Genomic DNA, 113,068 nt, shown 5'->3' with positions numbered 1-113,068 from the left:
CAGCGCGTGGGGACCTATGACGGCTACGGCGCCGCCAACGCGCCGGTCCGCCTGGCGGCCCAGCGCCGGCAGCCGCGGCGCACTCACTGAGGACCGGGCCCCGGCCCCTCGACCGGGCGGCCTCCCCCGCACTCGCCAGCGCGCACGATCTGTGATGTGCTTCTTCCCAAGTCACGACCGCCTCCGGCGGTCCAATTCGGAGAGGGGCATCCGATGAGTCCAGAAGTAGTCGGGTTCGCGATCGTGCTGCTGGCAGCGGTGATGCTGATCGGCAAGTACGCCAGGGTCAAGGTGCGTTTCCTCCAGAAGCTCCTGCTGCCCAGCGCGATCATCGCCGGGTTCATCGGACTCATCCTCGGCCCCCAGGTCATCGGGCGCCTCGGCGAGCCGCTCGGCTGGGCGTGGTTGGAAGACGGCGGAGTGTTCACCCAGGGGATCTACGACGTCTGGGGCGAGCTGCCGGGCCTGCTGATCTCGGTGGTCTTCGCGACCCTGTTCCTGGGATCACGGATTCCGTCCCCGGTCCGCGTCGCCAAGCTCGTCGGCCCGCAGCTCTCGATCGGTGTCGCCTACGGCTCGGGCCAGTACGTGGTCGGCATCGTGCTGGGACTGCTGGTGCTCTCCCCGCTGCTCGGGGTCGACCCGGTCTTCGGCGCGCTGCTGGAGATCGCCTTCGAAGGCGGTCACGGCACCGCCGCCGGCATGGAGCCAGCCTTCGATGACATGGGCATCCCCGAGGCCACAGACCTCGCCCTGGCCATGGCCACCGTCGGCCTGGTCTTCGGCATCATCATCGGCATCTCCGTCATCAACTGGGGAGTGCGCACCGGTCGCACCCGGGTGATCAAAGACGTCTCCAAGCAGTCCAAGGCCGAGCTGCGCGGACTCTACAACGACAACGAGAACGTCTCCACCGGTCGGATGACCTCGCGACCCAGCTCGATCGAGCCGCTCACGCTGCACGTGGCAGTGGTGGGACTGGCCATCATCATCGGTTGGCTGATCCTGGAAGGGCTGGTCTGGATCGAGGACCAGCTGTGGGGTCAGCCCGGATCGCCGCTGTCCGAGGAAGGCCTCACCCTCCTGGGCTATGTGCCGCTGTTCCCGCTGGCCATGATCGGCGGCGTGATCATCCAGGTGATCCTGGATCGCACCGGCAACACCAACCTGCTGGACCACGAGACGATGAAGCGCATCCAGGGCCTGGCGCTGGACATCTTGATCGTCGCCGCGCTGGCGACCATCTCGCTCGACGCGATCGCCGCCTACTGGGAGACCTTCCTGATCCTCTCGATCGCCGGGATCATCTTCTGCACCACGGTCCTGCTGGTCTTCACCCCGCGGATCATCCCGGAATACTGGCTGGAGCGCGGCATCGCGGACTTCGGCCAGTCGATGGGCGTCACGGCCACCGGCCTGGTCCTGCTGCGGGTGGCCGATCCCTACGACGAGTCCCCCGCCCTGGAGGCCTTCGGCTATAAGCAGCTGTTCTTCGAGCCGTTCTTCGGCGGTGGACTGATCACGGCACTGGCGATCCCGATCATGGTCGCCACCGGCAACGTCTACATCGTCCTGATCCCGATGATCATCCTCTTCGTCGGCTCCCTGGTGGTGGGCCATCTCTACTTCCGCGGAGTGCGCTCGGGCCGGTGGCCGGACCCCTCCGTGGAGGCGGCCAAGACTCAGCAGGGGTGAGCCGGCAACAGCTCAGCTCAACCCGTTGAGGGTCTGCTCTCCGGGGCGGCCGTAGGTCTCCAGCAGGCGCAGCCAGATCTCGTTGATCGTGGGGTAGGCCGGCACCGCGTGCCAGAGCCGGTCCAGCGGCACCTCGGCGCTGACCGCGATGGTCGCGGCGTGCAGCAGCTCTGCGACGTCGGGGCCCACGAAGGTCATGCCGAGGACCACACGTCGATCCTCGTCGACCACCATGCGCGCCTGGCCTGTGTAGCCGTCGGCATGCAGGGCTGAGCCGGCGACGTCGCCCAGCGCGTAGTCGACCACCCGGATCCGGTGCCCCGCCTCGCGCGCCGCGGACGCGATGAGCCCGACCGAGGCCACCTCGGGATCGGTGAAGGTCACCTGGGGCACCGCGGCGTGATCCGCCGTGGCGACATGTGCACCCCAGGGCGAGTCATCGATCCTCCGGCCCTGGGCGCGCGCGGCGATCACATCTCCGGCGGCCCGCGCCTGATACTTCCCCTGGTGGGTCAGCAGCGCCCGGTGGGTGACGTCCCCGACGGCGTAGAGCCAGTCGAACCCGAGGACCCGCAGGGTGTCATCGGTGTCGATCCAGGTGCCCGGCTCCAGACCGATGCTCTCGAGACCGAGGTCGGCCGTGCGTGGGGCGCGGCCAGTGGCGGCGAGCACCTCCTCGACCAGCAGCGGGTCACCCTCCTCGGTCTCGATCCTGACTCCTTCGGCTGAGCGGGAGACCCGCTGGGGAGAGGTGTTCAGCCGCAGGGACACGCCTTGGGCCTGGAGCGCCTCCGCCACGAGCTCGCCCGCGAAGGGCTCCATCCCGCCGAGCAGCCCGCTGCGCGCCAGCAGGGTGACCTCGGCGCCGAAGGCCGCGTAGGCGGTGGCGAGCTCTGCGGCCACCACGCCTCCGCCGATGATCGCGAGGCTGCGCGGAACGATCTGCACGCTGGTGCCCTCACGGCTGGTCCAGGGATGTGATTCATGCAGCCCTTCCACCTCCGGGATGGCCGCGGCGGAGCCGGTGGCGATGGTCACGGCGTGACGGGCGGTGAGCGTGGTGGTGCTCCCATCGGCTGCGGTGACGGTGACCTCTTTGGGTCCGTTTATCCTGCCGTGGCCGCGCACCAGCGCGATTCCGGCATCCTCGAGCCAGCGGGCCTGCCCCGCATCCTTCCATCCGCTGGTGAAGGAGTCACGGCGGGCCAGCACCGCCGCGACATCGAGCTCCCCGGTGACGGCCTGGGCGGCGCCGTCGACGCTGCGGGCGGCCCGCAGCGCCTGGGTCGAACGCAGCAGCGCCTTCGACGGCATGCAGGCCCAGTAGGAGCATTCCCCGCCGACGAGCTCCGCCTCCACGAGCACCACGCTCAGTCCACCCTGCACCGCGCGACCGGCCGCGTTCTCTCCCACCGCCCCGCCCCCGATGACGATCACATCGAAGGTCTGCTCCTGCTGGACCTGCTGGTCTGGTGCCTGCGCGGCGGATTCCATGGCTGCTCCTGAAGGTCTGGTGAGGCTGGGGGCCTGCTGAGATCGGCTGTCTGCTGAGACTGGTCCAGCCTCCGCGGGCGCTCGGTCCACAGGATGTCACTGTGCCCGCTGTCGGCGTCAACACCCGATCGCTCCGGGGTATTCGTCGCTCGCCGGCTCGGCGCCTGCTGTGACCTTTGACACCTAATGTACGAACCGGTACGTTTGTTCCAGTCGATGTGGCACACGCCACTTTCCATGACCAAAGGAACCCCGTGACCGACATCAGGAAACCTCTGAGCCGCCGAGTGGTGGACGTGCTCACGCGCATCGAGCTCGGCTTCGCGGGCGTGATGCTTCTCGTGATCCTCGTCCTGGTCTTCACCCAGGCAGCCCAGCGCTACACCTCGTTCGAAGGCGTCGCCTGGACCGGCGAGATCTCCCGCTTCGGGCTGGCGTGGATGACCTTCTCCGTGGCCGGCGTGCTGATCACCCTGCGCGGACACATCGCCCTCGAGGTGGTGGACACCCTGCCCGCTCCGCGGCTGATCCGCGTCGTGCAGGTGGCCTCGCTGGTCATCGTCGCGATCATCGCCATCGGCCTGACCATGGAGGCCTGGGGCCTGGTCCAGACCCAGGGGGCGCTGCGCTCCCCCGTGCTGGGGATGCCCATGTCGTGGGTCTACATCCCGGTGCTCACCGGCATGGTCAGCACCATCATCCGTTCACTGTTCGCCGCCTTCATGATCGCCAAGCACGGCCCGATCCTGCCGGCAGCTGAACTGACACCCGACATCGTGGAGGACCACGCGTGACACTCATCCTGCTGGGCGTCGCCATCGCCCTCCTGCTCATCATCCGGGTGCCGGTGGCCTTCGCCTTCCTCGGCCCCTCGCTGGTCTACATGCTCATGGACGGTCAGTCCTCCGGCACCAGCCTGCGCCAGGTCACCAATGCCGTGCAGAGCTTCCCGCTGCTCGCGGTGCCGCTCTTCGTCTTCCTCGGCAGCCTGGCCAACCACGCCGGGCTCGCCGATCGGCTCTTCCGCTTCGCCATGGCCTCCATGGCGAAGATCCGCGGCAACCTCGGGTACGTCTCCGTCGGTGCGAGCGTCGGCTTCTCCTGGATGAGCGGCTCCGCCATCGCCGATGCCGCGGCTCTGGGCAAGGTGCAGATCCCGGCCATGCTGCGCAACGGCTACACCCGCCGCTTCGCCACCGGCCTCTCCGCCGCCTCCTCGCTGATCGCCCCGGTGATGCCGCCGAGCATCCCCGCGGTCATCTACGCCGGCCTTGCCGCGGCATCCACCGGAGCGCTCTTCGCGGCCTCCGTGGTGCCTGCGCTGCTGATGGCCGTCGGTCTCTGCGTCGTGGTCTGGATCCTGGTCCGGCGCAACCCGAACCTCAAGGCCGGCCACTTCGATCGCCGAGAGCTCATCTCCTCCACCAAGGGCGTGCTGCTTCCCGCGGTCACCCCGGTCATCATCCTCGGTGGCATCCTGGGCGGATTCTTCACGCCCACCGAAGCCGCCGCCGTCGCCGTCTTCTGGGTGCTGCTGATCTCGCTGGTGCAGCGTTCGCTGTCCTTCAAGGGGTTCATCACCTCGATTCGCGAGACGGTCATCACCACCGGCGGCATCATGCTGATCGTGGCATCGGCTGCGCTGCTGGGCCACATCATGGCGCTGGAGCGGCTGCCGCAGCTGCTCACCGAGACCCTCCTCGGGATCACGGACAGCCCGCTGGTCTTCCTGCTGCTGGTCGCGCTGCTCATGCTGATCCTGGGCACGGTCATCGATGCCACCGCGATCCTGGTCCTGGTGGTCCCGATCCTGCTGCCAATCGCCCTGCAGTACCAGATCGACCCGATCGTGCTGGGCGTGGTCCTGATCCTCTCGCTCATGCTCGGCCTGCTCACCCCGCCGGTGGGCACCGCCCTGTTCGTCACCGCCGCGGTCTCGAACACCCGGGTGGGCGAGGTGTTCAAGGGCTCGCTGCCCTTCGCCGTACCCACGGTGGTCGTGCTGCTGCTGGTGATCATCTTCCCGGACGCGCTGATGTTCTTCCCGGAGGTGCTCGGACTGTGAGCGCACCAGAGACCGGACGCAGCATCCTGGCCGGGCTGATCGGCCACGGCGTCGGACCGTCGCTGACCCCGCCGATGCATGAGCTGGAGGGCATCCGGCACGGGATGCGCTACATCTACCGCAGCATCGAGTTCGCCGGCGGGGAGGATTCCCTGGACGAGCTGGGCCAGCTGCTCGCGATGGCGCAGCGGCTGGGCTTCAACGGACTCAACATCACCTTCCCGGCGAAGCAGAACATCATGCCGCTGCTCGACGAGCTCGGGCCCTCCGCCGCGATGATCGGCGCGGTGAACACCGTGGTGTTCGACGACGGCGCCGCCATCGGGCACAACACCGATGTCACCGGCTTCAAGGCGTCGATCGACGACGCCCTGGCGCAGACCCGGTGCGGGCACGTGGTGCTCGTGGGATCCGGGGGCGCCGGATCGGCCGTGGCCCACGCCCTGGTCATGCGCGGCGTGGAGAGCCTGCAGGTGGTGGACGTGGATGCGCAGAAGTCCGCCGCCCTCGCGGCGAGCGTGCACGCCGCTCACGGGTTCAGCATCGGCCAGGCCACCCCGGCGCAGCTGCCGGAGCTGCTGGCCCGCGCCGACGGCGTGGTGAATGCCACCCCGTTCGGCATGGCGCACCACCCCGGCACCCCGTTCGACCCTGACCTGCTGCTACCGCGGCACTGGGTGGCCGACGTCGTCTACCGTCCGGTGGACACTGCGCTGCTCCTCGCAGCGCAGAAGCGCGGCTGCCTCACCGTCTCGGGGCTCGGCATGGCCATGCACCAGGCCGCCGACGCCTTCGAGATCTTCACCGGCGAGACCGCGAACCGGTCCTCGATGCTCAATGACCTCAATGCCCTGATAACCGCTGAATCACTCCCCCCGCGTGCAGCGTTGCACCGATGAAAGGAACACCCATCATGTTCAAGTCCAAGAAGACCCTCAGCAAGGCAGCCGTGCTCGCCGCGGTTCCGATCCTGGCCCTCACGGCCTGCGGCGGCAGCGCCGACGGCGGCGGCGATGCTGCCGCCGACGGCGAGTCCCTCGAGCTGACCCTGGCGCACAGCTACAACGAGGATCAGCCTCAGGCGCTCTGCGGCGCCGATGTGATCAAGGAAGAGGTCGAGGCCGCCGACGTCGGACTGACCATCGAGATCTACGGCGCCAGCCAGCTCGGCGGCGACGCCGACCGCATCGCCTCGGTGGCATCGGGCGACGTGGACATCGACATCCAGGGCGCGTCGGCACTGGGCGGGGTCTACGAGCCGATCAGCGTGCTCGACGCGGCCTACGCCTTCGACGACGCCGACCACCTCGCCCGCTTCATGGAGAGCGAAGAGGGCATGGCGCTGATCGAGTCCTTCGCCGAGGAGGCCGGGATCCAGACCCTGGGCGCATGGTCCGCCGGTGCCCGCCACTTCACCTCCAACGAGCCGATCAGCTCGCCCGAGGACCTCGAAGGCATGCAGATCCGCTTCCCCGGTTCACCGCAGTTCCTGATGAACGCTGACGCCATGGGCGCGAACGCGGTGGAGGTCGCCTACGAGGAGCTCTACCTCTCGCTGCAGCAGGGCGCAGTGGACGGCCAGGAGAACCCGATCACCAACATCGAGTCGGAGAACCTCAACGAGGTCCAGGACTACCTGAACCTCACCTCCCACCAGCTCAACACCAACCTGGTGATCATGTCTGAGCGGTGGAACGAGCTCGACGAGGAGCAGCAGGAGGCGCTGAGCAGCGCGGTCGAGACTGCCGTGACCGAGGTGACCGACTGCGTCGCCACCGATGAGGAGGAGACCCTGGCCGAGTGGCAGGAGGGCTCCGACTGGGAGGTCAACGACGATGTCGATGTCGCCGCGTTCCAGGAGCAGACCGTGAGCAACCTCGAAGACGCCCTCGAGGGCGAGTCCCTGGAGGCCTTCGAGGCCATCCGCGGCACCAGCGAGTGATTCGATCTCTATGTCCAGCATGATCCCCACGCTGACCGGGGAGGTGTCCGGCGCGCAGCTGGGCACCACTCTGGTCCACGAGCACCTCATCGTCGGCGACCCCCAGCTGGATCGGGATCTCCCGCATCCGGAATGGGATGCCGAGGCCGTGATGGCCGCGGCGGAGGCGCAGCTGCAGGGACTCAGCCAGCTGGGCGTAGAGACGATCGTGGACCTCACCGTCCCCGGTCTCGGACGAGACGTGCGGCGGGTCGCTGAACTGGCCCGCCGCACCTCGGTCCGCATCCTGGCGGCCACGGGCTGGTACACCAGCGACGTGCTGCCGCACTTCTTCCATCTCAACGGCCCGGGTCGACTGGTCGAGGGCCCCGATCCGCTGCTGCGGCTGTTCCTGGGCGACATCCAGACCGGCATCGCCGGCACCGAGCTGCGGGCGGCGATCATCAAGGTCTGCTCGGACAAGGCCGGGATCACCGACGACGTCGCCCAGGTCTTCACCGCGGCGGCCCAGGCGCACCGGATCACCGGCGTTCCGATCACCACCCACTCGGATCCGAGCTCGCGCGGAGGCCTCGACCAGCAGCGGCTGCTCGGGCGCCTCGGCGTGGATCTGACCCGGGTGGTGATCGGCCACAGCGGAGACTCCACCGATCTGGAGTACCTCAAGGAGCTCGCCCGGGCAGGGTCCTTCCTCGGCTTCGACCGCTTCGGGATGCGCCACACCGGTTCCGACGAGGACCGGATCAGGATGCTGCTGGCCCTGCTGGAGCTCGGCTTCGAAGACCAGCTGCTGCTCTCCCACGACGCGGCGGTCTTCAGCCGGATCACTCCGCCCTCCTGGCGTGCGGTGCACGCCCCGCACTGGCGGATGGATCACCTGCATCGACGCATCCTGCCCCGGCTGCGGGCGCAGGGGATGGACTCTGCCCTGGAGCATCGACTGATGGTGGAGAATCCACGCAGGATGCTGACAGGAGCATGAGCGACTGCAGGCCTGGCGGTGAAGCATCTGATACTGTCGCGGCTGAGCCAGAGGAGAATCCAGTGACGCAGACGCCCGCCCGACAGCGAGACGCCGTGCGCACCCGCGCAGAGGTCCTGGCGGTGGCCACCGAGGCCTTCGCCGACGATGGGTATTCCGGCGCCAGGATCGATGAGATCGCGCGCCGCACCCGCACCACCAAGCGGATGATCTACTACTACTTCGGCGGCAAGGAGAAGCTCTATCTTGCGGTGCTGGAGAACGCCTACCGCGGCATCCGCAAGGCCGAGCAGTCACTGCACGTCGACGAGATGCAGCCGATCGACGCGCTGCGCCAGCTCGCGGAGCTGACCTATGAGCACCACCTGCGCAACTCCGCCTTCATCAGGCTGGTCTCGATCGAGAACATCCACCGCGGCAAGTTCATCCGGAAGCTGGAGACCCTCGGCGACCTCGGACAGCCGGCCGTGACGATCCTGGACGGGATCATCGCCGAGGGAAAGAAGCAGGGCGCCTTCCGCGAAGAGGTCAACGCGCTGGACCTGCACCTGTTGATCAGCTCCTACTGCGTCTTCCAGGTCGCGAACCGCTACACCTTCGGGCACCTCTTCGATCCGGACTTCACCACCGAGGCCCGCCAGGCGCATATGCGTCGGTTCATCGGCGACGTCGTCGTCGCCTGGGCCACCCAGCCCCAGAGCTGATCCCCCTCCCCCACACGCGTTGAGGGGCGGATTCTGCGGGTATCTGACGCCGCTCGAGGCCTCAGATGGTCGCAGAACCCGCCCCTCAACGTGATGACGGTGGGGTGCAGCTGGTGCTTATGCGTGACCGTCGAAGAGCGAGGTCACCGAGCCGTCGGTGAAGACCTCCTTGATCGCGCGAGCCAGGATCGGCGCGATGGAGAGCACCGTGAGCGTCTCGAAGCGCTTGTCCTCGGGGATCGGCAGCGTGTCGGTCACCACGATCTCGCGGGCACCGCAGTTCGCCAGCCGCTCGGCGGCCGGGTCGGAGAACACCGCGTGGGTCGCCGCGATGATGACATCCTTGGCGCCGGCGTCCTTGAGCACCTGCACGGCGCCGGAGATGGTGCCGCCGGTGTCGATCATGTCGTCGATGAGCACGCAGGTGCGACCCTCGACCTGACCCACGACCTGCTTGGAGACGGCCTTATTGGGCTGGGTGACGTCGCGGGTCTTGTGCACGAAGGCCAGCGGCGCACCTCCCAGGCGCTCCGCCCACTGCTCGGCGACGCGGACGCGACCGGTGTCCGGGGAGACCACGGTGACCTCGTCCTCGGCGACGCGACCACGGATGTGATCAGCCAGCAGCGGCACCGCGAAGAGGTGGTCCACCGGACCGTCGAAGAAGCCCTGGATCTGCGCCGTGTGCAGGTCCACGCTCATGATCCGATCCGCGCCGGCAGCCTTGTAGAGGTCAGCGACCAGTCGCGCCGAGATCGGTTCACGGCCTCGACCCTTCTTGTCCTGACGCGCATAGGGATAGAAGGGCGAGACCACGGTGATCCGCTTGGCCGAGGCCCGCTTCATCGAGTCGACCATGATGAGCTGTTCCATGAGCCAGTTGTTCATCGGCGCCGGGTGGGACTGCAGCAGGAAGATGTCCTTGCCGCGGACCGACTCCGAGGACCGGACGTAGATCTCGCCGTTGGCGAAGTCGTAGGCGCTGATCGGCAGCAGCTCGGTGCCGAGCTCCTTGGCGATCGCCTCGGCCAGCTCCGGGTGCGCGCGCCCGGATGCCAGCACCAGGGTCTTTTCCCCGCTCAGCCTGATTTCGTCCATGGGTGTTGTTGCCTCTCGCCGGCGTTGCTGGTGTGGGTGGGTGAAGTAGGTGGTCTCTAGCCGGCGTCGTGCCGGGTGCTGCCGGCGTCGGGCCGGGTGGCCTGCGCGGCGTCGGCTGCTGCGGATCCGGGGCGTTTGGCCTGGACCCAGCCCTCGGCGTTGCGCTGCGGGGCGATGGAGAGCGCCATTGCTCCGGCGGGCACGTCCTTGCGCACCACGGCGCCCGCGCCGGTGTAGGCGCCGTCGCCCACCGAGACGGGGGCGACGAAGACCGTGTTCGAGCTGGTCCGCACGTGGGAGCCGATCTGCGTCCGGTGCTTGTTCACACCGTCGTAGTTGGCGGTGATGTTGCCGCAGCCGATGTTGGTGAACTCGCCGATGGTGGCATCCCCCGCGTAGCCCAGGTGGCTGAGCTTGCTGCCGCGTCCGATGTCCACGTTCTTGGTCTCGTAGAAGGCGCCGATCTTGCCCTCGTCGCCCAGCACGGTGCCCGGGCGGATGTACGTGTACGGTCCCACGCTGGCGCCGGCGCCGATCTGGGCTCCGGAGCCGTGGACCCGGGTCAGCGTGGCGGCCTCCCCGACGATCACGTCGGTCAGTGTGGTGTCCGGGCCGATGACCGCATTGCGGCTGATGTGGGTGGCGCCGTGGAGCTGGGTCCCGGGCAGGATCGTGGTGTCCTCCTCCAGGGTGACGGTGGCGTCGATCCAGGTGGTGGACGGGTCGATCACGGTGGTGCCGGCACGCATGGCCCGCTCCACGATGCGGCGGTTCATCTCGGCGCCGAGCGCCTGCAGCTGGACCCGGTCATTGGCGCCTTCGACCTGCCAGCGATCTTCGGTGACCACGGCCGAGACCCGTCCGCCCTCGGCGCGGGCGATGGAGAGCACGTCGGTGAGGTACATCTCGCCCTGCGCGTTGTCGGTGGTGACCTGGGCCAGGGCGCGGGTGAGCACGGCGGCGTCGAAGGCGTAGATCCCGGAGTTGATCTCGGTGATGCTGCGCTGCTGCGCGGTGGCGTCCTTATGCTCCACGATCCCGAGCACGTCCTGCGGGTTCTCCTGGCTGCGCAGGATCCGGCCGTAGCCGGCGGCGTCGTCGAGCACCGCGGTCAGCACGGTCACGGCGTTGCGGTCGCGCTCATGGGTGTCGACGAGCTCGGCGAGCATCTGGGTCTGCAGCAGCGGCACATCGCCGTAGGTGACGACGACGGTGCCGGTCTCGGCGGGGGCTCCTGCGGCGGTGAGCGCCTCCAGGGCGCAGGCCACGGCGCGGCCGGTGCCGGGGACCTCATCCTGATCGGCGATCACGGCGCGCGGCTCGAGGGCGGCGATATGCCCGGCGACCTTCTCGCGCTGGTGCCGCACGACGGCGACCAGGTGGTGCGGGTCCAGACCCTTCGCGGCGGCCAGCGCGTGTCCGATCATCGAGACGCCACCCATCGGGTGCATGATCTTCGGCGTGCTGGATTTCATCCGGGTCCCGGCTCCGGCCGCGAGGACGATCACGGCGGTGGGCTGGGTGGGCTGGGCGTTGGTCACGAAGGCTGCTCCTTGACGCGGTTCATGGGACTCCCCAGTGTAGGCAGGCCCGGCGATCTAGATTGCCGTTCCGCCTCTAGGATTCGAACCTAGACTGCACAGCTCCAAAGGCTGGCGTGCTGCCATTACACCAAGGCGGAGTGCGACGGCGGTCCGAGAGTGCTCGGCGCTGCGAACATCCTCATCTCCGGCCACGCGCTGGTCCATCTTCGCATGTGGTGACTCACGAGATGAAACCGCGGGAAACGCGGGATGAAACGCAGGGGCGGCCGTGCGTCGAAACGGCGCGATGAAACCGGGGCGGGACCGTGGCATTACCCTGGATGGGTGGCACATCTTCTCGGGGCCGAGGCCCTACACCTGGAATTCCCTACTCGCACCGTCTTCAACTCGGTGACCATCGGCATCAACGAGGGCGACCGCGTCGGCGTCGTCGGTCGCAACGGTGACGGCAAATCATCGCTGCTGGCCATGCTCACCGGCCGGCTGGAACCCGACTCGGGGCAGGTCACTCGGCGCAAGGGCGTTCAGTTCGGCGTCCTGGACCAGTCCGATGACCTCCTCGACGAGCACACGGTGGGCTATTCGGTGGTGGGTGATGCCGACGACCACGAATGGGCGTCGGATGCGAAGATCCGCGACGTGATCGCCGGACTGGTCTCCGACATCCCCTGGGAGTCGAAGATCTCCGAGCTCTCCGGCGGGCAGCGCCGCCGCGTCGCGCTGGCCAAGCTGCTGGTGGGCGAATGGGACATCATCGCCCTGGATGAGCCGACGAACCACCTCGACGTGGAAGGCATCTCCTGGCTGGCGAACCACCTGAACCGGCGCTGGCCGCGCAGCTCCGGCGGACTGCTGGTGGTCACGCACGACCGCTGGTTCCTCGACGAGATCAGCACCACCACCTGGGAGGTCCACGACGGCATGGTCGAGCCGTTCGACGGCGGCTACGCGGCGTACGTGCTGCAGCGCGTGGAACGTGACCGTCAGGCGGCCACCGTGGAGGCCAAGCGGCAGAACTTGATGAAGAAGGAGCTCGCCTGGCTGCGCCGCGGCGCTCCCGCCCGCAGCACCAAGCCGAAGTTCCGCATCGAGGCGGCCAACGAGCTCATCGCCGACGTGCCTCCCCCGCGCAATCCGATCGAGCTGAAGAAGATGGCCACCGCCCGGCTGGGCAAGGACGTGGTCGACGTCCTCGACGTCTCCATCGCCTTCGGCAGCAAGCCGATCCTCAACGAGGTCACCTGGCGGATCGGCCCGGGCGAGCGCACCGGCATCCTCGGTGCCAACGGCGCCGGGAAGTCCACGCTGCTCAACCTGATCGCCGGGAAGCTCGAGCCCGACGCCGGCCGGGTCAAGCGCGGCAAGACCGTGCGCCTGGCCACCCTGGACCAGCAGTTCTCCCAGCTGGCCGACATCGAGGGTGACCGGGTCCGCGAGGTGCTGGCCCGTGAGAAGACCCAGGTGGTCATCGACGGCAAGGAGCACACCCCGGCGCAGCTGCTGGAGCGCCTCGGCTTCTCCACCGCTCACCTCTCGGCCCGGGTCGGCGAGCTCTCCGGCGGACAACGACGACGTCTGCAGCTGCTCCTGGTGCTGCTCTCCGAGCCCAACGTGATGATCCTCGATGAGCCCACGAACGATCTCGACATCGACATGCTCGCCGCCATGGAGGACCTGCTGGACTCCTGGCCGGGCACGCTGATCGTGGTCTCCCACGACCGGTACCTGCTCGAGCGCGTGACCGATCAGCAGTACGCGATCTTCGACGGTCGGATGCGCCATGTGCCCGGCGGCGTGGAGGAGTACCTCCGACTCAAGGCCGCGCGGGCAAACGGCGCCTCGGCGGAGTCCGCCGGCTCGAGCGCGTCAGGTTCCGGCGGCGCGGGCGGCGGATCCGGCAAGGCCGCGGCAGCGGCACGCCGCGAGGCGAAGAAGTCTGCCTCCACGCCCTCCTCGGGCGCCCCGCAGCTGAGCAGCGCCGAGGAGCGTGAGGTGCGCAAGGAGGTCGGCGCCCTTGAGCGCAAGATGCAGAAGCTGATCACGCAGATCGAGAAGAAGCAGCGTCAGATGACCGATCATGATCCGAGCGACTTCGAAGGCCTGGGCAAGCTCACCGCCGATGTGACCCGGCTGCAGGGCGAGAACGAGAAGCTCGAGGAACGCTGGCTGGAGCTCTCCGAAAAGGTCGGCTGAGGCTGGTCGGACGGCCGCGTCCTTCGGGGTGCGGCCGTCCGACGTCCTAGTGGTTGTCGCGGCTGTTGATCAGCCGTGCCCCGGAGGCCGGACCGGTGACCGGGATGGCCCAGACCTCGGTGCGCTCTTCGAAGCTGGTGCAGAGCCGATGCGCGGCCTCCGCATCCCGGGCGAGGAACACCAGGGTGGGCCCGGAGCCGGACACCATGCCCTGCAGCGCGCCTTCGATCATGCCGACGTCCATCATGTCCTCCAGGGAGGGCAGGCTGGCCACGGCGGGGGCCTGGAGGTCATTGGCCATCAAGGACGCCACCAGCTCGGCGTCAGCGCTGCACACGGCCCGCACGAGGTCCGGGTCCAGTTCCGGCGCCTCGGCCTCCACACCGGCCTCCGCGCGCATCTCATCAAGCTTGGCGTACACGCTGGGCGTGGACAGCCCGGTGTTCGCCGGGACGAGGACCAGGTGCAGCTCTCCACGGGTCAGCAGCGGCGAGAGCTCGTCGCCCACCCCTTGACCCACGGCGGCTCCGCCGAGGATCGCGAAGGGCACGTCGGCCCCGAGCTCGGAGCCGATCTCGGCGAGCTGCTCCTTGGAGAGGCCGGCCTCCCAGAGCGCCGAACAGGCCACCAGGGCGGCGGCGGCATCGGCGGAGCCTCCGCCCATTCCGCCCGCCACAGGGACGTTCTTGGTGATGGTGAGGTCCACCCCGTCGGTGATGCCGAGCCGGGCGCGCAGCTTCGAGGCGGCCTGGTAGACGAGGTTGCGCTCATCGAGCGGGATCGCGGCGGCGACCATCTCCTGGGTCTCCGGGTCCCGGGTCTGGACCTCGGTGAAGGCCGAGCGCTCGGAGAGGCTCACGGTGATCGCGCCGTCGTCGCGGCGCGCGGCGCTGACCTCTTCATAGAGCGAGACCGCGAGGTAGAGCGTGGCGACCTCGTGGTAGCCGTCCTCGCGCAGCGGACCGACCCGCAGACTCACATTGATCTTGCCCGGTGCCACGGCGGTGACATGTCCGAAGAATTCACTTTCGCGCATGCTTCGACCCTACTGGTCGCCACTGACACGCGGGACCGCGTCAGCTGGACCCGAGCCGGCCGCGTCGTCGTGGCCCGCGGGGCCCACCGCGGGGTCCTGCGCTGCGGGGTCGGCTGCGGGCGGGGCGTCGCGCAGGGCCGCGGCGATCGCGGTGAACCCGTGGATGTCGAGGGTCTCGCCGCGGGCGGAGGGGTCCACCCCGGCGGCACGGAGCACGGACTCGGCGCGCGTCGGCGAGCCGGCGATTCCGGCCAGGCAGGCGCGAAGGGTCTTGCGTCGGGTGGCGAAGGCGGCGTCGATCACGGCGAAGACCTCTTCACGGCCGAGCTCGGCGGAGGCCTCGGCGCGCCGGTCGAAGCGGACCAGTCCGGAGGAGATGCGTGGCTCGGGCCAGAACACGCGCTTGCCGACCACGCCGGCCTTGCGCATGTTCGTGTCCCAGGCTGCCTTCACACTGGGGACGCCGTAGATCTTGGAGCCGGGTCCCGCGCAGAGCCGGTCTGCGACCTCCTCCTGGACCATGACCAGGCCCTTCTGCAGCGAGGGCAGGATCTGGAGCAGGTGCAGCACCACCGGGACCGCCACGTTGTAGGGCAGGTTCGCGACCAGGACCGACGGGCCCTCGCCGTCGCCGAAGCCGGCGAAGGATTCGGGGGTGAGCTTCAGCGCGTCCTGCTCCATGACGCGCAGATTGCCTGCACGTTCGGGGCGGAACCGCTGCACCGTATCGGCGAGCTGACCGGCCAGCTTGGGGTCGATCTCCACGGCGCTGACCAGTGCTGATTCGTCCAGCAGGCCCAGGGTGAGCGAGCCCAGCCCCGGTCCGACCTCCAGCACGTGCTCGCTGCCGTCGAGGTCGGCGAGGCTCACGATCCGGCGGATCGTATTGGGATCGATGACGAAGTTCTGCCCCCACTGCTTGGTCGGGCGCACCCCGAGCTGGTCGGCCAGCGCCCGGACATGCGCGGCCGAGAGCAGCTGCGGCGGCGACTGCTGGGCCGGCTCCTGCGCAGAGGCTGGCTGCGGTGATTCTTCCGGTGTCTGCTGATCGCTCATGTCCAGCTCCCATAGGCCTGTGTGGTGTTGAACATGACCTGTTGGCACAGCGAATCCAGGCTGGTGCCGCGCACCTCGGCCATCAGCCGCAGGGTCTGCGGGATCAGATACGGCGCGTTGGGCTGTCCGCGGTAAGGATGTGGAGTCAGGAAGGGAGTGTCGGTCTCCACCAGGATCAGCTGCGGATCCGCGATCGCAAGCGCCTCGCGCAGGGCGCGCGCATTCTTGAAGGTGACCGTGCCGGCGAAGGACATGTACCAGCCGTTGGCGTTGCACAGGCGGGCCAGGTCCGCGTCCCCGGAGAAGCAGTGGAAGACCACCGCGCTGGGCAGGGTGGGCGCGGCATTGAGCACCTCGACCACCTCCGCGTGGGCCTCGCGGTCATGGATCTGCATGGCCAGTCCCCGGTCGACGGCGAGCGCGATGTGATCCTCGAAGCTGCGCCGCTGCGCCGCGATCCCCGCTTCGCCGGTGCGATAGAAGTCCAGACCGGTCTCGCCGATCGCGACGACCTGATCGTGGCGGGCCAGCTCGGTGATCCGGGCGAAGGCGGTCTCGTAGTCGCCCTGGGCGGCGAGCACCGGCGCGTCATTGGGATGCAGGGCGACGGCCGCCTTCAGTGCGGGGTGCTTCGCGGCGGCGTCCACCGAGAACTCCGACGAGGCCACGTCGTAGCCCACGCACAGCGCGCCGACCACACCCACGGCCGCAGCGGCATCCAGGGCCTGCTGCACCGAGACGGTGATCTCCCCGTCCCGGAAGTCCAGATGGGCGTGGTTGTCGATCACCGGGACCGTCAGCGGCTCCGGTGCCGGCGGGTACTGCAGCCGACGCTTCTTCCCGGACTTCTCCTCCGCCTGGTCCCGCGCGGGGGCCTGCTCCACGCCAGGAGCGGCGGTCGGAGCCGGGCGCGCGCCGTCGTCGTCGATCTGTGCCGGACGGTAGGCGGGCGGGGTCTCCCCCGTCACCACGGCGGCGCTGGACTCGGCGTCTGCAGGGATTCGGTGCTGTTGGCTCACGGTGGTCAACTCTATCGCCCACCCCCTGCCCCGCCGTCCGCACCCCGCCCCGCGCGGGACATCACCTCTCCCGACCCAACCGACACCCCGCCCGCATCCACCGATTGGGCGCTTTGCGGTGGAATCCGAGGGTGCCGACCCCCGCATAGCGCCGCAAAGTGCCCAACGGATGTCGCGAAGGGCCGCCGGGAGCAGCAGGAGCTGTGGATAACCGGGAACGGCCTGGTTTCCTCGCCAAGATGGTCCTATGCGACTGCCCGGTGAGCTTCCCTCCCAGCTCACCGGGCCGTCGTTCAATCATGCGGACCTTGCCAACGCCGGGGTGTCGCGCGACCGGGTGCGTCGCAGGGACATCGTCGCCCTGTCGAGGGGGATCTACGCCCAGGAGCATGTCCTCCCGGAACCGGGCGACGCACGACACCTTCACCAGGCGCTGACCCTGGCGCGCTCTCTTCCCGACGTGTGGATCTCCCATGTCACGGCCGCGCGGATCCACCAGCTCCCGCTGCCGGATCGGCTGCTGCGCGAGACCACGGTTCATCTGTCCCACGCGGCGGGCACGACGCGCCGGATCAGGCGCCCTGAGGTCACCAGTCATCGCGTGCGAGTCCTCCCCGAGCAGCTCGTTCGCTGGAAGGGTGCCTGGCTGAGTTCCCGCGTCCGGACCTGGTGGGACCTGGCGACGCTGCTCACAGAGAAGGAGCTGGTCGTCGTCGGCGATCATCTCCTCCGCCGCCCCTACCGTTCCTTCGAGGCCCGCAGCACGCCGTTCGCAGTGGTGACCGAGCTGCAGCGGATCGTTGAACAGATGGGGAAGGTGCCGGGCCGCCGCCCCGCGCTGGCGGCTCTCGCGCTGATGCGGGTGGGCTCAGACTCCGCGACGGAGACCCGACTCCGACTCGCCCTGGTCCGAGCGGGGCTGCCCGAGCCCGCTCTTCAGGTGCCAGCGCGCCCGGACTGGCGACACTCACCCTGCGCCGATATGGGCTACCCGGACTGGAGGATCGCTCTGGAGTACGACGGCGGCACTCACTTCACGCCGGAAAAGGCCCGGTCCGACCAGCGCCGGGACAACATCTTCATCAGCGCCGGTTGGACGGTGCTCCATTTCAACGCGGTGGACGACGCGGAGGGGTTCAGCTCAGCCGTGAGGCAGGTGCGGGAGCTGATCGCGCGGCGACGGACGGTTTGAACAGGTCCACACCCTGATTTCGCGGCGTCCTGCCGCGTCCTGGGGCGTCCTGCAGTTCCAGCCGCACCGAGTGGGCACTTTGTGGCGGAATGGAGTCTCACAGCAGCGCTCATTCCACCGCAAGGCGCCCAATCGATGGTTCAGGCGCCACCGGGCGCTCGCTGACGCGGTGGGGACGCCCCACGCAGCAGATCACCGCGGCGGTGAACCTGCCTAGTTCGAGTAGACCGACTCGATGACGCCCTCGAAGTCGGCCAGCACCCGGTGGCGCTGCAGCTTCAGCGACGGCGTCATGTGACCTGACTCCTCAGAGAGTTCGACGTCGAGCAGCTCGAACTTGCGGATGGACTCGGCGCGCGAGACCCTGCGGTTCGCGGCCTCCACCGAGATCCCGATCTCCTGACGCACCTTGGGGTGCTTCGCGGCATCGATCAGCGACAGGGACCGGAACCCGTTGGCCCGGCACCAGTCCGTGACCGCGTCGGCGTCCAGAGTGATCAGCGCCGCCACATAGGGTCGGTCGTCGCCGACCACGAGGGCCTGGGCGACCAGCGGGTGCGCCCGGATGATCTCTTCCATCGGCATCGGGTAGACGTTCTTGCCGCCCGCGGTCACGATCAGGTCCTTCTTGCGCCCGGTCAGCGTGAGGAAGCCGTCCTCGTCCAGAGAGCCGAGGTCCCCGGTGCGGAAGAAGCCCTCCGCGTCGAAGGCCTCCGCAGTGGCCGCGGGCTGATTGTGGTAGCCGTCGAAGATCACCGGCCCCTTGAGCAGCACCTCTGAATCCTCGGCGATCCGCACGACGTTGCCGGGCACCGGGATGCCCACCGTGCCGACGCGGGTGGCGCCGGGGATGTTCAGCGTGATCGGCGCGGTGGACTCGGTGAGGCCGTAGCCCTCCTGGACCGGCAGTCCGATGCCGGTGAAGAAGTGTGCGATCTCGGGGTTCAGCGTGGAGGCGCCGGAGATCATGTAGCGGACGCTGCCGCCCAGGCGGGCGTGAAGCTTCGCGTAGACCAGTTTGGCGAACATCGCGCGCCGGGCGCGCAGCCGCACCGAGGGCCCCGGGCCCTCCCCCATCGCCTCGGCCTGCAGCGCCTTGGAGTACGCGATCGCGGTCTCCTTGGCGGTCTCGAAGATCTTCCCCTTGCCCTCGGCACGAGCCTTGGCGGAGGCCCCGTTGTAGACCTTCTCGAAGACCCGCGGCACCGCGAGCAGCCAGGTGGGGCGGAAGCTGCCGAGATCCTCGAGCAGCGTCGCGGCGCTCGCCGAATGGGCCACCTGCACCCCGCGGTGCAGGCACATCAGCTGCACGGCGCGCGCCAGCACATGGGCCAGCGGCAGGAAGATCAGCGTGCGGGACTCGTTCTCGCCGAGGATCTGGTCGGCGAAGGGCAGGATGTTCGCTGCCCCTTCGGCCAGGTTGCGGTGGGTGATGCGCACACCCTTGGGCTGCCCGGTGGTGCCGGAGGTGTAGACCAGCGTGGCGACGTCGTCGAGGTTGGCGTGGGAGCGGGCAGCTTCGAGCCGCTCATCCGAGATGTGCTCCCCCGAGGCGGCGAGGTCGTCGAGCTGACGGACCTCTCCGATGGGCAGCACCGCGGGGCGATTCCCGTTGAGTTTCACCCCGGCTGCCCGCAGGACGTCTTGCAGCGCGACGCTTCCGGCGAGCGCGAACTTCGCGCCGGAGTCCTGCAGCAGCTCGCTGACCTGGTGCGGGGAGCTGGTCTCGTAGATCGGCACGGAGATCGCGCCGGCGAACCAGATGGCCTGATCGACCACCGCCCAGCTGTAGCTGGTGGGCGCCATGACCGCGATCCGGTCTCCTGGCTCAACCCCGAGCGCGATCAGTCCTTTGGAGACCCCGCGGACCTGGTCCAGGAAGCTGGTGATCGAGACGTCCACCCAGCCGCCGGTCCCATTGGGCACCGCGTAGACCGGCTGGTGCGGGCGAGCGGTCCAGAGATCCAGGACCCCATCAGTGGCATTCGTGTCCGGCTCCAGCCACGCGACCTGCGCGGTGGCGGATTCACGGATCTGGTTGCTGCTCGTCCGGGCAGCACGTTCGCTGCCCACATTCTCCTCGGTCATGGCTCCGCCTGCTCATCGATTCCCCTGCGGTGGAGTGCCTCTCCGCTGTGCAGACCATTCTACTGTTCAACCAGACTTTTCGGCGCGCCTCCGGGCCAGTGCGGCGTCATAGATCTCACTGGCGGGAACCGCGTGCACAGCACCGATCTCTTTGGCCGCGGTCTTGAGCTTGGCGCCCTCGGCGACCCGCTGCAGAACGACGTCGGCAAGCTGGGTCAGGCTCATCGGCTCAGCACCTGCCCCGGCGGCCGAGCCGCCGCCGATCACCAGGACCATCTCGCCGCGCAGGTGCCGTTCTGCGGCGATGCCGGCCAGCTCGCCCAGGCCTCCGCGCAGCACCTCCTCGTAGCGCTTCGTGAGTTCTCGGGCCAGCGCCGCGGGACGCTGCTCCCCCAGCGCTGCGGCGAACTCGCTCAGCGTGGCCGCGATCCGGTGCGGGGATTCGAAGAGCACCGTGGTCCACTCCTCGGTGTCGAGCCGGTCGAGCAGCTTCTTGCGCTCTCCGGCCTTGCGCGGGACGAACCCGGCGAAGGTGAATCGGTCGGTGGGCAGCCCGGAGAGCGCCAGTGCGGTGGTCACCGCTGAGGCGCCGGGAGCCACGGTGACGCCGACTCCGGCGGCGATGGCGGTCTCGACCAGCCGGAACCCGGGATCCGAGACCGACGGCATGCCGGCGTCGGAGACCACCAGGATCCGGGTCCCCTGCCGCGCCTGCTCGACGAGCTCCTCGGAGCGGGACGCCTCATTGTGCTCGTGCAGGCTGACCACTCGGGCGTGGAAGGTGACCTGCAGCGCGCGGGCGAGATGCCGCGCGGTTCGGGTGTCCTCCGCGGCGATGACCTCCGCAGTGCCCAACAGCCGTTTGAGCCGGTCGGTCGCGTCACCGAGATTTCCGATGGGGGTCGCGGCCAGCACGATCGGGGTGTCCCAGAGATTGGAGTCCGCCGGCTCCAGGTTGCTCTCGGATCGGTCTGCCTCGCCTGACTCCATGACACGCCCGCTTCTGATAGGTGACCGGCTTGCGCCAAGTAGCATACCCATAGTGAACCCCGCCGAGCCTGCCCGCCGCATTCCGTTCCCCGCCGGGGTGACCGGCGCCCTGGGCGAGCGCGATCCCGACCCGCTCTCCCGGATGCAGCGGCGGCTCCACGCGGAGCCGTACCGCCCCGGAATCTGGGGCTGGATCCTGCCGGCACTGATCACGCTCTTCGCCGGGATCCTTCGGGTTCGCGACCTCGGGACACCGCACCTGCTGATGTTCGACGAGACCTACTACGCCAAAGACGCCTACGCGCTGCTGCTCACCGGCTACGAGCTGGCCTGGCCGGAGGACGCCGACGACGCCTGGCTCGCCGGTGATCCGCAGCCCGAGGACGACGGCTCCTATGTGGTGCACCCGCCGCTGGGTAAGTGGATGATCGCGCTGGGGCTGCGGGTCTTCGGCCAGGACGGTGCGTTCGGCTGGCGGATCTCGAGTGCAGTCGCGGGAACCCTTGCGGTGCTGCTGATCATGCTGATCGCGCAGCGGATGTTCCGCTCGGTCTTCCTGGGCGCCTTCGCCGGGATGCTCACCGCCGTCGAGGGCCATCACCTGGTGATGAGCCGCGTGGCGCTGCTGGACATCTTCATGATGCTCTTCCTGCTCGCGGCCTTCGGAGCGCTGCTGGCCGATCGATACAGCGGACGACGGCGGCTCGCCGCCTGGGCGGTCCGCCGCGAGTCCCACGATCGGCGGGCCGGCCCCTGGTTGGGGGTCCGTCCCTGGCGGCTGCTCGCCGGAGTGCTGCTGGGCGCGGCGGTGGCGGTCAAGCTCTCCGCACTGGCCTTCATCCCCGTCTTCGGCGTCATGGTCATCCTCTGGGACCTGCAGGCCCGGCGCCTCGCCGGCGTCACGCACTGGGCCCGGTCCGGGCTCCTCAAGGACGGGCTCCCGGCGGTGGCCACGGTGCTGCCCCTCGCGGCCGCGACCTACCTGGCCAGCTGGACCGGCTGGCTGAGCTCGCAGGGCGGCTGGGGCCGGCAGTGGCACCTGGAGCACCCCGCCGAGGGCCTGGCCCGGTTGATCCCGGACCCGATCCGCTCACTGATCCACTACCACGCCTCGGCCGCGGATTTTCATCAGGGACTCGACAGCGCGCACGACTACGCCTCCTCCCCCTGGACCTGGCCGTTCATGGGACGCCCCGTCTCGATGCACTATGACTCGGTCTCCGCCGGAGAGACCTATGAACAGACCGGTGAGCTCTGCGCCGCGGAGACCTGCTCATCAGCGGTGCTGGACCTGGCCAACCCGCTGATCTGGTGGGCTGGTCTGATCGCACTGGTGCTGGTGACGCTGCTCTGGCTGGGGCGCCGGGACTGGCGCTGCGGCGCGATCCTCTCCGGCGTCGCGGCCGGGCATCTGGTCTGGCTGCTCTTCCCCGATCGGACCACCTTCTTCTTCTACACGATCAGCTATCACCCGTTCCTGATCCTCGCGCTCACCGCGGTGGCCGCTCTGGTGCTGCGCCTCGGCACCGCGGACCGGCGCCCCGACGGGACGGCGCGCAGCGCGGCGGCGATCCTGGCGGCGCGCCAGCGCAACACCGTGGTCCTGCTGTGCTTCGTGATGCTGTGCGTGGCCACCTCGGCGTTCTTCCTGCCGCTCTGGACCGCGGAGCTGATCCCCTACGAGCAGTGGCGGATGCGGATCTGGATCGATTCCTGGCTCTGAATCTGCGCCCGCTCACCGTTGCCAGCGGTTCTCTCCGGGTGTCCGGGCCTAAGCTGGGGGCAGCCGAACAGGTCGAAAGGAAGATCTCGAGCATGCTTCATCCCGCCGCATCACTGCCTTCGCGCATCCTCTCGGCCGAGGGAACCCGCTGGTCGGTGGAACGCGTCTGGCCGGTTCAGGGGGAACCAGGGCTGCTGGCGGTGGAGGTCATGGCCGCGGACGAGGTCGACGACGTCGACGGCGCCGGACACTCGCCGGCCGAGACGGAGGCCTCCCCCGCCGGGACCGCCGATGCTCCTGCGCCCCGTCGCGCCCGCCGGGCCGGACACTTCCGGATCCAGCAGCACGCCGGCGCCGCGCGCCCCGACGAACAGCTCGAGCTGTTCCCGCCCGGCACCGATCCCCAGCTGCCCGCGCTGGAGCGCACCGCCCAAGGCGGGCTGGTGATCGCCCATGAACCCGGCCTGCGAGCCGTGGTGCGGCATCGCGACGGAACACAGGAGAGCTATACCGTGGTGCTGCCGGACGGCGGCGCGGCTGAGCTGCTCGCCGGCATGCGTCGGGCGCAGGCCTTCTCGGGGCCCTTCCGGCTCCCCCGCCTGATCAGCCACGACGACGCCGTCGCCACCTTCCAGGCGCTGCCCGGCGTCTCCCTGCACAGACCGCACCGGATCGGGGCTGAGGCCTGGGAGAACGCCTGGGACCAGTCTCTGGATGCCTGGTCCACCGCCATCCAGCACCCTGGGGAGCTCCCCGCCAGCACTCCGGTCCACGGGGCGGCCACGGAGATTCGTCGGTTGCAGCGCTGGGAAGCGCTGACCCGGCCCTACATCGTCGGGGCGGAGCTGTTTCAGGCGAGCGTCACGGCCGCCTGTGAAGCTCTGGCGTCCATCCCCGAGCGCCGGATGGTGCCCGCGCACCGGCAGCTGAGGGACGAGGATCTGCTCTACTCCGCTGACCTGGGCCCGGGACTGGTGAAGGTGTCCAACGCCGGGTGGGCACACCCCGCGCTGGACCTGGGCGGACTGCGTGCCGGGGCCAAGTGGAACGAGCTGCGCGGCCTCTGGGACGCTCCCCGCCGCGCGGTGGTCGACCGGCTGATCAACGACACCGCGTACCGGAACGGCGTGCCTGCACACGCGCTGGACGCCTACGAACGGGCCGCGCTGCTGCGCCTCAGCGCCCAGTTCACCTTCTCTCCCCGCCTCGCCGACGCCGCAGAGGCGCTGCGGGCCAACCTCGTCCAGTCCGCGCACCGGAGCTGAGTCGATGCCCAGTCCGGAGTCCGAGATGTTGCCTGAACCGCCGCGGGAGCGCGCGCCCGACCTCGCACCGGACGCGGCTCCCGGGCCTGAGTCTCCGTCTGCCGGTGTCGCTGCCGGTGCCGGTGCCGGTGCCGGTGCGGCAGCATCTGCTGCAGCGCGTGCTGACCGGTCCTCGATCGACCTGGCGAAGGCGGCTGCCCGATCCCGGCTCCGTGCTGCCCGCCGGCAGCTGACTGCGGACCAGGTCGCTGCCCGCGCGCAGGCCCTGGCACGGGTCCTTCCGTCGGTGGTGCCGGCAGGCTCCGCGGTGGCCGGGTATATGCCGATGCCCGGTGAGCCAGATGTGCGCCCGTTTCTCACCGAGCACGCGGCCGACGGCGGCGCCGTCTACGTTCCGGTGATCGCCAGCCCGCAGAGCCGGGTCCTCGAATGGGTGCGCTGGACGCCCGACGCGCAGCTGCAGCGCAGCGCCTTCGCGGCGATCGATGAGCCTCACGGCGACCGGTTGAGCACCGTCGCCCTGCGCGAGCTGCACCCCGAGGGGCTCACCGTCCTGGTGCCCGGACTGGCGGTGGACCATGACGGAGCACGCATGGGCCAGGGCGGCGGCTTCTACGACACGGCCTTCGGAGCCTCCCCCGACCAAGGGACCTCGACCCGCGCAGCGACCGAGACCCGAGACTCCGGCTCACGAGACCCGCACTCCCGGGACCCGCGCCGCCGAGACTCGCTGCGCTTCATCGCGGTGGTGCACGCCGCAGAGGTGCTCAGTCCCGGCACCTTCCCGGTGGAGGCCCATGACCTGCGGGTGCATGGCATCGTGACCGAACTCGGAGCCACCACGCTGAGGGCTCTATAATCGGTGGGCAGCGTCGCCGCAGTCTGCCCGACTGCGCCGGCCCGTCCCACGTCATTCACCTCTGAGGAACTTGATGCCCACTTACGCCTATGCCTGCAAAGACTGCAGCCATGCCTTCGACATCGTGCAGAAGTTCAGCGAGGACTCGCTGACCGTCTGCCCCGAATGCCAGGGCACACTGCGCAAGAAGTTCGGCTCCGTCGGAGTCTCCTTCAAGGGCTCCGGCTTCTACCGGACCGACTCCCGCGCGGCGGCCAGCTCAGGCACCGACTCTTCGAAGAGCTCCAGCTCAGAGGGGTCATCCTCCGGCTCCAGCAGCTCCTCCGATTCCTCCGGGGCCGGTTCCAGCACGACCAAGGCAGCCTCTGGCGCGGCCTCCACCGCCGGATCATCGAGCTCCTCCAGCTGACTCCGCAGCGGGCGGATCCTCCGGTTCGCTGGTAGCCGGGGGCTCCCCGGCACCGCGCAGGCTCAGGTGCAGCCTTCCCTCCTGGGTGGCCTGCGCGATCGCCTCCGCCGTGGCAGGGTCCACGGCGAGAATCACGACGCCGCCCGCCTCAGCTCCGCTGGGCAGCCAGTTCTCCGAATCATCCTGTGGGGTCCACAGCACCGGCGCGGCGGTCGCGACCGACGCCGAGGACGAACCCCGTTCCAGGGTGTCGCTGGAGGCCAGCACGTCCACCCGCTGACCGGGCGTGAGCATCCCGACCATCGCTGGATCGGCCGGACGCACCGGCACCGCGACCGTGCCCGGCTCCTGCCCGGCGAGCAGACCCGGGCCCACCAGCTGATCCGGGTGGATCAACGCCCCCGCCGGAAGCGGAACCGCGACCTGTCGTCCCAACACCTCCTCCGGCCGCGCGGCGTAGTCGCGCGGAACCGCGGCCACGTCGACCTGGACCTCCTCGATCACGGTGGCGCTGAGCCGCTCCCCGGCCCCGATGTCAGAGCTGACCCGCAGCGCCGCGGTCGTCTCGACCTGTCCCTCAGCGCCCGTGAGGACCGCCGCGCCGGCGGCGCCGAGTCCCAGCAGCAGCGCCAGGGGTAAGCGGAACCGCTGGATGAGTCGGGGCAGCCCGGAGCCACGCAGTCGACGACGGACCCGCGGCGACCTGGCCCGCTGCCCCCGGGGCTTCAGCGGGGACTGCGACGACGCCGCCGGACGCGGACGGGACGACGGCGGTGACGGGACCGACGGCCGTGACCGGAATGACGGCCGTGGCTGGCGTGACTCGCGTGACGGCCGTGATCGCCGGTCCTGCATCAGCCGCGCTGACTCCGGCGGCGGTGACTTCCGTGACGCTGACTCGGGAGGCTTTGACTCCGGTGGCGGCGGCAGCCGCAGGGGCTGCTTCGACCTCGACTGCCGGTCTGGAGGCAGCGTCCGCGGTGCAGGTCTTTTGGCCCGGCGAGGGCGCTGTGGAATGAAGGGCTCCGTCGCTATGCGGGCGGCCGGCGGGGTGCGCGCCGGGCGCGGAGCCGACCCGGGAAGCGGCGTCGGTGTCCGGGGATGGGCCGGGTCGCCGCTGCGGGGGCGCCGTTCGGGGCTGATGCTCTCCATGCCCACCAGCGTCCACCAGGACTTGGCTCGGGAGGCTGTTCCACTCTTGCGCTGTGGAGGCCGCGCGCGACCTGCGTCTCTCCGACCGCCTGGGGAAAAGCGCGGCTCAGTCGGAGGGCTGCGAGGACTAGCCCCAGTGCGGTGGGCGCTGACTCAGGATCCACTGCTCGTGCGCGGTCAGCGGCGCCTGGGGCGCGCTCTTCTCGGCGCCCTGCGTCTGTGTGGGCTGGGCCTCGCCTGGCTTCCTCATCCCGGCCGTCGAGTTCTCCGGGGCTGGTGTCCCTGCACCGGAGTTCGTGCGGCCCTTGGCGTCCTCGGGTGGGAACGCATCGGCACGGAACGGGTCGGTGAAGTCAGACTCCACCTCGTGGGACTGGCCTGAGGTGGGTGGGGCGACCACGCGTCGTCGTCCGCGCCTCCCGGCTGCGCCCGATCCGGCACGCCCGGTCACGCCATACCCGGCCCCGCCTGATCCACTCGCGCCAGACTCGGCCCCGCCGGGTTCAGCCGCCCGAGCCCGGGGTCCGGGGTCTACTGCTTCCATGCCCCGCGCTCCCGCGGCGGCAGCCACTTCTTGGACTTGCGGTGTGAGTCCTCATCCTCGAGGTCCGCTGCGCCGCCGAAACGGATCCCCTCGCTGCGCGTCTCCTGCTCACGCGCACGGCGGCTGCGTGGCGGCTCTCCCGCGGTGTGCACGGTGATCCGGCCGGACTCGGCGAACTCCGGTCCGGAGGCGAGACCCACCTGCTCGGCGACCACCTCGGTGCAGCGCACCGGGTTGGAGAACACCTCGATGGTCCAGAGCGCCATATAGCTCCAGCCCAGCGCCTCGAATGCGGCGGGACGCTGCCGGGAGCGTTCGCGCACCGACATCGAGCCATAGCTCCTGGTGCCGTCGGAGACCATCGCCACCGGAACCATGGGCTGGTCCGGGGTGAACCTGCGCGAGCACGCGGCGAGGTCCAGGGTGCCGCGGAACCCGTCCTCCACACGTCCGCCGCGGGCCCGGATCCGGTCCACCAGGTCAAGCACCAGCGGATCGGTCAGCTGCGCCGAGGCCGTGGGGTTGTCCGAGCCCTCCAGACCCAGCTTGATCAGGTCATACATCTCGGGGGCGCCCCCGGTCAGCGAGGGACGGTCCATATCGGTATAGGAGAGCGAGGTGACCACCCGCAGGTGCTCACGCGCCCTGGTCAGCGCGACGGCGAAGTGCTCCCGGCCGCGGACCTCGGAGAGCTCCCCGAACCGGGTAGCAGCCTCGCCCTTCACGGAGCGGCCGAAGCCGAGGCTGAAGATCACGTCGTCGCGGACCAGACCTGCGGCGCGCTCCACCGGGGTGACCACGAAGCCCTCGCCGTGGGCGCCCTCGGTGAAGAACGGCTTGGCCCAGCCGTGGTTCGCCAGGTTCAGCCGGATCGCGTCGGCGAGCCGGCGGGCGTGCCACGCCGAGCCGGTGATGACGGCGAGGGAGTGTCCGCGGCGGGAGCGCACATGCTCGAAGACCATGTCCACCACCCGGTTGACCTCACCGGTGGGTGATTCCACCGCGTCGCGGTACCCGGCCTGGCCGCCCGCCACCAGCTCCACGGTGAAGCGTCGGTCCTGGCCGGTCAGCTGCGCGGCGTCGGGAAGTCGGGTGAGCTCGCCGTCGTAGAGCGCGGAGGAGAGCAGCCCGGTGAGCTCCTGATCGACCCCACGGTGCACCTGGCGCAGCGCATACTGCGGCAGCACCGCGGCGAGCTCGGCGTAGATCGAGGCCGGACGGTGCTGCTCGGCCTCGCGGGCCACCGGATCGGCGGAGACATGGAAGGGGGTGGGTGAGCCGGCCCGGGGATCCCCGAAGGCGACCACCTGGGCGGCCCGGGTCACGGCGTTCAGTGCGGTGGGCACCGCGAGCGACTCGGCGTCGAGCAGGATGACGACGTCGGCGCGGAAGTCGTTCGGGAACTGCTCGCCCAGCCCCAGCGGGGAGGTCGTCCAGATCGGGACCAGCGGCTGCGTCACCTTGGGGTTGATCGCCTCCAGGGCCTCGATGGTGGGAGTCGAGTCCCGCAGCAGGGCGCGCAGGCTCGCGGCGGCCTGCGGGTGGGCCTCCACGGCGGACTTCCAGCGCACAGACAGGGCGTGGCCCAGTCGCTGGGCGCTGGACTCGATGTGCGCGGCGTCGGAATCACGGAAGGTCTGCTCGAGGCTGCGCAGGTTCTCCCCGGTGGTCATCGCCAGGTAGTCGTCCCCGGAGATCATCGCCTCCAGGGCGGACTGCCACCAGGCGAGCTCCAGCTCGTCGGCGACGACGTTGGCGCTGATCTCGCGCTCGGAGAAGTCCTCGATGAGCTCGCGGAAGCCCTGCTCGCGCAGCTGCTCGCCGAGCAGCGTCCGTTCCGGGAGGGACTCCAGCGGCTTCTCATCTGCGGCGAGGGTCTCCACGGTCTCGAGCAGCTGCTCGATCGGCATCTCGGTCAGCGGCCCGGTCTCCAGCACCTCGTCGAGGCGCTGCAGCCGAGCCTGGACCTTGCCGAAGGTCTCGCAGAGCCGGTCCAGCTGGTGCGGGACCTTCGGCGCGGAGCCCGCGCTGGACCACTGGTTCCATTCCTCCCGCTCGGACTGCACATCGATCAGCGAGGAGTGCAGATCCCCGATGGCCACACCGGGGCGCACGTACTCCTTGGCGACCCGGCGCAGCCGGGAGCGGGTCACAGACGTCATCTCCACGTTGTTCTGTCGGCGCCACCAGCCGGGGGCTGTGGCCGCGATGAGATCATCCACCGCGCGGGCGTAGACGTCGTGGCTGAACCTCCCCAGCGATTCCTGCACCCGCTGGAAGAGCAGCACCTGGCTGTTCCACTCGCTGAACGTCGCGCCCGGGGTGATTCCGGCGGCCTGGCAGGCCGAGACCATCATCTTCTGCAGCGCCGGCAGATCCTCGCGCAGCTGGATGACCAGGGCCATCGCGTCCCGGGTCTCCTGACGGTTGGAGAGTCGGGCGTTGAACCAGGGGCTGTCGCGGGTCTCCGCGGAGAACGCGCCCAGCTCGGCGGCGCGCTTGAGCTTCACCGTGATCTGGCTGCGGTCCACGGTGTTGTCCAGCACCGACCGCTTCAGCCGGACCGAGGTCGACGGCGCCGGGTTCAGGCTGGTCAGCGCGGCAAGCGCCTGCATGGCCTGGTAGGGCGAGCAGTCCCAGCGACGGCGCACATTGTGCAGCGACTTCACGTGGTCCACCAGCTGGTGGCGGGACTTCTTCAGCTTCGAATGCAGGGTGCCCAGGCGCGGCGGCTCGGCGCGCTCATTGCGCCGGATCGCGCGGATGAGCTGGTCGCGAATGTCGTCGGAGGTCGCGGCCGCGGAGAGGTTGCCCGCCAGAGTGCCCAGGTGAACCTCGGTGAGTCGGTGCTTGAACTGCTCCAGGGTGGCGGTGCGCTCGGCCAGGACCAGCACCCGCCGGCCCTGCCAGGCGAGGCCGGCGGCGGCGTTGATCGCGGTCTGGGTCTGGCCGGTTCCCGCGGGGGCGGAGATGACGGCGGACTGCCCGGCCAGGATCGCGTCCAGGGCGGCCTGCTGATGCGGATCTGCATCGGCCACGAGCCGTTCATCGCGGGGATCGCGATCGTCCACGGACGCCAGCTCCTGCAGCGCGCGCTCGGCGCGGGTCTGGCCCAGGGGCTCACCGGTGGCCATCGCGTGGATGACGGGATGATCGAGGTCCAGTCCGCTGGGGTCCCCCAGGAAGGTGAGGTCCGCGAAGGTGGAGACGTAGAGCTGACGCCACACCTGCACCGAGTGCATCGTGTCGACGTTGCCGGCGATCCTGGCGAGCGCATCGGCCGGTCTGTTCGGGTCGAAGCGGGCGGTCACGTAGCCGGTGTTGTGGAACTCCACCGGGTCCAGCCGGGTGCCGTGCCGCGTGGCCAGGTGGCGGATCAGGGCAGGGTTGAGCCGGGCGGGTGCGCTGAACTGGATCTCGAAGTCGCCGCTGCCGTCCTCACGGGGGCGCAGGGTGATCGGCACCAGCATCACCGGCGCGGTGAAGTCCTCGGTGAACTGCTCCCCCGAGGAGCCCCGTCCCGCGTCCTCGACCCAGCTGACCACGCCGGCGGCCAGGAAGCCGACGTCGACGCCGCGCTCCTCGGACATCTCCCGGGTCTTGGCGCGGATGCCCTGGGCGGCCTGCTTGCCGATGGTGAACGCGTTCTGATCATTGAGCAGCGTGGAGAGCCGCGTCTTGCGGCCTGCCATCAGCTGCATCATGCCCGAGGAGTTGGCATCGGTGAGGTCGATGGCGTTGTGCTGGCTCGGGGAGAAGCGCAGCATCGTGTCGTTCTCGGTGCCTGAGCCCACAGACTCCAGCCAGCCGTGCACCGGATCACGCCCGTCGGCCGGCGCGGAGTCGAGGCCAGCGGATTCCGGACCGGCGGACCCGAAGTCGAAGTAGGCGGCGTCGGGGGACGTGGAGTCTGGGGACGCCGCCGAGTCGGCAGACCCAGGAGATCCCGGGGACGCGGGGGATCCAGGCGACGCCGGGGACCCGGGCGAGGCTGGTGAGTCCGGCGAATCCGGAGACTCGGCGGAGTCTGCGGAGTCGGGAGAATCAGGGGTCGACGCCGATCCTGCCGAGCTCGCGAAGCTCGCGGCCTCCGGGGACTCGGCGGACCCGGCTGAGACCGAGGCTGCGCGGGCGTCGTCGGGGGTGTGCGGATGCTGCTGCACTGCAGGTGCTGCGGGCTCGTCCTTGGACGACTTGTCCCACTCCTGCGCGGCTGGTTCTTTGCTCACAGACGACCTTCCACAATCCCCAACGGGAGGGGCTCACGCCCGCTCCCGCACCCCCGTCTCCGTCAGGAATGACGAGGATCGCCGATAATTACATGGGTTGAAGTCTAATGAGCCCGGCGGCACATCCTGCAATAGGTTTCAGCCTGACCTTGAAACCGCTGGCCAGTGCCGGGTCAGAAGACGAAGTAGGCCAACGATCCGATCAGGAACGCCGAGATCGCGAGCCCGGCCAGCAGGAATTCGAGCAGGATCCCGAGCCCGACGGCGCGCAGCGCATACAGGCTCGCGGTCCCCGCGGCGCGCCAGTCGCGCTCCCGGCGCACGAATTCCGCGCCGAAGAGACCCACGGCGAAGCCGATGAAGAGCCCGAGCGGCGGGAAGGCGATCAGCCCGACGAGCGCCGCGACGACGGCGATCAGGATCGGCCCGCGCGGGATCTGCTGCCGGTGCATCGATCGGCCGGTCAGGATCGTGGAGCTGCCCCAGCCGATCACGGCCAGGACGGTGCCGAGGATCGCCGCCGTCCATACCACCGGGCCGCCGATCAGCACCGCCCAGACGATCAGGGTGCCGATGATCAGCAGCGAGCCCGGCAGGATCGGCAGCACCACGCCGAGCGCGCCGAGGATCAGCAGCAGCCCGGCGATGACGGTGGTGATCGCCTCAGCGGTGGTGGAGTCCAGCATGAGTCTTCCGACTCACTCCCATTCGATGGTGCCCGGCGGCTTGGAGGTGACGTCCAGGGTGACCCGGTTGACCTCTTCGACCTCGTTGGTGATCCGGTTGGAAATCTTGGCGAGCAGCTCATAGGGCAGGCGGGACCAGTCCGCGGTCATCGCGTCCTCGGAGGAGACCGGGCGCAGCACGATCGGGTGCCCGTAGGTGCGCCCGTCGCCCTGGACGCCGACGGAGCGGACATCGGCGAGCAGCACGACCGGCATCTGCCAGACCTCCTGGTCCAGCCCGGAGGCGGTGAGCTCCTCGCGGGCGATCGCATCGGCCTTGCGCAGGATCCGCAGCCGGTCCTCGGAGACCGAGCCGATGATCCGGATGCCCAGCCCCGGGCCCGGGAAGGGCTGGCGCTGGACGATCTCGGCGGGCAGGCCGAGCTCGGCGCCGACCGCGCGGACCTCATCCTTGAACAGCGCGCGCAGCGGTTCGACCAGCTTGAAGACCATGTCCTCGGGCAGGCCGCCGACGTTGTGGTGGGACTTGATGTTCGCCGCACCCTCGCCGCCGCCGGATTCCACGACGTCGGGGTAGAGGGTGCCCTGGACCAGGAACTCGACCTTGGCGCCGTCGGCCGCCGCCTCGGCGAGCACTGCCTTCTCCGCACCCTCGAAGGCGCGGATGAACTCGCGTCCGATGATCTTGCGCTTTGTCTCGGGGTCGGTGACGCCTTCGAGCGCGGCGAGGAATCGTTCGCGCTCGTCGGCCACGTAGAGCTTCGCACCGGTGGCGGCGACGAAATCACGTTCGACCTGCTCGGCCTCGCCTTCGCGCAGCAGCCCGTGGTCGACGAACACGCAGGTCAGCTGGTCACCGATGGCCTTCTGCACCAGGGCTGCGGCCACGGCGGAGTCCACGCCGCCGGAGAGGCCGCAGATCACGCGGGAATCCCCGACCTGGGCGCGGATCGCGGCGACCTGCTCCTCGACGATGTTGCCGGTGGTCCACTCCGGAGTCAGCCCGGCCCCGTTGTAGAGGAAGTTCTCGATGACCTGCTGGCCCTGGGGCGAGTGGCGCACCTCGGGGTGCCACTGCACGCCGTAGAGCTTGCGCTCCTCATCGGCGAAGGCCGCGACGGGGGCGCCTTCGGAGGAGGCCAGCACCTGGAAGCCCTCGGGGGCCTTCTGCACGGAGTCGCTGTGCGACATCCAGGTGGACTGGACCGCATCGGTGCCGGTGAGCAGCGAGTGCGGGGCGTTGACGCTGCGCACCTCGGTCTTGCCGTATTCGCGGTCTCCGGTGCGGGCGACCTCGCCGCCGAGGCTGTGCGCCATCGCCTGGAAGCCGTAGCAGATGCCCATCACCGGGATGCCGGCCTCGAAGAGCTCGGACTCCACCGCGGGGGCGCCCTCGGCGTAGACCGAGGAGGGTCCGCCGGAGAGGATCACGGCGGAGGGGTTGCGCGAGATGATCTCGGATGCGGCGAGGGTGTGCGGGACGACCTCGGAGTACACGCGGGCCTCACGCACTCGGCGGGCGATGAGCTGGGCGTACTGCGCGCCATAGTCCACCACCAGGACGGTCTGGGCCTCGGGGTTCGATCGCTCCACGGCGGGGACGGCAGAGTCTGCGGAATCAGGCTGAGAAGTCACCGCTCCATCCTAGCGGCCAGCGCGGAGTGGGCGCGCGTGGGCGGACCGGCCCTCGTGGGCACGCCTGACTCCGGAGCCTCTCGCAGCACCCTCCGCCACGTCGCCGGGGCACAAACGGGCGGAATAACCCGGCCCGGGCGCTCATAGCGCCCGTTTTCGCCCCAGGGATGCAGATCTCACATCTGTTGCGGGTTCTCCCCCATTCCGCCCCGCCCTGCGGTCCCGCCTAGGATGTAGGCGACCATACGCGCCCCATGCAGGACAGGAAAGACTCATCATGACTGCCGACCCAGCTTCGCTCCACGCCCAGCACGTCGGAGAGACGGGTGAGACCGTGGTGTTCCTGCACGGGCTCTTCGGTCAGGGCAAGAATTTCACCCAGATCGGCAAGGCGCTCACGCCCGACCTGCAATCAGTCCTGGTGGATCTTCCCAACCACGGCGCATCCGAGTGGACCGAGACCTTCGACTACGTCGAGCAGGCTGACCTCGTGGCGGAGCATCTGCGAAGCACCGTGGCAGGCGACGCCCCGGTGCATCTGCTGGGTCATTCGATGGGCGGCAAGGTTGCCATGGTGCTGGCCCTTCGGCACCCGGAGCTGGTCAGCCGCCTCGCCGTCGTCGACATCTCTCCGGTCGCGCACGAGTCCATGGACGAATTTGATCACCTGATCAGCAGCCTGAGCCGTCTTGACCTCGGTGGGCTCTCCTCGCGCGGGGAGGCTGATGAGCTCTTGCAGGAGCCGATCCCGGAGAAGATGGTCCGCGGGTTCCTGCTGCAGAGCCTGGTCCGATCCGGCGACGGATTCCGCTGGCGCGTGAACCTGGACCTGCTCCATGAGTCCCTGCCCGCCATCGGCAGCTTCCCTGAGTTCGACGGCGAACAGTTCGACGGTCCTGTGCTCTGGATTGCGGGAGCAGACTCCAGCTACGTGCAGGACGAGCACGACTCCGCCATGCGGCAGCTCTTCCCGCGCGTCACCCAGACGACCATCAAGGACGCAGGCCACTGGGTCCACGCCGAGAAGCCCGAGGTGTTCACGGCCGTGCTCAGGGCCTTCTTCACCGCCGACTGACGGGCACCGTCCACCGACTGATGTATCAGGCCGAGAACGACGACGCCGCCGCTCCGCCACATCCCCGGGGCGCAAACGGGCGCAATCGCCCGGCCCGGGGCGCTCATAGCGCCCGATTTCGCCCCAGCGATGCAGACCCTCCACCGACTGGGCAGAAGACGTCGGTATAGGCCCCGCCCCGGAGACGCTTATGTCGACGTTTAGTGCCCAATCGATGCGGCGGCTGGGCCCCGGGGCGGGTCTATGATGCGTGCATGACTCAGGCAGGTGCGCAGCAGCGGGCACAGGTGCAGCGGCGCACGCTCACCGTCGTCGTCTTCAGCCAGATCCTGGGCGGGGCCGGACTGGCCGCGGGCGTCACCGTGGGCGCACTGCTGGCTCAGGAGATGCTCGGCTCGGCGAGCCTGGCGGGACTGCCGATCGCGCTGTTCACCGTGGGATCCGCGCTGGCGGCGTTCACCGTGGGTCGGGTGAGTCAGCGCTGGGGACGCCGGATCGGGCTGAGCATCGGTTTCAGCGCCGGCGGACTCGGGGCGCTCGGAGTCGTGGCCGCGGCGGTCGCGGATCAGGTCCCGCTGCTCTTCCTCGCGCTGTTCATCTACGGCTCCGGAACCGCGACGAATCTGCAGGCCCGCTACGCCGGGACCGACCTCGCACCGGAGTCCCGCCGGGCCACCGCGATCAGCATTGCCATGGTCTCCACGACCCTCGGTGCGGTGGCCGGACCGAATCTGGTGGAGCCGCTCGGGGACCTCGCGACTCGCCTCGGGATCCCCCCGTTGGCGGGTCCCTTCCTGCTCGCAGCGGCGGCCTACCTCGCGGCAGGCGCGATCCTCTTCGTCTTCCTGCGCCCGGACCCGTTCCTGCTGGCCCGGGAGCTCGCCGAGGTCGAGGCGGCCGATGCAGCGACCGCCGAGCAGGCCCCAGGGATCGAGGAGACAGGGTCCGCTCCCCCACCCGCTCCTCGACCGGAGAAGGGTGCCTACATCGGCGCCACGGTCATGGTGCTGACCCAGATCGCGATGGTCGCGATCATGACCATGACCCCGATCCATATGCTCGCCCACGGCCACGGTCTGGGCTCGGTGGGGCTGGTGATCGGGCTTCACGTGGGCGCCATGTGGCTGCCCTCGCTGGTCACCGGGGTGCTCGTGGACCGGTTCGGTCGGATCCCGATGAGCGTCGTGGCCGCGGTGATCCTGCTCGGCGCGGGCCTGGTGGGCGCCGTCGCCCCCGGGGATTCGCTGGGGCTGCTGATCCTGGCGCTGATCATGCTCGGGGTGGGCTGGAACGTGGGGCTGATCGCCGGCACGGCGCTGGTCGTGGACGCGACGGTCCCGGAGAACCGCCCGCGCACCCAGGGCGGCATCGATGTGCTGATCGCGCTCGCCGGAGCCGGCGGCGGGGCGATGTCGGGGATGGTGATGTCTGCGACGAGCTTCGAGCAGCTCTCCCTCGGCGGCGGGCTGCTCGCGCTGCTGCTGATCCCGGTGCTCTTCTGGGCTCGCCGCAGCCACGCGGGGGCCGCACCGGCGACGAGCTAGCGCTGCCCGCGGACCGGCTCAGTAGCGACGCACGGCCTCGGGGTTGGACGCCACGTCCGACCGCACCTCGCGGGCGATCTTGCGCTCCACCACGAAGCTCAGGAACGGCACGACGCCGCCGAGCACGATGGTGACCAGCCGGCCGACCTTCCAGGTCATCAGGTACCAGAGCCGGAACCCGGCGATGATGTAGATGACGTAGATCCAGCCGTGGATCACCGCGATCCAGTACGAGATGCCGGTGCCGTCGACCACCGAGTCCTTCGGGTGGAAGCCCAGCGAGTTCTCCGCGCCCTCGGCGGTGGTGCCGCCGGCGTAGAGCTCATAGCCGAAGCCATAGTCCATGATCATCTTGGCGACCAGGATCAGCAGCATGATGCCGGTGACGAAGGCGAAGACCTTGTAGAACTTCAGCGCGCCCTGGATCTGCGCGGCGGTGCCGCCGAAGCGGCGCTGCCGGGGCCGCGGAGGCGCCGGCGGAAGGTCATCGGCCGTCTGGGCGCCGGCGGCCTGAGACTCGGTGGTCGGGGCATCGGTCCGGGGGGAATCGCCTGTGCGGGAATCACTCATACGTCACTAGTCTTTCGCTTGGGTCTGCTGCCGCAGGGCGAGCTGCTCGGCGCGCCACTGCTCCTGCCATTCACGGTCCAGTCGTTCCTCCTCCAGCTGCTTCTCGTGGGCGTCCTTGACCAGGCGCCACCAGAAGAAGAAGGCGAAGCCGGCGAAGAGGGTCCACTCCACGCCGTAGAAGAGGTTCAACCAGTTGATGTCGGAGGTCTCCGGCTGCGGGTCGACCTGGACCGGCTCCATGCCGGAGGACGACGACGCCGCGCCCAGCTCCGTGCCGCTGGCATCCAGGGTCTCGAAGGCCACCAGGAAGCCGGAGTATCCCGGCTCGTCCCAGACGTTGATGAGCTCCGCCGGGGAGAGCGTGGGGAAGATCTGTGTGCCATCGGCGGACATGCCGCGCTGACCCGGGCCCGGAGCCTCGGGGGGAAGCAGCCTGCCCTGGATCTCGACCGGCTCTCCGGCGGGGAGCTCGTCAGCCTCGGCGGGGTCGGCGACCCAGCCGCGGACCACCGGGATGATGTTGTCATCCGGGGCGTCATCCGGGCGGAACGCCGCGACGACCCAGTAGCCGGAGTTCCCGTTCTGCAGGCGTTCCTCGACGAGCACCTGGGTGGCTTCGAGGAATTCACCGCTGGCGTCCACGATCCGGTCCGCCTCGGCCACCGTCATCGGCCGCTGGGGCTCGTGGACCTCCGTGAGCGGGACCGGGGTCTCGGTGATCTCCTGGGTCGGGGGCGGTTCCGAGCTCGACTCGCTGAACTGCCAGGCGCTCAGCACCACGAAGACTGTGGCCAGGACCAGCGCCAGGGCGAGGGTCCCGATCCATTTGGGCTGCAGAGCGGTCTTGAGCACCTGTCAAGGATACGCGCCATACCGAGGCCCGGGTGCGCCGTGGTCGTGATGTTTCTACAATCGGTAGAAAAGTGCAGAATAAGTATGAGTGATCAACCCGATTTATCCCTGTGCGGTCAGGGGTGTCATGATGTCCTCATGATGCGCCTCGATCACGTCTCTTACGCAGTCGGTCCTGATGGAATGGAAGCCACGGTGGAACGAATCACCGATGCGCTGGGCGTGGAACGCGTCCGCGGCGGCATCCATCCACGCTTCGGCACTCGCAATGCCATCATTCCCCTGGAGAACCGGCAGTACCTCGAGATCGTCGAGGTGCTCGACCACCCCAGCGCGGACAAGGCCCCCTTCGGCCAGGCGGTGCGCAACCGCTCCCTGGTCGGCGGCGGCTGGATGGGCTGGTGTGTGAGCGTCGACGACCTCACCCCCTTCGAGGAGCGGCTCGGCCGCAAGGCGGTTCCGGGCAACCGCAAGTTCCCCGACGGCCAGGAGCTGACCTGGCAGCAGATCGGGATCAAGGGGCTCATCGCTGACCCCCAGGTGCCCTACCTGCTGCGCTGGAACGAAGGCACCGACGGGCTGCACCCCTCCCAGGCCTATCCCCCAGAGGCGGCGCTGACCAAGCTGAGCATCGCCGGCTCCCCGGACCGGGTGACCGAGTGGCTCGCCTGCCCGAACGTGGATCCCTTCGAGGATGTCGACGTCGAGTGGATCGCTCCGTCCGGGACTCCCGGCATCATGTCGGTCACCTTCCGCAGCCCGAAGGGCACCATCACCATCTGAGCCGGTACTCGGTCTGCACCCGCAGGCCCCTCGGACTCGGCGTCCCGGGACCCGCTTCCCGGGATGCCGCTCGTCCTGGGCCCCGCCTACCTCCGGACCTGCTTCTGCGGAGCTGCTCAGCGCAGACTGTTGGCCTTCGTGACCACATGATTGGCCAGCAGCACCGCAGGGTCCACCAGCGGGCGCGGGGACTCCTCGGTGGTCATCGCCAGCGGGATCTCGGTGCAGGCCGCGACGATCACGTCGGCGCCCTGGGCCACCAGGGATTCAGCGACCCGGACCAGGGCGGCACGCAGCTCGGCCCCGAGGTTTCCGGCCTTGACCGCGTAGATCGCCTCCATGACGGTGTGCTGATCCGCGGCCTCTGGAACGATCGGCTCGACCCCGTAGGCGGCGAGGCTGTCCTGATAGAGCCCCGCGGTGAGGGTGGCGTCGGTGGCGAGCAGCCCGGCGGCCTTCACGTAGGGAAGCGCGCTGAGGTGCTCGGCGGTCACCTCGATCATGGAGACGTAGTCCAGCTCGACCTGCTCGCGGACGCGCGGCAGAAAGGCGTGGGAGCCGTTGCAGGCGGCGACGTAGAACGCGGCCCCGGCGTCCTTGAGCTGCTGGGCGCCCTCGACGAGCTTCGGCGTGGGGTCCTCCCCCTGGCCCACGATCGCCTGAGACCGGTCCGGGACGGTGGGATCGGCCCAGATCATCACGCGCAGGTGCTGCTGATCGGTGGCGGCGGGAGTGGCCGCGATCAGCTTCGAATAGAAGTCGACTGTGGCGGCAGGACCCATGCCGCCCAGGATCCCCACGAGGGGACCCTGGGCGGCTGGGGCTGCGGCGGTGTTGTCACTGGTCATCAGCGAAGAGTGTACCCTTCAGCACCTGCTGGTCAGGCGCCGTCGGAGACTGGTCTCAGCCCACCGTGGTGGTCTGAGACCGATCGAGGTTGCCGTCTCGCTTGCGGCCCCGGGTCGGGGTGTGGGTCGAGGTCTCGCTGTAGTCTCCGTTGCCCTTGTTGAGCTCCTCGACCAGCTTCACCTTGCGGCGCTCGTGCACCTCGGCCAGGCGTGCTGCCCGGCGGGCACGACGACGGCGGGTCGGCCAGGTCGCGATGAGCAGGATCACGGCGAACAGCACTGCCAGAGCGACCACGGCGATGCCGGCGTCGATCCAGAACTGCTCGGGGTAGAGCTGGATCAGCGTGGAATCCGTCGGGAAGGTCCAGGTGCCGTCGGCGAAGAAGATCCGGTGGAACTCGGCGAAGAACAGCTGCCAGTCGATGATCGCCAGCACGGCGACGGCGATGATGATGCCCAGCGTCACCCAGGCGCCGGCGAAGAGCCCGCGGGCCACTCCTCCGGGACGCCAGGCGCGCAGCAGCAGCGCCAGGATCAAGGTGATCACGAGCAGGATCAGGCCGATGAGCATGGCCCAGAGGACCACGAACTTCACGTCGACCATGTGCGAGACCTCGCCGTCGGTGAACAGCGGCTCTCCACCGGGGGCGAGCTCCGAGAGGTACCGGGAGTTCGCCAGGTTGGTCAGGAAGTCTGTGCCGTAGGAGCCGTAGACCAGCCGGTCGTCGGCGTTCATGCTGTAAGCGCCGTCCGGGATCCATGGGCGGTTGTACGCCACCCAGAGGAAGACCGGGGAGGCGACCAGGCGCACCGCGGCGACGAGCAGCAGGATCGGGGTGAAGATCGCGATCAGGACCTGGAAGAAGCGTGAGACGCCGCGCTTGGAGCGGGCCACCTCATCGTTCAAGTCCGCGTCGGTGACCGACTCGTCCGAACCGGAGGCCGCGTGGGCAGGTCCGGAGGCGGTGCGGTGGGAGTCCTCCACGGATCCGCTGCGGGTGCTGGCACCTGCCGAGCTGCCCGCGGCGGCGCCTGCGCCGGCCCCGGCCGCTGCACCGGCGGCGCCGGCTCCGGCGGTCGCCGGAACCACGGCGGTGTCCTGATCGTCGGACTTAGCGGCGGCCCGATCACGACGACGCTGCTCGCGACGGCTCAGCTCAGCGGCATTCTCCGTGGGCTGATGGGTATCGGCGCCCTGTCCACGGGTGGAGTCCTGGCTCGAGATCGCCGGAGTCGGACTCGGAGTGGCCTGCGGCGCCGTCCTGGAGTCCGACCCTCGGGTCGAAGCTGCAGCGTCTGAAGCGCCGGTGCCGGAAGCTGCGGCGCCCGAGGGTCCAGCAGCTGCTCCGGCGGTTCCCGCAGCGGCTGCCCCGGTGAACGTGGTCGTGTCATCCATCGATCGGGTGTCCCGGGAGGTGCGCACGTCGTCGAGCGAACGCGTGGCGTTGGGGCTCTCGGCGTCTGCGTCCCGCGACGTGGTGCGTGGGATGTTCTCGGTGGGGGCGTCACGGTTCTGATCGTGACGACCGGGCGTGCCCTGCGGCTCGCGGGTCGTCGGCATGGCCTGGGTGGCCTGCTCGTCGGGCTGACCGGTCCCCGACTGGCCCGCGCTGGCCTGACCGGCGTCTGACCGGCTCGCCCGGGAGGGACGCTGGTCACGCTCGGCGCTCAGGGTGTCATCGGGGAAGACCGGCTCTTCTGATGCGAAGGCACCGTAGTCCAGCCCGGATTCAAAATCTTCGTTCTCGTCGGCAGGCCTTCCGGCCTCGTTCCGATCGGAATTCGCGCTCATATCTGCCTCTCCACGCATTACTGACTCCCCTCAACAGTATGAGCGCGGGGCCCCTTATGTGGGGAGGAAGCGCGGAGAGTCGGCCAAGAGCACGGCGCAGAGGCGAAATGTCTGCGGCTTGGAACTCGAGCGCGCATCATCTCTGGCAGCAAGGGTGCCGCACGGGCAGCGACGGTGCTCTTGACGCACGACGTGCTGGCTTCAGCGCAGTGACCAGCGCGCAACCCCGTGTCGCGGATCTCCGCTGAGGCTCTATTTTCGCCGTCGTCGTGAGGCGGCTCGTCTACCGCGCAGTGCGCTGTCCTGAGGAACAGCGAGCAGCTGATCAAGCCTCCGCCCAGTCCGGTGATGACCCAGGCCCGGTCCGCCATCGGCGCGGAGTGGAGGCCAGGTGTCGTACCGGGTCGCTCCGAAGCGCCGCCCAGCCGAGTCCGAAACGTCGAGGGTGAGCTCGGCCATAGTCTTCGCGGCGCCATCCCGCTGACCTCTGCCTGGGCCGCAATCCTTGGTCTGCGCATTCCCTCGGAGCGTGCGGCTCAGCTGGCTCCGCCCGAGCTCCAGGAGGATGGGCCCGTTCTGAGGGACCGGTCGGGCTGAACTGCTGGACTCCGCCGGGCCGCGGTGAGCGAGCGGTCCGCGTCGAGGAGCAAGGCTCGGGCTTCAGCCAGACCTCGGCCTGGGGGTTCATCTCGGGGCTCCGGCGTTGATCCGGCCACCTCCCGGGCGCTCACATCGGACGCGGCTAACTCTTTCTGGCGGCTGCCGGGGCCGAAGCCGTCAGCCATTCGCGCAGCGCCTTGCGACTGTCCATCTGCAGCTTTCTGAGAATGTTCCGGACGTGGGTCTCGACCGTCCGGACCGAGAGCACAAGGTGTTCCGCCACCTCCCGATTTGTGAGACCTCGAGCAACATGTCGGGCGACTTCACGCTCGCGTCGGGTCAGAACCTGGAGGCCATCATAGAAGTCGACCGAGGCACCGTTCTGGCCAGCTCCCCTGCGCATACCCATTCGCAATCGCTGGCGGGTCTGGCTCACGTGCTCCGCGAGTGGCTCCACGCCACACCGGGTGAACACGATCCCGGCCCAGGCCAGCAGACCCAAGGCACGGTTCCGCTCTTCACTGAGGGTTCTGGATGTGCCGCACAGAGATCGGCGATATCCAGCGCCAGCACGGCTCGGTGCAGCTGGAAGCTTCCCCGCTCAGCCTCGGCGGGCGACCGCTGCGAATGCGTGATCAGATCGAGAAGATCGATCGCCGCGAGGAGCCGGCCCATGCCTTGGCGTGGGTCATCTGTCGTCAGCCCGGAGAGATAGTTCTCCGCATAACGGCGCAGCGCAGGCGTCGCGGGCACGCTGACGTCGTAGATCGATCGAAACAGATCCCGAGCTTCTGCCCTCCGGTCCTGCTGACAGAGCAGGCGCCCCAGGAGCGTCACCTGTAGCAAGCCCATAGCAGTCCAGGGCGATTGCCGTTCCTTCAGCGCGAGCAGCAGGTCCAGGGCACGCGGGTTCTCCTCGCGCAGCAGACAGGCCCATGCCTCGACGAAGAGACAGACCACATCGGCTGCCGTCGGCTCGGGACCGTGCTGGGCCTTTTTCACGACGTCGAGAAGCCGCTCACCGCGCGCCTGGCCCCGGGCCAGCGGCACGAGCGCCGCAAACGCGTAGCCGATGAGCGCATGGACATCTTCCCCCTTGTCGAGCCCGTTCGACGCCACCCGCGTCGTCAGCTGTTCCGCCTCATCCCAGCGTCCCGAGTAGAAGAGAGAGACCAAAGCTGAGCCTTGCAGAGTCCAGGTAATTTGCAGCTGGCTGCTGGACGAGGGATTCGAGCATCCGGAAGGAGGCGCGACACTCGCCGGCGAGACGCAGTCGAGCACCCAGCACGGAGCGGACAGCGTTCGCGGCGAGACCTGCGCCCGCGTAGCGCACGCGACGCGATAACAGCTCAGACAGACTCCTTTCGTGAGTCTGCTCCTCTCTGCCTCTGGCGAGCACACTCCACATCTCGATGATCACCATCAGCTGTCCGAGGTAGTCGCCTTCATCCGGGGTGTTCTCCCCGGAGTCCGTGTCCGGGGCAGTCGTCGTTCGCCATTCCCGAAGCACCGTGAGTGCCGAACCGAAGAAGTTCGGGCTGGGAACCCCGATGCCATACGGTACGGCGAGTCTGCCGCATTCGCTGACCGCATACGCGAAGACGACGACGTCCTCTGGCATGCTCTCCAGGTCAGGCGGAAACCGGCCCAGTGCAGCAGCGGCTTCGCTGGTGGACCCACGCCGCAGCAGCATCAAGGCGTTCCACGCGGACCGCAGGGTCCCTTCGGGTATGTTCTGGAAGGCGGCATCCATTCCGTCACTGATCAAGTGCGGCAGCGCGCGCCGCCGCACGGCCAGATTCACCAGTGCACGCAGACCTCCCTCCTGGGGCAGTGCGGTGGTGACCTGCTGGATCAGCCTCTCCGCCTTCTCACCGAACCCCTGCTGCTCCAGCTCGACGCTGCGCGTCAAGCCGAGCTCTCCGAGCGTCACGAGGTGCTCCTGGTCCTCGCCCAGACGCGCGGCGCTGAGCCGGAACGCGAAGCTCTCCGGGCCGTCGTCGAAGTCTGCCAGCGCCAGATGGAGCCTGACCCGGTCCGCTGGTGGGATGAGATCTCGAAGGGTGCTCTGCCAGCTGGAGCTCCGCAACCGATAACTGGCGCCGGAGAAGTCTGAACTGACCAGGTCTCGGGATCGCCGCTCCGCTAGATCGCTCTCCTCGGCGTCGAGGGCGCGCAACAGATACCACGCGGGCAGCGGCACCGCCGCGAGCGCCAGCAGCTCCAGCACCTCGCGTGCGCTGATGCCGAGCGTGTCCATCGTTCCTACGATGTGCTGGCGGTACCGGCTGGCATCTTCCTGCATGGCGGATTCAACCCGCGCGACCACGTGTTGCGTGCTGCGGCCGGGAAAAGACTTCGTGTGTTCCAGCCAGGTGGCCGCTTCGTGCACCACCACGGGCAGTCCGCCGGTGATGTGATGCACCGCGGCCGCCGAATACTCCGAGATGGGCAGCCCCGTGGTCGCGCTGAGATAGCGTCGAACGCCCTGTTCACTGAGTGTGGACAATGCGATGTGAGAGGCCGAGGGGTTTGAGTGGGCGATTCGGACCAGCTTCTTGAGGTCTTCGCGCTCGGAGTGCTGCATCGTGAACAGAAGCAGGCAAGGCGTCGGCGGGATCTGGCGCAGACCCAGGGTCACGGCCTCCACCGACAGCTGATCTGCCCAGTGGAAGTCCTCCACGACGACGACAAAGGGACCACGGAGCGAGTCCGCCGCCGAGCGCGCGGCTTTGACCAGGTCCCCGGGCGTGGGGGGCGTCGAGTCGTCAGAGTCAGTGGGGAGCCACTGGAAGATCGAGCCGACCTCGTGCAGATCCTCTTCTAGGAGCGTGAGGGTGACTGGGACGAATCCTTCCAGGGTGGCTAGAAACTCCTTGACCAGAGTCGTCTTTCCGACGCCCTCCTCACCCTCGATGATGACAAGTTGCGTGTGGCCCCGCCGCGCACGTTCGGCATGAAGCTGCAGAGTCTGCATATCCGAGGATCTGCCGACGAGTTCTCTGCGTGAGATGCCAAAACCATTGGGGGTCACTACTGGTGTCTTTCTCTGCAACGGAACTCGAATCACACGATCGTGTCCGAGTTGCCATCGCTTACCAGTGTGATGCGGCCGGTGTCCTCTGGGAATAAGTAGAGAACTCAGTAGTCTGCCCTCGGCAGCCCACGGCAAGGGGTCGAGCACCCACCCTGTGTCGGACCGGCTCAGGCCGTGAGCTCGACCATGCCGGCGTCGTACTTTCCGAGGTCCCCGGTGACTCCGGCGCGGTGCGCCCGACCGCCCAGCACCAGGGTGTAGACCCAGTACCCGGCGAGCACTGCGGCGCCGATGCCGATGCGCAGCCAGTGCGGCAGATCCGAGGGCGTCACGAAGCCTTCCACCACCCCGGAGATCAGCAGCACCAGCACCAGCCCGAAGGCCACCGTGATGAGCTTGCGTCCCTCGGCGGCCAGCGCGGCGGAGCGGCGCATCTGCCCCGGCGCGACCCAGGCCCAGAAGATCCGCAGCCCGGCGGCTCCGGCGATGAAGATCGCGGTGATCTCCATCAGCCCGTGGGGCAGGATGTAGAGCCAGAAGGTGGAGGCCTCGCCCTGTTCGGCCATGACCCCGGCCGCCATGCCGAGGCCCTGGGCGTTGACGAAGAGCACGAAGGGCACGAAGACCCCGGTCACCCCGAAGGCGACCTCCTGCGCGGCGATCCACGCGTTGTTGGTCCACACCTGGGCCGCGAAGCTGGAGTTCGGATGCTCCGAGTAGTAGTTGACGAACTCGGTCCCGGCGTAGCTCTGCCGCGCCTCCTCGGGCATCAGCAGATCGATCTGTGGATGGTGGATGGTCCAGAGCGCAAAGGCGATGGTCACCGCGATGAACGCCGCCCCCAGGATCACGGTGAGCCAGCGGATCCGGTAGAACGCCACCGGCAGGGTCTGGGTGAAGAAGTAGGCACTGGAGACGAAGACGTTCTCCCCGGCCCCGGTCAGATGCGCGCGCGCCCGACCCAGCGGCGCGGAGAGTGATGCCACCACCGGGGAGTCCGGCTCGGCGGCGCGGATCATGGACAGGTGGGTAGAGGTCCGCTCGTAGAGGCGCAGCATCTCATCGGCCTCGCCGGCCGAGAGCCGACGGCGCGAGGCCAGCGTCGAGAGTCGGTCCCACTCATGCTGATGCACGGCGATGAACGCGTCGATATCCACGCCACGACACTATCGCGTCCTCAGCGCGATATCACGGCACCTGCGGGACCGTCTTCCCTCACGGTCTCGCATGTGCCACGATGCGAAGATGACTTCCACCGAACAGCACGCAAAACGCCTTCTCGAGCTCCACCACCAGGCCACCCCGGTCATCCTGCCCACCGTCTGGGACGCGTGGTCGGCCGAAGCCTGCGCATCGCTCGGCTTCTCCGCCCTCACCATCGGCAGCCACCCGGTGGCTGACTCCCTGGGTGAGGCCGACGGCGAGGCCATGGATCTGGCCGACGTGCTGGGTGTGGCGCGCCGGATCACCGACGTCGTCGACATCCCCGTCTCGGTCGACCTGGAATCCGGATACGACACTCCTGCCGAGGAGCTGGTCCACCGCACCCTGGAGGCCGGCGCGGTCGGGATCAACATCGAGGACACCTTGCACTCGATGGACGAGATGCGCTCCCCCGAAGAACATGCCGCCTACATCGCGGCGATCCGTGCCGCCGCCGATGCCACCGGCACACATCTGGTGATCAACGGCCGCACCGACGCCTTCACCACCGACGCAGCCCCGGAGGACCAGCTGAAGGACGCGCTGCACCGGCTGCGCCTGCTCGAGCAGGCCGGCGCCGATTCGCTCTACCCGGTGCAGGTCCCCTCCCGGGACTACCTCGAGCAGATCCTCGCCGCCGTGAAGACCCCGCTGAATGTGACCGCCCACCCGATCAACGGCGCCGTCCCCGAGGGACTGAGCATCGAGGAGCTCACCGCGCTGGGTGTGAAGCGGGTGTCCTTCGGCCCGCTGCTGCAGCGCAGCCTCACCGAGGCCATGACCACGATCCTGCAGCCCTGGGCTCCCCGGGGCTAGCCCTGCCCCTCCAGGGACCAGCACCGCTCCGCCCGGGTCTGGTGCTGCTCCGCCCGGGCCTCGCCGCTCGTGGCGCCGGCCACGCTGGCCCTCCTGACGCTAGGCTTGGCCCATGCGCAACGTGATCACCGGTGAAGGCGTCGAGCTGGAGCTCCCCGCCGCCTCGCTGATCACCCGTGCCGCCTCGCTGATCGTGGATCTGATCATCTACTGGGCCGCGCTGGTGGCGTTCCTGATCCTCTCCGGCATGGCCGCAGGCGCCGGCGTCGTCGATCCGGCGCTGGAGGCCGCGGTCATGCTCGGCGGGGCGGTGCTGTGCCTGGTGATCCTGCCGATGACGGTGGAGACCCTGACCCGGGGCCGCTCCGTGGGGCGGCTGATCTTCGGCACGCGGGTGGTGCGCGACGACGGCGGCGCGATCCGGCTGCGCCATGCCGGGATCCGCGCGCTGGTCGGCTTCGGGGAGATCTATCTCAGCTTCGGCATCATTCCGCTCTTCGCCGGGATGTTCAGCCGGCGCACCAAGCGCCTGGGCGACATGGTCGCCGGCACCTACGTGATCCGGGTCCGCCAGCCCGCCGTGAAGCCGATGATGCTGCCGGTGCCCGCGCAGCTGACCTCCTGGACCCAGATCGCAGACCTGGGCCGGATCCCGGACACCGTCGCCGCCCGCGCCTCACGGTTCCTGCGCACGATCCAGGACTCGCCCCGCGGACACAACACCCAGGCCCTGGAGCACACCGCCAACCGGCTCGCCAACGAGGTCGCCGGCCATGTCGCGCCCCCGGCCCCGCCCTCCTCGGCCACCGAATTCCTGGTCGCGGTCATGGCCGAGCGGCGCAATCGCGAATACCGGCGGCTGCGCATCCAGGCGGAGCGGCAGCACCGGCTCGGCCAGCGGCTGCACCAGCTGCCCTACAGCTGAGCCGACCCCCGGTCCCCCACTCCCCCTGGCTGGTTGCGATATCCGGTCGATACGTTCGGACCGGATAACGCAACCAGCCAGGAGGAACGACCCTGCCCTCTCGCGAGCCCGCCATTGCGCCAACCCGCATCGAGAGTGCAATCTGTGCAGGTCTTCTCGCCCACAACCGCGGCGAGTGCGGTCGAATTGCACAATGGATGCAGAGGAGGCCGGAGTCAGCCGCACTGTGTGCGGCCGCTCCCCTGCGGCTACTCGTGGGCAGCGGCTCCAGCAGGACGAACCCGCTTGAGCCGGTCGCGGGCGCCGTCTCGCCCGGGACCTACCTCGACAGACTCGGTCGCGTCGGCAAGTCCCGCGATCGGAGTGTCCACGTAGACCGACTCCGCCTGCGCCACGACGAAGGTCTCATGCCAGATCCCCACGGCACCGGGGACCTTCTTCGCCTGGCGGTTGAACGCCGCCCACGCGGGTCGGTGCAGGCCCTCGCGGTCTGACGCGTAGTCATACAGCTTTTCCGCAGAGGACCAGTACTGGACGCAGAGCGGCCCCCCACGCCCGAAGACCAACCGGTAGCTGAGCAGCCCTGAGTCTGGGTCCGCCTTGAGCTCTTCGAGCATCTTCGGCATGGCGGCGAACACCGGAAACCAGGCGCGTATTCGCGTGGGCCGGTTGATCGTCATACCGATGACGAAGACCACCAGCTCGCCCTCATGCTGATGTGTCCGCCGCCCGTCCATCACCTTGCGCATCTGAGACTCCTCTTCTCAGCAGATCCAGCCCAGCACTCCACCCACCACAGATTCTCCAACAGTGTTGCGCAGCACATCTACCCATCGTAAAATGAACCTTAATCATTATCTGAGCGTGGAGGAGATCTCTGTGAGCACGCGGCTGCAGAACTACATCAACGGAGCGTTCGTCGCGGCCAGCGGAGCGGGGGACTTCGAGCTGACCAGCCCGGTCACCGGCGAGCGCGTGGCACTCTCCCCCGTCTCCGACGCAGCAGATGTCGATGCCGCGTTCGCCGCGGCCCGGATCGCCTTCAGCTCCTGGAAGTCGGTGACACCCTCCGAACGTCAACGCTGCCTGCTGGCACTGGCCGACAAGCTGGAGCAGCACTCGGACGAGCTCGTCGAGGCTCAGCATCGCAACACAGGGCAGCCGCGGCGGATCATCGCCGCGGAGGAGGTCGCCGCCGGCGCTGACCAGCTGCGCTTCTTCGCCGGGGCCGCCCGGCTCCTCGAGGGCCGTGGGGCGGCGGAGTACCTGGAAGGTCACACCTCCTATGTGCGGCGGGAGCCGGTCGGCGTCGTCGCGCAGATCACCCCGTGGAACTTCCCGCTGATGATGGCCCTGTGGAAGATCGGGCCCGCTCTGGCGGCCGGCAACACCATCGTGCTCAAGCCCTCGGAGACCACGCCAGAGTCCACCCTGGTCCTGGCTCGCCTGGCCGGGGAGGTGCTGCCCGCCGGCGTGTTCAACGTGGTGCTCGGCGACAGCAGCACCGGAGCGCTGCTCACCGACCATGACACCCCGGCCATGGTGGCCATCACCGGTTCGGTGCGGGCAGGCCAGGCGGTCGCAGCCTCTGCCGCGAAGTCGGTCAAGCGCACCCATCTGGAGCTCGGCGGGAAGGCCCCTGCCGTAGTCTTCGCCGACGCGGACCTGCACAAGGCCGCTGAGCTGATCCTGACCTTCGGCACGTTCAACGCCGGCCAGGACTGCACCGCAGTGACCCGCGTGCTGGTTCAAGACAGCGTGCATGACGAGTTCGTCGAGCTGCTGGCCACCCAGGCCGCGAAGCTGACCACCGGTGATCCCGACGACGCGAAGAACGACTACGGACCGTTGAACAACGCGCGCCACTTCGAGACCGTGCGCACCAAGCTGCAGCGCATCCCCGATCACACCACCGTGGTCACCGGCGGCGTGCCTGCCGAGGACGCCAAGGGGTTCTTCGTGCAGCCCACCATCATCACCGGGGTCCGCCAGGACGATCAGCTGGTCCAGGAGGAGACCTTCGCGCCGGTGCTCACGGTGCAGCCCTTCTCCACCGAGGAGGAGGCGATCACGTTGGCCAACGGGGTCGACTACGCGCTGGCCTCCAGCGTCTGGACGACGAATCAGGGACAGGCGATGCGGGTGAGCCGCGATCTCGACTTCGGCTGTGTCTGGGTCAACACACACCTGCTGCTGGTCGCCGAGATGCCGCACGGCGGCTTCAAGTCCTCCGGCTACGGCAAGGACCTCTCGCTCTACTCAGTCGAGGAATACACGCGGGTCAAGCACGTCATGCATGCCGTGGACTGAACGTCTCGCCTGTCTCGACCCGACGGAGCAGCCCGTCGATCAGGACCTCGAGGGCCATCTCGAAGGCACGGTCCGCCGACGCGCGGGCATCGGCGGCGCGCAGCGCGGCGGCCCGGGCGAAGGTCGGCGCGATGTCTCCCAGGCTGCCCGGATCGAAGATGTCCGCGGGGGCCGAGGCGTCGAAGGCGGCCCCGAAGACCAGCGCCTCGATCCCGGCGATGATGTCGACCGCGTCGCGGTCTCCTATTCCAGCGGAGTGCAGCGCGATGAAGACCCGCTCGTACATCTCAAGAGACTTCGGGGCATCGGCGATCGGAAGCACCGCGATCAGCGGAATCAGCTCGGTGTGCTCCACGTAGCACTCGCGATAGGAACGTGCCCATGCGCTCAGGGCCTCCGCCCAGGGAAGTCGACCGAAGGCGCTGCAGTCGATCTCCGCGTTCAACCGGTCCTGGATCAGCACCAGGACGTCGTGTTTGGAGGAGACGTGGTTGTACAGCGCTGACGCCGAGACGCCGAGCTTGCGCGCCAGACCGGCCATGGTCAGATGGTCATACCCGCGTTCGGCCACCAGGGTCATGGCCTTGGCCGCGATCGCCTCGCGGGAGAGCACCGGGGAGGTGGGTCTCCCGCGCCCTCTCGATCGCGTCGTCTCCGCAGTCATAGTGCACTTCCCTCTGCTCGTCTCGCGCCTGCGGCAGCCTCGACACCGGCGATCTGTCCCGTCACCGGCCGTGGGCCGCGAAGATCCAGTCTATGGGCCCGGATTCAGCCCCGTGAAAATCTCCAGCAGGTCTTGACAACCGTCCTGGACTGCCCGTTAATGAATATAGTTAATTTATATCTGAAGAGGAACAGCATGAACGCTCAACGGTCACTTGGCAGCAGCGAGGCGCACGAATGCGACGTCGTCGTCATCGGCGCAGGGCCGGCAGGTCTGATGGCCGCCCGGACGCTGCAGGCCGCGGGTCATTCCACCATCGTGCTCGAGGCCCGCGACCGCGTCGGTGGGCGCACCTGGTCCCAGGAGATCGACGGCGCCTTCCTGGAGATCGGCGGACAGTGGGTCTCCCCGGACCAGAGCGCGCTCCTGGAGCTCCTCGACGAGCTGGGCATGGAGACCTTCCCCCGCTACCGCGAGGGTGCCAACGTCTACCTCGACCGCGAGGGCGCACGCCACGAGTTCACCGGGGAGATGTTTCCCGCACCGGAGCAGACCGTGGCCGAGATGCGGCGGATCATCGGGATCATCGACGAGCTGGCCGCCGCCATCGGGCCCGCAGAGCCCTGGGCACATCCGAGGGCGCGCGAGCTCGACACCGTGACGTTCAACGAGTGGCTGCGCAGCCAGACCGAGGACGAGGCCGCCCGGGAGAACATTGCGATCTTCCTCGCCGGGGGGATGCTCACCAAGCCCGACCACGCCTTCTCCGCGCTGCAGGCCGTCCTGATGGCCACCTCCGCCGGGTCCTTCAGCAACCTGGTGGACGAGGACTTCATCCTGGACCGACGCGTGGTCGGCGGGATGCAGAGCGTCTCGGAGGCGATGGAGGCCCGACTGCCCGCAGACTCGGTGCAGCTCTCCACCCCGGTGCGCACCATCGCCTGGCACCGCGAGGGCGGCGCCACCGTGTTCTCCGACCGGCTCACCGTCCGTGCCCGCGAGGTCATCATCGCGGTGCCGCCGAACCTCTATTCACGGATCAGCTTCGAGCCGCCGCTGCCCCGACTCCAGCACCAGATGCACCAGCACCAGTCCATGGGCCAGGTGATCAAGGTCCACGCGGTCTACGACCGACCGTTCTGGCGCGAGGCGGGCCTCTCGGGCACCGGCTTCGGTCCCAACGAGATCGTCCAAGAGGTCTACGACAACACCAACCACCAGGACCATCGAGGCACCCTGGTGGGCTTCGTCTCGGATGAGGTCGCCGATGACATGTTCCGCCTGACCGCCGCGGAGCGGCGCAAGACCATCCTCGGCTCGCTCGCCGCCTACCTGGGCGAGAAGGCGCTGACACCGGAGGTCTACTACGAGTCGGACTTCGGCGCCGAGGAATGGACCCGCGGCGCCTACGCCGCGAGCTTCGACATCGGCGGGCTCTCCCGCTACGGGGCGCATCAGCGCAGTGCGGTGGGCCCGCTGCACTGGGCCTGCTCCGACCTGGCGGCGGAGGGCTATCAGCACGTCGACGGCGCGCTGCGGCAGGGGCGCCGGGCCGCGTCCGACGTCGTGGCCCGGCTGGCGGGACGCGAACAACGATCTGCAGAGCACACCGATCAAGCGGAGGCGAGCCATGGCTGAACACGAGATCCGTCGGGTGGCAGTGGGCTTCGGCGGTGACGAGCACAGCCACGACGCCCTGGCACTTGGTATCGCGCTGGCCCGCTCAGCCGGGGCGCGGCTCGACCTGATCCTGATCATCCGCCAGGACTCGGCGTTCAAACAGGAGTATCCCCCGGTGGGCAGCGTCGCCGGGATCATCGCCGAACAGGCGCAGCAGTGGGTCGCCGAGGCCGAGGCGGTCATCCCGGCGGAGATCCGGCACCACAGCCATATCCGCCCGGCCGGCTCGATCGCCGAAGGACTCGTCTCGGCGGTGCAGGAGCTGGACTCCGATGTGCTGGTCACCGGATCCGGCATCGGGTTCGGCCGGATCATGACCCACCCGGCGGTCACCGCGCTGCTGCACAGCTCACCGGTTCCGGTGGCACTGGCCCCCTCCGGCTACCGACCCAGCACCGTGATCACCGACGTGATGGCCGCGATCTCGCCCACCCACCCCGATCACCAGGTGACCCGCTCCAGCGAAGCCTGGTCCCAGCAGCTGGGCGTCGGGCTGACCTTCGTCACCTTCGAGGACAAGGAATCCACGCCGGCCAAGCAACCTTCCGACACCGAGACGACCGCCGGCCCCGGCAGCGCCTCGCAGGCTGGGACCGATTCCGGCGCCAGCGAACCCGGCGCCGCCGCGTCCGCAGCTGGATCGGCGCAGCCGCAGCCGAGCCGGCACATCCTCGCCACCGGACGCACGCTGCGTCACGCGGTGGGCACGGTGGACTGGCCCCCGGGCGGACTGCTGCTCATCGGCTCCTCCCCGCTGGCCCGACGCCGGCACATCTTCCTGGGCATGACGGCGGCCCGGGTGCTCTCCCACCTGCCGATCCCCATGGTCCTGCTGCCCCGCGATCCCGACCGCAGCGACCCTGACACCGGCGCCCCCACCACGCGCCGACCCAGGAGACGATGATGAGCGAACCACGCGACACAGGCCTGAAGACAGCGCAGCAGCACGCGCACAGCAAGGGACTCAGCATCGGCAGCATCGGGGCACTGGGCGCGGTGGTCATCGGCGTCTCCACGATCGCCCCGGCCTACACGCTCTCCGGCGCGCTGGGGCCCACCGCCTCCGCCGTGGGGGATCATCTGCCGGCGGTGCTGATCATCGGGTTTCTGCCGATGCTGCTGGTCGCGCTGGGCTACCGGCAGCTGAACCGGGCGATGCCCGACGCCGGCACCACCTTCACCTGGGCGTCGAAGTCATTCGGCCCGTGGATCGGCTGGATGGGCAGCTGGGGCCTGCTCGCGGCCACGATCCTGGTGCTCTCGAATCTGGCCGGGATCGCGGTGGACTTCTTCTACCTGGCGATCAGCCAGATCACCGGGGTCGAGTCGATCGCGGAGCTGACCCGCAACGTGCCGATCAACGTGATCACCTGTGTGATCTTCATGGCCGCGGCCGCCTACGTCTCCTACCGGGGCATGGAGACCACCAAGACCGTGCAGTACGTGCTGGTCTCCTTCCAGGTGCTGGTGCTGCTCTGGTTCGCCGTCGCGGCGTTCCGCCAGGTCTCCGCCGGTTCGGCCTTCGACGCCACGGCCTTCAGCTGGGAGTGGTTCAATCCCTTCGGCATCGAGTCCTTCTCGGCCTTCTCCGCCGGCATCGCGCTCTCGGTCTTCATCTACTGGGGCTGGGACGTGGTGCTGACGATGAACGAGGAGTCCCGCGGCACCACCACCACGCCCGGGCGGGCCGCGATCCTGACCATCCTGGTCGTCGTGAGCCTCTACACCGTGGTCACCCTGGGCGCGCTGACCTTCTCCGGGGTCTCCGACGGCGAGTTCGGGCTGGGCAACCCCGACATCCAGGAGAACGTCTTCGCCGCGCTGGCCGGCCCGGTGATGGGACCCATGGCGATCCTGATGTCGCTGGCGGTGCTCTCCTCCTCCGCCGCCTCGCTGCAGTCCACGATGATCTCCCCGGCCCGGACCATGCTGGCGATGGGCCACTACGGCGCGCTGAACCCGAAGTACTCCAAGGTCAGCCCGCGCTACCAGACCCCGGCCTACGCCACCGTGGTCGCGGTGGTCATCGCCTCGGTGTTCTACGTGGTGATGCGCATCATCTCGGAGAACGTCCTGTGGGACACCATCACCACGCTGGGCATGATGGTCTGCTTCTACTACGGGATCACCGCACTGGCCTGCGTCTGGTACTTCCGTGGCGAGTCCACCGCCTCGTTCGGGGACTTCTTCAACAAGCTGCTCGCTCCCCTGGTCGGCGGGATCCTGCTGCTGGTCTTCTTCTTCCAGACCATCTGGGACTCGATGGACCCCGAGTACGGCTCCGGTTCGGAGATCGGCGGCGTCGGCCTGGTGTTCATCCTGGGAATGTTGGTCTTCACCCTCGGCATCGCGGCGATGTTCTGGCAATATCACAAGCGGCCGGAGTTCTTCCGCCGTCGCTTCGAGACCACCGAGTTCCCCACCACCTGACGGAGCCCCATGACTTCCTCACACGACACCCTGCGGATGCCCCCGGAATGGGCGCCGCATGAGCGCACCTGGATGGCGTTCCCTCCGGCCAATGACACCTTCGGCGCACCCGGCTCCGCCACCCTGGAGGCGGCTCGCGCGGCCTGGGCCCGGGTGGCCCGGCTGATCGCCGAGCACGAACCGGTCACCGTAGTCACCGCGCCGCTGGACCTCCCCGTGGCGCAGGAGCTGCTCGGTGACGCGGTCACGCTGCATCCATTGCCGCTGGACGACGCCTGGATGCGTGATATCGGACCGACCTTCGTGCACCGGGCCGACGGCGAGCTGGCCGCGGTGGACTGGGTGTTCAACGGCTGGGGCGCGCAGAGCTGGGCCAGCTGGACCCGGGATCAGCACATCGCCTCGGCGGTGACGGCGGCGACCGGGGCGGCGCGGGTCAGCAGCCGGTTGGTCAATGAGGGCGGGGCCATCCATGTGGATGGACGCGGCACGGTGCTGCTGACCGAGACGGTCCAGCGCGACGCCGCTCGCAACCCTGACCTCTCCCATGCCGAGGTCGAGGCGGAGATCCACGCCGCGCTGGGCACCACCCACGCCGTCTGGTTCCCGCGCGGGCTGACCCGGGACTACGAGGAGTTCGGCACCCGCGGCCACGTGGACATGTTCGCTGCCTTCACCCCGTCCGGGAGCATCCTGCTGCACCGCCAGGACGACCCGGCCCACCCGGACCACGAGGTCACCCGTGAGCTGCGCGCCTTCCTGGAGACCGCCCGCGACGCCGCCGGGGAACCCTTCCACATCATCGACGTCCCGGCTCCGGCCACCATCCTGGAGGACGGCGAGCACGTGGACTGGACCTATATCAACCACTACGTGGCCAACGGAGTGGTGGTGCTCTGCGCCTACGACGACCCCCACGACGACGACGCCGCCGCGATCCTCGCCCAGGCCTACCCCGACCGGCGCATCGAGCTGCTCGACGCCCGCGACATCCTGCGCTTCGGCGGCGGGATCCACTGCATCACGCAGCAGCAGCCCGCCCCGGTGAGCCACTCCGCCCCGCTTGACCGGTTCGGCGGGGACGGCGCGGACGGCGCGGACGGCGACCGATGAGCAGCTCCTCGGCGAGCACAGGAGCCCCGGGAGAAGGACAGCCGGGAGAAGAATCTCCGGGTTCGGGGTCACCGGGGGGCGGGCCCCCTGGCGGAGCGGGCTTCGACGTCGTCGAAGCCACCATCGCGCAGCTGCGCGACGCCCTGGCCCGCGGGACGCTCACCAGCGAACAGCTGGTGCAGGCCTATCTGGACCGGATCGAGGCTTATGACCAGCAGGACTCCCGACACGGGCCACGGCTCAACGCCCTGGTGGTCATGAACCCGCAGGCGCTGGAGGAGGCGCGCGCCTCCGATGCCCGACGAGCCTCCGGAGAGCCGCTGGGAGCGCTGGAGGGAATTCCGTACACCGCGAAGGACAGCTACAAGGCCGCTGCGCTGACCGTGGCCGCCGGCTCTCCGGCCTTCGCCGCGCTGGTGGCGCAGCAGGATTCCTTCGTGGTGGGGCAGCTGCGCGGCGCGGGTGCGATCCTGCTCGGACTGACGAACATGCCGCCGATGGCCAACGGCGGGATGCAGCGCGGCCTCTTCGGCAGGGCCGAGAGCCCATACAACTCCGCCTACCTGACCTCGGCCTTCGCCTCCGGCTCCTCCAACGGCTCCGGGACGGCGACGGCGGCCAGCTTCGCCAGCTTCGGGCTGGCCGAAGAGACCTGGTCCTCCGGCCGGGCGCCCGCTTCGAACAACGCGCTCTGCGCCTATACCCCGTCCTGGGGTGTGATCTCGATGCGCGGGAACTGGCCCCTGGTGCCGACCATGGACGTCGTCGTGCCGCACACCCGCACCATGGCGGACCTGCTCGAGGTGCTGGAGGTGATCGTCGCCGAGGATCCCCAGCCCCGGGGAGACTTCTGGCGCACCCAGCCGTGGCACTCGCTGCCGCCGGTCTCGGCGCTGCGCCCGGCCACCTACACCGGGCTCGCCGTGGCTGAGCCGGATGCGGCGCGCGACGTGCTCGCCGGGCTGAGCATCGGGGCTCCCCGGATGTATCTGGGAGAAGATCCAGACGCCGGCACCGCCGCCGTCGGTCCCGCGGGGATCACGGGCATCGGCGGCTCCACCGGACGGCCGGTCTTCCCGCGTGACTCGGTGCTGCAGCTGTGGGAGGCCGCGGTCGAGAGCCTCACCGCGGCCGGGGCGACGTTCACGCGCAGTGATCTCCCGGTGGTGTCGAACTACGAGGGTGACCGCCCTGGGGCTCCGACCATCAAGACCCGCGGACTCGTTCCGGAGGAGTACCTGCGCCACGAGGTGGGGCTGCTCTCTGCCTGGGCCTGCGAGGACTTTCTGGCGGCCAACGCCGATCCCGCGCTGCACAGCATGGTCCGGGTCGACGGCAGTCAGATCTTCCCCGCGCCGCCGGGGGCACTGCCGGACCGCTACGACGGCTTCGACGACGACATCGCGACCCTGCCGGATCTGGTGCGAACCCACGCCGATCTGCAGCTCGCGGCGATTCCGTTGATACGGGAGGGCATCGAAGGGCTGGTGCGCACCCGGGAGCTGGACGTCGACCGGTGGATGGACGATCACGGGTTCGACGTCATCGCCTTCCCCGCGGTGGCCGACGTCGGACCGGCGGACGCCGACGTCTCCGAAGAGTCAGCGGAGCTGGCCTGGCGCAACGGCGTATGGGTCGCGAACGGGAACCTCGTCTGGCGCCACCTGGGGATCCCCACGGTGACCGTGCCCATGGGCACCATGGCCGACACCGGGATGCCGGTCGGGCTGACCTTCGCCGGGCGCGCCCACGACGACACCCGGCTGCTGCAGATCGCCGCGGCCTTCGAGGCCACGGGTCGGCGTCGCACCGAACCGCCGCTGACCCCGCGACTCTGAATCCCACTGCGGCTGCGAATCCCACCACGCCCCGGCGGTCACAGCGCGCTCAAGGCCCCGCGACCGCGTAGACGATGAAGATCCAGGCCGGCAGGACCAAGATCCCGACCATCACACTCACCACGGCGAGGCCCACGCTGCGCCCCCAGAGCGCGAAGGCGGCACCGGCCAGGCCACACGCCAACGGCGCACCCAGCAGCCAGGGGCTGCCGAGCGCGCCGTCGTCGTTGTAATCCCACAAGAACACCGGAGACACCACGGCCAGCCCCAGGAGGACCAGGGCGGCGCTGAGTCGGCGGCGGTACATGCGGGATCAGTCCCGGAGGATCAGTCGTGCACGATCAGTGGTGAAGGATCAGTAGCGGTAGTGCTCGGGCTTGTACGGCCCGGCCACGTCCACGCCGAGGTAGTCGGCCTGTTCCTTCGAGAGCTCGGTGAGGCGAGCACCCAGGGCGTCGAGGTGCAGCCGGGCGACCTTCTCATCCAGGACCTTGGGGAGCACGTAGACGTCGGTCTCGTAGCGGTCCTCACCGGTGTAGTCCGGGGCGGTCTTGGCGAAGAGCTCGATCTGCGCGATGGTCTGGTTCGCGAAGGAGGAGCTCATCACGAAGCTGGGGTGCCCGGTGGCGTTGCCCAGGTTCAGCAGGCGACCCTCGGAGAGCAGGATGATCGAGTGGCCCTCGGCGCGGGTGCCGTCGGCGGGCATGACCCACTCGTGCACCTGCGGCTTGATCTCGACCTTCTGCACGCCGGGGATGGCGGCCAGACCGGCGATGTCCACCTCGTTGTCGAAGTGCCCGACGTTGCCCACGATGGCCTTGTTCTTCATCTTCTGCATCGCCTCGGCGGAGATGATGTCCTTGCCGCCGGTGGTGGTGATGAAGATGTCACCGGTCTCCAGCACGTCCTCCAGGCGGGCGACCTGGTAGCCGTCCATGGCTGCCTGCAGCGCGTTGATCGGGTCGATCTCGGTGATGATGACGCGCGAGCCCTGGCCGCGCAGCGCCTCAGCAGCCCCCTTGCCCACATCGCCGTAGCCGCAGACCACGGAGACCTTGCCGCCGATGAGCACATCGGTGGCGCGCATGATGCCGTCGGGCAGCGAGTGCCGGACGCCGTACTTGTTGTCGAACTTGGACTTGGTGACCGAGTCGTTGACGTTGATCGCCGGGAACAGCAGCTTGCCGTCACGGGCGAACTGGTAGAGCCGGTTCACCCCGGTGGTGGTCTCTTCGGTGACTCCGCGCAGGTTCTTCGCGATCCCGGTCCAGCGCTGCGGGTTCTCCTGAAGGGACTTCCGCAGCGTGGCGAGCACGTAGTGGTACTCCTCGGGGTCGGAATCCTGTGCGGAGGGGACCGCGCCGGCGGCCTCGAACTCGACGCCCTTGTGCACCAGCATGGTGGCGTCGGCGCCGTCGTCGAGGATCATGTTGGCACCCTTGGTGGGGTCCTCATCGACTCCGGGCCAGGCGAAGATCTGGCTGGCGGTCCACCAGTACTCCTCGAGGGTCTCGTTCTTCCAGGCGAAGACCGGGACGCCCTGCGGGTCCTCCGGGGTGCCGCGAGGGCCGACGACGACGGCGGCTGCCGCTTCGTCCTGGGTGGAGAAGATGTTGCAGGAGGCCCAGCGGACCTCGGCACCCAGAGCAGTCAGGGTCTCGATCAGCACCGCGGTCTGCACGGTCATGTGCAGCGAACCGGCGATCCGCGCCCCGGCCAGGGGCTGGGAGTCACCGTACTCCGCGCGCAGGGACATCAGCCCGGGCATCTCGTGCTCGGCCAGACGGATCTGGTGGCGGCCGGCTTCGTGCTGGGAGATGTCCGCGATGCGGTAGTCAAAACTCATAGGTATAGAAATCCTTCTGCTGTCTCGGATGGAGGTTCGATGCTGTGCTTCGTGAGGTGCTTGACGGAGCGCGCGGGCTGGGGCTCAGCGCGGGGCGAGCAGCTTCGGCACGCCGCGCTCGATCGCGTAGCGCAGGCTGGGATCACTGGTCGCGATGAGCTGATCCCCGTCCTGGCGCAGTGTGCTGCCGCTGACCGGGCAGCGCAGGATCTCGAGCAGATTCTCAGAGAGTGCGACGGCGGCCCTCCCCGGGGTGGGGCTGGGCGCGGCGGAAGACTGGGCACTGGGCATGGTCCCAGCCTACCGCGCACGGCACGGCAGAGGTCCGGCGTCGTCATCCGAGGACACCGGCCCGTGTGGGGTCATGCTGATTCCGCTTGGGTCAGTGACCGGCGCCCAGGTTGCCGGCCATCCGGTCGTGCAGGGCGAGGCTGGCCGCATTGAGACCAGAGATCTCCACCTTCTTGCCGTACTTGGAGTACTTCTCGGTGATCGCGTCCAGGGAGGCCACGGTGGAGGCATCCCAGACGTGTGAGCCGTACATGTCGATCACGATGTGCGCGGGATCCTCGGCATAGTTGAACTGGGTGTAGAGGTCGTTGGATGAGGCGAAGAACAGCTCGCCCTTGACCTCGTACTTCGCGATCTCCTCACCGAAGTGCTCTTCGATCCGACGTTCCACCGTGGCGAGGTGAGCCACCCGGCGGGCGAAGAGCACCATCGCGGTGAGCACGCCGAGGCCTACGCCGATGGCCAGGTTGTGCGTCCAGACCGTGGCGATCACGGTGACCAACATGACCGCGGTCTCGGACTTGGGCATCATCTTCAGAGTGGAGGGCGTGACGCTGTGCCAGTCGAAGGTCGCGATCGCGACGAAGATCATCACCGCGACCAGCGCGGCCATCGGGATCAGGGCGACGACCTCGCCGAGGCTGACGGCGAGGATCAGCACGAAGATCCCGGCGCAGAAGGTCGATATCCGGGTCCGCGCTCCGGAGGCCTTCACGTTGATCATGGTCTGGCCGACGACCGCGCAGCCGCCGATGCCGCCGAAGAAGCCAGAGATGATGTTCGCGGCGCCCTGGGCCCAGGATTCGCGGACCTTGTTCGACCGGGTGTCGGTGACGTCGTCGACCAGTTTGGCGGTCATCAGCGACTCCAGGAGCGCGACCGCGGCCATTCCCAGCGCGTAGGGCGCAATGATCTGGAGGGTCTCCAGGGTGAAGGGGACCTCCGGGATGAACAGCGCCGGAAGGGACTGCGGCAGTTCTCCCTTGTCCCCCACCGTCGGCACATTGAGCGCGAAGACGATCGCCAGCACGGTGAGCAGCACGATCGCGATCAGGGGCGCGGGGACGACCGTGGTGATGCGCGGCAGCAGGTAGATGATCGCCAGGCCGACGGCGACCATCGGGTAGACCAGCCAGGAGACGCCGATGAGATCTGGGATCTGGGAGGTGAAGACCAGGATGGCGAGCGCATTGACGAACCCGACCATCACCGATCGCGGAATGAAGCGCATCAGTCTGGCTACCCCGAGGACCGCAAGGAGCACCTGGAACACGCCGGCGAGGATGACGGTCGCGATGAGATACTCCACGCCGTGGCTCGCCATCAGCGGGGCGATCACCAGCGCGGTGGCCGCGGTCGCGGCGGAGATCATGGCGGGGCGTCCGCCGAGGAAGGCGATGGAGACGGCCATCGTGAAGGAGGCGAAGAGGCCGTACCGCGGATCCACGCCAGCGATGATCGAGAACGCGATGGCCTCGGGGATCAGGGCCAGCGCCACGACCAGCCCGGCCAGGAGCTCGGTCTTGAGCAGTCGCGGAGACCTCAGCGTGCGAAGAACTGACTGACGCTGCTCCGGGGTCAGCTCTTCAGCGACGGCCGTGGGCGTACGTGCCATGAGGCTCCGTTCTCGGGTCCTGGACACAGCGGCGTCCATCGGATGATCTGCGACGTGCAGTTGCGCAGCGCTGCGCAGCGAAGAAGCGGGATCCGGTGAGACGACCTCGAACCGGCCACCGGATGAACTCTACCCTAACGTTAGGGTAGGGTTCCATGCCCGTGATCGACGTCTCACGACGCGGAGAGCTCTTCAGCTGCGGAGTTTCTCGCGCAGCTGCTCGGCCAGCAGATCGGCCTGACTCAGGTACGCGGCGAGCTTCTTGCGCTCGCGCATCACGTGGTCCAGGGATTCCTGGGCGCGTTCACGCTGCTGCGCATCGAGGGCATCCAGCTCGAGCAGGGCGACCACCTCGGTGAGCTCCTCGAGGCTGAACCCCAGCGGCTTCAGGTACTTGATCCGCATCAGTCGCTGCTGGTCGGCCTCGCTGTAGAGCCGGAATCCGCCCTCGGTCCGGCCGCTCGCCGGGAGCAGGCCCACGTCGCCATAGTGCCGGATGGTCCGCAGTGACATGCCGGTACGCTCCGCGAGCTCGCCGATGTGCATCGTCTTGGCGTGAGGGCCTGTTCTCACGTGACCTCCCGGAGTCATTGGCACGTCACTCTATCAACGCCTGGGGCAGCCGACGCCGCAGCGGTGGGTCCAGCGGTGGGCTGAGCGGTCGGTTCAGTCGTCGAGCATGCGCAGGTGACCGCGAGAGATCCCGGGTCCGCCGGTGCGCACCGGCGGAGCCATGCGATCACGGGTGGAACGCGTGGGCAGCTCAGGCTCCGCGGCGCGATCGGATCCCTGTCCGTGGCCGGACTGCTCAGCCTCGCGCTGCCCCTTCTGGGCCAGCGCCCAGGCGGCCTGGACCTCGGGAGACTCGCGGACGGCGTCGGCCAGCGCCAGGAGGTCGTCCTCCTGTTTCGGCGCCGAGCTCAGGGTCAGCCGCAGCACTTCCCAGCCGCGTGGCGGCGTGACCGAGGCGGCGTGGCGGTCGCAGAGGTCGTAGGTGTGCGGCTCCGCGTAGACGCTCAGCGGGCCCACCACCACGGTGGAGTCCTTATAGGAATAGGTCAGGGTGGCGGCGGCAGGCCGCTCACAGCTGTTTCGGGTGCATCGACGCGAGGAATCCACGAGAGACCACCCTAGCAACCACTCCCCCAGAGGTCCGTCAGGCGCGACGGCAGATGAGCCAGGGACCCGGTGGCCCGCAGCTCTGGAGCCGCAGCTGGCACGGCGAATACCGTGGTCGTGCCGCGCGTCGATCGCCTCGCAGAAGCATCCGCAGGTGCACCGCCGCGATCCGCCCACCGCGAAGGGAACCCGACATGGTCGCCCGCTACACCTGGGATGTCTTCTCCACGCTGGATGGCTACGGCTCCTTCACCCAGGGCGCCGACTGGGGCGGCTACTGGAGCCGACAGGGGCCCGAGCTGCTGGCGCACCGGGCGAGCCTGTTCGAGACCGACCAGCTCATGGTGTTCGGCGCCACCACCTTCCGCGAGGTCGCTGGGATCATGGCGGAGGGCACCGATCCCAACGCCTTCGATGAATGGAATCAGCGTCTGCTGCAGAAGCCTGCGGTGGTGGTGTCCTCGACGCTGGAGAGCACTCTGGGCTGGCCCGACGCACAGATCCTGGCTGGAGACGCCGCCACGATCGTGCGACGGTTGAAGGCTGAATCCAGAGTTCCGCTGCGTTCCCAGGCGAGCCTGACCCTGAACTGGTCGCTGCTCGACGCCGGGGAGGTCGACCGGATCCAGGTGACCATCTTTCCGGTGATCTCAGGCCACACCGGGACCAGCCCGATCCTGCGAGGAGCAGGCGACTTCGATCTCGAGCTCCTGGAGAGCCGGACGCTCGACGGGCACATCCAGGAGCTCGTGTACCGCCCGACGGCGCATCCCACAGGGCACCGACCATGACACACCGAGAGTCTGTCGAGGAGCTGCAGAGGCTGGTCAGGGATCGCGTCGACGCGATCGCCGCGCATGACGTCGAAGCGCTGGTCGGCGTGCCGGTCGAGGACGTGCTCGCCTTCAACGTGCTGCCTCCGCTCTCCCTCCGGGGCGCGGAGCAGGTCGCGGAGCAGACTCGCGGGTGGTTGGGCAGCTATGCCCAGGGTCCGGGATATGAGGTGCGGGATCTCCAGGTCGATGCCGACGAAGATCTGGGCTTCTGCGCGTTTCTCTACCACGTGACGGGAACCCTCAGGTCGAGCGACTCCGTCTCGATGTGGGTGCGCGCGACGTTGGTCTGCAGACGCATCGCCGGCCGGTGGCGCGTGGTGCACGACCACGAGTCGATCCCCTGGGATTCCGAGACGGGCCAGGGACTGCCGGACCTGCAGCCGTGAGGGGCTCGGTGTCCACGTCCAGGCCGTCTCAGGTCCGCGGGCCCATGTCCTCCAGAAATTCCAGGATCGCGCGCTCGGTGATCTCCGGCTGCTGAGACTGCGGGTAATGACCTGCCTCCGGCACCATCACGACGTCGGCCTTCAGGGTCTCCCCGATCCAGTGCGCCTCCCCCGCGGGATCCTTGAAGTCAGGGTCGAGCTCGCCCATCACGACCAGCACCGGAGCGCTCACCTGCAGCAGCCTGGCCTCGGCGGGGGCGTGGTCGGTCTGCCGGGTGGTGAGCGAGAAGGCCCTCCCGTAGTCGGGACGACGCAGGCTGGTGGCCACGGCCTCGCGGTACTGCTTGAAGTCCGTCGGCTTCCGACCCGCATAGAGGGTGGGCATATAGGACTTCCACATCGTGGCCACCCAGAACGGGGCCGTCATCGCCCGGAAGATCGCCAGGCTGATCCGTCCGGCGGGCGGGTTCCGCACGAAGGGGCCCAGCAGGACGAGCCCGGCGACCTGTTCGGGATGGTCCGCCGCCACGATGACGCCGGCCCCGGCGGCCAGGGAGTTGCCGATGATGACCGCTGAGCCGCCCAGTGCGTCGATGAGCGCACTGATGTCGGAGGCGGTCTCGAGATCGCCGTATGCGGAGAAGCTGGTGTCGCTCTCGCCGTGTCCGCGCAGATCCGTGGTCGCCACCGTGTAGCCGGCCTGCACCAGTCGTGGGGTTAGGAAGCGATAGGAGGACCGCAGCTCCCCCATCCCTGGGACGAGCACCAGGAGCGGACCGCGGCCCTCGACGTCGTAGGCGACCCTGCCGTCGGGCCGCTCCAGGAACTGCGTGGACGAAGCTGCCGCGGCAGGAGATGCACTCATGCCGGCAATGCTCCATAGTCGCCGCCGCGACTGTCAATGGTCCCCGGAGGGACTCAGCGCAGCAGCCGCACCGGCACGTACTCCTCGGCGCCGCGCAGCGGCGAGACCGGGGTCAGACTGAACTGACCGTCGTCTGTGGAGGTGGACATGGTCGCGTGCACGGTGCCCTCGCCGTCGAGCTGCGGATCGGCGAAGACGATCACCACGGGGCCGTCCTGGCTGCCCTCCGGCGCGGCCGCGGTCAGGTCCTCGGCCGAGATGACGCCGGCACCGTCGGCCGGGAGCTCGAGGCTCTGTTCGGGCCCGAACTCTCCCTCGGCGTCGAGCACCTGGTAGCCGATGCTGCCTGAGGCGCCGGAGGCGAACAGGTGAAGCTCGGTCTCACCGGTCTCGGGCAGGAGCGTTCCCGACCCCTCCCCCAGCGCCGCGGCGGATGGGGCCCAGCTGAAGTCTGTGCCCTGCTCGGTCTCGCTGCGCACCGCCACGTAGGCGGGAACGTCGGTGCGCACCCGGATGTCGCTGACGCCGAGCTCGATGCCGCGCAGATTCACCGCGTCGATCTCACCGCCGTCGACGGTGAAGACGCCGGGGGTCTCGATGACCTGCTGGCCGTCCTCGCCGTAGACCTGCAGCTCCACGGTCGCACCCTCCTCGCCGGGGACATGGATCCAGAGCTCCGGCGGTGCGGTGGACTCCTCGTCGTCCTCCTCACCCGAGTCGGGAACGCCGTCGGGGATCGGAACGCCGGGCATCAGGTGCTCGGTGCCCGGGGTGGTCATCCCGGGCAGGAACTCCACGCCGGTGCCGGTCAGTCCGGAGGCCCGGGAGGACTGCAGCTGCGCCGTCACCGGAGCTCCGGCCGAGCGCACCTGGACGCCGAGATCAGAGCCTGCGGACGCGAGTCCTGCGATGTTCACCGAGCGCGTGGTCTGACCGGGGACGACGACGGATCGGGTGCCGGTGGTCCCTCGATCGCCCTCGGAATCAACGCTCGTGACCTCCACCGTGGCCGACCGGTCGAACGGGTTGCCCAGGGTCAGCAGCGAGGAGGACCCCGCGGCGATCTCCGGGCCGAAGAACCACTGGCTGCGCTCGGGGGCGGTGCAGGCCCCGACGGCGAGTCCGGCCACAGGGCCGGCCCCCGCCTGGTACTCATACAGCGCCGCGGCGGCCTGGACGCTGCCATCGGCGGCAGCGGAGGTCTCCAACAGCGGGGGTCGGGCGAGGTCTCCGGTGGATGTGTAGACCGCCTCCCGAGCACTCAGCGGGGAATCTGCCTCCGCTGCGCCGGCTTCATCGGCCGCGTCGGACGCGTCGGCGTCGACGTCCTCCGAGGAGGAGGCTTCGGTCACGGTGGCCTCGTTCACGCGCCCCTCCTCGTTGAGCTGGGCCCACGAGGAGTCGGAGAATGTTCCGGAGAGGTCGGTGGCGAAGAGCACCGCGGAGAACCGGGAGGAGGCCGAGGGGTCTCGGTCTCGATACTCCAGCTGACCATCCGTGGTCAGCGAATCCGGCTGGCCGGGCATCGGCGGGCAGACGAAGGTCTGTCCGGCCTGCGGGGCGGCCACCGAGGCCGCACTCAGCGCAGCCGTTGCCCCGACGCCGGCGGTGCCGGCTGCCGCTTCGGAGCGGCCATCCAAGAGTCCGTCCAGCGCCACCGAACCCACCATGGCGGCGAGCACGCCGGCCGTGACGACCACGGCCGCGGTGCGAGCCTTGGCGCCGCTGCGGGTCCGGGCCTTTGCGCCACGATCAGCAACGGGCTCGGCGTTCCGGTGGTCAGAGCGGTCGGCACGACGAGCACGACGCCGGCGCTCGCGCCGGGTCTGCTTGGGGGCGGGATGCGGGACCGGGGTCAGCGGCGCCGCTGCATTCGCGGCACCTGCTGGCGCCTCGGCCTTCTCTGGCGTCCCGGTATCGGCCTCGGCGGGCATCCCGGCATCGGGCTCAGTGCTCGCCGCCACGGGGCTCACATCGGCAGGGCCCGCCGCCGGAGTGCTCGCTGGCGCAGTGCTCGCTGCCTGAGCGGCCGGCTTCTGGCTGCGGCGCGTTCGCTGCTGGTCCCGCTTGCGCTCCTGCTGGTCCTGCTTGCGCTCCTGCTGCTGCCGCGTGCGTTCCTGATCCTGCTGTTCACGCTTCTGCTGCTGCTCCTGGCGCAGCCGCTGCTCCTCTGCCTTGAGCTCCGCCCGTGCAGCGGCGGCGTGCTGCTTGGCCTTCAGCGTGGCGGCGCGCTCCTGATCGCGGATGGCCTGCCTGCGCGCCCGACGCTGCTCCTTGATGAGCTTCTTGACTCTGACCTTTTTGGCGCTCATCCTCGGCGTCCTTCCAGCTCATCGGTGTCTGCCACGGGAAGCATGCGGCTTCCGCGGGGCAGCGGGATGGCGATCAGCGCCACCAGCAGCAGGAAGACTCCCAGGGTGATCAGCACCGGCAGCTGGTAGGCGCTGCGGTGGTCGGCGCTGAGCTGCCCCTGCAGCCCCGCGCCTTGATCGGTCAGCGCCTCGGCGGGCAGCTCGAACCGCTGCGTCCACTCCGCTGTTCCGGCGGACTCCTGGGCGGGCGCATCGGCCTGGACCGGCACGGACTCGAGGTCCTGGCCGTCCCAGCCGGCTCGCCAGCCGCTCGCGTGCTCGGTGGAGAGCTCCAGCAGGTACTCGCCCTGCGGGTCCAGCCCCAGCCCCGCGCCGTCGTCGGCGGTGACCTGCTCCAGATCCAGGTCGAGGGACTGTGACTGGCTCGGCAGCAGCGCCTGGACCTCCCCCTCGGCGTCCACGATTCGCGCCCAGCTGGTGGGAACGCCGAAGAGCCCCTCCCCGGAGGGCAGCAGCGCCTCCTCGTCGACCTCGGCGCGCCACAGCTCGCCGCGATCGGTCGCTCCCACCGACACCAGGCCGGCGGCGGTGTCCACCGCATCGGTGAGCACCGCGGGCTCGCCCTGATCGATGAGCACATAGCCCACACCGAGCTCGGCCATCAGGGCTTCGGTCTCCACCGCGCCGGGGGTGATCAGCGCGGCGATCAGTGAGGCCAGGCGCTGCTCCGCGGCGGAGAACTCGGCCGTCTCCGCGGCGGGTGCCGCGGTCGAGCCGGTGGGCGCGGAGGCATCATCGCGGGTTCCTCCGAGCAGGTTCGGGAGACGTTCCGGCTGGGCCCAGAGGGGCAGGTCACCGGCGGCGACCACGGCGCGGGACTTGTCCAGCGTGCGCCCATCGCCGGAGACCAGTTCACCGATCACACCGGGGTCGGCCGCCGAGAGCACCAGCGTGCGCAGCTGGGCCGGCCCGTTGCCCTGATCCGCCGCGGTGGCCGGGAGCTGGCGCAGCGCGCCGGCCTCGATGAGGGTGGGGGCGGCGTTCACCGCGGTCAGCGGCTGACCGGTCAGCGGGGCGCCGGGCATGACGCGGGGGCTGTAGAACAGGACCAGCGAGGCTCCGATGGCGAGCACCAGCAGCGTGGAGATCACCGGCGTGATCGTGCCGCCGACGCGGGGGAATGCGAGTGGGAACCGGTCCAGGGACGCCATGCCTGCGGCCAGCAGGCAGAAGAGCATCACGGAGACCACCGGACCAGGGTTTCCCGTGATCACCGCGGTGCCGTCGGATCCGGCGGCCAGCAGTCCGACCAGGGTGGAGAGCCCGAGGGCCGCGAGCAGCAGGGTGCCGGCCACGATGGGCAGCGGCCGGGTGCGGCTGCCGGTGAAGATTCCCAGCAGCGCGATCAGCAGCAGCGGCAGTCCGATCAGCAGAGCGATCCGCAGGCTCCAGAAGTCCCCGGCGAGGTAGGCGGGCAGCCAGGACCCGGAGGCACCGGCGGAGGCGAGTCCCGCGGCGGGATCGAAGGCGCGCGAGAAGCCGAGCAGCTGCTGCCAGAGCGGTGCGGCATCGACAGTCAGCGCCCGTCCCGGCTCGTGCGCCAGCACCGCGGCGAGATTCTTGCCCTGCATCAGGGCGGAGGCGATCATCGGGGCGGCCACGGCGAGCGAGGTCAGCGGGATCAGCCACAGCGGTCGGCCGCGGCGGCGCAGGATCAGGGCGAGCACGATCCCGACCACGACCACCAGCGGCAGCAGCGCCGGGGAGGCGGCGGTGAGCACCATCAGCAGCAGCGCGGCGCCGGTGGCGTACTCCCAGCTTCCGGCGACGCCGAGTCCGACTGCGGCCCGGCCGACTGCGCGGACGGTGGCGACCACGGCCACCGGGAGCAGGATGTGGACCAGGACGGCGCCGATGCGGCCCTCGCCCACGGCGATGTGCAGGGTGGGCATCGCGGTCCAGAGCAATGCCGAGACGACCCGGCGCGAGGCCTTGGTGGACCAGAGCCCGGCGGCGTACCAGGCGCTGAGCGCGCTCAGCGGCAGTGCGAGGATCAGCAGCCAGACCAGCACGGCGGAACCGTGTCCGAAGCTCAGCGCGGAGATCGCCAGCAGGATCAGGTTGAAGGGGTCTGCGGCGGAGAGCGCGCCGAGGCTGTCAACGGCCAGGAAGCTCACCGAGTGGGCGAAGACCTCGCTGAGCGAACCGGCCACCGGCATCGCGGCACCGCCGGTGATGGCCTCTGCCGAGAGCAGGTCGCGGAACGCCAGCAGGGAGACGCCGGCCAGGGCCAGCAGCATCAGGAACAGGCCGAGCCGGTCTCCGGAGCGGCGCGAGGGCATCTCGTCGAACTCACCGTCGGAGGCGCCGATCTCGAGCAGCGCGTCCTCATTGTTCTCGCGCTCCCCGGTGTCGTCGGGCTCGCCGTAGAAGCCGGGGGTGAACCGGGTGCGCGGGACCGAGACGGTCTCCGCGGTCATCGCGGAACGGCGCTGCGCGCGGACCTGTGCGCCGCTGCACATCATCCGCGCCTCGGTCCGGCGTCCGGCGCGCACGACGTCGGGGGCCGAGCTGATCTGTTCGTCGCGGCTGAGCCGGGCGAGGGCGGCTCTGCGGCCCTGGGTGGCGAATCGGCGGGTGTGGGCGATCGCACCCCAGCCCAGCAGGGCGCGCACCGAGGCGAAGAACTGGCCGGCTCCGGCGTCGGGGGCCTTGACCACGGTCAGACCGATCAGCCGCAGCAGGGCGGCGATCCACATGCCCAGCCAGAGGAACGGGACCGCGAGCGGGGTCGCGGTGGCCAGCCGACGGCGGATCTGGCTGATCCGCTGATCCGAGGGCAGGTGCAGGGTGCCGCCGAGTCGGTGGACGGTGTCCCGGCGGGGCGGGTCCTCGCGGAGCACGCGGGCGGTGGGCTCGATGACGATGTGGGCGCCGACCTCGCGGGCGCGGCGGCAGAGCTGCGCGGCCGCGTAGTCCCCGCTGAGCGCCGGATCGAAGCCGCCGAGGTCACCGAAGAGCGAGGCGTGGACCAGCATGCCCTCGCCGGAGACGGCGGGGACGGCGTCGCGGCCGTCGTACTGCCCCTGGTCCAGCTCCTTGGGCTCGGTGGCGGTGAGCACCTCGGCGGAGCGGGCGCTGTAGAGACCGACGTTGACCAGCCGTTCCGGGGTCTCGGCGGAGAGCTGCTTGGCGCCGACGATCTGGATCTGGGCGTGGTGCTCTTCGTCCTTGACGGTGAAGAGCCGCTCCTCGAGCCGCTCCAGCGCGTCAGAGGTGGGGATGGTGCCCGCGGGCAGGATCCAGAGCCACTGGTGGCGGGGGTTGAAGCCGTCGGGCAGCTGTCGTTCGAGACTGCGCCAGAGCTGGGTGATCCTGGTCCCGCCCGAGCCCTCGCGCGCGGCGCTGCGCGCCTGCCGGCGGTCTTCGAGCAGTCCGGAGCGCAGCGAGCGAGAGAGGTCCTGGACTCCGCAGTAGCTCGCGGCGGAGAGCTCGATGATGTGATCCGGTGCGCGGGTCTGCGCGGCGAGGGCGTACCGGGTCCGCTGCACCGCGGTGCTTGCCTCGCCGGCGGTGCTGGGCCGTCCTGCGGAGTCAGTGTCGGACCCGGCGCGGCCTGGAGCGGACGACAAATCGCCGCCGTCGTGCAGGACGACGGCGGCGATGTGCGGATGTGGTTGCCCGTTGATCAGAGTGCTCGCTTTCGCAGCTTGCGCCGCTCCCGCTCAGAGAGTCCGCCCCAGATGCCGAAGCGCTCGTCGTTGCCCAGCGCGTACTCCAGGCATTCCTGCTTCACGTTGCACGCGCCGCAGACCTTCTTGGCGTCCCGGGTGGAGCCGCCCTTCTCGGGGAAGAAGGCCTCCGGGTCGGTCTGGGCGCAGAGGGCGTCTGCCTGCCAGGCGAGCTCACCCTCGATCTCGTCGGTGGGGACCAGGGCGGGCAGGCCCAGCCAGGTGGTTCGGCTCGAGTCCGCGGACCGGGTCTCCGGCGCGGCGGTCTCCCGACCGGGCAGCTCATGGGTCGGGGCCTCAGTGCGGCGGGAAGGAGCCTCACTGAGCGCGGTGACCGAGGAGCCGGAGTCCTCCGAGAGGCTGTCCGCGGAGAGCCGCTCGGCCTCCTCATGAGCGGCGAGGAAGGCAGTCGCCTGGTCTTCGAGGGTCTTGCCGTGCTCCAGCCGCTCAGCGGCCTGGGGATCAGCAGGGTCCACGAACCAGTCAGCAGGAACCTCAAGACCCGTCCTGCGGGCTATGGCCGTGGTGCCGGGCTGTTCTGCGCCCAGCCGCTCTGCGTTCCCCATCAAAGGGCCTCCCGAGATTGATCATGCGTGTACTGCTCCTAATTACACTGGCGTAAGTAATGATCCGTCAAGTGAGCGACTTAAGTTGCCACTACCAGACCGTCAACCCCTCGATCACGCCCGACACGCCGTCAAAAATCAGCTGGGCGCGAGGCGTGGCGAGCTCAGGAGAGAAACTATGACCCCGCTCACACTCGGCGGCTCGACCGCCCAGCCTCCCCGGACCTTCCCCGCCCTGTTGGACCTGCTCGAATCACGGCCCCAGCCCGCGCTGATCTGGTACGGGGCTGGTGAGCAGCAGGAACGCGTGGAGCTCTCCGGGCGGGTGCTGCAGAACTGGACGATCAAGCTGATCGGCCTCTTCAGCCAGGAATCCGAGATCGACGATGATGGCGCGGTGCTTCTCGACGCTGCGGCGCACTGGAAGGCCGCCGCCGTTCTGCTGGCCTCCGGGGCGCTCGGCTGGGAGATCTCCCTGATCGGGCCAGGAGCGTCGCAGAACGACGACGACGCCCGCGCAGCCACGGTCTCAGCGCTGGAGCCGGGGCTCATCATCACCGACCGGCCCGGCGACTGGACCGGAACGGGTGCGTTGGCCCACGCTCTGGGCGAGGCCGAGCTCGCCGCACTCTCCCCCGGCCTGCTGGACGCCTCCTTCGAGGAGTCCACCGGGCAGCGACTTCCGGCCTGGGCGCTGGACGTCTCCGCAGAGGTCCGCCAACACCCGGACCAGCTGCCAGCGCCGCTGCCGCCGCGCGAGCTCCCGCAGGCGAGCTCCGGGGCTGGGCCGGAGGGAGGCGCAGGCGGCGGGCTCGTCGTCGTCGGCGGCGCGACCGAGGTGAGCCTGCAGGACTGGCGGCTGGCGCGCTGGGGCGACGAGGATCTCTTCGCGCAGATGCTGGCGACCTGGGCGCAGAGCCGCCCGGTGCTGCTCTTCCAGGGCGATCCCGCCGCGCAGCCTGAAGCCTGGGCGCAGATGCTTCGCAATGAAGGCGTTCGCTGACCCGGGGGATCCCCCGGCCCAGGCCTCGGGTCAGCGGGAGGTGACCTCGGCGGCGTCGGCGGCTGGGTCCTGCTCCGTGGGCAGGTCAGCGAGCTCCGTGCGGTCGGTGGTGAAGACCCAGTACTTGTACGCGAAGAAGCGGAAGATGGTGGCGAGCACCAGCCCGATCACGTTGCCGGCGATGAAGACCTCGCTCACCGAGTCCATGCCGAGCACATACTTCGCGATGCCCACACAGCCGGTCTGGATGCCCAGCCCGATCGCGTTCGTCACCAGGAACATCACCAGTTCGCGGGTCTTGCCGGTGGAGCGCTTGTGCCGGAAGGTCCAGTAGCGGTTCGCCACCCAGGAGAACAGCGTGGCGACGACGCCGGAGACCACCTTGGCCTTCAGCTGAGAGTCGTCCATGGGGCCGCTGATCAGCCAGAGGAAGATGGCGGAGTCGATGATGAAGGCGACTCCGCCCACGGCGCCGAACTTCGCGACCTCGCGCCAGAGCGTGAGGAAGAGGTTCTCGATGCGCCGCGAGAGCTTGCTGATCATGGGCGAGGGTGCTCCTGGTCTTGGCGTGCGGAGGTGGTGCTGGCGACGAATGCCTGGGCGGGCGCGGAGGCGCTCAGCCGATGGCCGGTGGAGTCCGGCAGGAAGGCCGACTCGCCGGGATTCAGAGTCAGGGTACGAGAGGTTCCTGGGGCTTCGGTGAGTCCGGCATCGTCGACCCCGGGGGCCGAGGCACCGGCCAGGGCCTGGTCCGACACCCCTGCGGGGGCGTGCAGAGTCAGCTGACCTGCGGTGCAGAGCACGACGCCGTGCCCGGACTGCTCCAGCACCGTCTCGCCCGGAAACTCGATCCGCTCGAGCCGGAACTCGTCGAAGGGAGCGTCGTACTGGACGCGGCGCGGGGCGGAGCCGGACTGCGCGACCGGACAGCGCGGGACGGGCAGGGCCCCGCAGTCGGTGACGTCGAGCAGTTCATCGACATCCAGATGCTTGCTGGTCAGACCGCCGCGCAGGACGTTGTCGGAGTTGCCCATGAGCTCGACTCCCACCCCGGAGAGGTAGGCGTGGAGGTTGCCCGCCGGGAGGTAGATAGACTCTCCGGGCTGGAGCTTCACCCGGTTCAGCAGCAGGGTCACGAAGATGCCCGGGTCCGCGGGGAATGCCGCGCTGACCTGGGCCAGCATCTCTCGGGTGCCCTGGTCCAGCGCCTCACCCAGCGCGTCCCCGCCTGCCCCGGAACCCTGCTCCACCTGATCAAGATGGCTGCAGAGCTCGGCGGCGGCAGCGACGGCGGCATCCCGTTCGCTGCGCAGCAGATGTTCCAGCGCTCCCCGGTAGTCCTGACCGGCCACGAACTCACCGAGTCGCTCCAGCAGCACGAGGAGCTGCTGGTCTCCTGCGGCGCTCGCCAGACCGGCGCGCAGCGCGCTGAGCACGGATGCGGCCTCCGCGTAGGGTCGGAAGCCGCACAGCGCCGAGAACTCGGTCAGCGCGACGATCAGCTCCGGCTTCGCGTTGGGATCCTTATAGCTGCGATGCGGGGCGTCGAGCGCGACTCCGGCAGTCTCCTCGGCGGCGAAGCCACGCCTGGCTCGCTCCACGGTCGGGTGCGACTGGATCGAGAGCGGCTGCTCGGCGGCGAGGACCTTCAGCAGAAAAGGGAAGTCCGCCGGGGCCTCCTGCGCGCTGCGCAGGTAGTCCGGGAGGGAGATCGGTCGCTGCGGCGACTCCGGGCCCAGCTCGAGGGACGAGGGATCTCCAGGATGAGCCCCCATCCAGATCTCCGCACGCGGGGTCGCCGAGGCGGTCCAGCCGAAGAGCTCGCTGAACGCGGTGGTGGAACCCCACGCATATTCGCGAACGGGGTTGATCATCTTGAACATCGGGAGAACCCTATCAGCCCTAATTCACCGGGTCGCAGAGATAATTGGTGGAGGCAGCCTCCTCCAACACTCCGGTCTGACCGTTGAGCTGGGCCTCGATCAGGTACTCCCGGGTCAGCTCGGAGCCGTCGGGCTGGGTGGGCGGCGGGGTGGGGTCGATCGCTGGTTCATCATCCTCCACCGCGTCCGCGGCCTGACCGGTGGCCTGGGGTGTCGCGAGCATCACACCGAGAGCACCGGACTGGGCCGGAAGGAAGCCTGCGGAGCCGAAGAGCCCACCATCGCTCTGCTGCTCCTCATTGGCGATCAGCTCATCCACCCGCTGCTGGATCTGCCCGAAGTCGGGGTAGGTGGAGAACAGGTCCCCGGAGGCACCGAAGTCCGGGGCGCCGAGCACGAGTCGCTGCGGCTCCTGGCCCTGCGCGTCGACCGCCAGGTCCAGGAACGAACCCAGCTGGGACTGCGGGAGGTTGGTCTCGACCACGTTCCCGCCGGCCTGCATCATGTCGCTGAACCGAGTCAGCAGCGTCTGCGGGTTGAACTGGGACATCATCGCCTGCTGGATGCACTGCTGACGCTGGATCCGGTTGTAGTCGGAGCTGAAGGTGCGCGAGCGTGCGTAGGCCAGCGCCTCCTGGCCCGAGAACTCGTGGACACCGGGGCCCCACCAGTTATCGCCCCAGCTGCCGTCGGGCATCGGGCCGCGGTAGGGAACCCAGCCCCCGGAGTCCACGGTGATGCCCCCCATCGCGTCGATCAGGCTCTCGAAACCACCCATGTCGACCATGACATAGCCGGAGACCTCGAGGTTGAGGCTGCCGGAGACCGCGTCCATCATGGCCTCGGCGCCGGGATCCTCGGCCTCGGGGTAGAGGTCCTGGTGGTTGTTCATCACGTCGGTGTAGAGGAAGTTGATGATGCATTCGTCGCCGCAGTCGTAGCCGTCGGGGTACACGGCGTTGAGTGGGGAGTCCTCGTTGAACTGGGCGTTCTGGAAGTTGCGCGGGATCGAGAAGATGATCGTCTCCGCGGAGTCCTCGTTGACGCTGACCACGTGGATCGAGTCCGGGCGCAGCCCTTCACGGCCCTCGCCCGCGTCGGCGCCCATGAGCAGGAAGTTGTACCGACCGTCCACGGCATCGATCGCCGGCCCGGCGGCGAAGATGCCGCCCAGTGCGGCGCGGCCCTCGTTGACCAGCTTGGCGCCGTAGCCCAGCGAGCCGGAGGTCACGGTCATCAGCACCACCAGGACGACGACGACGACCGGCTTCAGTCCCGGTGCAAGGGAGGTGAAATGGATCAGCCGGAAGGTGTCCAGCCAGAGGAGCAGCCAGCCGATGGCCAGCGCGCCGAGCACCACGGCGCCCACCCAGAGCATGAACGGCTGGGTCAGCAACGAGAGCAGCACGCCGCGCATCGTGAGGAACATCAGTCCCAGCAGCAGCGCGGAGAACCAGCAGGCCACCGTCACGGCCAGGGCCGCGCGGCCGAGCTTCTTGGAGCCGGCGGCGATCTGCGCCGCGCCGGGGATGAAGAGGGTCAGCGCCAGGAGCATGAAGGCGCGTCGGGTGCGGTCGGTCTCGGAGCCGCGCTGCGGGCTGCGGAGCACGTCCGGTTCGCCGTCGAACCGGTGGTAGCTGATCGTGGAGTCGGTCATCGCGTCCGGTACGTGCCCAGCTCGGCGGCTTCTTCGCGCAGCGCGGCACCCTTGGCGTGGGCCTCGGCCGCCAGCGACTTCTGAAAGTCGAGCAGCTTCTCACGCAGCTGCGCGGCCTGGGCGGAGTCCCCCGCGGCCAGGGTGCGCACGGCCAGCAGCCCGGCGTTGCGGGCCCCGCCGACCGAGACGGTGGCGACCGGGACGCCGGCAGGCATCTGCACGATGCTCAGGAGCGAGTCCATGCCGTCGAGGTATTTCAGCGGCACCGGGACGCCGATCACCGGCAGCGGGGTCACCGAGGCGAGCATGCCCGGCAGATGGGCGGCTCCCCCAGCTCCGGCGATGATCACCCGGATGCCGCGCTCATGTGCGGTCTTGCCGTAGCTGATCATCTCTTCGGCCATCCGGTGGGCGGAGACGACGTCGGCTTCGAAGCTGATGCCGAACTCGTCCAACACCTGCGCGGCGGCCTTCATGACCGGCCAGTCGGAGTTGGATCCCATGACCAGGCTGACCTGGGCGGCGGAGTGCGAGCCGGGTCGGGCTTCGCCGGGATGAGTCTCGGGGGCCGGAGCCCCGGAGGGGTGTCTGTCGGTGAGCGCGCTCATTGGGCGGGTCCTTCCACGATGATCTCGGCCACGTCAGCTGCAGCTCGGCGCACACGCTGAAGCCTTGCTCGACGTGCCTCCCAGGTCTCCTGCGTGGAATGGGTCTGGGTGAGGATGTTCACGTGTCCGATCTTGCGACCCGGACGGGCCTCTTTGCCGTAGAGGTGGATCTTCGAGCCCTGAGACCGGCGCATCGCGGCGGCGAAGGAGCCGTGGAGGGATCGCTCCCCTGGGGCGGCGCTGCCGAGCAGGTTCTTCATCACGGTGTAGCCGCCGGCGCCGCCCTTGACCTCGGTGGCCCCGAGCGGAAGCCCGAGCACCGCGCGAAGGTGCTGCTCGAACTGGCTGGTGATGGACCCGTCCATCGTCCAGTGCCCGGAGTTGTGCGGGCGCATGGCCAGTTCGTTGATGTAGATCCCGGCCGTGATTCCGGCCTCGAGGTCTGCGGCGTCCTCGCTGATCTCGAAGAGCTCCACCGCCAGCATGCCGGTGACCTGGAGCTTCTCCGCGATCGTGCGGGCGATCCGTTCGGCCGTCTCCAGGTGGTCCTCGCTGGTGAGCGGGGCGGGGGCGATCACTTCGTCGCAGACGCCGTTGGTCTGGGTGGATTCCACCACGGGGTAGGTGACGGTCTCTCCGGTGGCTGAGCGCGCCACCTGGGCTGAGAGTTCGCGGGTATAGGGCACCTTCTGCTCGGCGAGCAGGCCCGAATCGGAGTCGGCGGCGCGGGTGAACCAGTCATGGGCGGCCGCGGCCTGTTCGGGCGAGTCGATCATGCGCACGCCCTTGCCGTCATAGCCGCCACGTGGGGTTTTCAGCACCACGGGCCAGCCTGTCTCGGCGCCGAAGCTCAGCAGCTCATCCACGCTGTGCACCTCGGCCCAGCGCGGGTTCGGCAGGCCGAGCTGCTCCACAGCACGGCGCATCGCGAGCTTGTCCTGGGCGTAGATCAGCGCCTCGGGAGAGGGGTGCATCTGGGTGCCGTTCGCGGTGAGCGCCGCGAGCACGTCGGCGGGGACATGTTCGTGGTCGAAGGTGACCACGTCCATGCCTGCGGCGAAGGCGGTCACATCACCGGGATCGGTGTAGTCCCCCAGGGTGGTGTGCGGGATGACCTGGGCGGCCGAGGAGTCGGCGGAGCCGGCGAGCAGGTGCAGCTCGATGCCCAGCTCGACGGCGGCGGGGGCCATCATGCGGGCGAGCTGGCCGTCGCCGATGACCCCGATCTTCGGGGTGCCGGCGGGGCCGCTGGGCGGGGTTGGGTTGCTGTCCTGTCGCGTCACAGTCCCCCATTATGCGTCATGAGGTCTGTCCCCCCGCACAGGGAAACACCCCCGGGCGGAGTCATCTGCGACGGACGACCGGCCGCTGAGAACAATCTCCAGGTCACTCGGCTGATGTGCAGGTTGCGACCCTAGCCTGGTGCCCACTTGTCGGCGCGGCACAGAGATGGGACAGCCATGGAACGTTTCGTAGTGACCTTTGACACGACGGATCCTGAGATGTTGGATCGTGTTGCTCCCGGGCTGCTCAGCGCCCAGGGATTCTCCACCGACATCTACTTCCCGCGGCTCGGCGTGGGCGTGGTGGACGGCGAGCCCGGTGACCTGGAGGCGTTCAGCGGGCGCTGCCGGGATCGTCGGGCGCCGATGAGCTACAGCCGGGAACTCACCTATTACGCGATCGGCGCGACCCCCGCGGATCGCAGCACTGGTGACCCCACTGTCGATCCCCGCGCCGACGCCCTCGCTGTCGATCCCGGCGCTGTCGATCCCCGCGCCGTCACGGACGGGGCCATCGCCGCTGAGTACGCCGACACCGCCGCGCTGACCTGGGGGTTGCAGGCCGTCGAGATCGGTCGCGCCCAGGATCGGGGGCTCACCGGTGCCGGGGTCCGGGTCGCGGTGCTCGACACCGGCTTCGACGCCGGGCACCCGGACTTCGCCGGACGCAATGTCACCGCGGAGTCCTTCATCACCGGGGAAGGACCCGAGGATGTGCACGGGCACGGCACCCATTGCGTGGGCACCGCCTGTGGACCCTGGACGTCACCATCCGGTCCGGGCTTCGGAGTGGCCTCGGAGGTGGAGATCTTCTCGGCCAAGGTGCTGGGCGCGGATGGGTCCGGTTCGGACGCGTCGATCCTCGCCGGCATCGACTGGGCGCTGGCGAACGGGTGCCAGATCATCTCGATGTCACTGGGCGCGGATGTGCGTGAGGTCCACCCGCCGTATGTCACGGCGGGTCGGCGGGCACTGGAGCAGGGAGCGGTGCTGATCGCGGCCGCGGGCAACAATGCCGGGCGCCGCGCGAGCGATCCCGGATTCGTCGGGGCGCCGGCGAACAGCCCGTACGTCATGGCGGTGGCCGCCCTGGACGCCGGGCTGCGCGTGGCGGACTTCTCAGCCCGCTCGCTGGCCCACGACGGCGGGGAGGTCGACATCGCCGCCCCCGGGGTGGACATCTATTCCTCCTGGCCGCGACCCGAGCTGCACCGCAGCATCAGCGGCACCTCGATGGCCGCGCCGCACGTCTCCGGCGTCGCGGCGCTGCTCTCGGCCTCCACCGGGCTGCGCGGACAGGACCTGTGGGACGAGCTGATCCGAACCGCCCGCCTCCTGGAGGGCGCTGAGGTGGAAGATGTCGGGGCGGGACTGGCCGTGGTCACACCTGGGGAGGGCCGGTGAGCATGGCGGAGCAGCAGTGGGTCATCACCGTCGATGAGGAGCACCTGGACGGGATCGACGAGGTCGTCACGGAGCTTGAAGCCGCCGGACTCGTGGTGGACCGGGTCCTGCGCAGTCTGGGCCAGATCACCGGGCACACACAGACGTCACCCGGTGTGCAGACTCAGGCGAGCGCCGCGCCCAGCTTCTCCTCGGTGCCGGGCGTGGCCTCGGCGGACGGTGCCCAGCGGCACCACATCGCCCCACCCGACGCCGAGGTCCAGTAGGGACCACACGGGGCAGCACCCAGGCGTATCGGCGCCGCTACCTGAGCGGGGAACCGGCCACATCGAACTGGCAGCCGCCCATGTCGCCTGTGAGGAGAGGCATCGCCTCCGCGATGAGAGCCCGGACGCCGGGCAGCTGCAGCGACTCCCGATGCGCCTCGGCCGAGGTCCACAGCTCGGTGACGAAGACCGTCTCCGGATGCTCCTCGCTGGTACCGACCTCGTAGAGAAGACACCCGGCCGGTTCCAGATCGGGGTTGTGGCGGGTCAGGATGGCGACGACCTGCTCCCGCGTGCCCGGCGCAACTCCCAGCGTTCCCACGTTCGCGAAGGTCATGACACCACGGTAAACAGCCGACTACATCCTGTCAGGCCCTCCGGGCGGAGCCAGTCCGGAGCTGTCGGGGCACACCGGAACTGCTGGGACTCACTCAGCGGCCGCGAAGTGGGCCGCGAGCTGCGCGCCGACGACCTCGACGTCGATGCGGATCCCGCTCCGGGCACCGGCGACCTGCTTGACGCGTCTTGGCCAGAGAACGTGGACTCCGCGCGTGCGCGGATGGCCTCCCATAGGCCATTCGGCGCGGTAGAAGCACAGCATCCCCGAGACGGGAACGTCGGGGGTGCAGCCGCGCACCAGGTCAACTTGCTTCAACACCTGATCCACCAGGTGGGTGCAGTCTCGGCCGCGCACGGTGAGCTTCTCCACCCGGGGACTCAGCAGTCCTCCGCTGCGCCGGAGTTCCACCCTGCCCGTGTACTTCTTGGAGTCGATCACCCAGACGCCGTGGGGCACGATCAGAATGTGATCGATGTTGGCGCGGGACCCGGGGATCTTTCGATCGTGCAGCACCAGGCCGCCCAGCTCCAGAGCCACCCTGTCCAGGCGGGATCCGACCCTGCGCTCCCCCTCAGCGCCGATCGCCCACGCGGCGGTGCTCTGCTTCTCCTGACTCAGCGCAACCGCGATGCCGCCGAAGCGCCCCCACTTCTGGCGTATCCGCGCTTCATCATTGGCTCGACGCCTGGCGTACTCGCGCTGCGCACCGGCACCGGCGCGTCCCCGGTGCCAAGCCGTGGGGACTTCAGGCTCCGCCGCGGGTCGCGCCGCGTCCTCCGAAAGCAGTCGTAGCTCCGCCAGCGGTGGCGGGGCCTCGATCGGGGGCGGAGGCGGCGACGGCTCCCCCGACATCGGCTCCTTCACCGGTGAAACTTCGCGGGACCCGTCGATGCACGGGATACAGAACACCTTCCTGCGGCTTCTCGAGTGCAGTGCCTCGGCTCCCACTCGGAGCGGCTCCGCGCAGACCGCGCAGACTCCGGCATACCGGAGCCGCAGCGGTCTGACGTCCTCGGGGCTGTCTGCGGGCATCTATGAAGCGCCCACGGCCTGAGGAGGACACCACCTGCTGCGCACGGTCATGAGCACGGAGTGGACGGACGCACCGACGAAGAACAGCATCAGCGGCACCGCGAGCGCGTCGCCAAACACAGACTGGCTTCGGAGCTCCATGACCAGCAGTGCCGCTGCCAGAAGCGCCGCGGAACGCATGAGCTGTCCCATACCTGCCTCCTCGAGGTTCTGTGCGACCCGGGTGTCTACTGCCGCGTGTAGGACTCCCACTTGCGTGCCTGGTGCTCGGCGTCGATGATCCGGACCGTTCCGGACTTCGAGCGCATCACGATGGACTGCGTGGTGACCTTGTCGCCCTGGTATCGGACGCCGCGCAGCAGGTCGCCGTCGGTGATGCCGGTGGCGGCGAAGTAGCAGTTGTCACCGGTGACCAGCTCGTTGGTGGTCAGGACCCGGCTGACGTCGTGGCCGGCGTCGAGCGCCTTCTGCGCCTCTTCGTCGTCCACCGGGGCCAGGCGGCCCTGGATGACGCCGCCGACGGCCTTGATCGCGCAGGCGGTGATGATGCCCTCGGGTGTGCCGCCGACTCCCATCAGGACATCGATGCCGGAGCCTTCGCGGGCCGCAGCGATGCCGCCCGCGACATCGCCGTCCATGATGAAGCGCACGCGGGCGCCGGCCTCGCGGATCTCGGTGACCAGCTTCGAGTGGCGCGGGCGGTCCAGGACGCAGACGTTGAGCTGGCTGATCCGCTTGTTCTTGGCCTTCGCGATCAGGTGCAGGTTCTGCTTCACCGGAAGGCGCAGGTCGACCATGTCGGCGGCGTCGGGCCCGGTGATCAGCTTGTCCATGTAGAAGACCGCCGAAGGATCGAACATGGTGCCGCGCTCGGCAACTGCCAGGACGGCCAGGGCGTTGTTGTAGCCCAGTGCGGTCAGCCGGGTGCCGTCGATCGGGTCGACCGCCACATCGGCCTCAGGTCCGGCGCCGTTGCCGACCCGCTCGCCGTTGTAGAGCATCGGAGCCTCGTCCTTCTCACCCTCGCCGATGACCACGATCCCATTGAGGTTCACGGTGTCGAGCAGGGAGCGCATGGCGTCCACTGCGGCCCCATCGGCGGTGAGCTTGTCGCCCATGCCCACCCAGGCGCCGCCGGCGATGGCCGCGGCCTCGGTGACGCGCACCAGCTCCATGGCCAGGTGACGGTCGGGCTCGGAGTCCCCGACGGCCAGGCGTGCCGAGAGGTGGGAGAAGTCCTGGGAGGAGCCGTCGTCTGAGCGTTTGCCGCCGTGCTGCGAAGAATCGTTCATTGGCTTGGGCCACCTTGTCGTGTCGGCTTATGGCCGGCCTCGTCGCCGGCTCTGCCGCCATCATAGCCGCGAGCGGTGACGCGGCACCGAGTCACGGGCCCGGGCATGTCAGTCGACGGTGACACAATAGGAGCGTGACCGAGCCAGAAGAAACCCCCACTCCGCAGCTGACGCAGTCCCAGGCGAAGCGGATGCGTCAGCCCATGATCGGCGTGGTGATCACCGTCGCCCTCACCCTGCTCGGGGTGTTCGCCGTGATGGGACTGCGTCCGGAGCGGGACGTCGCCTTCACCCCAGATGTCAACGTCGAAGAAGCCGCCGGCTGGACCAGCGATGTCGCCGAGTACGCCCCCATCGTCCCGGATCTCCCCGAAGGATGGACCGCGAACTACGCCCGGTGGGAGAACCGCGCCGAGCTCGGGGTCACCGCCTGGGAGGTCGGGTACTCGGTCGAGGAGCAGAGCTTCCTGAGCTTCGCACAGACCGATGAGCCCAACCCCGCCTGGATCAACGAGCTGACGCGGCAGATCCGACCCACCGGGGAGGAGACCGTCGGCGGGCTGACCTTCGAGGTCCGGGAGAACGACGAATATCGGTACTACGTCCTGGAGGCTGAGGCGAACACGGTCGACGGCACCGCCATCGTGCTCGGCGGCGAGGCCCCGGACGAACAGTTCGAGAACTTCGCCGAGGCGGTCACCGAATCGATCGATGTTGAGGTAGAAACAGAGGACGACAACGGAGGTTCCACAGGATGACCGCATCGACCGCACCCGCCCAGCCGCTCCCCGCCGAAGTCTGGGAGCTGCTCAAGACCGGCAATGAACGCTTCGTCTCCGGCGAATCGAAGCACCCGAACCAGAATGCGGCACGCCGCTCCTCGCTGACCGAGTCCCAGCACCCGATGGCCGCGATCTTCGGCTGCTCGGACTCCCGGCTTGCCGCGGAGATCATCTTCGACGTCGGCCTCGGCGACGTCTTCGTGGTCCGCACCGCGGGTCAGGTCACCGACGACGCCGTGCTCGGCTCCCTGGAGTTCAGCGTGTCGGAGCTGAAGGTCCCGCTCATCGTGATCCTCGGCCATGACTCCTGCGGCGCCGTCTCCGCTGCGCTGCAGGCCAACGAGTCCGGCGTGACCCCCACCGGTTTCGTGCGCAGCCTCGTCGAGCGCATCACCCCCTCGGTGATGGCCGCTCAGCGCGCTGGAATCACCAGCGTCAACGAGACCGTCGAAGAACACGTCAAGCAGACCGCGCACCGGATCCTCGATCACTCTCGGGTGCTCCACGATGCCGTGGCCGAGGGCCGGACCGCCGTCATGGGCGTGACCTACCGGCTCTCCGAGGGACGCGCCGACGTCGTCACCAGCATCGGCGAGGTCTGAGCACCCGGGATCCACCGCCTCACGGCTGACTCTGCACAGGACCGTCAGGGCCATTCCATCCCGAGCTCCCGACGCCTAGGGTGGTGCCGTGATCGCGTTCATCACCGAACTCCTGAGCTCCGGATCGCTGCATCGCGCTGCGGCTGGTCTGTTGCTGCTGATCGGCGGGGTCGCCTTCGCGGTCTGCGCCCTCGCACTGAGCTTCATCGATCTGCGCGAGCACCGACTGCCGAATCGCATCATCTACCCCTGGGCAGTGATCGCGCTCGGGCTGCTGATCCCTACCGCGCTGCTTCTGGGCCAACCGTCGGCCGCGCTGCGCGCCCTGGCCGCAGCCCTGGTCTGGGGCGGAGTCTTCCTGCTCGTGCGCCTCGCCGCTCCCCCGGCGCTGGGCATGGGGGACGTGAAACTCTCCGTGGTGCTCGGCCTCTACACCGGGTTCCTCGGCTGGGACACCGTGCTGGCCGCCGTCGTGCTGTCGTTCCTGCTCGGCGGACTGGTCTCGACAGGGCTGCTGGTCTCGGGCCGCGGAACGGCCAAGACCGCAGTTCCGTTCGGGCCCTTCCTGCTGGTGGGCACCGCCATCGCGCTGATGCTCAGCGGCGGCACTCACTAGGCTGGGCACATGCCCACCCCTGATTTCATCAAAGAACTGCGTCAAGACATCGGCACCAAGGAGCTCTGGGTACCCGCGACCCGCGGCGTGGTGCTGCGCCGCCCGTCGGTGCACGACGAAGTCGCTGACTCCGCCTCGCAGGTCACTCATGCCGAGGGCGCCTCAACGGCCGAGACCGAGGTGCTGCTGGTCCGCCGGGCCGACAACGGCGCCTGGACCGTCACCTCGGGGATCCTCGATCCCGGGGAGGATCCGGCGATCGGCGCGGTCCGTGAGGTCGAGGAGGAGACCGGCGTCGTCGCCCGCCCGGTGCGTGTGGCCGGGGTCTTCGCGACCGGCCTGGTGCGGTATCCGAATGGGGACGCCTGTCGATACCTGGACACGGTCCTGGAGATGGAGCCGGTCTCCGGGCAGGCGCGGGTCAACGATGATGAGTCCGTGGAGGTCGGCTGGTTCCCGGTCTCGGAGCTTCCGGAGCCGATCAGCGAGGATCAGCGGATGGTCATCGACTGGGCGCTGGACGCCGAGGCCCCGGCCCGATTCCGCAGCTGACTTCGCCCCACCCCGCTGGTTGCGTTCCCCGGTCGGTACGTACCGACCGGAGAACGCAACCAGCCAGGATGGGAGCGGATCAGCCGGGGCGGGTCATGCTCATCAGGTCGAGGGACTCATCGAGCTGCGCCTCGGTGAGGTCACCGCGCTCGATGTAGCCCAGCTCGATCACGGCGTCGCGCACGGTGAGCTTGTTCTTCACCGCGTGCTTGGCGATCTCTGCCGCCGCCTCGTAGCCGATGTGCTTGTTCAGCGGGGTGACCACCGAGGGTGATGCCGCGGCGAGGAACGCGGCGCGCTCCTCGTTGGCGGTCAGACCCTTGATCATCTTGTCCGCCATCACGTAGCTGGTGTTCTTCAGCAGCCGGATCGATTCCAGCAGGTTCGCGGCCATCACTGGGATGCCGACGTTGAGCTCGAAGGCGCCGTTGGTGGAGGACAGTGCGACGGTGGTGTCGTTGCCGATCACCTGGGCGCAGACCTGGATCGCTGACTCGCAGATCACCGGGTTGACCTTGCCGGGCATGATCGAGGAACCGGGCTGCAGATCCGGGATGGAGATCTCGCCGAGCCCGGTGTTCGGGCCCGAACCCATCCAGCGCAGGTCGTTGTTGATCTTCATCAGCGAGTAGGCGATGTTGCGCAGCTGCCCGGAGGCCTCCACCAGCCCGTCCCGGTTCGCCTGGGCCTCGAAGTGATCACGGGCCTCGGTCAGCGGCAGTCCGGTGTCCTTGGCCAGGCTGGCGATGGCCTTCTCGGCGAAGCCCAGCGGGGTGTTGATCCCGGTGCCCACGGCGGTCCCACCCAGGGGCACCTCGGCCACCCGCGGCAGGGCCGAATCGATGCGCTCGACGCCGTAGCGCACCTGCGCGGCGTAGCCGCCGAACTCCTGACCGAGCGTCACCGGGGTGGCGTCCATCAGGTGGGTGCGGCCGGACTTCACCACGAAGGCGAACTCTGCTGACTTCACCTCCAGCGCCTCGGCGAGGTAGGCCAGAGCGGGCTGCAGGTCGTTGACCAGCGCGGAGGTGGCTGCCACGTGCACGGAGGTGGGGAAGACGTCGTTGGAGGACTGGGAGGCGTTGACGTGGTCGTTGGGGTGGACTTCCTTGTCCGAGCCCTTCTCCGCCAGGTAGCGGTTGGCCAGGGTGGCCAGCACCTCGTTGGTGTTCATGTTCGAGGAGGTCCCGGAACCGGTCTGGAACACGTCGATCGGGAAGTGCTCGTCGAGGTCTCCGGTCTCGACCAGCTCGGCGGCGTGGACGATGGCCTCGGCGAGCTCGGCGTCGAGCACCCCGAGCTCCTGGTTCGCCCGGGCTGCGGCCTTCTTCACCCGCGCGAGTGCTTCGATGTGGGCGCGCTCGAGAGTGCGTCCCGAGATCGGGAAGTTCTCCACGGCGCGCTGGGTCTGTGCGCGATACAGGGCCTGGGCGGGCACCTTCACCTCACCCATGGTGTCGCGCTCGATACGGTATTCGGTCTCAGCAGTGTTCTCGGTCATAGCCTCAGTCTAATAACCGATCGCTCGAGGCCAGCACTGTGACGCGCAGCCGGGCGGCTCGAGAACCGCAGGTCGTCGGCGCGGAGCTCAGTCGTCACGGGTGATCAGTCGACGCTGGTGATCAGTCCGCTGAGGAACTTGGCCACCGCGGCGCGCTCGACCTCGGTGAGAGTCTCCACGGTCTCGAGCATCCGGCGGTGCATCTCGCTGAGCGTCTCGCGCACCTCGTGGTCACCGGAGATCGTGGGTTCGATGGCCACCGAGCGGCGGTCGCTGGGGAAGGGGACGCGCCGGACGTAGCCGTCACGGATCAGTCGGTCAACCAGCACGCTGACGGAGGCGGCGCTGATGTCCAGCTCTCGGGCGAGATCGCGCTGGCGCAGCAGCTCTCCGGCGGACTGGGCGCGCAGCACGTAGCGCAGGGCGAGCAGGTCGGTCTCCCCCATGCTCATCGACTCCCGGGTGCGCGAGCGCATTCGCCGCTCGGACTCTCGGTACCGGCGCAGCAGGTTCAGCACCTCCACCGAACTCGGCGCATGGCCTGAGCCCTGATACCAATAGCCGCCGGGTCGAGGCGTCGGGGCATCGGGGGCTTCAACCCGCTCGAGGGGCTGGCGTCCGGCTTCGTCCTTCGACATCTCCACCTCGGGACGGCGCACAGGCCATCACATCGCAATAGTTGCACAGACTAAGTGTTAGCCCGTCTAGGCAATGATAGGGCACCAGAACTGCGACTGCCAGCGCCGTCGCACGCCGGGCCCCTGGCCTGCGTAGCATGGGGTGATGAGCAGAGCATTCCAGCGAGGCCGAGCAGACGCACCGATCAGCGCCGGCGATTCCTGGGAATCGCTGAGCACCGACCTGAGGTCGACCTTCGGTCGGACCTTCCTGCCCGTCGTCGTGCCGCTGGCCGGCATGTGGGCGGTGTACCTGGTGATGGTCTTCACCGGGAACTGGATGAATCGGGCGCTGGGACTGCAGGCTCGCGACGTCGACGGCCTGCTCGGCATCGTGTTCATGCCGCTGCTGCACGGCGGCTTCGGGCATCTTCTGGGAAATTCGATGTCCTGGCTGTTCCTCGGAGGCATGCTCTCGCTGCTGACTCGGCGATTCGTGACGATCACCGCCATGATCTGGCTGCTCTCCGGCGTGCTGCTCTGGATCGGGGGGACGCCGTGGGTCTGCCACGCCCCGGAGGGCTTCGACTGCGGCGGGCTGCACATCGGGGCCTCCGCCGTGATCTACGGCTTCGCGAGCTTCCTGGTCGCCTACGGCTTCATCACCCGCCGGATCCTCGCGGTGATCTTCTCCCTGGCCGTGATGTTCCTCTACGGACTGAGCATGCTCATGGCCATGACGCCGCTGAGCCCGGGCGGAGTCTCCTGGTCCGGTCACCTGGCCGGCGCGCTGGCTGGAGTGATCGTGGCCTTCATCTTCACCAGATCCCTCCGGGGCGAGAAGTCCCAGAAGAAGCTCGCGCGGCGCTGAGCCGAGCGCCCCGCCCACCCTGGGCAGACGGGGCGCATTCAGCCGCCGCGAGCCTAGGCGTCTTCGAGCAGCTCGGTGACCAGCGCCGCGATCCGGGAGCGTTCCGAGCGGGTCAGTGTGACGTGGCCGAAGAGCGGGTTGCCCTTGAGGATCTCGACCACCGCGGCGATGCCGTCGTGCCGGCCCACCCGGAGGTTGTCCCGCTGGGCGACGTCGTGGGTGAGCACGATCTTTGAATTCTGTCCCATCCGGGACATCACGGTGAGCAGCACGTTCTTCTCCAGCGACTGCGCCTCGTCCACGATCACCCAGGCGTCATGCAGCGAGCGCCCGCGGATATGGGTCAGCGGCAGCACCTCGAGCAGCCCGCGGTGCATCACCTCATCGAGCGCGTTCTCCGAGACCAGCGCGCCGAGCGTGTCATAGACCGCCTGTCCCCAGGGGTTCATCTTCTCCGCCTCGGAGCCGGGCAGGTAGCCCAGCTCCTGGCCTCCCACGGCGTAGAGCGGTCGGAAGACGATGATCTTCTTGTGCTCGCCGCGCTCCAGGACGGCTTCGAGCCCGGCGCAGAGGGCCAGCGCGGACTTCCCCGTTCCGGCTCGACCTCCCATCGAGACGATGCCCAGCTCCGGGTCCATCAGCATGTCGATGGCCAGTCGCTGCTCGGCGGAGCGTCCGTGCAGCCCGAAGACCTCGCGATCTCCGCGGACCACCTGGACGTATTTGTGGGAGGCGCCGTTCTGCTTGACCCGGCCCAGCGCGGAGCCGCGATCGGAGGAGATCACCAGTCCGGTGTTCACCGGCAGCTCTTCGGCGTCCTCGAGGTCGATCTTCTCGCCCTCGTAGAGCTGAGCTATCTGCTCGGAGCTGGCGCTGACCTCGGCCAGTCCGGTCCAGCCGGAATCGGTGACCCATTCATTGCGGTACTCATCGGCCGCGAGTCCCATGGCGGAGGCCTTCACCCGCATCGGCAGGTCCTTGGACACCACGGTGACCTCACGGCCTTCGTCGGCGAAGTTCTTCGCCACCGCGAGGATCCGCGCGTCGTTGTCGGAGCCGCGGAAGCCCTGCGGGAGGACGTCCAGTGAGATGTGGTTGAGCTCCACCAGCAGCTGTCCGCCCAGGTCGTTGAGCGGGATCGGCCGATTCAGCGCCCCGTGCTTCACTCGAAGCTCATCGAGCAGCCGCAGCGACGAGCGGGCGAAGTACCCCAGCTCCGCGTCGTGACGCTTCTTCTCCAGCTCGGAGATGACGACGACGGGGAGGATCACCTCATGCTCGGCGAACCTCAGGAAGGCCTTCGGGTCCGAGAGCAGCACCGAGGTGTCGATCACATAGGACTTCTGCGCGATCACATCGGCGATCGCAGAGTCGAGCGCATCGCTGCTGACGGAGTCAGGCGTTGCAGGGGTCAGATTCGAGGAGGCCACGATTTCTCCATATCCGGAAACACAGAAGGTCCCGACCGCGAGTCATGGTGGACGGCGCCTGGTGGCGCATCCGGCTCGTGGCGGAACCTTGAACTGTCCCCGTTGTGATTCTCAGGGGTGGTCGGTTCGGCCCGGTGGGGCCGGTCCGACCCCTTCTACGTGATGCCTCTGGCATACGTGATCGGGCCTCTCCGGTCAGTGTTCTGACACTTCGAAGCGTACTCTCAGATGGAACTACATGGCAGTAGTTCTGAATGATCTTCGTGTGACGAACGGGTAAACAGTTCAAGCCCTGACGCTCATGACCTGGAACCGCACCGGCCAGGAGACGCGTCAGTTCCCGAAGCGCCGTTGCCGCTGTGCGTAGTCGCGCAGCGCGCGGATGAAGTCCACGCGGCGGAAGTCCGGCCACAGCGCCTCACAGAAGTAGAACTCCGAGTACGCCGACTGCCACATCAGGAAGCCGGAGAGGCGCTGCTCCCCCGAGGTGCGGATGATAAGATCAGGGTCGGGCTGACCGCGGGTGTAGAGCCAGTCGGCGATCGACCCGGGGGTGAGCTCCTCGGCCACCTCGCTGATGCTGCGTCCCTGCGACTCGGCGTCGCGCAGCAGCTCCTTGACCGCGTCGACGATCTCCTGTCGCCCGCCATAGCCCACTGCGACGTTCACGTGCACGGCCGGCTCCTGGTCGGCCTGGGCAAGCTCGGCATCCACGCAGCGCAGCCGTTCGGCCAGCGGTGCGGGCAGCAGCTCGGGCTGGCCCACCGGGTGGACCCGCACGGGTCGGCCGCCGGGACGGGATTCACAGAGCCGCTCCAGGGTGTCGGCGATGATCTCCATCAGCTGGTCCAGCTCTTCGGCGGAGCGACTCATATTGTCGGTGGAGAGCATGTAGAGGGTCACCGTGGGCACGCCGAGCTCGGCGCACCAGTCGATGAACTCCACGATCTTGTTCGCCCCCGCCAGGTGCCCGTCGGCGGTGGGGGTGCCGGCAAGCTTGGCCCAGCGTCGATTGCCGTCCACCACCACGCCGATATGCTGCGGGATCCGATCCTGCGGCAGCGCGCGGCTGATCTGCCGTTCATAGACGGCGTAGGCGAGAGAACGCAGCCCCATGGGACCTCCTGCAATATGGACGCGTTCCCACCCTAAGGGACGGCACCCGGATCTGCGCCCGAGCCGGGCGCCGGTCCGGGTGCGGCGTGCGACACATCAAGTTACCGACCGGTTACATGTGGCTCTAGACTGGTGCCGTGGCCAAGACACAGCGTGAGACGAAGCTCTCCCCCCTGGAATCTGCGCAGCAGGGTCCTGGCGGCGACTCCTTCGACGGTTCCGCGACCCGCAAGCCGCGACTGCGCGGGTGGCTCCACGCCGGCATGATCCCCCTGGCACTCGCCGCCGGCATCGTCCTGATCGCGCTGGCGCCCTCGGGTGCGCTGCGCGCAGCCTCCGTGGTCTACGTGATCACCGGGCTGATGCTGTTCACGGTCTCGGCGACCTACCACGTGGGCAACTGGTCACAGCGCACGGGCATGATCCTCAAGCGCCTGGACCATACGAACATCATGCTGATCATCGCGGGCACCTACACACCGCTGACGCTGGCGCTGCTCCCCGAGCCCAAGGACACGATCCTGTTGGTCGCGGTATGGATCGGCGCACTGGCAGGGGTCGCCTTCCGGGTGCTCTGGACCAGCGCGCCACGCTGGCTCTACACCCCGAGCTATGTGATCCTCGGGCTCGCGGCGCTGGTCTTCATGGGAGACTTCTTCGCCGCAGACCCGGCGGCCGCGATCTTGATCTGCGTCGGCGGTGCCGCCTACATCATCGGCGCGGTCTTCTATGCGATCAAACGACCCAACATCTCGCCGGAGTGGTTCGGCTTCCATGAACTCTTCCACGCCTGCACGCTCATTGGCTTCACCTGCCACTACATCGCGATCATGCTGGCCCTGCTGGGCTGAGTCTTCACTCGCGCAGCGGCACTGAGTCTTTACCCACGCAGCGCGGCGAGGGCCTGATCCACCGATCCCACCGGCGGCAGGCAGACCATCGAGCCCACTGAGTTCAGGCACACGCTCAGCCGAAGCTCCGCCTCAGGACTCGCAGTCTCCGCTGGAACCGGTTCCACCGGCACCCCGTGCAGCGCGCCGATCCGACGCACCTGTGCCAGATCCTCAGCGGTCCCGGAGAGGAACCGGAAGGCCGGCGATCTGCGCCCTGCACGGCGGGCGACCAGCAGGGAGGCCCCGATCACCGTGGGCGCCTTCGCCGCGGCAAGCTTCACATGCTGCAGGATCTGGGCGGGCCTGAGGTCCTCGGTGCCCAGCAGCTCCAGCGCCTCGGCCATCTGCAGCGCCTGGGCCAGGGCGGCCACGCTGCTGGGCTCGGGACCATCCAGCGGGGTCGCCAGCAGCGGTCCCTGTGCGGCGGTGGCGAGCAGCCCCGTGGTGTCCGGGCTCTCCAGCAGCTGCAGCTCCCCGTTCTCGCGGCGCACGAGGTTCTCCAGGATCTGGCGCAGCACGGCGTGCCCGCGGCGCAACCACGCGGCGTCGGCGCCGGCGGAGCTCAGCTGGAAGCAGGCCGCCGCGACATGCGCGTGATCGGCGAGACCCCCGGGCTCGACCGCGGGCACCCCGGCGTAGGAGATGCGCCGCACGCTCGCCCTGCCGGCCGGCTGGATCCCGTCGGTCTCAGCTGCGGGATCACCGTGGGGATCACGGCCGGGATCATCACCGGGCTCGAGCGTGACGTGGGTCTGCCAGAGCCGCTCGGCGAGCGCCTCGGCCCGGGCCAGCAGTGCGGCGTCGTCCCAGAGCGCCGCGGCCGTCGCCATCGAGGAGACCGCCTGCGCATTCCAGGCCGCCACGACCTTCTCATCCCGTGCCGGCTGATCGCGCAGCGCACGACGACGGCGCAGCTCCGGCGCGATCTGCTCCCAGAGCTGCATCTGCGCCCCGGTCAGCGGTTCGTCGAAGTGCAGGGTCCGCGGAGTCTGCGCACCGATGTTCAGCGGGGCGCCGTGGGTGATCGACTGCTCATCGGCGGGCACCCCCCGGTTCAGCGCCACCAGCTGCTGTGCCTGCTCCTCCCCCAGCCCTGCGGCCCGGGCGGCTTCGTGCAGCTCGGCGTCGGAGAACAGGTAGGTGGCCCCCTCGGCGTGCTGGCCCCGGGAGTCCACGGTGTCGGCGTCGAGCGAGGAGGCGAGCAGGCCGGAGTCGGGCAGCAGCATCCGCTCGGTGAGCCAGTCCAGGCTGAGCCGGGCCTGGCGCTCGGCGTGCGCACGCGACTCCGCGTCTGCGGCGGGGTGCACGCTGAGTCGGGCCCAGTGACCGATGAGCTGGGCATTGTCATAGAGCATCTTCTCGAAGTGCGGCAGCGCCCAGGCGAGATCGGTGGCGTAGCGGGCGAAGCCGCCCTCGACCTGGTCGAAGAGCGCGGACCGTCCGAGGGCCTCCACGGTCCGGACCGCCAGTCCCGCGGCGGCGGAGCCTGGGTCCCAGACCGACTCCTCCAGCAGGAAGCCCAGCAGCGCGGAGGGCGGGAACTTCGGCGCGGAGCCGAAGCCTCCGTGGACCGGGTCCTCCTGCTCGCTCAGCACCGCCAGCGCGTCGGAGACAAGACCGTCGAGCTCCGCAGGGTCGATCGTGACCGGCTCCGGCGCCGCGTCAGGCGTCCCCGCAGGTCCGCTCTCCGGGACCCGCTGCGCGGCGCTGGCTGAGGCGCCGGCGGGGCGGCGCGCGCCGTCGTCGTCCTGGGTGTACACCGTGGTGGCCAGCCCGGCCTGCTGTCGGCGCTGAGCTCCGAGGGACGCCGCGATCTTGCCCGCGGAGGTCTCGACCTCCGTGCGGCGCTCGGTCCAGGCCTGGTGGACGGCGTCGAGGACCTCGGCGAAGGAGGGGACCTGTCCGATCCGGCGGGGCGGGAAATAGGTGCCGGCGTGGAAGACCCGGGCGTCGGGCAGGGTGAAGACGCTCATCGGCCAGCCGCCCTGCCCGGTCATCGCCTGGGTGGCGGCCATATAGGTGTCATCCACATCCGGGTGCTCCTCGCGGTCCACCTTGATCGCGACGAACCGCTCATTCAGCGTCTCTGCGAGCGCCGGATCCGCAAAGGACTCGGCCGCCATCACATGGCACCAGTGGCAGGCCGCGTAGCCGATGGACACGAAGACCGGGACGTCGCGGCGGCGCGCCTCGGCGAAGGCCTCGGCTCCCCAGGGGCGCCAGTCCACGGGGTTCTCCGCATGGGAGCGGAGGTAGAGCGACGAGCTTGCGGCGAGGCGGTGTCCCATCCGCCAAGTCTCGCGCACCCGCGACCGGGCGTCGAGCGACTCCGCTCTCCGGGGCGGCCGCTCAACGACGGTGGGGGCTCAGCGGCTCAGCTCGAGGTGCGGGATCCCCTCCGGCTCGAACCCGAAGATCTGGCCGTAGAAGCTGAGCGAGGCCTCGAAGCTGGTGATGATGTTCTCGGCCTTGCGGAACCCGTGCTGCTCCCCGGCGAAGAGCAGATACGCGTGCGGGATCGACTTCGCGGCCAGGGCGTCGCGGAACAACTCTGCCTGGTTCGGGGGCACGATCGGGTCCTCGTCGCCCTGGAGCAGCAGCACCGGGCAGTTCAACGAGTCCACGTGGTTCAGCGGCGCCCGCTCGCGGTAGATCGCGGCCGCCTCGGGATAGGGCCCGACGAGCCCGTCGAGGTAGCGCGACTCGAAGTCGTGGGTGTCCTCGGCCAGCGCGACCAGGTCGGCCACCCCGAAGCTGGAGACTCCCGCGGCGAAGGTCTCGGTGCGGGTCAGACACGCCAGCGTGGTCCATCCTCCGGCGCTGCCTCCCTCGATCCCCAGCCGCGCAGGGTCGGCGATGCCCTCCGCGACCAGGTGCTCCATCACCGCGACGGTGTCCGCGACGTCCACCACTCCCCACTGCCCCTTGAGCCGGTCGCGGTAGGCCCGGCCGAACCCGGTGGATCCGCCGTAGTTGATGTCCACCACTCCGATGCCGCGCGAGGTGTAATAGGCGATCCCCAGCGAGAGCCCGACGGCGGCCTGTCCGGTGGGTCCGCCGTGGACCTGGGCGATGAACGGGGGCAGCTCCCCCGCCGGAGCGGCGAATCCGACCTGACGCGGCCGGTAGAGCACTGCGTGGATCGCCTGCCCGGCCCTGTCGCGCACCGTGATCGGCTCCGGAGCCGGCAGCAGCCCCGGGTCGGGGGCGTCATCACGGGAGGACCGGAGGACGCCGAGGCCCTTCAGGTGCCACTGCCCGTCGGTGCTCTCGAGGTGACCCAGGCTGATCGCGGCGAACTCGGTCCTCGAGGCGCCGTGCAGCGCGAGCGCCCCGTCGTGACGCAGGCTCACTCCGGAGATCGTGGTGTGCGGGAGCTGCAGCGGCGTCACCGTCCCGGTCGCGAGGTTCAACACGCCGAGCGAGTCCGTGGCGGTGCCGTGGATGCTCAGCGCGTGGTCGGCGTCGATCATGGTGAGCCAGCGCGCGCCGAGCTGCCACAGCGGCCCGGCATACTCCTGCTCATCGACCAGCAGCTGCTGCGGACCCTCGGTCCCCGCAGCGCCGGTCCGGCTCCCGGTCTGCGTCCCGTTCTGGGCCGTGGTCTGCACCGTCCAGGGGTTCCACCAGCCGGAGCGGTCGCTGAGGTAGAGCAGCTCCCCGTCGCGACGCCACTGCGGCTGCAGCACCGACACCTCAGGCCCGCCGTCGAGCACGGTGTCCTCGACCACGATCCCGCCGGCGACCCGGCCCAGGTGCAGCTCGGTGCCGTCCCACGGCATCTGCGGATGCTCCCAGGAGATCCAGGCCAGCTGGGTCCCATCAGGTGAGAGCTGCGGGTGCGCGACGAAGCGCGAGGACGGGGTGACCTTGCGCACCGCGAGCTGATCCTCGGCGGCTGTCCCGTCCAGTGGGAGCGCCGCGATATAGCGTTCGATCAGCGGCGCACCGTCAGCATCTGCTCCGTCCAGGTGCTCCTCACAGACCCACCAGACCTCGACGGCCCCGTCGGCGAGCGAGACCGCCGTGGGCTGGGCCCAGCGCAGCGAGGGCCCCCCGGCTTCAGCCACCTCGGGACCCACCGGGCTGATCGGCTGCGGAGCACCACCCTCGGCGAAGGCGTAGACCCGCTGGTCGGCGAAGTTCACGAACAACACCAGCGGCGCATCAAAGCCGTGGTCGCCGGGCCGAGCGCCGGCTGGCAGCCCGAGTCCTGCTGCGGTCCTCGCGGGCAGCGCGATCCACGAGGAGCCCCCGTACTCGTGGACCCGAGACCGGGCGTTGAACGGCGCGGGCAGCACGGTCACGGTGTGCGGGCGCGTCGAAGGGGTCAGGCGGGCCGCGTCGTCGTCGTGGTGCGGCGTCGCGAGCGGATCTGCCGCGGTCCGCACGATGGTCTGCCGGCCGCCCTCAACCGCCAGCGCCTCGCTCCACCAGAGCTGCTCGCCCACCCACTGCGGGCTGCCCAGCCGGTTGCCGCCGACGGCGAGCTGCTCGGCGGAGATGGTCGAAGGCCAGGACCCGTACGGGAGAGTTGTCACCATGGCGCCAGTGTAGGACACCCCACCCAGTCGTTGAGTGGCTGAATCCGCGGCCATCTCGGGCAGGAATCCCACTCGACTGCTCGTAGAATCCGCCCCTCAGCGCGGGGAGCTCAGCGCGAGCCGTCCGCGCCGAGGCTCAGGGCTCATGGCTCAGGGCTCAGGGCTCAGCGGGATGGTGGGTGCGGTTCGTTCTCCGCGGGCGGGGCAGGCGTCGTCGGGGCCGGGCCGAAGCGGGCCTCGGCGGCGGCGTCGCGGGAGCGCTGCTGGGCGGCGGAGATCTCGGATTCGGTGATCTCTCCGGGGAACTCGGCCTCGTCCTCGCCGTATTCAGCCTCCACCTGCGCCCGGTATTTCATCCGGCGCATCCGCTTGACCAGGTCGCGGACCACCACGATGAGCAGCACCACGACCAGGGCGGTGAAGAGGAAGCCTTCGATCCCCGGGGTGATGTCGGCTTCTTCCAGCCCAGGACGGAGCTCGGGAGCGTCACCGCCGCCGCCACCTGGCCACGGGTTGTTGACCGAGGGAATTAGAACCACAGGTGTCTCTGCCTTTGAACGTCGTCAGTCCTGGCGGACCGGGCTTCTTCGGCGGCCGCCGACGGCGACCGCTGGCTCAAGTCTACGCGTTGTAGAAATTCAGCGACGAACCGAGTCCTCAGCGCAGGCCGCTGAACAGGTCGTGTTCCGGCAGCTCGGTCTTGACCCGGGAATCGACCAGGACGTAGTCGTCGTAGGGCCAGACCTCGCGCAGGAAGTCGTTGGGCGTCGCGAAGAAGAAGCCGTCGGGCTCCACCTGGGTGCGGTGGGCGCGCAGCGCACGATCGCGGTGCTCGAGGAAGGTGCCCACCGGGATCTGCGTGGTCACCTCGTGATCGGTCATCCAGGGGATCGACCCGTCGCGGAAGCGCAGCAGGCGATCTTCATACGGGGACTCATGCCCGGCCTCGATCAGGGCCTGGTGCAGCGCCTCGAATCGTCCGGGGTTGAAGGCGCGGTCATAGTAGAGCTTCTGCGGCTCCCAGGCCTCACCGGGACCCTGGTACCGGGCGGCGTCCCCGGCGGCCTGGTAGGCCTCCACCGTGATCTTGTGACTCATGATGTGGTCCGGGTGCGGGTATCCGCCGACCTCGTCGTAGGAGAGGATCACGTGCGGCTTGAACCGGCGCACGAGGCGCACCAGCGGGGCCGCGGCCTGTTCCAGCGGCAGCGTCGCGAAGCTGCCGAAGGGCAGCGGCGGGGTGGGGTCCCCCTCGGGCAGTCCTGAATCGGCGAAGCCCAGCCAGACGTGGGAGATGTTCAGCGCCTCGGCGGCCTCGGCCATCTCCATCCGGCGGACCCCGGGGAGGTCGCGGTGGGTCTGCAGGATCTCCCCGGCCGCGGGGTTGAGCAGATCGCCCTGCTCGCCGCCGGTGGCGGTGGCCACCATGACTTCTGCCCCGGCGGCCGCGTAGGCAGCCATCATCGCGGCCCCCTTCGACGACTCATCATCCGGGTGTGCGTGCACGGCCAGCATCCGCAGGCCGGAGGACCTCGGGAGGCTCTGTGCCTTGGCGCCGGCGACCGCGGCGGCCACCACGTCGGTGCTGACATCGGTGCCGTGGTGGACGACGGCGTCGGAGCCCGCCGGGGAGCTCGCCACCCCCGCTGAGCGGGGCGAGGCGTCCGGTGAGGACTTCTGGGAGAGAGTGCGGTGTGAGCTCTGCATAAGCACCTAGAATAGTCCTGATGACTGAGTCCAGCACCACCGACGCCGCTGCCTCCACCGAGCTGGAGTCGCGCTATGGCGCCCCCCGGCGCAGCGTGCCCGTGAAATCCCAGCGCTGGATGATCATCGGCGCGCTGATCCTCGCGTTCGGCGCGCTGGTCTACGTCACGGTGGGCAATACGGTGGGTCAGCTGACCCATAACGACGTCGGGTACACGATCACCTCGGACACCGAGGCCTCGGTGGACTTCGAAGTCTCCAAAGACCTGGATGCTACTGTTCAATGCATGGTCCATGTGCTGGACAACAGCTACGCAGTCGTCGGCTCCCGGGTGGTCACGATCGGCCCTCAAGAAGGGTCGAACCCCGCGGATCGCAGCGAGTATTACCGCACCGATGTGCGCACCGAGTCCCGCGGAGTCACCGGAGTGGTGGACTCATGCTGGGACGTCGACTGACCACTGCATCACCCGCATCACACATAGAGCTCTAGCAGACGGGCTCCACACCCTTCTAATGGGGGCCTGTCCTTGAAACCCGACTCTTTGTTCTTCCGACTCCGCGGCGTGATCGCGCTCGTGCTTCTGCTCTGCTTCGTGGCCGCCTTCGTGCTCAGCGCCTGCGGTCCCGCCTCCCAGATCACCACGGGTGAGCACCGCAGCGTGACCGTGCTTGCGGCGCCTTCCACCGCGCCGGCGCTGGATGCGCTCAACGCCGATCTCCAGGAACGCCAGAGCGGGGTCTCCGCCCAGGTGGAGTACCTCGGCGCCGAGGACCTGCAACGCAGGATCGAGTCCGGCCATGACGCCGACCTGGTCCTCACCGCCTCGCGGGAGCAGATGCACACGCTCACCCAGGGCGGCAGCATCGAGGGTGATCCGCTGCCGCTGGCGAGCAACCGTCTCGTGCTCGTCGCCACCGCGGCGAACCCGCACAGCATCGAGGGCTTCGACGACTTCGCCGCACGCGCCGTGGACCTCAGGCTCAGCACCTGCGCCGGAGATGCTCCCTGCACCGAGCAGGTCACCGACCTGTCCGGCTCCTTCGACCTGGACCTCGCCGGAGAGGACTTCGAAGTCGCCACCGCCAGGCTCACCTTCGGGGACGCCACCGCACTGGAGAGCCTCACCGCAGGCGAGAGCGACGCCGCCCTGACGTACGTCACCGACGTGCTGGCCCAGGACGCCGCCCTGCAGACCTTCGAGCTGCCGGAGTTCCAGCGCAGCACCACCCAGGTCTGGGCCGGGGTGCTCGCCGAGCCGGCAGACTCCGGCGCCGCCAACGAGTTCCTGGGCATCCTCGCAGGGGAGCGCGCGCGTTCCGCGTTCAGCGGAGCGGGCTTCCTTCCAGCTCCTGTCGCGGAAGCGGAGGCCAGAACCGATCACTAGGCACGGTCCTGATTGAGAATCCGGAGCGCCCCCACTAGCATGTGGGGAACGCATCAACACCCCGCCGAGGCATGTTCCGGGCTCAAGGCCGAACACCATGCCGTCCCACGGCGGGGTCTTTGCATGAATAAGGAGAGATGAACAGTGTCAACGAACACCCCCGAGATCGACGAGAACGCTCAGTGGCTGACCCAGGAGGCCTACGATCGGCTGAAGGGCGAGCTCAAGCACCTCAGCGGACCCGGTCGCCAGGAGATCGTTGACCGCATCGAGTCTGCCCGCGAAGAAGGCGACCTCAAGGAGAACGGCGGCTATCACGCCGCCAAGGAGGAGCAGGGCAAGGCCGAGGCGCGCATCCGTTACCTCAACGACCTGCTGGAGAACGCCTACGTCGGCGAGGCTCCCACCGGTGACACCGTGGTCCCAGGCATGCTCGTCGAGGCCAAGATCGCCGGCAACGCGATGAAGTTCCTCTTCGGCAACCGCGAGATCGCCGGAGATTCGGACCTCGAGGTCTACTCCGAGCGCTCCCCCATCGGCGAGGCCATCAACGGTGCCAAGCCCGGGGACAAGCTCAGCTACTCCGCGCCCAACGGCAAGGACATCCCGGTGGAGATCCTCTCCGCCGAGCCTTACCGCGGCTGATCGGCCCTCCGTCTGACCCAGCACTGCGTCAGAGGAGGCGGCGATACCGCTGCGCACGACGACGGCGGCCCCCTCCACGTGGAGGGGGCCGCCGTCGTTCTCGGGGCTTGCTTGTCAGCTCAGGCGGCTGAGCGGGTCAGTGCTGCGGGACCATGGGCTCGTAGCCCTGGGCGCGCAGCCGGTTGAGCACCTTCTCGGAGTGTTCCGCGCCCTTGGTCTCCATGTTGATCACGATGGAGACCTCCCCCATGGACAGCGCACCACCGATCCGGCTGTGATCGACCCCGGTGACGTTCGCGTCGGCGTCGGCGATGATCTGCGAGATCGTGGCCAGCTCGCCGGGAAGGTCCTTGAGCATCATCTTCACGGTGAGGAACCGGTTGGCGGCGGAGAGGCCGTGCTGGATCACGCGCAGCATCAGCATCGGGTCGATGTTTCCCCCGGAGAGCACGGCGACCACGTTCTTTGGCCTGATGCCCAGATCGCTGAGCTTGCCCTCCATCAGCGCCGCGACGGGCACCGCCCCGGCGGGCTCCACGACCATCTTGGAGCGCTCCAGCAGGAAGATCAGGGCGCGGGCGATCGCGTCCTCGCTGACCGTGACGACCTCGTCCACGAGGTCCTTGATGATCTCGAACGGGATCTCCCCGGGACGGCCCACCGCGATGCCGTCAGCGATGGTGCGCACCCCCTTGATCGGGACCAGCGCGTCGGCGGCGAGAGACGGTGGGTACGCAGCCGCGTTCTCGGCCTGGACGCCGATGATCTTGACCTCCCGGCCCAGCCTGGCGGCCTGCTGCTTGATCGCCACGGCGGAGCCGGCGAGCAGCCCGCCCCCGCCGATGCCCATGATGACGGTGTCGACCTCGGGCTGCTGTTCCAGGATCTCCAGACCGATGGTCCCCTGGCCGGCGACGACGTCGGTGTTGTTGAACGGGTGGATGAACACCGAGCCGGTCTCATCCGAGTGCCGCTGCGCCTCGGCGAGGGCCTCGTCGACGTTGGACCCGTGCAGGATGACTTCGGCGCCGTGGTCCCGGGTGGCCGCCAGCTTGGGCAGCGCCACGCCGTGAGGCATGTAGATCTTCGCGGTGATGCCGAGCTTCTTGGCCGCCAGCGCCACGCCCTGGGCGTGGTTGCCGGCAGAGGCTGCGACGACGCCGCGTGCCTTCTCCTCCTCGGAGAGCCGGGCCATGCGCACGTACGCGCCGCGCACCTTGAAGGACCCGGCACGCTGGAGGTTCTCCGCCTTCAGGTGCACCGTGGCGTCCACCAGGCGCCCCAGGGCACGTGAGTGCTCCATCGGGGTCCGCACGATGATGTCGGCAAGCAGCTCCTGTGCGGCTTCGATGTCCTCGATCTGGACGCTGAGCTGCGCACCTGGGCGGGTCCGTGCCTCGGGGCTGTGCTGGATCTGAGTCATTCTCGCCTGCCCTCATCCTCGGGATGGGTATCGGTTCGGTTCTCTGTTCGCGTCTGCGGTCCGCTCACCGTCTCGGCGGTTCCGGCCTCGGTGTCGGGGTGCGGGCGGGTGCCGGCAGCGGTGTGCGTCTCGGTGCGGGTGACATCACCCTCGGCTGCGTCGCCACGTCGTCCGAAGCCGCGCCGACCGGGATCGAGTCCTGGGATGGTCTCCTTGAGCCGGCGGGTGATGTTCGCCAGCGAGGCCTGCTCCTCGGCCTCCTGGACCTCTTTCTGCGCGGCGCGTTTGATCGCCTCTTCCTTCTCCAGCTTCTCCATCGCCTTGGCCTCGGGGTCCCCGCGCCACTCCTCCTTCACCAGGTACTGCGCGGCCCGGTTGACGAAGGCCAGGACCGGCACGGCGAAGAGCGCGCCGACGATGCCCAGCAGGGTGGTGCCGGCGGTCACCGCGAGGATCACGGCCAGCGGGTGCAGCCGCACCGCCTTGCCCATCACGATGGGCTGCAGGATGTTGGACTCGATCTGCTGGACCAGCAGCACCACGCCGACCATCAGCAGCGCGTTGCCCAGCCCGTTGGCCACCAGGGCGAGGATCACGGCGACGGCGCCGGTGACCACAGCGCCGACGATCGGGATGAAGGAGCCGAGGAAGACCAGCACGGCCACCGGCAGCGCCAGCGGCACGCCCAGCAGAGCCGCGCCCACACCGATGCCGACGGCGTCGACGCCGGCGACGAAGACCTGCACGCGCATATACGAGCCCAGGGCGGTCCAGCCGCGACGCCCGGCGCCGTGGATGGCGGGGCGGTGCTTGCCGGGGGCGAAGAAGACCAGGAAGTCCCAGATCTTGCGGCCATCGGCCAGGAAGAAGATCAGGGTGAACAGTGCCAGGATTCCGCCGACGACGATGTTGCCGGCGGTGGAGCCCAGCGCCATGGCTCCGCCGAGGATCGCCTCAGAGTTGTCCTGCAGGTAGGTCAGGCCCTCTTGCAGGCCCTGGTTGATCTGATCGGCGGAGATCTCGAACCCGAAGCGTGCGGCGGTGTCCTCCGCGAGGGTGACCAGCTCAAACAGGCCTTCGGTGACCTGGCTGGCCATATCGGCGAAGCCCTCGACCAGCTGCTGTCCCACGAGGAAGAGCAGCCCGGCGACGAAGCCGATGAGCACCAGCAGCGTGGTGATGGCCGCCACCACTCGGGGGAACTTCCACTTCACGAACACGTTGTGCAGCGGACGCAGCAGCGTGGCCAGCAGCGCCGCGACCAGCAGCGGGATCAGCAGCAGCGAGATGTGGCTGAGCAGCCAGATCAGCACGCCCACGAAGAGCAGGATGATGATGACGCGCCAGGACCAGGCGGCGGCGATCCGGATGCCCCACGGGACGTCGTCCTGGATCCGCTGCTCCTCGGCCATACGGGGAGGCACGTCCTCTTCCATCAGCTCGAGCTTTTCGACAGTGTTCATTGCTCCATCCTGCCATGGCTCAGGGGTGGCGAGACGACGACGGGCCCGCCTGATGCGCTGAGGCATCGGGCGGGCCCGTCATCTATTACGGGGAGTCCGCTGCTGTGCGCTGTTCAGCGTCAGAAGCGACTCGGTTCTCGGGTGTGCCTATTCGGCCATCGAGCGGACGATCGCGATCACGCGGAGGATCTCGATGTAGAGCCACACCAGGGAGACGGTGAGTCCGAAGGCCGCGGCCCAGCCGTACTTCTGCGACACACCGGCCTCCACACCCTCCTGGATGTTGGTGAAGTCCATCACCAGGGAGTAGGTGGCCAGCAGGATGGCGAAGGCGCCGATGGCGACGCCGAACCAGCCCGAGCGCAGACCGAACATTTCCATATCGGTGAACATCATCAGGCCGAAGTTCATCAGCGAGAACACGGCATAGCCGATGATCGCGACGAAGAACATCTTGTTCAGCTTCGGGGTGGCGCGGACCTTGCCGGACTTGAACAGGGCCAGCACCGTGCCGAAGACGGCGAGGGTGGCCAGCACTGCCTGCACGGCGATGCCGGGGAACATCATCTCCATGACCATGGTGAAGGCACCGAGGAAGAAGCCCTGGGTGGCGGAGTAGGCCAGGATCAGGGCCGGGTTCGGCTCCTTCTTGAAGGCGTTGACCAGACCGAGTCCGAAGCCTGCGAGGGCTGCGACGAGTGCCAGCGCCATGATCGCGCCCGGCATGACCATGCCGAGGGCGACGGCCCCGGCGGCGCCGAGCAGCACCACGGCAAAGCTGGTGACGGTCTTGCGGATGACATCGTCATAGGTCATCGCCGCACCCTGGGAACCGGCCGCGTCGGGCAGGTTGTACTGGCGGTTCAGCTGGTCCGCCCCGGCACCGCCGGCCTGCTGACCGGGCATGCCGTACTGGGCGGCGAAGGGCTGGCCCTGGGCGGGACTCTGGCGCGACTGCTCGGTCACGCCACCCTGGTCATTCATGTAGAACCGGCGCCGCTCGCGCTTCTTCTCGCTGAACTGGTCAGGGAAGGCACCGGTGTTGAAGATCGGGTTGGACATGGTGTGACCGCACTCCTATCGGTGCTCGGTGGAGGTCTCTTCGTCTTCCCCCCGCAGGTCACGGCCCCACGGCCGGTCGCATGAGGGAGGAATCCTCAAATATTCTAGCGTCCCGGCCTCCTGGAGGCTGGAGATTACCTGGGAATCTGCCAGAGGCGGACGGAGAACCCGCTCCGGGGTTATATTTGAACGGTGTTCAACAGATCTTCCGCGCCCGCCGCGTCGACCGATATCCCGGCCACACCTCCGGCTCCCCCCAGCACTGCGGTGCGCAGCATCGCCCAGATGGCGATGTTCGCCGCCCTGGTCGCAGTGCTGGGCCAGCTTCCCGCCATCCCCCTGGCAGGCGGCGTACCGATCACGCTGCAGACGCTGGGGGTGATTCTGGCGGGCGCCGTGCTGGGACCATGGCGCGGGGCCGGCGCCATCGTGCTGCTGCATGTACTCGTGGCGGCGGGGCTGCCGCTGCTCGCCCACGGCTCAGGGGGCCTCGGCGCGTTCGCGGGACCCAGTGCTGGGTTCGCGCTGGGCTGGATCCCCGGAGCCTTCCTGGTGGGACTCATCACCCAGGCGTCCTGGCCGCTGCGCCTCTGGCGGACCATCACCGGCGCCGTGCTCGGCGGGATCGTCGTCGTCTATGCCTGCGGCCTTCCGGTCATGGCCTTCCAGATGGGGCTCGACCTTCAGCAGGCAGCACTGATCAACCTGGCCTTCCTCCCAGGGGATCTGGTCAAGGCTGGGATCGCCGTGGCGCTGACCCACTCGCTGGCCCGGGCCTACCCCGCCCCGTTCACCCACGCCCGCAGGCGCCGGCAGTGACCCTGCCCTCGGGCACGCTGCCAGCCGCGGTGCGGCCAGGGTGATCCCGCTCTACCGGCACGGCACCTCGCACCTGCACCGGATGCCGGTCGGCGCGAAGTTCCTGGGGATCTTCGTCGCGGCACTGGCCGCCTCGGTGTTCCGGGAGAGCCTCGGCGTGCTGCTGAGCATCTGGACCGTGACCCTGCTGGGATTCCTGCTCTCCGGCACCCGAGTCCGCGGGCTGTTCGCCCAGCTGTGGCGGCTGAAATGGCTGGTGCTGGTGCTGACCATCCCCCAGCTGATCTTCCTGACCCCCGCCGAGGCCGGTTTCAACGTCGCGCGGGTGCTTGCCGTCGTGATGCTGGCCGCGCTGTTCACGCTGACCACGGCGACCTCGGACATCCTCTCCAGCGTCGAGCGAGTCCTGCGCCCCCTGGATCCGGTGCTGCTGCGAGGGGGACTGAGCGCAGAACGGATCTCGCTGGCATTGTCGCTGACGATCCGGTCGGTGCCGGTGATCCTGTCCTTCTACGCCGATATCCGTGAGGCCCAGCGGGCCCGAGGGATGCGGCCGACGCCGCGGGCCACCGTGCTGCCGCTGCTGGTGATGAGTCTGCGCCATGCCGAGGAGACCGCCGAGGCGCTGGCCGCGCGCGGGGTGCGCTGAGACTCTCCCCGGCCTGATCCAGGTCCCACCCCGGCAGGGTCGATCCGACGGCATCCCCAGCCGACTCCGGCCCGCATCATCCCGACGCCGGGTCCGCTCCGGTCCAGGTCTGGAGCCGTCCGCACATCCCCCACAGCCGCGGTTCGGGACGGGGTTGGCCGCGGATCACCGCAGCCTCGCGCAGGTGTGCGCCATCCCCTGCGCCCAGCGCGAGGAGCTGCGACCGGGTCCGTTCGGTCTCGGCCTCGACGGTGCGCGCCCAGATCTGCTGCCAGTCCCCGATGCGTGGTCGGACCAGGTTCACCGCGAGCTTGTGGAAGTGCTCCATGGCCTCCGGCCCCTGGGACTCGATCCTGCCCAGCAGCTGCTCATACCCTGTGAGGGCGAGGTCCCGCCGGGTCCGCGCCGCCGCCGCCCGCACGGCGTCGTCGCCCTCGGCGGGCAGCGCCACGGCCTCCCGGTAGCGCTGCGGATCGGCGAGGATCTCCTCGGGGAAGGTCAGCACCGCATCCCCGGCCTCGGGGAGTCCGGCGTTGGACATGATCACCTGCATCTGCAGCTGGTCGTGATTGATCAGCCGGTGCACCGTGCCCGGGGTGAACCAGAGCAGCGAGCCGGCAACGAGGTCGTCGCGGGCGGGGCCGGCGGCGCTGATGGTGTGCACCTCGCCACGACCGGAGGTGACCACGTAGGCCTCGGTGGAGAGCGTGTGCAGGTGGGGCGATCCCCCGTGCAGCCCGTCGGCGGTCTCCCAGTCATAGACGCACAGGTGGCTCAGCGAGGTCCCGCCGGGGAACCTCGACAGCGCCCGCGGAGGCGGCGGCTGGGCCGGAGTCGGCTCGCGAGTCTGGCTGCTCATCAGAGCGCGAACTCCTGCCCGATCTGGGTCCGCTCCTGAGGCTCCAGCACCCGGGCGATGAAGAGGAACCGGTGGTGCAGCCGCAGCGCGGCCCCTGCCGGAAGGTGGATCTCCTCGTCGAAGGCCGGGGACTGGCTCGCCACGGCGAAGATCGCGGTGCGGGTGAACCATTTGATCGGCGGCAGCGGGGTCCCGGCGCACTCCGAGGTGCCGGCGAAGGCCATGATGGTGCCGCCGCCGTCGAGGTCGTCGTGCTCGGAGGAGAAGGCGACCCAGTCGGCCACCTGGCCCATGGTGTTCTCCTCGCCCTCGGCGCCGGCGGAGTTGACCACCTGACAGCCGCTCCAGGAGCGGGGACCGCGCCAGAACCAGCCGGTGTATCCGGCATTGGGGCGCCCCGCCGTCGTCGGGCTGCCCAGCGGCAGGGTTCCTCCAGAGACGTTGGTCAGCTCGGTGGTCAGGTCGATCGCCCAGATCCCGCGGGCGGTGTCGAGCGAGTGCACGCGCTGGACCCGGTGCTCGTCGATCCAGTGCTCTCCGCGCGAGGTGATCCATTCCAGGGTCTCGTCGAAGGTGACCTCGTCTCCCCCGCTCGGCGCGGTGCTGAAGCCGGTGTGGTTCATCCGACCCAGGTTGCCGCGCATCTTGTAGCCGTCTTCGGCGGCGAAGGTCGGGCCGCCCCAGAAGTTCTGATCCGCCACGTGGGACCAGGTGAACTGCAGTCCGGTGTGCCAGCGGTGGTCCCAGGGGCGGCGGACCGAGGCTTCGCCACCGTCGAGGAACCGCAGCGGGTAGAGGTAGGGCTTCGGCGCCTCGTCCTGCGGGGAGTCCGGGTGGATGACGTAGCGCAGGATCTCGGTGCCGGCGGCGGTCACCGCGATCTCCTTCTCCCCCGGGGTGACCTCGAACTGGGCGGTCGGGTGCGTCCCGGAGCCGGTCGCAGCGGCGGCGGGTGCGGAATCGGTGTGCTGCTGGTCGGTGCTCATCGGTCAGTTCTTCTTCCCGTAGCTGTAGGACTCGTCATGCATCGCGGTGTAGTAGGGGCCGTCCTGGCGCAGCTCGGAGCGCTTCACCGGCACTCCGGTCTCCGCGGACTGATACAGCGCCGCGATGAACTCCAGGGTGCGGCGGCCCTCCTCCCCGGAGGCGCGCGGCCGGGCCTTGGCCTCCATCGAGTCGAGCAGCTCGGAGAGCTGCTGCCGGTGTGAGGAGGGAACGTTCTCCTGCGGCGCCCAGGCCTCGACCGCCGCGAGGTCCTCGGCCGCGTGCGGCGCCGGGGTCCAGGTCCAGGAGCTGTTGTCGTAGCCGTAGAGGTGTTCCACCTCCACGGTGGCGTCCTGGAAGTCGAAGCGCAGGTAGGAGACCTCTCGAGGGGAGATCACGCTGGTGACCACGGTGGCGATGGCGCCGTTGGCGAAGCGCACGATCGCGGAGGAGAAGTCCTCGGTCTCGACGTCGCGGTCAAGCTTCTCGGCCACCGCGGTGATCTCGGTCCACTCCCCGAGCACCTCCAGGAGCAGGTCGATCTGGTGGATTCCGTGACCCATCGCCGGACCGCCGCCCTCGGTGGCCCACTTGCCCCGCCAGGGCACGTCGTAATAGGCGTGGGGTCGGTACCAGAGGGTGTTGCACAGCGCGACCAGGGGCCGGCCCAGCGTGGAGTCCGCGACCTGCTTCTTCAGCGTCTTCGCCCCGGAGCCGAAGCGGTGCTGGTAGACGTAGGAGGCGTATGGCCCGCCTTCGACCTCCTGCGCCGCGACCGCGTCATACTCGGCCAGGGTGAGCACCGGCGGCTTCTCACACCAGACCCAGGCGCCGGCCTGCAGGCCCTGGATGGCGGCGTCCTTGTGCGCCGAGGGCGGGGTGCAGATGATCAGCAGATCGGGAGACTCCGCATCGAGCAGCTCCTGCGCGGAGGCGAAGCGGCCCGGGATCCCCCACTCATCGGCCACCTGAGTCACCCGGTCAGGATCCAGGTCAGCGATGCCCACGACCTCCACGCGGTCCTGGTGGGCCTTCAGCGTGGGCAGGTGGGCGATGGTCGCGATGCCGCCCGCGCCGATGATCCCGGCCCGGATCTTGGCACCCCGGCCGGTCGGTGAGTGTGCGGTCTCAGACATGCGGTCTCCTCGGTGACTGGGAATGGGCTTCGAACACCCATAATGTGAACGATCACTTGAATCGTCCCACCCGAGGTTATTGACTCCAGAGTGTGACTGTCAACACATTCACCCGATCGGTTGACGTGATGGGTATGCGAGGATCGTCGCAACAGCCCACACCCGGTCCCACACCCGCTGAGGAGCACGCACATGGCCAGCACACCCCCGCGCGCCGCCACTCTGCATGAGGTGGCCGCCCTGGCTGGGGTCTCCCATCAGACGGTGTCGCGGTTTCTGCACAACCGGGGCCCGTTCAAGCCCGCCACCATCGAGCGCGTCGAAGCGGCCATCAAGGAGCTGAACTACCGGCCCAACATGATCGCGCGCTCCATGCGCACCCGGGAGACCGGCATCCTCGCCGCCATCCTGCCCTCCCCGGTCACCGCGCTGCCGACCCCCACCCTTGCCGCCGCCGCGGAGGTCGCCCGTCGATCCGGGTACTTCATGGAGATCTCGGTGATCGAAGGGCCCGCACAGGACCGCGCCCGGCGCGCCCAGGAGCTCCTGGACTCCGGCCGGCTCGAAGGCGTCCTGTCGCTGGGCGCGCTGCCGGGCATGAGCGAACAGCCGCGCACCCCGACGACGACGGCGCTCGCAATCCTTGACCAGTATGACGACAAGCTGCGCGGGATCGGCCCGCTGGCCGACGCCTCAGTGCTCCGCGAGATCATCCAGACCCTCGCTGACATGGGGCACCGTCGCTTCCTGCATATCGAGGGACCACAGGACTGGTCCTCCGCGCGGGCCCGGCGGGACGAGTACCTGCGCAGCATCGCGGAGCTCGGGCTGGAGTCCCACGGAGTCCGCGGCGGGGACTGGACCACAGAGTCCGGATATGCGGCGATCAGCGGCCTGGAGGAGGACTCGTGCGTCACCGCGGTGATCGCCGCCAATGACTATCTCGCCCTCGGTGCGGTCCGCGCGGCGCATGATCGCTGCTGGCACGTGCCGAAGCGGCTCAGCGTCATCGGCTGGGACGACCTGGCCACGGCGCGGTACACCATCCCGGCCCTGTCCACCGTGGCGGTGGACCGCGAATCCCAGGGGCGCTCCGCCATGGAGCGGCTGATCGCGCTGGTGCGCAACGAGCCGGCCCCGGAGCCCGCGAACCCGGTCAGCCGGCTGATCCTGCGCGAATCCACCGGCCCCGCTCCTGCGCCGCCGAACCCGCAGCGCTGAACCCGCAGGCTCCCAGCGCCGATCCGCGGCACGGGGCTCGGCGACACTTGAGTGAACGTTCACTTGGAGATTCTCAACGCTCATGGATCACCACCGGCCGGCCTGGCCCGGCAGCTCACGGCGCGAGGGCACGGGCGCGCATGGTGAGACTGGTGGCCGCCGCATCAACGGTGCCCCCAGTGGGACTCGAACCCACACTGGACCGATTTTAAGTCGGTTGCCTCTGCCGATTGGGCTATAGGGGCAGAGAGCGGGCTGTCAGTGACAGCCCGCTCTCTTGGTCTACGTCATCGATGCTGACGCGTCAGCTCTTCGCGGCTTCCTTCTTCTTGCCGCCGCCGGCTGCTTCCTGGAACTGCCGGTACGGGCTCTCGAGGTCGCGCACCGGGGTGTAGTCCCGGCCGAGCACGAGCTCGGAGACCCAGCCGCCGACCACGCGGACCTTGCGCTCCACGGTGGGGATCGCCATCGCGTGGTAGCCGCGGTGGGCCATCCACGCGGGGAATCCGCTGATCTTGACCTTCAGCGGGTTGCCGACGCCCTGGAACATGCCAAGTCCGGCCACGGCGCCGAGGGAGTCGTGCTTGTACTCGCTGAGCTGGCCCTGTCCGTAGCTGGCGGCCAGCAGGTTCTTCGCGAGCACCTTGGCCTGGCGGGAGGCGTGCTGCGCGTTGGGCACGCAGGTGCCGTCGGGCAGTCCGCCGCCGCTGAGGTCGGGGATGGCCGAGATGTCGCCGGCGGTCCAGGCGTTCTGCAGGACCTTGCCGTCTTCATCGGCGATCTGCAGGGTGGCGGTGCCGGTGACCCGGCCGCGCGGATCCACCGGGAAGCCGGACTTCTTGGCCACGACGTTGGCGGCGACGCCTGCGGTCCAGACCAGGGTGTCAGACTCGAAGCGATCAGCCTCGGACTTGTCCTTCATGTTGACCAGTCGCATCTCGCCGTCCACCACGGAGCCCAGCGAGGTGTTCAGCAGCACCTCGATGCCGCGGCCGCGCAGGTGCTCGACGACGCCGACCGCCTGGTCCTCGCTGACCTCGGGCATGACGCGGCCCATGGCCTCGACCATCAGGATGCGCACATCGGTCTGACCGATGCGCGGGTTCACGGCCACGGCCGCGCGGATGATGTCTTCCATCTCCGCGACGGTCTCGATGCCGGCGAACCCGCCGCCGACCACAGTGAAGGTCAGGGCGCGGGACTTGGCTTTCTCGTCGGTCATCACCGAGGCGGACTCGATGCGCTCCAGGACGTGGTTGCGCAGGGTCAGCGCCTCTTCGATCGTCTTCAGGCCGATGCCGTGCTCGGCGAGGCCCTCGATCGGGAAGGTCTTGGTGGTGGCGCCGGCGGCCATGATGATGTCCTGGTACGGCAGCTCCACGGTCTCGCCCTCGGAGAGCTCCACGGTGGCGCTGCGGCCGTCGTGATCGACGGCCGTGACCTTGCCGGTGATGATCTCGGAGTCCCTCAGGTGGCGGCGGTGGGAGACGACCGCGTGGCGGGCCTCGATGTGGCCGCCGACGACCTCTGGAAGGAAGGGCTGGTAGGTCATGTACGGCATCGGGTCGACGACGGTCACGATCCCGCCGGCGGCCTTCACCTTCTTCTGAAGCAGCTGCGCGGTGGTGAGACCGACGTAGCCGCCGCCTACGATGAGGACACGGGGTTTCGCGGAAAGCGTCTGTGGAATAGCCATATGCATCATCCTATACGTAGCTCGTTGATGGGTGGTGAGGTTTCGTGCCGCGGGAGGACCTGAGCGAGATGCTCAGTTCTCGTCCTGGCGGCGGGCCAGCTGCAGATGGATCGCGGCCATGGCGAGCACGGCGATCACCAGCAGGGCGGCGGCGCCGACCGCCACGGGTCCGGCCCAGTCCTGGGCGGTGCTGGGCTCCCCCGGCTGCGGCATGGCGCGCGGCTCACCCTCGGGCCCGGCCACGACGCCGGCGTCCTCGGGGATCTCGTTCTGCTCGGTCTCTTCGACCTCTCCTCGGCGGTGGACTCGGATCCATTCCGCCAGCGTCGGGTAGGCAGCGGCCTCGAAGGCCGGCACCTCGCCGGAGACGGCGTCGGCCACGTTGAGCACGCCGTGGCCATACTCGGGGTCCACGCCCTCGGCGCCCTGGGAGTCTGCGGTGGAGAGCACCCGGTGCTTGACCTCCTGCGCGCTGAGCTCCGGATTGGCCGCCCAGACCAGGGCGGCTGCTCCGGCGACGATCGGTGAGGCGCCGGATGTGCCGTTCCACTGCATGTAGTCCTCCCCGGGCATCGCCCCGACCAGGGGTTCCGAGGCGGCGGCGATCCCGATGGCGATGCCCTGAGAGGAGGAGTCCTCGCTGATCTGGCGTGACTCATCGACTCCGGCCACGGCGAGCACACCTGGGATGGTGGCGGGCGCGCCCACCGAGAGGTGCCCCGAGGCGCGGTTGCCGGAGGCGGCCACGACGAGCACGTCGTTCTCCTCGGCGTAGAGGAAGGCCTCGTCCCAGGATTCGGGCCATTCCTGGAAGCCGGAGCCCAAGGACATGTTGATGATGTCGGCGCCGTTGTCCACGGCCCAGGTCACGGCTTCGGCGATCTGCTCCTCGGTGCCTCCGCCGTAGGGGTTGGGGTCCTGCAGCAGCAGCGAGACCGAGAGGATGGAGGCTTCGGGAGCGACTCCGACGACGCCGTCGTCGGGATCCTCGTCCTGGGTGAGCGCCCGGGGCGCCGATCGGCTCTCTTCGAACTCCGCCAGGGCGTCGGAATCGACCTCGTCCTGCCAGTCCTCCCCGTAGATGTCCTCCAGAGAGGTCTCGAAATCCTCCCACCAGTCTTTCCACTCGTCGTCGTCGAGGTCCTCGAGGTCCTCGTCGATCAGCTCGGCGACGGCTGTCGCCTCCGCGGAGGTGCCGCGGCCCGCGGCCAGGGACGCCACCAGCGTGCCGTGCTCGGTGGCGATCTGATCCACCGGGGCGCCGCCGTCGCCGGCTCCGGAGACATCGGTCCCGCCGACGACCGCGCCGGAGAGGGTGGGATGGCTGGAGTCCACGCCGGTGTCGATCACCGCGATGGTCATGCCCTCCCCGCGGGTGGTCTCCCAGGCCTCGGTGATCCCGTAGTCCTCGAGCCAGTACTGCTGGTCGCGCCACTCGTCGGCGTGGGCGGCCGGGGCGGCGAGGATTCCGCCGCCGAGCGCCAGTCCGGCGGCGAGTGCGGCGCCGAGTGCGGCGCCGAGGGTCCGTGAGCCGGCTGTCATCTCGGCCGCTCCGCGCCCTCGGGCTGGTGGGCATCGGCCTGAGAATCTGCGCTGGTCTGGGAATGCGCCAGGGACATCGCAATGCCGTCGAGGATGTCATGCTCAGAGGCGACCGCGGAGACGATCCGCCCATGGGTGACCTTGTTCAGATAGTCCAGGATGGTGCCCCAGATCAGGGCGCCGGCGCCGATGACGTCGACCCGGCCAGGGTGCATGATCGGCATCTGGGCGCGCACGTCGCGGGTGGAGTGGACCAGCTGATCCACCGACTGGTGCAGGGTGTCGAAGTCGATCTCGGCGCCGTGGATCACGTCCGGCTCGTAGTCTTCGAGCTTCAGCGCATGCGCGGCGACGGTGGTGACGGTGCCTGCCACCCCGATGACCACCTCGGTCTCGTGCAGCGGCATCACCTCAGAGACGTTCTCCAGGAAGGAGAGCGTCTCGAAGCTGGTCATCGAGGTCTCTGTGTCGGTGGGCGGGTCGCTGCGCATGTGCCGCTCGGTGAAGCGCACGCAGCCCATGTCGGTGGAGATGGCGTGCTCGACTCCGGCGGAGGTGCCCAGCACGAATTCGGTGGAGCCGCCGCCGAGATCGACGACGAGGATCTTGCGCTCGGCGTCCCAGTCCAGCACCGACGCCGCGCCCGCGAAGGACAGCCCGGCCTCCTCGCTGCCGCGGATGACCTCGGGCTCCACGCCGAGCCGGTGCTTGACCCCGCCGATGAACACATCCCGGTTCGCCACGTCGCGGGAGGCTGAGGTGGCGACGAAGCGCACGGCGTCCACGTGGTGCCGACGGATGAGCGCCCCGTAGCTGTCCACCGCGGCGAAGGTCCGCTCCAGCGCTCCGGCCGAGAACTCACCGGTCTCGTCGACACCCTCGCCCAGGCGCACGACGGTCATCTGCCGCACCACGTCGGAGACTCGTCCGTTGTC

Annotated in this window: 101 protein-coding genes and 2 tRNA genes (2 of these 103 running past the window's edge); 42 read left to right on the top strand and 61 right to left on the bottom strand. The window is 69.0% G+C overall.

Features of this window, described 5'->3' with window-relative positions:
- Together BCL67_RS03770 and BCL67_RS03765 are read left to right on the top strand one after the other, a co-directional pair.
- Nucleotides 1–90: the final stretch of a bifunctional sugar phosphate isomerase/epimerase/4-hydroxyphenylpyruvate dioxygenase family protein gene (locus tag BCL67_RS03770; RefSeq protein ID WP_106122112.1), read on the top strand. Its footprint begins 1,698 nt before the window's first position; the window shows 90 of its 1,788 coding nt (coding positions 1,699–1,788); its start codon lies off the left edge, out of view; the stop codon is at nt 88–90.
- Nucleotides 91–213: 123 nt separating this feature from the next.
- Nucleotides 214–1,695, top strand: a complete 1,482-nt coding sequence (locus BCL67_RS03765) for a sodium/glutamate symporter (RefSeq protein WP_106122111.1) — start codon at nt 214–216, stop codon at nt 1,693–1,695.
- 12 nt (nt 1,696–1,707) lie between these two features.
- On the opposite strand, the gene BCL67_RS03760 is transcribed toward BCL67_RS03765, so the two are convergent.
- On the bottom strand, nt 1,708–3,189 hold the full coding sequence (locus BCL67_RS03760) for a dihydrolipoyl dehydrogenase family protein (RefSeq protein ID WP_106122110.1): 1,482 nt from the start codon (nt 3,187–3,189) through the stop codon (nt 1,708–1,710).
- A gap of 254 nt (nt 3,190–3,443) precedes the next feature.
- Here BCL67_RS03760 and BCL67_RS03755 point away from each other — a divergent pair, with 254 nt between their 5' ends.
- From BCL67_RS03755 to BCL67_RS03730, 6 genes are all read left to right on the top strand, one after another.
- The gene (locus BCL67_RS03755) at nt 3,444–3,983 is read left to right on the top strand and encodes a TRAP transporter small permease (protein ID WP_106122109.1); all 540 of its coding nucleotides are present in this window, start codon (nt 3,444–3,446) and stop codon (nt 3,981–3,983) included.
- Complete coding sequence (locus BCL67_RS03750) at nt 3,980–5,254, top strand: TRAP transporter large permease (protein ID WP_106122108.1); 1,275 nt, start codon at nt 3,980–3,982, stop codon at nt 5,252–5,254. Before BCL67_RS03755 ends, BCL67_RS03750 begins: the two co-directional genes overlap by 4 nt.
- Entirely contained in the window at nt 5,251–6,153 is a 903-nt protein-coding gene (locus BCL67_RS03745; protein WP_106122107.1) for a shikimate dehydrogenase, read from the top strand. Before BCL67_RS03750 ends, BCL67_RS03745 begins: the two co-directional genes overlap by 4 nt.
- 14 nt (nt 6,154–6,167) lie before the next feature.
- Nucleotides 6,168–7,196 carry a DctP family TRAP transporter solute-binding subunit gene (locus BCL67_RS03740; RefSeq protein WP_181255873.1) on the top strand — a complete coding sequence of 343 codons (1,029 nt, stop codon included), beginning with the start codon at nt 6,168–6,170 and terminating at the stop codon, nt 7,194–7,196.
- A 10-nt stretch (nt 7,197–7,206) separates the two neighbouring features.
- A complete protein-coding gene (locus tag BCL67_RS03735) occupies nt 7,207–8,178 on the top strand; it encodes a phosphotriesterase family protein (protein ID WP_106122105.1) in 972 nt (323 codons plus the stop codon).
- 62 nt (nt 8,179–8,240) lie between these two features.
- Nucleotides 8,241–8,882, top strand: coding sequence for a TetR/AcrR family transcriptional regulator (locus tag BCL67_RS03730; protein ID WP_258174730.1), 642 nt, complete (start codon nt 8,241–8,243; stop codon nt 8,880–8,882).
- A gap of 117 nt (nt 8,883–8,999) precedes the next feature.
- Here the strand turns inward: BCL67_RS03730 and BCL67_RS03725 are convergent, their stop codons facing one another.
- From BCL67_RS03725 to BCL67_RS03715, 3 genes are all read right to left on the bottom strand, one after another.
- Nucleotides 9,000–9,980 (bottom strand): ribose-phosphate diphosphokinase, encoded by a 981-nt coding sequence (locus tag BCL67_RS03725; protein ID WP_106122103.1) that lies wholly within the window; start codon nt 9,978–9,980, stop codon nt 9,000–9,002.
- Between the two features lie 56 nt (nt 9,981–10,036).
- Nucleotides 10,037–11,521 (bottom strand): bifunctional UDP-N-acetylglucosamine diphosphorylase/glucosamine-1-phosphate N-acetyltransferase GlmU, encoded by a 1,485-nt coding sequence (gene glmU / locus BCL67_RS03720; RefSeq protein WP_106122102.1) that lies wholly within the window; start codon nt 11,519–11,521, stop codon nt 10,037–10,039.
- A gap of 68 nt (nt 11,522–11,589) precedes the next feature.
- Nucleotides 11,590–11,661, bottom strand: a tRNA-Gln gene (locus BCL67_RS03715).
- Nucleotides 11,662–11,848: 187 nt separating this feature from the next.
- Between BCL67_RS03715 and BCL67_RS03710 the strand changes: the two genes are divergently transcribed.
- Nucleotides 11,849–13,717: an ABC-F family ATP-binding cassette domain-containing protein gene (locus tag BCL67_RS03710; RefSeq protein WP_219886389.1), complete on the top strand. Its 1,869-nt coding sequence runs from the start codon at nt 11,849–11,851 to the stop codon at nt 13,715–13,717.
- A gap of 46 nt (nt 13,718–13,763) precedes the next feature.
- On the opposite strand, the gene BCL67_RS03705 is transcribed toward BCL67_RS03710, so the two are convergent.
- Genes BCL67_RS03705 through BCL67_RS03695 form a run of 3 tightly spaced genes read right to left on the bottom strand, consistent with a single transcriptional unit; the run spans nt 13,764 to nt 16,777 of the window.
- On the bottom strand, nt 13,764–14,753 hold the full coding sequence (locus BCL67_RS03705; RefSeq protein WP_106122100.1) for a 4-(cytidine 5'-diphospho)-2-C-methyl-D-erythritol kinase: 990 nt from the start codon (nt 14,751–14,753) through the stop codon (nt 13,764–13,766).
- A 9-nt stretch (nt 14,754–14,762) separates the two neighbouring features.
- Nucleotides 14,763–15,809 (bottom strand): 16S rRNA (adenine(1518)-N(6)/adenine(1519)-N(6))-dimethyltransferase RsmA, encoded by a 1,047-nt coding sequence (gene rsmA / locus BCL67_RS03700; RefSeq protein WP_106122099.1) that lies wholly within the window; start codon nt 15,807–15,809, stop codon nt 14,763–14,765.
- Nucleotides 15,806–16,777 carry a TatD family hydrolase gene (locus BCL67_RS03695; RefSeq protein WP_374955623.1) on the bottom strand — a complete coding sequence of 324 codons (972 nt, stop codon included), beginning with the start codon at nt 16,775–16,777 and terminating at the stop codon, nt 15,806–15,808. The genes rsmA and BCL67_RS03695 overlap by 4 nt, the downstream gene beginning before the upstream one ends.
- 298 nt (nt 16,778–17,075) lie before the next feature.
- On the opposite strand from BCL67_RS03695, the gene BCL67_RS03690 reads away from it, so the two are divergent.
- Nucleotides 17,076–18,020, top strand: a complete 945-nt coding sequence (locus tag BCL67_RS03690) for a hypothetical protein (protein WP_106122097.1) — start codon at nt 17,076–17,078, stop codon at nt 18,018–18,020.
- A gap of 213 nt (nt 18,021–18,233) precedes the next feature.
- Here BCL67_RS03690 and BCL67_RS03685 read toward each other — a convergent pair whose 3' ends face one another.
- Both BCL67_RS03685 and rsmI read right to left on the bottom strand, forming a co-directional pair.
- Complete coding sequence (locus BCL67_RS03685) at nt 18,234–20,108, bottom strand: AMP-dependent synthetase/ligase (RefSeq protein ID WP_106122096.1); 1,875 nt, start codon at nt 20,106–20,108, stop codon at nt 18,234–18,236.
- 66 nt (nt 20,109–20,174) lie between these two features.
- A complete protein-coding gene (rsmI, locus tag BCL67_RS03680) occupies nt 20,175–21,098 on the bottom strand; it encodes a 16S rRNA (cytidine(1402)-2'-O)-methyltransferase (protein ID WP_106122095.1) in 924 nt (307 codons plus the stop codon).
- 52 nt (nt 21,099–21,150) lie between these two features.
- On the opposite strand from rsmI, the gene BCL67_RS03675 reads away from it, so the two are divergent.
- The 4 genes from BCL67_RS03675 (at nt 21,151) to BCL67_RS03660 (ending at nt 25,354) form a co-directional block, all read left to right on the top strand.
- A complete protein-coding gene (locus BCL67_RS03675; RefSeq protein WP_258174729.1) occupies nt 21,151–22,821 on the top strand; it encodes a dolichyl-phosphate-mannose--protein mannosyltransferase in 1,671 nt (556 codons plus the stop codon).
- Between the two features lie 92 nt (nt 22,822–22,913).
- Nucleotides 22,914–24,086 (top strand): hypothetical protein, encoded by a 1,173-nt coding sequence (locus BCL67_RS03670; RefSeq protein WP_106122093.1) that lies wholly within the window; start codon nt 22,914–22,916, stop codon nt 24,084–24,086.
- Nucleotides 24,087–24,111: 25 nt separating this feature from the next.
- Entirely contained in the window at nt 24,112–24,945 is an 834-nt protein-coding gene (locus tag BCL67_RS03665) for a 5-formyltetrahydrofolate cyclo-ligase (RefSeq protein ID WP_146131067.1), read from the top strand.
- A gap of 73 nt (nt 24,946–25,018) precedes the next feature.
- Nucleotides 25,019–25,354: an FmdB family zinc ribbon protein gene (locus BCL67_RS03660; RefSeq protein WP_106122091.1), complete on the top strand. Its 336-nt coding sequence runs from the start codon at nt 25,019–25,021 to the stop codon at nt 25,352–25,354.
- Here the strand turns inward: BCL67_RS03660 and cpaB are convergent.
- The 5 genes from cpaB to guaA all read right to left on the bottom strand — a co-directional run bounded on the left by cpaB (nt 25,334) and on the right by guaA (nt 33,558).
- Nucleotides 25,334–26,209 carry a Flp pilus assembly protein CpaB gene (gene cpaB, locus BCL67_RS03655; protein ID WP_106122090.1) on the bottom strand — a complete coding sequence of 292 codons (876 nt, stop codon included), beginning with the start codon at nt 26,207–26,209 and terminating at the stop codon, nt 25,334–25,336. The genes BCL67_RS03660 and cpaB overlap by 21 nt on opposite strands.
- A 424-nt stretch (nt 26,210–26,633) precedes the next feature.
- Nucleotides 26,634–27,050, bottom strand: coding sequence for a hypothetical protein (locus BCL67_RS03650; RefSeq protein WP_219886387.1), 417 nt, complete (start codon nt 27,048–27,050; stop codon nt 26,634–26,636).
- The gene (locus BCL67_RS03645) at nt 27,038–31,279 is read right to left on the bottom strand and encodes a DUF4011 domain-containing protein (protein WP_181255872.1); all 4,242 of its coding nucleotides are present in this window, start codon (nt 31,277–31,279) and stop codon (nt 27,038–27,040) included. Before BCL67_RS03645 ends, BCL67_RS03650 begins: the two co-directional genes overlap by 13 nt.
- 173 nt (nt 31,280–31,452) lie before the next feature.
- Nucleotides 31,453–31,965, bottom strand: coding sequence for a DUF456 domain-containing protein (locus tag BCL67_RS03635; protein ID WP_106122086.1), 513 nt, complete (start codon nt 31,963–31,965; stop codon nt 31,453–31,455).
- A 12-nt stretch (nt 31,966–31,977) separates the two neighbouring features.
- Nucleotides 31,978–33,558: a glutamine-hydrolyzing GMP synthase gene (guaA, locus tag BCL67_RS03630; protein WP_106122148.1), complete on the bottom strand. Its 1,581-nt coding sequence runs from the start codon at nt 33,556–33,558 to the stop codon at nt 31,978–31,980.
- Between the two features lie 319 nt (nt 33,559–33,877).
- Between guaA and BCL67_RS03625 the strand changes: the two genes are divergently transcribed.
- Together BCL67_RS03625 and BCL67_RS03620 are read left to right on the top strand one after the other, a co-directional pair.
- A complete protein-coding gene (locus tag BCL67_RS03625; RefSeq protein WP_106122085.1) occupies nt 33,878–34,675 on the top strand; it encodes an alpha/beta fold hydrolase in 798 nt (265 codons plus the stop codon).
- Between the two features lie 254 nt (nt 34,676–34,929).
- Nucleotides 34,930–36,219, top strand: coding sequence for an MFS transporter (locus BCL67_RS03620; RefSeq protein ID WP_106122084.1), 1,290 nt, complete (start codon nt 34,930–34,932; stop codon nt 36,217–36,219).
- Between the two features lie 18 nt (nt 36,220–36,237).
- Here the strand turns inward: BCL67_RS03620 and BCL67_RS03615 are convergent, their stop codons facing one another.
- Both BCL67_RS03615 and BCL67_RS03610 read right to left on the bottom strand, forming a co-directional pair.
- Entirely contained in the window at nt 36,238–36,789 is a 552-nt protein-coding gene (locus tag BCL67_RS03615) for a DUF3817 domain-containing protein (protein ID WP_106122083.1), read from the bottom strand.
- Nucleotides 36,790–36,795: 6 nt separating this feature from the next.
- Complete coding sequence (locus BCL67_RS03610) at nt 36,796–37,641, bottom strand: SURF1 family protein (protein ID WP_106122082.1); 846 nt, start codon at nt 37,639–37,641, stop codon at nt 36,796–36,798.
- Nucleotides 37,642–37,779: 138 nt separating this feature from the next.
- On the opposite strand from BCL67_RS03610, the gene BCL67_RS03605 reads away from it, so the two are divergent.
- Nucleotides 37,780–38,424 (top strand): VOC family protein, encoded by a 645-nt coding sequence (locus BCL67_RS03605; protein WP_106122081.1) that lies wholly within the window; start codon nt 37,780–37,782, stop codon nt 38,422–38,424.
- A gap of 116 nt (nt 38,425–38,540) precedes the next feature.
- Here BCL67_RS03605 and BCL67_RS03600 read toward each other — a convergent pair whose 3' ends face one another.
- The 6 genes from BCL67_RS03600 to BCL67_RS03570 form a co-directional block, all read right to left on the bottom strand.
- Entirely contained in the window at nt 38,541–39,272 is a 732-nt protein-coding gene (locus tag BCL67_RS03600; RefSeq protein ID WP_106122080.1) for an aspartate/glutamate racemase family protein, read from the bottom strand.
- Nucleotides 39,273–39,327: 55 nt separating this feature from the next.
- Nucleotides 39,328–41,064: a TIGR01906 family membrane protein gene (locus tag BCL67_RS15900; protein ID WP_181255871.1), complete on the bottom strand. Its 1,737-nt coding sequence runs from the start codon at nt 41,062–41,064 to the stop codon at nt 39,328–39,330.
- A 742-nt stretch (nt 41,065–41,806) separates the two neighbouring features.
- Nucleotides 41,807–42,067, bottom strand: a complete 261-nt coding sequence (locus BCL67_RS03585; RefSeq protein WP_308737947.1) for a response regulator transcription factor — start codon at nt 42,065–42,067, stop codon at nt 41,807–41,809.
- A 29-nt stretch (nt 42,068–42,096) separates the two neighbouring features.
- On the bottom strand, nt 42,097–42,840 hold the full coding sequence (locus tag BCL67_RS03580) for a hypothetical protein (RefSeq protein WP_146131065.1): 744 nt from the start codon (nt 42,838–42,840) through the stop codon (nt 42,097–42,099).
- Nucleotides 42,806–44,698, bottom strand: coding sequence for an AAA family ATPase (locus tag BCL67_RS03575; protein ID WP_258174725.1), 1,893 nt, complete (start codon nt 44,696–44,698; stop codon nt 42,806–42,808). Before BCL67_RS03575 ends, BCL67_RS03580 begins: the two co-directional genes overlap by 35 nt.
- A 170-nt stretch (nt 44,699–44,868) precedes the next feature.
- Complete coding sequence (locus BCL67_RS03570) at nt 44,869–45,858, bottom strand: stage II sporulation protein M (protein ID WP_181255870.1); 990 nt, start codon at nt 45,856–45,858, stop codon at nt 44,869–44,871.
- A gap of 88 nt (nt 45,859–45,946) precedes the next feature.
- Between BCL67_RS03570 and BCL67_RS03565 the strand changes: the two genes are divergently transcribed.
- A complete protein-coding gene (locus BCL67_RS03565) occupies nt 45,947–46,720 on the top strand; it encodes an isocitrate lyase/PEP mutase family protein (RefSeq protein ID WP_106122076.1) in 774 nt (257 codons plus the stop codon).
- A 112-nt stretch (nt 46,721–46,832) separates the two neighbouring features.
- The gene (locus BCL67_RS03560) at nt 46,833–47,645 is read left to right on the top strand and encodes an RDD family protein (protein WP_106122075.1); all 813 of its coding nucleotides are present in this window, start codon (nt 46,833–46,835) and stop codon (nt 47,643–47,645) included.
- 248 nt (nt 47,646–47,893) lie between these two features.
- Here BCL67_RS03560 and BCL67_RS03555 read toward each other — a convergent pair whose 3' ends face one another.
- Nucleotides 47,894–48,394, bottom strand: coding sequence for a DUF4188 domain-containing protein (locus BCL67_RS03555; protein ID WP_106122074.1), 501 nt, complete (start codon nt 48,392–48,394; stop codon nt 47,894–47,896).
- 130 nt (nt 48,395–48,524) lie between these two features.
- Here BCL67_RS03555 and BCL67_RS03550 point away from each other — a divergent pair, with 130 nt between their 5' ends.
- Nucleotides 48,525–49,955: an aminobutyraldehyde dehydrogenase gene (locus BCL67_RS03550; protein ID WP_106122146.1), complete on the top strand. Its 1,431-nt coding sequence runs from the start codon at nt 48,525–48,527 to the stop codon at nt 49,953–49,955.
- On the opposite strand, the gene BCL67_RS03545 is transcribed toward BCL67_RS03550, so the two are convergent.
- Entirely contained in the window at nt 49,936–50,619 is a 684-nt protein-coding gene (locus BCL67_RS03545; RefSeq protein ID WP_106122073.1) for a TetR/AcrR family transcriptional regulator, read from the bottom strand. The two genes, BCL67_RS03550 and BCL67_RS03545, sit on opposite strands and share 20 nt — an antisense overlap.
- 195 nt (nt 50,620–50,814) lie before the next feature.
- On the opposite strand from BCL67_RS03545, the gene BCL67_RS03540 reads away from it, so the two are divergent.
- The 5 genes from BCL67_RS03540 to BCL67_RS03520 are packed head-to-tail and all read left to right on the top strand — an operon-like array spanning nt 50,815 to nt 57,680.
- Nucleotides 50,815–52,257, top strand: a complete 1,443-nt coding sequence (locus tag BCL67_RS03540) for a flavin monoamine oxidase family protein (RefSeq protein ID WP_106122072.1) — start codon at nt 50,815–50,817, stop codon at nt 52,255–52,257.
- Nucleotides 52,250–53,203 carry a universal stress protein gene (locus BCL67_RS03535; RefSeq protein WP_106122071.1) on the top strand — a complete coding sequence of 318 codons (954 nt, stop codon included), beginning with the start codon at nt 52,250–52,252 and terminating at the stop codon, nt 53,201–53,203. Before BCL67_RS03540 ends, BCL67_RS03535 begins: the two co-directional genes overlap by 8 nt.
- Entirely contained in the window at nt 53,203–54,729 is a 1,527-nt protein-coding gene (locus BCL67_RS03530; RefSeq protein WP_219886384.1) for an APC family permease, read from the top strand. Before BCL67_RS03535 ends, BCL67_RS03530 begins: the two co-directional genes overlap by 1 nt.
- A gap of 9 nt (nt 54,730–54,738) precedes the next feature.
- A complete protein-coding gene (locus BCL67_RS03525) occupies nt 54,739–55,842 on the top strand; it encodes an agmatine deiminase family protein (RefSeq protein ID WP_106122069.1) in 1,104 nt (367 codons plus the stop codon).
- Nucleotides 55,839–57,680 (top strand): amidase, encoded by a 1,842-nt coding sequence (locus tag BCL67_RS03520; RefSeq protein WP_106122068.1) that lies wholly within the window; start codon nt 55,839–55,841, stop codon nt 57,678–57,680. The genes BCL67_RS03525 and BCL67_RS03520 overlap by 4 nt, the downstream gene beginning before the upstream one ends.
- A 49-nt stretch (nt 57,681–57,729) precedes the next feature.
- Here BCL67_RS03520 and BCL67_RS03515 read toward each other — a convergent pair whose 3' ends face one another.
- From BCL67_RS03515 to BCL67_RS03490, 6 genes are all read right to left on the bottom strand, one after another.
- A complete protein-coding gene (locus tag BCL67_RS03515; protein ID WP_106122067.1) occupies nt 57,730–57,987 on the bottom strand; it encodes a hypothetical protein in 258 nt (85 codons plus the stop codon).
- A 48-nt stretch (nt 57,988–58,035) separates the two neighbouring features.
- Nucleotides 58,036–59,526 carry an adenosylhomocysteinase gene (gene ahcY / locus BCL67_RS03510; protein WP_106122066.1) on the bottom strand — a complete coding sequence of 497 codons (1,491 nt, stop codon included), beginning with the start codon at nt 59,524–59,526 and terminating at the stop codon, nt 58,036–58,038.
- Between the two features lie 84 nt (nt 59,527–59,610).
- Entirely contained in the window at nt 59,611–59,817 is a 207-nt protein-coding gene (locus tag BCL67_RS03505; RefSeq protein ID WP_106122065.1) for a hypothetical protein, read from the bottom strand.
- A gap of 91 nt (nt 59,818–59,908) precedes the next feature.
- Nucleotides 59,909–61,432, bottom strand: a complete 1,524-nt coding sequence (locus BCL67_RS03500) for a SulP family inorganic anion transporter (RefSeq protein ID WP_106122064.1) — start codon at nt 61,430–61,432, stop codon at nt 59,909–59,911.
- A gap of 192 nt (nt 61,433–61,624) precedes the next feature.
- On the bottom strand, nt 61,625–61,978 hold the full coding sequence (locus BCL67_RS03495) for a MerR family transcriptional regulator (protein WP_106122063.1): 354 nt from the start codon (nt 61,976–61,978) through the stop codon (nt 61,625–61,627).
- Nucleotides 61,979–62,098: 120 nt separating this feature from the next.
- Nucleotides 62,099–62,551 (bottom strand): DUF3499 domain-containing protein, encoded by a 453-nt coding sequence (locus BCL67_RS03490; protein ID WP_106122062.1) that lies wholly within the window; start codon nt 62,549–62,551, stop codon nt 62,099–62,101.
- Nucleotides 62,552–62,745: 194 nt separating this feature from the next.
- Between BCL67_RS03490 and BCL67_RS03485 the strand changes: the two genes are divergently transcribed.
- Both BCL67_RS03485 and BCL67_RS03480 read left to right on the top strand, forming a co-directional pair.
- On the top strand, nt 62,746–63,342 hold the full coding sequence (locus BCL67_RS03485; protein ID WP_106122061.1) for a dihydrofolate reductase family protein: 597 nt from the start codon (nt 62,746–62,748) through the stop codon (nt 63,340–63,342).
- Nucleotides 63,339–63,773, top strand: coding sequence for a YybH family protein (locus tag BCL67_RS03480; protein ID WP_106122060.1), 435 nt, complete (start codon nt 63,339–63,341; stop codon nt 63,771–63,773). The genes BCL67_RS03485 and BCL67_RS03480 overlap by 4 nt, the downstream gene beginning before the upstream one ends.
- Before the next feature lie 28 nt (nt 63,774–63,801).
- On the opposite strand, the gene BCL67_RS03475 is transcribed toward BCL67_RS03480, so the two are convergent.
- Genes BCL67_RS03475 through BCL67_RS03460 form a run of 4 tightly spaced genes read right to left on the bottom strand, consistent with a single transcriptional unit; the run spans nt 63,802 to nt 71,247 of the window.
- A complete protein-coding gene (locus tag BCL67_RS03475; protein WP_106122059.1) occupies nt 63,802–64,638 on the bottom strand; it encodes an alpha/beta fold hydrolase in 837 nt (278 codons plus the stop codon).
- Nucleotides 64,639–64,691: 53 nt separating this feature from the next.
- Nucleotides 64,692–66,950, bottom strand: a complete 2,259-nt coding sequence (locus BCL67_RS03470) for a DUF5719 family protein (RefSeq protein WP_106122058.1) — start codon at nt 66,948–66,950, stop codon at nt 64,692–64,694.
- Complete coding sequence (locus tag BCL67_RS03465; protein ID WP_146131063.1) at nt 66,947–70,582, bottom strand: hypothetical protein; 3,636 nt, start codon at nt 70,580–70,582, stop codon at nt 66,947–66,949. The genes BCL67_RS03470 and BCL67_RS03465 overlap by 4 nt, the downstream gene beginning before the upstream one ends.
- A gap of 56 nt (nt 70,583–70,638) precedes the next feature.
- Complete coding sequence (locus BCL67_RS03460; protein ID WP_106122056.1) at nt 70,639–71,247, bottom strand: WhiB family transcriptional regulator; 609 nt, start codon at nt 71,245–71,247, stop codon at nt 70,639–70,641.
- Nucleotides 71,248–71,425: 178 nt separating this feature from the next.
- On the opposite strand from BCL67_RS03460, the gene BCL67_RS03455 reads away from it, so the two are divergent.
- Complete coding sequence (locus tag BCL67_RS03455) at nt 71,426–72,250, top strand: TIGR03089 family protein (RefSeq protein ID WP_106122055.1); 825 nt, start codon at nt 71,426–71,428, stop codon at nt 72,248–72,250.
- 30 nt (nt 72,251–72,280) lie between these two features.
- Here the strand turns inward: BCL67_RS03455 and BCL67_RS03450 are convergent, their stop codons facing one another.
- From BCL67_RS03450 to BCL67_RS03430, 5 genes are read right to left on the bottom strand one after another with little or no spacing between them, the layout of a single operon-like run.
- Nucleotides 72,281–72,793 carry a GtrA family protein gene (locus tag BCL67_RS03450; protein WP_106122054.1) on the bottom strand — a complete coding sequence of 171 codons (513 nt, stop codon included), beginning with the start codon at nt 72,791–72,793 and terminating at the stop codon, nt 72,281–72,283.
- Nucleotides 72,790–74,133 (bottom strand): mannose-6-phosphate isomerase, class I, encoded by a 1,344-nt coding sequence (gene manA / locus BCL67_RS03445; protein ID WP_106122053.1) that lies wholly within the window; start codon nt 74,131–74,133, stop codon nt 72,790–72,792. Before manA ends, BCL67_RS03450 begins: the two co-directional genes overlap by 4 nt.
- Before the next feature lie 19 nt (nt 74,134–74,152).
- A complete protein-coding gene (locus BCL67_RS03440; RefSeq protein ID WP_106122052.1) occupies nt 74,153–75,790 on the bottom strand; it encodes an LCP family protein in 1,638 nt (545 codons plus the stop codon).
- Entirely contained in the window at nt 75,787–76,398 is a 612-nt protein-coding gene (purE, locus tag BCL67_RS03435) for a 5-(carboxyamino)imidazole ribonucleotide mutase (RefSeq protein WP_106122051.1), read from the bottom strand. Before purE ends, BCL67_RS03440 begins: the two co-directional genes overlap by 4 nt.
- Nucleotides 76,395–77,681, bottom strand: a complete 1,287-nt coding sequence (locus tag BCL67_RS03430; RefSeq protein ID WP_106122050.1) for a 5-(carboxyamino)imidazole ribonucleotide synthase — start codon at nt 77,679–77,681, stop codon at nt 76,395–76,397. The genes purE and BCL67_RS03430 overlap by 4 nt, the downstream gene beginning before the upstream one ends.
- 177 nt (nt 77,682–77,858) lie before the next feature.
- Between BCL67_RS03430 and BCL67_RS03425 the strand changes: the two genes are divergently transcribed.
- Both BCL67_RS03425 and BCL67_RS03420 read left to right on the top strand, forming a co-directional pair.
- Nucleotides 77,859–79,085 carry a S8 family serine peptidase gene (locus BCL67_RS03425; protein WP_146131062.1) on the top strand — a complete coding sequence of 409 codons (1,227 nt, stop codon included), beginning with the start codon at nt 77,859–77,861 and terminating at the stop codon, nt 79,083–79,085.
- 2 nt (nt 79,086–79,087) lie between these two features.
- A complete protein-coding gene (locus BCL67_RS03420) occupies nt 79,088–79,351 on the top strand; it encodes a hypothetical protein (RefSeq protein WP_106122048.1) in 264 nt (87 codons plus the stop codon).
- Between the two features lie 37 nt (nt 79,352–79,388).
- Here the strand turns inward: BCL67_RS03420 and BCL67_RS03415 are convergent, their stop codons facing one another.
- From BCL67_RS03415 to glpX, 4 genes are all read right to left on the bottom strand, one after another.
- On the bottom strand, nt 79,389–79,688 hold the full coding sequence (locus BCL67_RS03415; RefSeq protein ID WP_106122047.1) for a putative quinol monooxygenase: 300 nt from the start codon (nt 79,686–79,688) through the stop codon (nt 79,389–79,391).
- Nucleotides 79,689–79,778: 90 nt separating this feature from the next.
- A complete protein-coding gene (locus BCL67_RS03410) occupies nt 79,779–80,543 on the bottom strand; it encodes a nuclease-related domain-containing protein (RefSeq protein WP_219886379.1) in 765 nt (254 codons plus the stop codon).
- A 180-nt stretch (nt 80,544–80,723) separates the two neighbouring features.
- The gene (locus BCL67_RS03405) at nt 80,724–80,915 is read right to left on the bottom strand and encodes a hypothetical protein (RefSeq protein ID WP_106122045.1); all 192 of its coding nucleotides are present in this window, start codon (nt 80,913–80,915) and stop codon (nt 80,724–80,726) included.
- A gap of 35 nt (nt 80,916–80,950) precedes the next feature.
- Nucleotides 80,951–82,015 carry a class II fructose-bisphosphatase gene (gene glpX, locus BCL67_RS03400; RefSeq protein WP_106122044.1) on the bottom strand — a complete coding sequence of 355 codons (1,065 nt, stop codon included), beginning with the start codon at nt 82,013–82,015 and terminating at the stop codon, nt 80,951–80,953.
- A 134-nt stretch (nt 82,016–82,149) separates the two neighbouring features.
- On the opposite strand from glpX, the gene BCL67_RS03395 reads away from it, so the two are divergent.
- The 4 genes from BCL67_RS03395 (at nt 82,150) to BCL67_RS03380 (ending at nt 84,567) form a co-directional block, all read left to right on the top strand.
- A complete protein-coding gene (locus BCL67_RS03395; RefSeq protein WP_106122043.1) occupies nt 82,150–82,773 on the top strand; it encodes a DUF4245 domain-containing protein in 624 nt (207 codons plus the stop codon).
- Nucleotides 82,770–83,399, top strand: coding sequence for a carbonic anhydrase (locus tag BCL67_RS03390; RefSeq protein WP_106122042.1), 630 nt, complete (start codon nt 82,770–82,772; stop codon nt 83,397–83,399). Before BCL67_RS03395 ends, BCL67_RS03390 begins: the two co-directional genes overlap by 4 nt.
- Before the next feature lie 88 nt (nt 83,400–83,487).
- Nucleotides 83,488–84,015, top strand: a complete 528-nt coding sequence (locus BCL67_RS03385; protein WP_258174724.1) for a prepilin peptidase — start codon at nt 83,488–83,490, stop codon at nt 84,013–84,015.
- A gap of 9 nt (nt 84,016–84,024) precedes the next feature.
- Nucleotides 84,025–84,567, top strand: coding sequence for an NUDIX domain-containing protein (locus tag BCL67_RS03380; RefSeq protein WP_106122041.1), 543 nt, complete (start codon nt 84,025–84,027; stop codon nt 84,565–84,567).
- A gap of 79 nt (nt 84,568–84,646) precedes the next feature.
- On the opposite strand, the gene BCL67_RS03375 is transcribed toward BCL67_RS03380, so the two are convergent.
- Together BCL67_RS03375 and BCL67_RS03370 are read right to left on the bottom strand one after the other, a co-directional pair.
- The gene (locus BCL67_RS03375) at nt 84,647–86,068 is read right to left on the bottom strand and encodes a class II fumarate hydratase (protein WP_106122040.1); all 1,422 of its coding nucleotides are present in this window, start codon (nt 86,066–86,068) and stop codon (nt 84,647–84,649) included.
- Between the two features lie 104 nt (nt 86,069–86,172).
- Nucleotides 86,173–86,706, bottom strand: coding sequence for a MarR family winged helix-turn-helix transcriptional regulator (locus BCL67_RS03370; protein WP_106122144.1), 534 nt, complete (start codon nt 86,704–86,706; stop codon nt 86,173–86,175).
- Between the two features lie 145 nt (nt 86,707–86,851).
- Here BCL67_RS03370 and BCL67_RS03365 point away from each other — a divergent pair, with 145 nt between their 5' ends.
- A complete protein-coding gene (locus BCL67_RS03365; RefSeq protein WP_106122039.1) occupies nt 86,852–87,556 on the top strand; it encodes a rhomboid family intramembrane serine protease in 705 nt (234 codons plus the stop codon).
- Between the two features lie 53 nt (nt 87,557–87,609).
- On the opposite strand, the gene BCL67_RS03360 is transcribed toward BCL67_RS03365, so the two are convergent.
- Nucleotides 87,610–88,911, bottom strand: a complete 1,302-nt coding sequence (locus tag BCL67_RS03360; RefSeq protein ID WP_258174735.1) for a PhoH family protein — start codon at nt 88,909–88,911, stop codon at nt 87,610–87,612.
- Nucleotides 88,912–89,319: 408 nt separating this feature from the next.
- Nucleotides 89,320–90,102, bottom strand: coding sequence for an isoprenyl transferase (locus tag BCL67_RS03355; protein ID WP_106122037.1), 783 nt, complete (start codon nt 90,100–90,102; stop codon nt 89,320–89,322).
- Nucleotides 90,103–90,275: 173 nt separating this feature from the next.
- Here BCL67_RS03355 and trhA point away from each other — a divergent pair, with 173 nt between their 5' ends.
- Entirely contained in the window at nt 90,276–90,953 is a 678-nt protein-coding gene (gene trhA, locus BCL67_RS03350; protein WP_258174734.1) for a PAQR family membrane homeostasis protein TrhA, read from the top strand.
- 29 nt (nt 90,954–90,982) lie between these two features.
- Here the strand turns inward: trhA and BCL67_RS15720 are convergent, their stop codons facing one another.
- The 4 genes from BCL67_RS15720 to mca all read right to left on the bottom strand — a co-directional run bounded on the left by BCL67_RS15720 (nt 90,983) and on the right by mca (nt 97,054).
- Complete coding sequence (locus BCL67_RS15720) at nt 90,983–93,283, bottom strand: thioredoxin domain-containing protein (RefSeq protein WP_258174722.1); 2,301 nt, start codon at nt 93,281–93,283, stop codon at nt 90,983–90,985.
- Nucleotides 93,284–93,361: 78 nt separating this feature from the next.
- Nucleotides 93,362–95,539, bottom strand: coding sequence for a prolyl oligopeptidase family serine peptidase (locus BCL67_RS03340; RefSeq protein WP_106122142.1), 2,178 nt, complete (start codon nt 95,537–95,539; stop codon nt 93,362–93,364).
- Between the two features lie 164 nt (nt 95,540–95,703).
- Nucleotides 95,704–96,078 carry a hypothetical protein gene (locus tag BCL67_RS03335; protein ID WP_106122036.1) on the bottom strand — a complete coding sequence of 125 codons (375 nt, stop codon included), beginning with the start codon at nt 96,076–96,078 and terminating at the stop codon, nt 95,704–95,706.
- Nucleotides 96,079–96,196: 118 nt separating this feature from the next.
- Nucleotides 96,197–97,054, bottom strand: a complete 858-nt coding sequence (gene mca, locus BCL67_RS03330) for a mycothiol conjugate amidase Mca (protein ID WP_106122141.1) — start codon at nt 97,052–97,054, stop codon at nt 96,197–96,199.
- A 212-nt stretch (nt 97,055–97,266) separates the two neighbouring features.
- Between mca and BCL67_RS03325 the strand changes: the two genes are divergently transcribed.
- From BCL67_RS03325 to greA, 3 genes are all read left to right on the top strand, one after another.
- Entirely contained in the window at nt 97,267–97,704 is a 438-nt protein-coding gene (locus BCL67_RS03325) for a DUF4307 domain-containing protein (protein WP_106122035.1), read from the top strand.
- A gap of 72 nt (nt 97,705–97,776) precedes the next feature.
- Entirely contained in the window at nt 97,777–98,634 is an 858-nt protein-coding gene (locus tag BCL67_RS03320; protein ID WP_219886377.1) for a molybdate ABC transporter substrate-binding protein, read from the top strand.
- 144 nt (nt 98,635–98,778) lie between these two features.
- The gene (greA, locus tag BCL67_RS03315; RefSeq protein WP_106122033.1) at nt 98,779–99,279 is read left to right on the top strand and encodes a transcription elongation factor GreA; all 501 of its coding nucleotides are present in this window, start codon (nt 98,779–98,781) and stop codon (nt 99,277–99,279) included.
- A gap of 136 nt (nt 99,280–99,415) precedes the next feature.
- On the opposite strand, the gene ilvA is transcribed toward greA, so the two are convergent.
- The 3 genes from ilvA to BCL67_RS03300 all read right to left on the bottom strand — a co-directional run bounded on the left by ilvA (nt 99,416) and on the right by BCL67_RS03300 (nt 103,227).
- Nucleotides 99,416–100,702, bottom strand: a complete 1,287-nt coding sequence (ilvA, locus tag BCL67_RS03310; protein ID WP_106122032.1) for a threonine ammonia-lyase — start codon at nt 100,700–100,702, stop codon at nt 99,416–99,418.
- Nucleotides 100,699–102,165 carry an AI-2E family transporter gene (locus tag BCL67_RS03305; RefSeq protein WP_106122031.1) on the bottom strand — a complete coding sequence of 489 codons (1,467 nt, stop codon included), beginning with the start codon at nt 102,163–102,165 and terminating at the stop codon, nt 100,699–100,701. Before BCL67_RS03305 ends, ilvA begins: the two co-directional genes overlap by 4 nt.
- Before the next feature lie 147 nt (nt 102,166–102,312).
- Nucleotides 102,313–103,227: a Bax inhibitor-1/YccA family protein gene (locus BCL67_RS03300; protein WP_106122030.1), complete on the bottom strand. Its 915-nt coding sequence runs from the start codon at nt 103,225–103,227 to the stop codon at nt 102,313–102,315.
- Nucleotides 103,228–103,419: 192 nt separating this feature from the next.
- Here BCL67_RS03300 and BCL67_RS03295 point away from each other — a divergent pair, with 192 nt between their 5' ends.
- Both BCL67_RS03295 and BCL67_RS03290 read left to right on the top strand, forming a co-directional pair.
- Nucleotides 103,420–104,046, top strand: coding sequence for a biotin transporter BioY (locus BCL67_RS03295; RefSeq protein WP_258174720.1), 627 nt, complete (start codon nt 103,420–103,422; stop codon nt 104,044–104,046).
- Nucleotides 104,047–104,086: 40 nt separating this feature from the next.
- Nucleotides 104,087–104,695, top strand: a complete 609-nt coding sequence (locus BCL67_RS03290) for an energy-coupling factor transporter transmembrane component T family protein (protein ID WP_106122029.1) — start codon at nt 104,087–104,089, stop codon at nt 104,693–104,695.
- Nucleotides 104,696–104,771: 76 nt separating this feature from the next.
- Here the strand turns inward: BCL67_RS03290 and BCL67_RS03285 are convergent, their stop codons facing one another.
- From BCL67_RS03285 to BCL67_RS03275, 3 genes are read right to left on the bottom strand one after another with little or no spacing between them, the layout of a single operon-like run.
- Complete coding sequence (locus tag BCL67_RS03285) at nt 104,772–105,554, bottom strand: cupin domain-containing protein (protein ID WP_106122028.1); 783 nt, start codon at nt 105,552–105,554, stop codon at nt 104,772–104,774.
- Nucleotides 105,554–106,540, bottom strand: coding sequence for a DUF6807 domain-containing protein (locus BCL67_RS03280; protein WP_106122027.1), 987 nt, complete (start codon nt 106,538–106,540; stop codon nt 105,554–105,556). The genes BCL67_RS03285 and BCL67_RS03280 overlap by 1 nt, the downstream gene beginning before the upstream one ends.
- Nucleotides 106,541–106,543: 3 nt before the next feature.
- Complete coding sequence (locus tag BCL67_RS03275; protein WP_106122026.1) at nt 106,544–107,674, bottom strand: Gfo/Idh/MocA family protein; 1,131 nt, start codon at nt 107,672–107,674, stop codon at nt 106,544–106,546.
- 192 nt (nt 107,675–107,866) lie between these two features.
- Between BCL67_RS03275 and BCL67_RS03270 the strand changes: the two genes are divergently transcribed.
- Nucleotides 107,867–108,895, top strand: a complete 1,029-nt coding sequence (locus BCL67_RS03270) for a LacI family DNA-binding transcriptional regulator (RefSeq protein ID WP_106122025.1) — start codon at nt 107,867–107,869, stop codon at nt 108,893–108,895.
- Nucleotides 108,896–109,066: 171 nt separating this feature from the next.
- On the opposite strand, the gene BCL67_RS03265 is transcribed toward BCL67_RS03270, so the two are convergent.
- From BCL67_RS03265 to BCL67_RS03250, 4 genes are all read right to left on the bottom strand, one after another.
- A tRNA-Leu gene (locus tag BCL67_RS03265) sits at nt 109,067–109,140 on the bottom strand.
- 59 nt (nt 109,141–109,199) lie between these two features.
- On the bottom strand, nt 109,200–110,591 hold the full coding sequence (locus BCL67_RS03260) for an NAD(P)/FAD-dependent oxidoreductase (RefSeq protein ID WP_106122024.1): 1,392 nt from the start codon (nt 110,589–110,591) through the stop codon (nt 109,200–109,202).
- A 72-nt stretch (nt 110,592–110,663) separates the two neighbouring features.
- Complete coding sequence (locus BCL67_RS03255) at nt 110,664–112,133, bottom strand: S8 family peptidase (RefSeq protein WP_258174718.1); 1,470 nt, start codon at nt 112,131–112,133, stop codon at nt 110,664–110,666.
- Nucleotides 112,130–113,068: the 3' portion of a Ppx/GppA phosphatase family protein gene (locus BCL67_RS03250; RefSeq protein ID WP_106122023.1), read on the bottom strand. It continues 63 nt past the right edge of the window; the window shows 939 of its 1,002 coding nt (coding positions 64–1,002); its start codon lies beyond the right edge, outside the window; the stop codon is at nt 112,130–112,132. Before BCL67_RS03250 ends, BCL67_RS03255 begins: the two co-directional genes overlap by 4 nt.

The organism is Nesterenkonia sandarakina (genome assembly GCF_003003175.1).
Taxonomy (GTDB): Bacteria; Actinomycetota; Actinomycetes; order Actinomycetales; family Micrococcaceae; genus Nesterenkonia; species Nesterenkonia sandarakina_A.
The sequence above is the reverse complement of the archived record's forward strand: the minus strand, read 5'-3'. Positions and strand labels throughout refer to the sequence as shown.

Excerpts from the sequence above, each read along its gene's own strand:
- BCL67_RS03765 (WP_106122111.1), top strand. The coding sequence starts at position 214 with ATGAGTCCAGAAGTAGTCGGGTTCGCGATCGTGCTGCTGGCAGCGGTG.
- BCL67_RS03760 (WP_106122110.1), bottom strand. The coding sequence starts at position 3,189 with ATGGAATCCGCCGCGCAGGCACCAGACCAGCAGGTCCAGCAGGAGCAG.
- BCL67_RS03740 (WP_181255873.1), top strand. The coding sequence starts at position 6,168 with ATGTTCAAGTCCAAGAAGACCCTCAGCAAGGCAGCCGTGCTCGCCGCG.
- BCL67_RS03735 (WP_106122105.1), top strand. The coding sequence starts at position 7,207 with ATGTCCAGCATGATCCCCACGCTGACCGGGGAGGTGTCCGGCGCGCAG.
- BCL67_RS03725 (WP_106122103.1), bottom strand. The coding sequence starts at position 9,980 with ATGGACGAAATCAGGCTGAGCGGGGAAAAGACCCTGGTGCTGGCATCC.
- BCL67_RS03705 (WP_106122100.1), bottom strand. The coding sequence starts at position 14,753 with ATGCGCGAAAGTGAATTCTTCGGACATGTCACCGCCGTGGCACCGGGC.
- rsmA (WP_106122099.1), bottom strand. The coding sequence starts at position 15,809 with ATGAGCGATCAGCAGACACCGGAAGAATCACCGCAGCCAGCCTCTGCG.
- BCL67_RS03690 (WP_106122097.1), top strand. The coding sequence starts at position 17,076 with ATGCGACTGCCCGGTGAGCTTCCCTCCCAGCTCACCGGGCCGTCGTTC.
- BCL67_RS03685 (WP_106122096.1), bottom strand. The coding sequence starts at position 20,108 with ATGACCGAGGAGAATGTGGGCAGCGAACGTGCTGCCCGGACGAGCAGC.
- rsmI (WP_106122095.1), bottom strand. The coding sequence starts at position 21,098 with ATGGAGTCAGGCGAGGCAGACCGATCCGAGAGCAACCTGGAGCCGGCG.
- BCL67_RS03670 (WP_106122093.1), top strand. The coding sequence starts at position 22,914 with ATGCTTCATCCCGCCGCATCACTGCCTTCGCGCATCCTCTCGGCCGAG.
- BCL67_RS03665 (WP_146131067.1), top strand. The coding sequence starts at position 24,112 with ATGTTGCCTGAACCGCCGCGGGAGCGCGCGCCCGACCTCGCACCGGAC.
- BCL67_RS03660 (WP_106122091.1), top strand. The coding sequence starts at position 25,019 with ATGCCCACTTACGCCTATGCCTGCAAAGACTGCAGCCATGCCTTCGAC.
- cpaB (WP_106122090.1), bottom strand. The coding sequence starts at position 26,209 with ATGCAGGACCGGCGATCACGGCCGTCACGCGAGTCACGCCAGCCACGG.
- BCL67_RS03650 (WP_219886387.1), bottom strand. The coding sequence starts at position 27,050 with ATGGAAGCAGTAGACCCCGGACCCCGGGCTCGGGCGGCTGAACCCGGC.
- BCL67_RS03635 (WP_106122086.1), bottom strand. The coding sequence starts at position 31,965 with ATGCTGGACTCCACCACCGCTGAGGCGATCACCACCGTCATCGCCGGG.
- BCL67_RS03625 (WP_106122085.1), top strand. The coding sequence starts at position 33,878 with ATGACTGCCGACCCAGCTTCGCTCCACGCCCAGCACGTCGGAGAGACG.
- BCL67_RS03620 (WP_106122084.1), top strand. The coding sequence starts at position 34,930 with ATGACTCAGGCAGGTGCGCAGCAGCGGGCACAGGTGCAGCGGCGCACG.
- BCL67_RS03615 (WP_106122083.1), bottom strand. The coding sequence starts at position 36,789 with ATGAGTGATTCCCGCACAGGCGATTCCCCCCGGACCGATGCCCCGACC.
- BCL67_RS03605 (WP_106122081.1), top strand. The coding sequence starts at position 37,780 with ATGATGCGCCTCGATCACGTCTCTTACGCAGTCGGTCCTGATGGAATG.
- BCL67_RS03600 (WP_106122080.1), bottom strand. The coding sequence starts at position 39,272 with ATGACCAGTGACAACACCGCCGCAGCCCCAGCCGCCCAGGGTCCCCTC.
- BCL67_RS15900 (WP_181255871.1), bottom strand. The coding sequence starts at position 41,064 with ATGAGCGCGAATTCCGATCGGAACGAGGCCGGAAGGCCTGCCGACGAG.
- BCL67_RS03585 (WP_308737947.1), bottom strand. The coding sequence starts at position 42,067 with ATGCGCAGGGGAGCTGGCCAGAACGGTGCCTCGGTCGACTTCTATGAT.
- BCL67_RS03565 (WP_106122076.1), top strand. The coding sequence starts at position 45,947 with ATGACTTCCACCGAACAGCACGCAAAACGCCTTCTCGAGCTCCACCAC.
- BCL67_RS03560 (WP_106122075.1), top strand. The coding sequence starts at position 46,833 with ATGCGCAACGTGATCACCGGTGAAGGCGTCGAGCTGGAGCTCCCCGCC.
- BCL67_RS03555 (WP_106122074.1), bottom strand. The coding sequence starts at position 48,394 with ATGCGCAAGGTGATGGACGGGCGGCGGACACATCAGCATGAGGGCGAG.
- BCL67_RS03545 (WP_106122073.1), bottom strand. The coding sequence starts at position 50,619 with ATGACTGCGGAGACGACGCGATCGAGAGGGCGCGGGAGACCCACCTCC.
- BCL67_RS03540 (WP_106122072.1), top strand. The coding sequence starts at position 50,815 with ATGAACGCTCAACGGTCACTTGGCAGCAGCGAGGCGCACGAATGCGAC.
- BCL67_RS03535 (WP_106122071.1), top strand. The coding sequence starts at position 52,250 with ATGGCTGAACACGAGATCCGTCGGGTGGCAGTGGGCTTCGGCGGTGAC.
- BCL67_RS03530 (WP_219886384.1), top strand. The coding sequence starts at position 53,203 with ATGAGCGAACCACGCGACACAGGCCTGAAGACAGCGCAGCAGCACGCG.
- BCL67_RS03525 (WP_106122069.1), top strand. The coding sequence starts at position 54,739 with ATGACTTCCTCACACGACACCCTGCGGATGCCCCCGGAATGGGCGCCG.
- BCL67_RS03520 (WP_106122068.1), top strand. The coding sequence starts at position 55,839 with ATGAGCAGCTCCTCGGCGAGCACAGGAGCCCCGGGAGAAGGACAGCCG.
- BCL67_RS03515 (WP_106122067.1), bottom strand. The coding sequence starts at position 57,987 with ATGTACCGCCGCCGACTCAGCGCCGCCCTGGTCCTCCTGGGGCTGGCC.
- ahcY (WP_106122066.1), bottom strand. The coding sequence starts at position 59,526 with ATGAGTTTTGACTACCGCATCGCGGACATCTCCCAGCACGAAGCCGGC.
- BCL67_RS03505 (WP_106122065.1), bottom strand. The coding sequence starts at position 59,817 with ATGCCCAGTGCCCAGTCTTCCGCCGCGCCCAGCCCCACCCCGGGGAGG.
- BCL67_RS03500 (WP_106122064.1), bottom strand. The coding sequence starts at position 61,432 with ATGGCACGTACGCCCACGGCCGTCGCTGAAGAGCTGACCCCGGAGCAG.
- BCL67_RS03495 (WP_106122063.1), bottom strand. The coding sequence starts at position 61,978 with ATGCACATCGGCGAGCTCGCGGAGCGTACCGGCATGTCACTGCGGACC.
- BCL67_RS03485 (WP_106122061.1), top strand. The coding sequence starts at position 62,746 with ATGGTCGCCCGCTACACCTGGGATGTCTTCTCCACGCTGGATGGCTAC.
- BCL67_RS03480 (WP_106122060.1), top strand. The coding sequence starts at position 63,339 with ATGACACACCGAGAGTCTGTCGAGGAGCTGCAGAGGCTGGTCAGGGAT.
- BCL67_RS03475 (WP_106122059.1), bottom strand. The coding sequence starts at position 64,638 with ATGAGTGCATCTCCTGCCGCGGCAGCTTCGTCCACGCAGTTCCTGGAG.
- BCL67_RS03470 (WP_106122058.1), bottom strand. The coding sequence starts at position 66,950 with ATGAGCGCCAAAAAGGTCAGAGTCAAGAAGCTCATCAAGGAGCAGCGT.
- BCL67_RS03460 (WP_106122056.1), bottom strand. The coding sequence starts at position 71,247 with ATGGGGAACGCAGAGCGGCTGGGCGCAGAACAGCCCGGCACCACGGCC.
- BCL67_RS03455 (WP_106122055.1), top strand. The coding sequence starts at position 71,426 with ATGACCCCGCTCACACTCGGCGGCTCGACCGCCCAGCCTCCCCGGACC.
- BCL67_RS03450 (WP_106122054.1), bottom strand. The coding sequence starts at position 72,793 with ATGATCAGCAAGCTCTCGCGGCGCATCGAGAACCTCTTCCTCACGCTC.
- manA (WP_106122053.1), bottom strand. The coding sequence starts at position 74,133 with ATGTTCAAGATGATCAACCCCGTTCGCGAATATGCGTGGGGTTCCACC.
- BCL67_RS03440 (WP_106122052.1), bottom strand. The coding sequence starts at position 75,790 with ATGACCGACTCCACGATCAGCTACCACCGGTTCGACGGCGAACCGGAC.
- purE (WP_106122051.1), bottom strand. The coding sequence starts at position 76,398 with ATGAGCGCGCTCACCGACAGACACCCCTCCGGGGCTCCGGCCCCCGAG.
- BCL67_RS03425 (WP_146131062.1), top strand. The coding sequence starts at position 77,859 with ATGGAACGTTTCGTAGTGACCTTTGACACGACGGATCCTGAGATGTTG.
- BCL67_RS03420 (WP_106122048.1), top strand. The coding sequence starts at position 79,088 with ATGGCGGAGCAGCAGTGGGTCATCACCGTCGATGAGGAGCACCTGGAC.
- BCL67_RS03415 (WP_106122047.1), bottom strand. The coding sequence starts at position 79,688 with ATGACCTTCGCGAACGTGGGAACGCTGGGAGTTGCGCCGGGCACGCGG.
- BCL67_RS03410 (WP_219886379.1), bottom strand. The coding sequence starts at position 80,543 with ATGTCGGGGGAGCCGTCGCCGCCTCCGCCCCCGATCGAGGCCCCGCCA.
- BCL67_RS03405 (WP_106122045.1), bottom strand. The coding sequence starts at position 80,915 with ATGGGACAGCTCATGCGTTCCGCGGCGCTTCTGGCAGCGGCACTGCTG.
- glpX (WP_106122044.1), bottom strand. The coding sequence starts at position 82,015 with ATGAACGATTCTTCGCAGCACGGCGGCAAACGCTCAGACGACGGCTCC.
- BCL67_RS03390 (WP_106122042.1), top strand. The coding sequence starts at position 82,770 with ATGACCGCATCGACCGCACCCGCCCAGCCGCTCCCCGCCGAAGTCTGG.
- BCL67_RS03380 (WP_106122041.1), top strand. The coding sequence starts at position 84,025 with ATGCCCACCCCTGATTTCATCAAAGAACTGCGTCAAGACATCGGCACC.
- BCL67_RS03375 (WP_106122040.1), bottom strand. The coding sequence starts at position 86,068 with ATGACCGAGAACACTGCTGAGACCGAATACCGTATCGAGCGCGACACC.
- BCL67_RS03370 (WP_106122144.1), bottom strand. The coding sequence starts at position 86,706 with ATGTCGAAGGACGAAGCCGGACGCCAGCCCCTCGAGCGGGTTGAAGCC.
- BCL67_RS03365 (WP_106122039.1), top strand. The coding sequence starts at position 86,852 with ATGAGCAGAGCATTCCAGCGAGGCCGAGCAGACGCACCGATCAGCGCC.
- BCL67_RS03355 (WP_106122037.1), bottom strand. The coding sequence starts at position 90,102 with ATGGGGCTGCGTTCTCTCGCCTACGCCGTCTATGAACGGCAGATCAGC.
- BCL67_RS15720 (WP_258174722.1), bottom strand. The coding sequence starts at position 93,283 with ATGGGACACCGCCTCGCCGCAAGCTCGTCGCTCTACCTCCGCTCCCAT.
- BCL67_RS03340 (WP_106122142.1), bottom strand. The coding sequence starts at position 95,539 with ATGGTGACAACTCTCCCGTACGGGTCCTGGCCTTCGACCATCTCCGCC.
- mca (WP_106122141.1), bottom strand. The coding sequence starts at position 97,054 with ATGCTGGCCGTGCACGCACACCCGGATGATGAGTCGTCGAAGGGGGCC.
- BCL67_RS03325 (WP_106122035.1), top strand. The coding sequence starts at position 97,267 with ATGACTGAGTCCAGCACCACCGACGCCGCTGCCTCCACCGAGCTGGAG.
- ilvA (WP_106122032.1), bottom strand. The coding sequence starts at position 100,702 with ATGACTCAGATCCAGCACAGCCCCGAGGCACGGACCCGCCCAGGTGCG.
- BCL67_RS03305 (WP_106122031.1), bottom strand. The coding sequence starts at position 102,165 with ATGAACACTGTCGAAAAGCTCGAGCTGATGGAAGAGGACGTGCCTCCC.
- BCL67_RS03300 (WP_106122030.1), bottom strand. The coding sequence starts at position 103,227 with ATGTCCAACCCGATCTTCAACACCGGTGCCTTCCCTGACCAGTTCAGC.
- BCL67_RS03285 (WP_106122028.1), bottom strand. The coding sequence starts at position 105,554 with ATGAGCAGCCAGACTCGCGAGCCGACTCCGGCCCAGCCGCCGCCTCCG.
- BCL67_RS03280 (WP_106122027.1), bottom strand. The coding sequence starts at position 106,540 with ATGAGCACCGACCAGCAGCACACCGATTCCGCACCCGCCGCCGCTGCG.
- BCL67_RS03275 (WP_106122026.1), bottom strand. The coding sequence starts at position 107,674 with ATGTCTGAGACCGCACACTCACCGACCGGCCGGGGTGCCAAGATCCGG.
- BCL67_RS03270 (WP_106122025.1), top strand. The coding sequence starts at position 107,867 with ATGGCCAGCACACCCCCGCGCGCCGCCACTCTGCATGAGGTGGCCGCC.
- BCL67_RS03260 (WP_106122024.1), bottom strand. The coding sequence starts at position 110,591 with ATGGCTATTCCACAGACGCTTTCCGCGAAACCCCGTGTCCTCATCGTA.
- BCL67_RS03255 (WP_258174718.1), bottom strand. The coding sequence starts at position 112,133 with ATGACAGCCGGCTCACGGACCCTCGGCGCCGCACTCGGCGCCGCACTC.